Source organism: Petrimonas mucosa, from assembly GCF_900095795.1.
Classification (GTDB): domain Bacteria; phylum Bacteroidota; class Bacteroidia; order Bacteroidales; family Dysgonomonadaceae; genus Petrimonas; species Petrimonas mucosa.
This window is the reverse complement of record NZ_LT608328.1, coordinates 3,442,424-3,557,766: the sequence shown is the minus strand read 5'-3', so window position 1 is coordinate 3,557,766 and position 115,343 is coordinate 3,442,424. Positions and strand designations below refer to the sequence as shown.

At 46.7% G+C, this 115,343-nt stretch carries 97 protein-coding genes, 1 tRNA gene and 4 pseudogenes (2 of these 102 running past the window's edge); 35 read left to right on the top strand and 67 right to left on the bottom strand.

Annotated elements, in window-relative coordinates; all coding sequences use genetic code 11:
* From pdxA to hpt, 20 genes are all read right to left on the bottom strand, one after another.
* Nucleotides 1-711, bottom strand: partial view of a 4-hydroxythreonine-4-phosphate dehydrogenase PdxA gene (pdxA, locus tag ING2E5A_RS14260; protein WP_071137982.1) — the 5' portion only. The gene continues 390 nt to the left of window position 1, outside the view; only the first 711 of its 1,101 coding nucleotides appear in the window; the start codon lies at nucleotides 709-711; its stop codon lies off the left edge, out of view.
* A gap of 73 nt (nucleotides 712-784) precedes the next feature.
* Entirely contained in the window at nucleotides 785-1,771 is a 987-nt protein-coding gene (locus tag ING2E5A_RS14255; protein WP_071137981.1) for a DUF4837 family protein, read from the bottom strand.
* A 117-nt stretch (nucleotides 1,772-1,888) separates the two neighbouring features.
* Nucleotides 1,889-2,905 carry a 23S rRNA (adenine(2503)-C(2))-methyltransferase RlmN gene (rlmN, locus tag ING2E5A_RS14250; protein WP_071137980.1) on the bottom strand — a complete coding sequence of 339 codons (1,017 nt, stop codon included), beginning with the start codon at nucleotides 2,903-2,905 and terminating at the stop codon, nucleotides 1,889-1,891.
* 37 nt (nucleotides 2,906-2,942) lie between these two features.
* Nucleotides 2,943-3,935 carry a lysylphosphatidylglycerol synthase transmembrane domain-containing protein gene (locus tag ING2E5A_RS14245; protein ID WP_071137979.1) on the bottom strand — a complete coding sequence of 331 codons (993 nt, stop codon included), beginning with the start codon at nucleotides 3,933-3,935 and terminating at the stop codon, nucleotides 2,943-2,945.
* A gap of 41 nt (nucleotides 3,936-3,976) precedes the next feature.
* Complete coding sequence (gene gcvT, locus ING2E5A_RS14240; protein WP_071137978.1) at nucleotides 3,977-5,062, bottom strand: glycine cleavage system aminomethyltransferase GcvT; 1,086 nt, start codon at nucleotides 5,060-5,062, stop codon at nucleotides 3,977-3,979.
* A 17-nt stretch (nucleotides 5,063-5,079) separates the two neighbouring features.
* Nucleotides 5,080-6,303, bottom strand: coding sequence for a peptidase T (gene pepT / locus ING2E5A_RS14235; protein ID WP_071137977.1), 1,224 nt, complete (start codon nucleotides 6,301-6,303; stop codon nucleotides 5,080-5,082).
* A gap of 226 nt (nucleotides 6,304-6,529) precedes the next feature.
* Nucleotides 6,530-6,946, bottom strand: a complete 417-nt coding sequence (locus ING2E5A_RS14230; protein WP_092032399.1) for a DoxX family protein — start codon at nucleotides 6,944-6,946, stop codon at nucleotides 6,530-6,532.
* 302 nt (nucleotides 6,947-7,248) lie between these two features.
* On the bottom strand, nucleotides 7,249-8,511 hold the full coding sequence (locus ING2E5A_RS14225) for an IS110 family RNA-guided transposase (protein ID WP_071137975.1): 1,263 nt from the start codon (nucleotides 8,509-8,511) through the stop codon (nucleotides 7,249-7,251).
* Nucleotides 8,512-8,905: 394 nt separating this feature from the next.
* Entirely contained in the window at nucleotides 8,906-9,103 is a 198-nt protein-coding gene (locus ING2E5A_RS15420; RefSeq protein WP_092034235.1) for a hypothetical protein, read from the bottom strand.
* A gap of 95 nt (nucleotides 9,104-9,198) precedes the next feature.
* Nucleotides 9,199-10,167, bottom strand: a complete 969-nt coding sequence (locus tag ING2E5A_RS14215) for an IS110 family RNA-guided transposase (RefSeq protein WP_071136849.1) — start codon at nucleotides 10,165-10,167, stop codon at nucleotides 9,199-9,201.
* Nucleotides 10,168-10,424: 257 nt separating this feature from the next.
* Nucleotides 10,425-10,883, bottom strand: a complete 459-nt coding sequence (locus ING2E5A_RS14210) for an ExbD/TolR family protein (protein ID WP_071137973.1) — start codon at nucleotides 10,881-10,883, stop codon at nucleotides 10,425-10,427.
* Between the two features lies 1 nt (nucleotide 10,884).
* Nucleotides 10,885-11,520 (bottom strand): biopolymer transporter ExbD, encoded by a 636-nt coding sequence (locus ING2E5A_RS14205; RefSeq protein WP_071137972.1) that lies wholly within the window; start codon nucleotides 11,518-11,520, stop codon nucleotides 10,885-10,887.
* A 54-nt stretch (nucleotides 11,521-11,574) separates the two neighbouring features.
* The gene (locus tag ING2E5A_RS14200) at nucleotides 11,575-12,054 is read right to left on the bottom strand and encodes a hypothetical protein (RefSeq protein ID WP_071137971.1); all 480 of its coding nucleotides are present in this window, start codon (nucleotides 12,052-12,054) and stop codon (nucleotides 11,575-11,577) included.
* Between the two features lie 5 nt (nucleotides 12,055-12,059).
* Nucleotides 12,060-12,848, bottom strand: coding sequence for a MotA/TolQ/ExbB proton channel family protein (locus ING2E5A_RS14195; protein WP_071137970.1), 789 nt, complete (start codon nucleotides 12,846-12,848; stop codon nucleotides 12,060-12,062).
* Between the two features lie 112 nt (nucleotides 12,849-12,960).
* Nucleotides 12,961-13,048 (bottom strand) — tRNA-Ser (locus tag ING2E5A_RS14190).
* Nucleotides 13,049-13,206: 158 nt separating this feature from the next.
* Complete coding sequence (locus ING2E5A_RS14185; protein ID WP_071137969.1) at nucleotides 13,207-13,989, bottom strand: TatD family hydrolase; 783 nt, start codon at nucleotides 13,987-13,989, stop codon at nucleotides 13,207-13,209.
* Nucleotides 13,986-14,681 (bottom strand): hypothetical protein, encoded by a 696-nt coding sequence (locus tag ING2E5A_RS14180; RefSeq protein WP_071137968.1) that lies wholly within the window; start codon nucleotides 14,679-14,681, stop codon nucleotides 13,986-13,988. The genes ING2E5A_RS14185 and ING2E5A_RS14180 overlap by 4 nt, the downstream gene beginning before the upstream one ends.
* 9 nt (nucleotides 14,682-14,690) lie before the next feature.
* Nucleotides 14,691-15,668 (bottom strand): polyprenyl synthetase family protein, encoded by a 978-nt coding sequence (locus ING2E5A_RS14175; protein WP_071137967.1) that lies wholly within the window; start codon nucleotides 15,666-15,668, stop codon nucleotides 14,691-14,693.
* A 91-nt stretch (nucleotides 15,669-15,759) separates the two neighbouring features.
* Entirely contained in the window at nucleotides 15,760-16,455 is a 696-nt protein-coding gene (locus ING2E5A_RS14170) for an energy transducer TonB (protein ID WP_071137966.1), read from the bottom strand.
* Between the two features lie 377 nt (nucleotides 16,456-16,832).
* On the bottom strand, nucleotides 16,833-17,372 hold the full coding sequence (gene hpt / locus ING2E5A_RS14165; protein ID WP_071137965.1) for a hypoxanthine phosphoribosyltransferase: 540 nt from the start codon (nucleotides 17,370-17,372) through the stop codon (nucleotides 16,833-16,835).
* A 187-nt stretch (nucleotides 17,373-17,559) separates the two neighbouring features.
* Between hpt and ING2E5A_RS14160 the strand changes: the two genes are divergently transcribed.
* From ING2E5A_RS14160 to ING2E5A_RS14150, 3 genes are all read left to right on the top strand, one after another.
* Nucleotides 17,560-18,717: a TlpA disulfide reductase family protein gene (locus ING2E5A_RS14160; protein WP_071137964.1), complete on the top strand. Its 1,158-nt coding sequence runs from the start codon at nucleotides 17,560-17,562 to the stop codon at nucleotides 18,715-18,717.
* A 161-nt stretch (nucleotides 18,718-18,878) separates the two neighbouring features.
* Nucleotides 18,879-19,349 (top strand): transcription elongation factor GreA, encoded by a 471-nt coding sequence (greA, locus tag ING2E5A_RS14155; protein ID WP_071137963.1) that lies wholly within the window; start codon nucleotides 18,879-18,881, stop codon nucleotides 19,347-19,349.
* Nucleotides 19,350-19,353: 4 nt separating this feature from the next.
* Nucleotides 19,354-19,749, top strand: coding sequence for an HIT family protein (locus ING2E5A_RS14150; RefSeq protein ID WP_071137962.1), 396 nt, complete (start codon nucleotides 19,354-19,356; stop codon nucleotides 19,747-19,749).
* Here ING2E5A_RS14150 and coaA read toward each other — a convergent pair whose 3' ends face one another.
* Nucleotides 19,750-20,703 carry a type I pantothenate kinase gene (coaA, locus tag ING2E5A_RS14145; protein WP_071137961.1) on the bottom strand — a complete coding sequence of 318 codons (954 nt, stop codon included), beginning with the start codon at nucleotides 20,701-20,703 and terminating at the stop codon, nucleotides 19,750-19,752.
* Between the two features lie 50 nt (nucleotides 20,704-20,753).
* Entirely contained in the window at nucleotides 20,754-22,643 is a 1,890-nt protein-coding gene (gene htpG, locus ING2E5A_RS14140; RefSeq protein WP_071137960.1) for a molecular chaperone HtpG, read from the bottom strand.
* A 350-nt stretch (nucleotides 22,644-22,993) separates the two neighbouring features.
* On the opposite strand from htpG, the gene ING2E5A_RS14135 reads away from it, so the two are divergent.
* From ING2E5A_RS14135 to ING2E5A_RS14125, 3 genes are all read left to right on the top strand, one after another.
* A complete protein-coding gene (locus ING2E5A_RS14135; protein WP_071137959.1) occupies nucleotides 22,994-23,512 on the top strand; it encodes an RNA polymerase sigma factor in 519 nt (172 codons plus the stop codon).
* A gap of 111 nt (nucleotides 23,513-23,623) precedes the next feature.
* Nucleotides 23,624-24,559 carry a calcium/sodium antiporter gene (locus ING2E5A_RS14130; RefSeq protein WP_071137958.1) on the top strand — a complete coding sequence of 312 codons (936 nt, stop codon included), beginning with the start codon at nucleotides 23,624-23,626 and terminating at the stop codon, nucleotides 24,557-24,559.
* 21 nt (nucleotides 24,560-24,580) lie between these two features.
* Entirely contained in the window at nucleotides 24,581-25,960 is a 1,380-nt protein-coding gene (locus ING2E5A_RS14125) for an MltF family protein (protein WP_071137957.1), read from the top strand.
* A gap of 3 nt (nucleotides 25,961-25,963) precedes the next feature.
* On the opposite strand, the gene ING2E5A_RS14120 is transcribed toward ING2E5A_RS14125, so the two are convergent.
* Nucleotides 25,964-26,398, bottom strand: coding sequence for a hypothetical protein (locus tag ING2E5A_RS14120; protein WP_143102488.1), 435 nt, complete (start codon nucleotides 26,396-26,398; stop codon nucleotides 25,964-25,966).
* 129 nt (nucleotides 26,399-26,527) lie between these two features.
* Nucleotides 26,528-26,857, bottom strand: coding sequence for a helix-turn-helix domain-containing protein (locus tag ING2E5A_RS14115; protein WP_071137955.1), 330 nt, complete (start codon nucleotides 26,855-26,857; stop codon nucleotides 26,528-26,530).
* Between the two features lie 133 nt (nucleotides 26,858-26,990).
* Between ING2E5A_RS14115 and ING2E5A_RS14110 the strand changes: the two genes are divergently transcribed.
* The 5 genes from ING2E5A_RS14110 to ING2E5A_RS14090 all read left to right on the top strand — a co-directional run bounded on the left by ING2E5A_RS14110 (nucleotide 26,991) and on the right by ING2E5A_RS14090 (nucleotide 36,378).
* Nucleotides 26,991-28,439, top strand: a complete 1,449-nt coding sequence (locus ING2E5A_RS14110; RefSeq protein ID WP_083373372.1) for an IS4 family transposase — start codon at nucleotides 26,991-26,993, stop codon at nucleotides 28,437-28,439.
* Nucleotides 28,440-28,685: 246 nt separating this feature from the next.
* Nucleotides 28,686-30,137 (top strand): IPT/TIG domain-containing protein, encoded by a 1,452-nt coding sequence (locus ING2E5A_RS14105; protein WP_071137954.1) that lies wholly within the window; start codon nucleotides 28,686-28,688, stop codon nucleotides 30,135-30,137.
* 23 nt (nucleotides 30,138-30,160) lie between these two features.
* Nucleotides 30,161-33,274: a SusC/RagA family TonB-linked outer membrane protein gene (locus ING2E5A_RS14100; RefSeq protein WP_071137953.1), complete on the top strand. Its 3,114-nt coding sequence runs from the start codon at nucleotides 30,161-30,163 to the stop codon at nucleotides 33,272-33,274.
* A gap of 11 nt (nucleotides 33,275-33,285) precedes the next feature.
* The gene (locus ING2E5A_RS14095) at nucleotides 33,286-35,310 is read left to right on the top strand and encodes a RagB/SusD family nutrient uptake outer membrane protein (RefSeq protein ID WP_071137952.1); all 2,025 of its coding nucleotides are present in this window, start codon (nucleotides 33,286-33,288) and stop codon (nucleotides 35,308-35,310) included.
* A 24-nt stretch (nucleotides 35,311-35,334) separates the two neighbouring features.
* Entirely contained in the window at nucleotides 35,335-36,378 is a 1,044-nt protein-coding gene (locus tag ING2E5A_RS14090) for a DUF4973 domain-containing protein (RefSeq protein WP_071137951.1), read from the top strand.
* Nucleotides 36,379-36,430: 52 nt separating this feature from the next.
* On the opposite strand, the gene ING2E5A_RS14085 is transcribed toward ING2E5A_RS14090, so the two are convergent.
* A complete protein-coding gene (locus tag ING2E5A_RS14085) occupies nucleotides 36,431-36,718 on the bottom strand; it encodes a helix-turn-helix domain-containing protein (protein WP_071137950.1) in 288 nt (95 codons plus the stop codon).
* Complete coding sequence (locus ING2E5A_RS14080) at nucleotides 36,690-37,085, bottom strand: helix-turn-helix domain-containing protein (RefSeq protein WP_317039811.1); 396 nt, start codon at nucleotides 37,083-37,085, stop codon at nucleotides 36,690-36,692. Before ING2E5A_RS14080 ends, ING2E5A_RS14085 begins: the two co-directional genes overlap by 29 nt.
* Nucleotides 37,086-37,264: 179 nt before the next feature.
* Here ING2E5A_RS14080 and ING2E5A_RS14075 point away from each other — a divergent pair, with 179 nt between their 5' ends.
* The 7 genes and pseudogenes from ING2E5A_RS14075 (at nucleotide 37,265) to tnpC (ING2E5A_RS14045) (ending at nucleotide 42,874) form a co-directional block, all read left to right on the top strand.
* Complete coding sequence (locus ING2E5A_RS14075; RefSeq protein WP_071137948.1) at nucleotides 37,265-38,476, top strand: transposase; 1,212 nt, start codon at nucleotides 37,265-37,267, stop codon at nucleotides 38,474-38,476.
* Between the two features lie 86 nt (nucleotides 38,477-38,562).
* A complete protein-coding gene (locus ING2E5A_RS14070) occupies nucleotides 38,563-39,705 on the top strand; it encodes an IS110 family RNA-guided transposase (protein ID WP_071137947.1) in 1,143 nt (380 codons plus the stop codon).
* A 665-nt stretch (nucleotides 39,706-40,370) separates the two neighbouring features.
* Nucleotides 40,371-40,517: pseudogene (locus ING2E5A_RS14065) on the top strand (DUF4372 domain-containing protein); the annotation flags it as partial.
* A gap of 62 nt (nucleotides 40,518-40,579) precedes the next feature.
* Nucleotides 40,580-40,930, top strand: a complete 351-nt coding sequence (gene tnpA, locus ING2E5A_RS14060; RefSeq protein ID WP_083373258.1) for an IS66 family insertion sequence element accessory protein TnpA — start codon at nucleotides 40,580-40,582, stop codon at nucleotides 40,928-40,930.
* An 11-nt stretch (nucleotides 40,931-40,941) separates the two neighbouring features.
* Entirely contained in the window at nucleotides 40,942-41,304 is a 363-nt protein-coding gene (gene tnpB, locus ING2E5A_RS14055) for an IS66 family insertion sequence element accessory protein TnpB (RefSeq protein WP_071137945.1), read from the top strand.
* A 51-nt stretch (nucleotides 41,305-41,355) separates the two neighbouring features.
* Nucleotides 41,356-42,279, top strand: a complete 924-nt coding sequence (locus ING2E5A_RS14050; RefSeq protein ID WP_071137944.1) for an IS66 family transposase — start codon at nucleotides 41,356-41,358, stop codon at nucleotides 42,277-42,279.
* Nucleotides 42,212-42,874 carry an IS66 family transposase gene (gene tnpC, locus ING2E5A_RS14045; protein WP_161942045.1) on the top strand — a complete coding sequence of 221 codons (663 nt, stop codon included), beginning with the start codon at nucleotides 42,212-42,214 and terminating at the stop codon, nucleotides 42,872-42,874. Before ING2E5A_RS14050 ends, tnpC (ING2E5A_RS14045) begins: the two co-directional genes overlap by 68 nt.
* A gap of 154 nt (nucleotides 42,875-43,028) precedes the next feature.
* Here tnpC (ING2E5A_RS14045) and ING2E5A_RS15415 read toward each other — a convergent pair whose 3' ends face one another.
* Nucleotides 43,029-43,196: a hypothetical protein gene (locus ING2E5A_RS15415; RefSeq protein WP_154670097.1), complete on the bottom strand. Its 168-nt coding sequence runs from the start codon at nucleotides 43,194-43,196 to the stop codon at nucleotides 43,029-43,031.
* Between the two features lie 287 nt (nucleotides 43,197-43,483).
* On the opposite strand from ING2E5A_RS15415, the gene ING2E5A_RS14040 reads away from it, so the two are divergent.
* The 15 genes from ING2E5A_RS14040 to ING2E5A_RS13970 all read left to right on the top strand — a co-directional run bounded on the left by ING2E5A_RS14040 (nucleotide 43,484) and on the right by ING2E5A_RS13970 (nucleotide 64,543).
* Nucleotides 43,484-44,068: an RNA polymerase sigma-70 factor gene (locus ING2E5A_RS14040; protein WP_071137942.1), complete on the top strand. Its 585-nt coding sequence runs from the start codon at nucleotides 43,484-43,486 to the stop codon at nucleotides 44,066-44,068.
* 300 nt (nucleotides 44,069-44,368) lie between these two features.
* The gene (locus tag ING2E5A_RS14035) at nucleotides 44,369-45,472 is read left to right on the top strand and encodes an ISAs1 family transposase (RefSeq protein WP_071137114.1); all 1,104 of its coding nucleotides are present in this window, start codon (nucleotides 44,369-44,371) and stop codon (nucleotides 45,470-45,472) included.
* 22 nt (nucleotides 45,473-45,494) lie between these two features.
* Complete coding sequence (locus tag ING2E5A_RS14030; RefSeq protein ID WP_071137941.1) at nucleotides 45,495-45,998, top strand: DUF4372 domain-containing protein; 504 nt, start codon at nucleotides 45,495-45,497, stop codon at nucleotides 45,996-45,998.
* Between the two features lie 8 nt (nucleotides 45,999-46,006).
* Nucleotides 46,007-46,780, top strand: a complete 774-nt coding sequence (locus ING2E5A_RS14025; RefSeq protein WP_071137940.1) for an IS4 family transposase — start codon at nucleotides 46,007-46,009, stop codon at nucleotides 46,778-46,780.
* A 319-nt stretch (nucleotides 46,781-47,099) separates the two neighbouring features.
* A complete protein-coding gene (locus ING2E5A_RS14020) occupies nucleotides 47,100-48,068 on the top strand; it encodes a transposase (protein WP_071137939.1) in 969 nt (322 codons plus the stop codon).
* A gap of 44 nt (nucleotides 48,069-48,112) precedes the next feature.
* Nucleotides 48,113-48,586, top strand: coding sequence for a transposase (locus ING2E5A_RS14015; RefSeq protein WP_071137938.1), 474 nt, complete (start codon nucleotides 48,113-48,115; stop codon nucleotides 48,584-48,586).
* A 371-nt stretch (nucleotides 48,587-48,957) separates the two neighbouring features.
* Nucleotides 48,958-49,845, top strand: a complete 888-nt coding sequence (locus ING2E5A_RS14010) for a FecR family protein (RefSeq protein ID WP_161942043.1) — start codon at nucleotides 48,958-48,960, stop codon at nucleotides 49,843-49,845.
* Nucleotides 49,846-49,927: 82 nt separating this feature from the next.
* On the top strand, nucleotides 49,928-53,488 hold the full coding sequence (locus ING2E5A_RS14005) for a TonB-dependent receptor (RefSeq protein WP_231960399.1): 3,561 nt from the start codon (nucleotides 49,928-49,930) through the stop codon (nucleotides 53,486-53,488).
* A 39-nt stretch (nucleotides 53,489-53,527) separates the two neighbouring features.
* Entirely contained in the window at nucleotides 53,528-55,372 is a 1,845-nt protein-coding gene (locus ING2E5A_RS14000) for a RagB/SusD family nutrient uptake outer membrane protein (protein WP_071137936.1), read from the top strand.
* A gap of 60 nt (nucleotides 55,373-55,432) precedes the next feature.
* Nucleotides 55,433-57,226, top strand: a complete 1,794-nt coding sequence (locus ING2E5A_RS13995; RefSeq protein ID WP_071137935.1) for a DUF4091 domain-containing protein — start codon at nucleotides 55,433-55,435, stop codon at nucleotides 57,224-57,226.
* Between the two features lie 25 nt (nucleotides 57,227-57,251).
* Entirely contained in the window at nucleotides 57,252-58,622 is a 1,371-nt protein-coding gene (locus ING2E5A_RS13990) for a Gfo/Idh/MocA family protein (protein WP_071137934.1), read from the top strand.
* Nucleotides 58,623-58,629: 7 nt separating this feature from the next.
* Nucleotides 58,630-60,300: an alginate lyase family protein gene (locus tag ING2E5A_RS15635; RefSeq protein WP_197678507.1), complete on the top strand. Its 1,671-nt coding sequence runs from the start codon at nucleotides 58,630-58,632 to the stop codon at nucleotides 60,298-60,300.
* A gap of 30 nt (nucleotides 60,301-60,330) precedes the next feature.
* The gene (locus ING2E5A_RS13980) at nucleotides 60,331-62,244 is read left to right on the top strand and encodes a rhamnogalacturonan lyase domain-containing protein (protein ID WP_071137933.1); all 1,914 of its coding nucleotides are present in this window, start codon (nucleotides 60,331-60,333) and stop codon (nucleotides 62,242-62,244) included.
* 31 nt (nucleotides 62,245-62,275) lie between these two features.
* A complete protein-coding gene (locus ING2E5A_RS13975) occupies nucleotides 62,276-62,941 on the top strand; it encodes a hypothetical protein (RefSeq protein WP_071137932.1) in 666 nt (221 codons plus the stop codon).
* Between the two features lie 147 nt (nucleotides 62,942-63,088).
* Nucleotides 63,089-64,543, top strand: a complete 1,455-nt coding sequence (locus ING2E5A_RS13970) for a hypothetical protein (RefSeq protein WP_154670096.1) — start codon at nucleotides 63,089-63,091, stop codon at nucleotides 64,541-64,543.
* Between the two features lie 4 nt (nucleotides 64,544-64,547).
* Here ING2E5A_RS13970 and ING2E5A_RS13965 read toward each other — a convergent pair whose 3' ends face one another.
* From ING2E5A_RS13965 to ING2E5A_RS13775, 38 genes and pseudogenes are all read right to left on the bottom strand, one after another.
* On the bottom strand, nucleotides 64,548-65,222 hold the full coding sequence (locus ING2E5A_RS13965) for an alkaline phosphatase (protein ID WP_394332609.1): 675 nt from the start codon (nucleotides 65,220-65,222) through the stop codon (nucleotides 64,548-64,550).
* 84 nt (nucleotides 65,223-65,306) lie between these two features.
* Entirely contained in the window at nucleotides 65,307-66,956 is a 1,650-nt protein-coding gene (gene tnpC / locus ING2E5A_RS13960; protein WP_071137929.1) for an IS66 family transposase, read from the bottom strand.
* A gap of 81 nt (nucleotides 66,957-67,037) precedes the next feature.
* Entirely contained in the window at nucleotides 67,038-67,388 is a 351-nt protein-coding gene (gene tnpB, locus ING2E5A_RS13955) for an IS66 family insertion sequence element accessory protein TnpB (protein ID WP_071137928.1), read from the bottom strand.
* A 3-nt stretch (nucleotides 67,389-67,391) separates the two neighbouring features.
* Nucleotides 67,392-67,751: an IS66 family insertion sequence element accessory protein TnpA gene (tnpA, locus tag ING2E5A_RS13950; protein WP_071137927.1), complete on the bottom strand. Its 360-nt coding sequence runs from the start codon at nucleotides 67,749-67,751 to the stop codon at nucleotides 67,392-67,394.
* Between the two features lie 54 nt (nucleotides 67,752-67,805).
* A complete protein-coding gene (locus ING2E5A_RS13945) occupies nucleotides 67,806-68,321 on the bottom strand; it encodes an alkaline phosphatase (protein ID WP_231960398.1) in 516 nt (171 codons plus the stop codon).
* 122 nt (nucleotides 68,322-68,443) lie between these two features.
* Nucleotides 68,444-69,658, bottom strand: a complete 1,215-nt coding sequence (locus tag ING2E5A_RS13940; RefSeq protein WP_071136342.1) for an IS4 family transposase — start codon at nucleotides 69,656-69,658, stop codon at nucleotides 68,444-68,446.
* A gap of 183 nt (nucleotides 69,659-69,841) precedes the next feature.
* A complete protein-coding gene (locus ING2E5A_RS13935; RefSeq protein WP_071137925.1) occupies nucleotides 69,842-73,333 on the bottom strand; it encodes an alpha/beta fold hydrolase in 3,492 nt (1,163 codons plus the stop codon).
* Between the two features lie 37 nt (nucleotides 73,334-73,370).
* Nucleotides 73,371-74,327 carry a DUF4886 domain-containing protein gene (locus ING2E5A_RS13930; RefSeq protein ID WP_231960397.1) on the bottom strand — a complete coding sequence of 319 codons (957 nt, stop codon included), beginning with the start codon at nucleotides 74,325-74,327 and terminating at the stop codon, nucleotides 73,371-73,373.
* A 164-nt stretch (nucleotides 74,328-74,491) separates the two neighbouring features.
* Entirely contained in the window at nucleotides 74,492-75,238 is a 747-nt protein-coding gene (locus ING2E5A_RS13925) for a 3-keto-disaccharide hydrolase (RefSeq protein ID WP_083373367.1), read from the bottom strand.
* Nucleotides 75,239-75,389: 151 nt separating this feature from the next.
* On the bottom strand, nucleotides 75,390-76,811 hold the full coding sequence (locus ING2E5A_RS13920; RefSeq protein WP_083373366.1) for a Gfo/Idh/MocA family oxidoreductase: 1,422 nt from the start codon (nucleotides 76,809-76,811) through the stop codon (nucleotides 75,390-75,392).
* 143 nt (nucleotides 76,812-76,954) lie between these two features.
* Nucleotides 76,955-78,184: an IS4 family transposase gene (locus tag ING2E5A_RS13915; RefSeq protein WP_071135906.1), complete on the bottom strand. Its 1,230-nt coding sequence runs from the start codon at nucleotides 78,182-78,184 to the stop codon at nucleotides 76,955-76,957.
* 96 nt (nucleotides 78,185-78,280) lie between these two features.
* Nucleotides 78,281-79,603, bottom strand: coding sequence for an enolase C-terminal domain-like protein (locus ING2E5A_RS13910; protein ID WP_071137922.1), 1,323 nt, complete (start codon nucleotides 79,601-79,603; stop codon nucleotides 78,281-78,283).
* A 4-nt stretch (nucleotides 79,604-79,607) separates the two neighbouring features.
* Complete coding sequence (locus ING2E5A_RS13905; protein ID WP_071137921.1) at nucleotides 79,608-80,792, bottom strand: M20 metallopeptidase family protein; 1,185 nt, start codon at nucleotides 80,790-80,792, stop codon at nucleotides 79,608-79,610.
* A 214-nt stretch (nucleotides 80,793-81,006) separates the two neighbouring features.
* Complete coding sequence (locus ING2E5A_RS13900; protein WP_154670095.1) at nucleotides 81,007-81,894, bottom strand: sialate O-acetylesterase; 888 nt, start codon at nucleotides 81,892-81,894, stop codon at nucleotides 81,007-81,009.
* Between the two features lie 51 nt (nucleotides 81,895-81,945).
* Nucleotides 81,946-83,055 (bottom strand): prolyl oligopeptidase family serine peptidase, encoded by a 1,110-nt coding sequence (locus tag ING2E5A_RS13895; RefSeq protein ID WP_394332608.1) that lies wholly within the window; start codon nucleotides 83,053-83,055, stop codon nucleotides 81,946-81,948.
* A gap of 42 nt (nucleotides 83,056-83,097) precedes the next feature.
* The gene (locus tag ING2E5A_RS13890; protein WP_231960396.1) at nucleotides 83,098-84,135 is read right to left on the bottom strand and encodes an acyltransferase family protein; all 1,038 of its coding nucleotides are present in this window, start codon (nucleotides 84,133-84,135) and stop codon (nucleotides 83,098-83,100) included.
* Nucleotides 84,136-84,231: 96 nt separating this feature from the next.
* A complete protein-coding gene (locus ING2E5A_RS13885) occupies nucleotides 84,232-85,587 on the bottom strand; it encodes a Gfo/Idh/MocA family protein (RefSeq protein WP_071137919.1) in 1,356 nt (451 codons plus the stop codon).
* A gap of 45 nt (nucleotides 85,588-85,632) precedes the next feature.
* Entirely contained in the window at nucleotides 85,633-87,237 is a 1,605-nt protein-coding gene (locus ING2E5A_RS13880) for a Gfo/Idh/MocA family protein (RefSeq protein ID WP_071137918.1), read from the bottom strand.
* Nucleotides 87,227-87,730 carry a DoxX family membrane protein gene (locus ING2E5A_RS13875; protein WP_071137917.1) on the bottom strand — a complete coding sequence of 168 codons (504 nt, stop codon included), beginning with the start codon at nucleotides 87,728-87,730 and terminating at the stop codon, nucleotides 87,227-87,229. The genes ING2E5A_RS13880 and ING2E5A_RS13875 overlap by 11 nt, the downstream gene beginning before the upstream one ends.
* On the bottom strand, nucleotides 87,723-89,144 hold the full coding sequence (locus tag ING2E5A_RS13870; RefSeq protein WP_071137916.1) for a putative oxidoreductase C-terminal domain-containing protein: 1,422 nt from the start codon (nucleotides 89,142-89,144) through the stop codon (nucleotides 87,723-87,725). The genes ING2E5A_RS13875 and ING2E5A_RS13870 overlap by 8 nt, the downstream gene beginning before the upstream one ends.
* Nucleotides 89,145-89,153: 9 nt before the next feature.
* Entirely contained in the window at nucleotides 89,154-90,152 is a 999-nt protein-coding gene (locus ING2E5A_RS13865; RefSeq protein WP_071137915.1) for a Gfo/Idh/MocA family protein, read from the bottom strand.
* Between the two features lie 40 nt (nucleotides 90,153-90,192).
* Nucleotides 90,193-90,993 carry a glucosamine-6-phosphate deaminase gene (locus tag ING2E5A_RS13860; protein WP_071137914.1) on the bottom strand — a complete coding sequence of 267 codons (801 nt, stop codon included), beginning with the start codon at nucleotides 90,991-90,993 and terminating at the stop codon, nucleotides 90,193-90,195.
* On the bottom strand, nucleotides 90,974-92,164 hold the full coding sequence (nagA, locus tag ING2E5A_RS13855) for an N-acetylglucosamine-6-phosphate deacetylase (RefSeq protein ID WP_071137913.1): 1,191 nt from the start codon (nucleotides 92,162-92,164) through the stop codon (nucleotides 90,974-90,976). Before nagA ends, ING2E5A_RS13860 begins: the two co-directional genes overlap by 20 nt.
* Nucleotides 92,165-92,219: 55 nt before the next feature.
* Nucleotides 92,220-93,572 (bottom strand): MFS transporter, encoded by a 1,353-nt coding sequence (locus ING2E5A_RS13850; RefSeq protein WP_071137912.1) that lies wholly within the window; start codon nucleotides 93,570-93,572, stop codon nucleotides 92,220-92,222.
* Between the two features lie 123 nt (nucleotides 93,573-93,695).
* Nucleotides 93,696-94,856 (bottom strand): AraC family transcriptional regulator, encoded by a 1,161-nt coding sequence (locus ING2E5A_RS13845; RefSeq protein WP_071137911.1) that lies wholly within the window; start codon nucleotides 94,854-94,856, stop codon nucleotides 93,696-93,698.
* Nucleotides 94,857-94,964: 108 nt separating this feature from the next.
* Nucleotides 94,965-96,413: a hypothetical protein gene (locus ING2E5A_RS13840; protein WP_083373365.1), complete on the bottom strand. Its 1,449-nt coding sequence runs from the start codon at nucleotides 96,411-96,413 to the stop codon at nucleotides 94,965-94,967.
* A 425-nt stretch (nucleotides 96,414-96,838) separates the two neighbouring features.
* Entirely contained in the window at nucleotides 96,839-97,447 is a 609-nt protein-coding gene (locus ING2E5A_RS13830) for an RloB family protein (protein WP_071138385.1), read from the bottom strand.
* 4 nt (nucleotides 97,448-97,451) lie between these two features.
* On the bottom strand, nucleotides 97,452-98,750 hold the full coding sequence (locus ING2E5A_RS13825) for an AAA family ATPase (RefSeq protein ID WP_071137908.1): 1,299 nt from the start codon (nucleotides 98,748-98,750) through the stop codon (nucleotides 97,452-97,454).
* A gap of 240 nt (nucleotides 98,751-98,990) precedes the next feature.
* Nucleotides 98,991-99,854, bottom strand: coding sequence for a transposase (locus ING2E5A_RS13820; RefSeq protein WP_071137907.1), 864 nt, complete (start codon nucleotides 99,852-99,854; stop codon nucleotides 98,991-98,993).
* A 579-nt stretch (nucleotides 99,855-100,433) separates the two neighbouring features.
* Nucleotides 100,434-101,762: an IS1380 family transposase gene (locus ING2E5A_RS13815; protein WP_071135811.1), complete on the bottom strand. Its 1,329-nt coding sequence runs from the start codon at nucleotides 101,760-101,762 to the stop codon at nucleotides 100,434-100,436.
* Nucleotides 101,746-102,471 (bottom strand): IS3 family transposase, encoded by a 726-nt coding sequence (locus ING2E5A_RS13810; protein ID WP_231960478.1) that lies wholly within the window; start codon nucleotides 102,469-102,471, stop codon nucleotides 101,746-101,748. The genes ING2E5A_RS13815 and ING2E5A_RS13810 overlap by 17 nt, the downstream gene beginning before the upstream one ends.
* A gap of 50 nt (nucleotides 102,472-102,521) precedes the next feature.
* On the bottom strand, nucleotides 102,522-102,827 hold the full coding sequence (locus ING2E5A_RS13805; protein ID WP_071137905.1) for a transposase: 306 nt from the start codon (nucleotides 102,825-102,827) through the stop codon (nucleotides 102,522-102,524).
* Nucleotides 102,828-102,894: 67 nt separating this feature from the next.
* Nucleotides 102,895-103,467, bottom strand: a pseudogene (locus tag ING2E5A_RS13800) (IS4-like element ISUnCu6 family transposase); the annotation flags it as partial.
* 480 nt (nucleotides 103,468-103,947) lie between these two features.
* Complete coding sequence (locus ING2E5A_RS13795; protein WP_071137903.1) at nucleotides 103,948-105,366, bottom strand: hypothetical protein; 1,419 nt, start codon at nucleotides 105,364-105,366, stop codon at nucleotides 103,948-103,950.
* 85 nt (nucleotides 105,367-105,451) lie between these two features.
* Nucleotides 105,452-108,280, bottom strand: coding sequence for a UvrD-helicase domain-containing protein (locus ING2E5A_RS13790; protein ID WP_071137902.1), 2,829 nt, complete (start codon nucleotides 108,278-108,280; stop codon nucleotides 105,452-105,454).
* A 138-nt stretch (nucleotides 108,281-108,418) separates the two neighbouring features.
* Entirely contained in the window at nucleotides 108,419-108,724 is a 306-nt protein-coding gene (locus ING2E5A_RS13785) for a hypothetical protein (RefSeq protein ID WP_154670092.1), read from the bottom strand.
* Nucleotides 108,723-109,226 (bottom strand): annotated as a pseudogene (locus tag ING2E5A_RS13780) (BRO family protein); the annotation flags it as partial. The pseudogene ING2E5A_RS13780 and the gene ING2E5A_RS13785, both read right to left, overlap by 2 nt.
* Nucleotides 109,227-109,574: 348 nt before the next feature.
* Nucleotides 109,575-110,777, bottom strand: coding sequence for an ATP-binding protein (locus tag ING2E5A_RS13775; RefSeq protein WP_394332607.1), 1,203 nt, complete (start codon nucleotides 110,775-110,777; stop codon nucleotides 109,575-109,577).
* Nucleotides 110,778-110,947: 170 nt separating this feature from the next.
* Here ING2E5A_RS13775 and ING2E5A_RS13770 point away from each other — a divergent pair.
* Nucleotides 110,948-111,900: pseudogene (locus ING2E5A_RS13770) on the top strand (IS1595 family transposase).
* Between the two features lie 86 nt (nucleotides 111,901-111,986).
* Nucleotides 111,987-112,412, top strand: coding sequence for a BT0820 family HAD-type phosphatase (locus tag ING2E5A_RS13765; RefSeq protein ID WP_071138383.1), 426 nt, complete (start codon nucleotides 111,987-111,989; stop codon nucleotides 112,410-112,412).
* Nucleotides 112,413-112,449: 37 nt separating this feature from the next.
* On the opposite strand, the gene ING2E5A_RS13760 is transcribed toward ING2E5A_RS13765, so the two are convergent.
* Nucleotides 112,450-114,825 carry a GumC family protein gene (locus ING2E5A_RS13760; protein ID WP_083373364.1) on the bottom strand — a complete coding sequence of 792 codons (2,376 nt, stop codon included), beginning with the start codon at nucleotides 114,823-114,825 and terminating at the stop codon, nucleotides 112,450-112,452.
* Nucleotides 114,826-114,830: 5 nt separating this feature from the next.
* A protein-coding gene (locus tag ING2E5A_RS13755; RefSeq protein WP_071136433.1) for an ISAs1 family transposase crosses the window boundary here: on the bottom strand, nucleotides 114,831-115,343 show its 3' portion. Its footprint extends 591 nt past the window's final position; 513 of the gene's 1,104 nt are visible here — the last part of the coding sequence; the start codon falls outside the window, past its right edge; the stop codon is at nucleotides 114,831-114,833.

Here is a 115,343-nt window from a genome sequence, read left to right as displayed (position 1 = left end):
CTGCGCCGCTTTTACGGCGGGCGCGATGATTTGGAGCTCCTCATCGCCCAGCAGGCCGTTTTCCCCGGCGTGTGGGTTGAGGCCTAGCACCGCGATGCGTGGCAGCTCGATACGGAAATCCCGTTTCAGTGAGAAGTCGAGTGTAGTCAGCTTTTCAACGATCAGCTCCTTTGACAGCTTTCCCGGGACCTCCGAGATTGGGACATGGGTGGTGGCCAACGCAATCCGCAGCGACTCGCTGGCCATGATCATCAAGGCCTTGTCGCTTCCCCCAAACCGATCCTGTAAAAATTCGGTATGCCCGGGAAAACGGAACTGTTCGTTCTGGATGGTCTCCTTGTTGATCGGCAAGGTCACCAGCACGTCAATCTTCTTTGCTTGCAGGTCCCTGACGGCAGCGTCGAGCGCGATGAATGCCGACTCGCCCGCTTCCGGCGTCGCACTCCCCAGCTCGATCCGTACCTCCTCCTTGACACAGTTCAGCAGGTTGATCTTTCTCTGGCTGCACTCCTCTGCATGGTTGATGAAATGGAAGCTGATGGGGCTGTAGTCCAGCACCTTCCTGTGGTATGAAGCCGATTTGGATGAGCCGTAGATGATAGGTGTGAAAAGTTCCTGCATCCGCTCGTCGGCAAAGGTTTTCAACAGTATCTCGTATCCTACTCCGTTAATATCGCCGTGAGTGATGCCTACTCTTATCTGTTCTGACATTGTTCAATCTTTTTATAACGCATTTCAACATGATTATCTGTCGCCTTACAATCTGCCCAAGCTGACCGGGCGGTTACTCCTCCTCAGTTGGAAAACTGATGGTGTAGAGCGCCCCTTCCAGGTTACGGATAAGGTTCCGTTTGTCGGTTTCGGGAGCAAAGACAAAGACCTCCGTTACCACCACCATGTTGGTCTTTTCGTTCACGAAGGCGTGTGAAACGAACGGGCCACCCATCATGTCGCTGGTCATCTCCCACAATCCGCGCAGTTCGGCACGGAAGATGCCGTTATACTCCAATTTCCGGTAGTCGGGGTTGTATGAGTGTACAGCGGTTGTCATATGGGAGTCGAACGATCCGGTGATATATTTACCCATCACCCGGTTGCGAATGGCAATCAGTGAGTCTTTCTCGAAAACCGATTCGGAGGTGTAGGGGAACTGGTAGATCACGATATCTTTTCTCGCTCTGGGCGCATTGTTTGTAGCCCAGTAAAAATCGGGATGCTCGGTAATGTTGGACAACCCCTTCGGGTAGTAGATATTGAAGCCGAACAGCTGCCTGATGCGCGACACCGGCGCACCGTTATCCTTGATGAGCCACTCGGCCATGCGCTCCATCTCCTTGTTCAGGATGTAGTTTACGATACCCTCCTTGTTTTCCCTCAAGAAGTTGATGTACGAAACGGTATCTGGAGCCCTGACTGTCATGATCACCTGCCCCGATGCATATTTGTTGAGTTCAGACGCAAGCTTGGCGGTGCTGTATATGGGCGATATCTCGCTCATGATGATGTTCCGTGCTACCTTGAATGTGCTGGTGAAGTTCTCCGGTGTGAGCTGTATCACCTTGAAATTGGGCTCAACCTGAGGCAACCCCTTGACCGGTGAGTTGAGTACGTCGAAAAGAGCACGCCCTGTTTCTCCTTCCCATTCATCGTCATTCATGACGACCAACACCTCGCTTGCCATGGATGAGGCCGAAAGGAAACCGCTGCCGTCGCACGAGGGGAGCAGAAGTATTGCCAAAACCGGCAACAGAAAAAGGTAAATTTGTTTCATACTGTTCTAATTTTAAGGTGTAATACTCAACTTTCGAAACGGCGGCATATCTGCAACCTGAACAAAATTACAACGATTTGATTGTAAATGAAACAAATCGTGCCGATTTATGATTATTTATATTTTTGCTGTCGAGAGCATGCCGCAGGCGGCATAGATATCCTCGCCCCGCGACGCCCGGATGGTACAGGTGAACCCTTTTGCCGTCAGGAAGTCACGGAAACGGACCATCGTCTCCTCGGTCGACGGGGAGAGGTCGCTGTCGGGAATCTTGTGGAAACGGATCAGATTGACGCGGCAGTCGAGTCCTGCCAGCAGTCTGCTCAGTTCGCGGGCGTAGAGAAGCGAGTCGTTTAGACCGTCGAACATGATATATTCGAACGAGAGACGGCGCTGATGGCTCCAGTCGTGCTCCCTAAGCAGTTCGATGATGTCGGCGGCCTTAAAGGTCTTCTCTATCGGCATCAATGTCTCTCGCTGGGAGGAGACGGGGCTGTGCAGGCTGATCGCCAGGTGACATTTGCTCTCTGCCAGGAATCGCCTTATGTTGGGTATTACCCCTATGGTAGAGAGAGTGATCCGCTTGGGGCTCCAGGCCAGACCATAGTCGGCGGTCAGCAGTTCGATCGCCTTCATCACATTGTCGTAATTGTTCAACGGTTCACCCATGCCCATGAAGACCAGGTTGGTAATCGACTCGGCATTGGGAACGGAGTAGACCTGGTTCAGGATCTCGTTTGCCGAGAGGCTTCCCAGGAATCCCATCCTGCCGGTCATGCAGAAACTGCAGTTCATTTTGCAGCCCACCTGAGAGGAGACGCAAATGGTGAGGCGCTCATCCTCGGGAATGTTGACCGACTCGATGAACTTGCCGTTTTTCACCGGGAAAAGCATCTTCTGCGTACCGTCGACCGACGTTTTGATATCCACCGGCTCCACCCGTCCCACATCGAACTTCTTCTTCAGGATATCCCGGTTCCGGACCGAGATGTTGGTCATTTCGTCGATGCTCCTGACCCGTTTCACATAAACCCAGTCGGCAATCTGCCTAGCGGCATACTTCGGCAGTCCCAGTTCGGTAACAGCCTCTTGGAGTTCGGTGAGCGTCATGCCCAGCAGGTGTTGTTGGTTCATTGCCATGTTGTTTTAGAGATGCAAAGATAAGCAGAATTTACCGTTTCCCTACCTGAATCAGCCCCAGTCCGAGCAGGGTCCAGCAAATTTCGCGGATGCGGATACAGAGGCTCACGTAGACGGCGTGCGCGGCAGGCAATGAAAGGATGCCGAAGACCAGGATAAAACCCCCTTCACGGGCGCCCAGCTGCATCGGCATAAAGAAGAATAGATTCCCTACCATCGACTGGATCGACTCCACGATGACACTCTGAGAAAAGTTGACAGGAAAGCGGATGGCGTGCATCATGAAGATGATCTCGGTACAGAGTACGAACCGCGAGGCCAGCTCCAGCAGCAGCGAGGTGAAGAAATCGCGCTTCCGGTTCTTGTAGAGGTTGGCGATCAGAAAATCCATCTGTTCGATCTTCTCCAGGTGTTTTTGTTTGTAGGCCTTTACCCGTTTCCCGGCAAAGGGCAGTTTTCCGGCAAACGACAAGGCTTTGCTTACAAAACCCTTGGAGTAGACCGTGAACGACCACCAGAGCAGCAGCAGCGAGGCTATGCCGGCAATGGCCAGGATGATCCTGACGGAGGGGCCCACATTGGGAACGATCAGGAAGAGCAGCGGGATTGAGATCATCCAGAAGATGAAGTGCGACACAAAATGCATCATCATGTAGAGCAACACGGTGGAGGTGGCTTTCTGTATGCCCAGTGCAGGCTGCAATTCGATAATCTTGTAGGGCTCACCTCCCATCAGTCCGAACGGGGTAATCAGGTTGATGGCGTACCCGCTGATGGTCAGCTTCAGTGTACGCAGGAAGCCGATGGACCTGGCTTCTTGACTGCCGTCACGGATAATGGTGTGGAACGCCAGGGCATTGATGAAATAGACCACGGCCCAGATGCCGATGATTGCTACAAACCACCAGTTGGTCAACTTGATATTTCTCCAGATCACATCTATGCCGGTCCTGTAGACCATGAATCCCAAGATGATGAATCCGAGCAGAAAAAAGAGGTTGGTGGCGATTTTTGTCTTGCTCATAGTTCTCAACTGTAGTCAGGCAGTGCCTGAAACCACATCGATTATTTTCTGAACGGCAGCTGGGTAACTTCCGCTTTCAGGCTCTTGTTGCGTACCCTGATGCCGATGACGGTTCCCGCCTTTGCAAATTCGGGCTTCACGTATCCCAGGCCAATCCCAGTCTTTAACACGGGAGAGATCGTTCCGGAGGTGACCACGCCGATGGGCTCCTCATCCATGTTGACAATCTCGTAACCGTGACGTGGAATCCCTTTCTCCAGCAGTGTGAAACCGCACAGTTTTCGGGTTACCCCATCCGATTTCTGCTTCTCGATGATCTCCCTTCCCACGAAGTTGTTTCCGTCGGTCAGTTTGGTAATCCAGCCCAATCCTGCCTCTAGGGGGGTGGTGGTCTCGTCGAGGTCGTTTCCGTAGAGACAGAAGCCCATCTCGAGCCGCAGGGTGTCGCGGGCCCCCAGACCTATTGGCTTGATGCCGAACTCCGCCCCGGCTTCAAAGAGGGCGTTCCAGATCCTGATCCCCTCTTCGGGATAGAAATAGAGTTCGAATCCGCCGGCACCGGTATAGCCGGTATTGGAGATGATCACCTGCTCCACGCCGGCTACCTTCCCGGTAGTAAATGCGTAGTAGGGGATCGAGTCGAGGTCGGTGTCGGTCAGTTTTTGCAGCGTGGCTTTCGCCTTGGGTCCCTGCAGGGCAAGCAGTGCGGTGTGGGCAGAAGCGTCCTCGATAACCGCACCCATGCTGTTCTGTTTCAGGCACCACTCCCAATCCTTCTCGATATTGGCGGCGTTGACCACCAGCATATATTTCTCCGGTCCGTAACGGTAGAGCAGCAGGTCATCCTTTATGCCCCCCAGCTCGTTAGGAAAGCAGGTGTACTGAACCTTTCCCACCGGTAGTTTCGATGCGTCGTTGGAGGTCACTTTCTGGATAAACTCCAGCGCCTTGGGTCCCTTTACCCAAAATTCGCCCATATGTGAAACGTCGAACACCCCCACGCCGTTCACCACCGTCATATGTTCGTCGATAATGCCCGAATATTCGATGGGCATGTTGTAACCTGCAAACTCGTGCATTTTTGCACCCAGTGCGATGTGTATATCTGTAAAAGCTGTCGTTTTCATATTGTTGTCTCCTCTGTTTACGCTTTCCGGGCTACCAGTTCGGCAATCCGTACGATCACTTCGGTAGCTTTTTCCATTGCCCTCACGGGAATAAACTCGTGCCGGCCGTGAAAATTCATCCCTCCGGCAAAGATGTTCGGACAGGGCAATCCCATGAAGGAGAGTCTGGCCCCGTCTGTGCCGCCACGGATTGGTTTGACGATCGGCGTGATACCCGCCTCTTCCATCGCCTGGAAGGCGTAATCTACCACATGCTTCACCGGTTCCACCTTTTCACGCATGTTGTAGTACTGGTCGCGAAGCTCCAGGTTCAGGCGGTTGTTGTACCGGCTGTTCAGAAATGCTACCACATTCTCCATGATCTTTTTCCGCTCTTCGAAGAGCTCCCTGTCGTGGTCGCGGATGATAAATGAGACTGTCGCCTCGTCCACCGTGCCGTTGATCGCGATCAGGTGGAAAAACCCTTCATACTTTTCGGTAAACTCGGGCCGCTCATTTACCGGGAGCAACTGTACCAGTTCGTTGGCCAGATGTAGCGCATTGACCATCTTGTTCTTGGCGTATCCGGGGTGGACGTTTCTTCCCTGGATGGTAATCTTTGCCGAGGCAGCGTTGAAGTTCTCATACTCCAGTTCGCCAATCTCGCTGCCATCCATTGTATAGGCCCACTCCGCACCGAACTTGGCCACATCGAACTTGTCGGCACCACGGCCGATCTCCTCGTCCGGCGTAAACCCGATCCTGATCTTTCCATGTTTGATTTCGGGGTGTGCGATCAGGTACTCCATGGCGGTCATGATCTCGGCGATTCCAGCCTTGTCATCCGCCCCGAGCAGGGTGGTTCCGTCGGTGACGATAAGGTCGTCCCCCACAAACTTCAGCAGTTCGGGAAAATCTTCGGGCGAGGTGATGATCTGTTGTGCTTCATTGAGTACGATCGGCTTGCCGTCGTAGTTCTTTACGATACGTGGATTTACCCTTTCGCCGCTCATGTCGGGACTGGTATCCAGGTGGGCAATAAATCCTATGGTGGGTACCTTCTTGTCGGTATTGGATGGCAGGGTTGCCATCAGGTAGCAGTTGTTGTCGAGGGAGACATCGGTCAGCCCCATCTCAACCATCTCATACTCCAACTCTTTTGCCAGGTTGAACTGTTTTTGTGTGCTTGGGGTCTGCGAGCTGTTCTCGTCCGACTGGGTATCAATTTTTACATACTTGAAAAATCGTTCGACAATATTCATTCCTTTTTCTTTTATTAGCCGCAAAGATAGCAAAAGGCTTTTATTCCAGAAAATCAATTCTACCCTTTTGCGGGTAAAAAAAAAGTGTTATCTTTGCAGTCGGGTAAGTCCTATACGGCCAGCTCCCAATGAATCCCCCAGGTCTTGACCGAAGCAAGGGTAATTGGTTGTAGCGGCGCGATATAGTAAGCTTACCCTTTTTTATTTTGTCTCACGACAAAACTCCTCAGGCTAGCTTCGGCAGAAACTTGGCATCGAAGGAGTAGTTGCCGGGACCGGTAACAAGGCCGGCAATGAAGACGATCAGCAGGTCGAGTGCATGCCCATACTTCATGAAATCATCCCCTTGCGAAAAGTGCATCACCAGCGCCACCACCATGGTTCCGATCAGCAGCAAGGCCGCCGGTCGGAAGAAGAGTCCCAGTGCGAACAGTATTCCGCCTACCGTTTCGGCAAATGCCGCCATGAATCCCCAGAAGGTGGGGGCAAAGGTGATTCCCAGGTTCGACATCGTGCCGCCGATGGCGGTCCACATCTCCGGCCCCGCCATGATCTTGGGCAATCCGTGAAAGAAGATCGAAATACCGATACCTATCCTAAGCAGGAGCAAACCTGCATCTAATAAATTTTTCTCTCTTTTCATATGTAAATTGTTCGATATATAAATATCTATTAATTAATGATTTAATTCATTTTAAAAATTATATTTCTTCGTTTTGACAAAACAAAAGACAGCACTCATCTTTTGGACAAATGCACCGGTTATCGGAAAGACAAACAGGTAAGAAGGGTTTAAAATTTCATATGCGTGCTCTTGTGCAACAACTTTGGGTGCTTACCTGTTGAGGTCAGTTTCATATTCGACTTAGACGCCTTGTCGCGCCGTACGCCAGTAAAAATCGACCTTTGGTACTTGTTTCCCGTTTATGTCAGGGTTGGAGACTTTCAACTTCCGGCAGGACTGACGGGATTATGCGGGACAAGCTCGACGCAATATCCCATCTTTTCCAACTCTGCCTTCAGATACCTTTTGCGCCTTGCTTCCACCCGGCTGTTTAAATAATCGGCTCCCAGTTCATTGTAAGGGACTTCGTCTTTTAAGACATGATACACCGACTTGAGGATGGAGTGGGCCACGGCCACTATGGCCCTTTTCTTGCCGCGGCGGGCTGCCAGGCGATGGTACCGGGCGTGGTAGAACGTGCCTTTTGTCCGCGACGCCGCCCATGCCGATTGGCTCAGGATGGATTTGGCCTGCTTGTTCCCGTGGGTGGTGCGTCCGTTTTTTTTTTTACCGGCACTCTCGTTGTTACCCGGTGAAACGCCCACCCAACTGCTTAGATGATTCTCATTGGGGAAGACATCCATATCCAGCCCGATCTCGGCGATAAGGTCCTCCACGCTCTTGCGGTTCAATCCCGGGATCTCCCGCAGGCGTTCCAGGGCATTCTCATAAGGGGCAAGGGCATGTTTGATCTTTTCATCCAAATCCCGTATGAGAGACTCCAGGTGGTGGTTGTCCCCCCGGATAGTGCCCAGCAGGTAGATGTGGTGGTCGGTGATGTAACCGTTACAGGCTTCAAAAAGCTCCTCTTTGGTGGCTTCTATCTTTTTGTGGTATACCTCTTCAATATCGCCCATGGTAACTTCTTTCCCCTGACACAACTTGTCGATCAGTCTGGTTGCCGTTACTCCCGAGGTATCGCTTAACACGCTCGAAAGTTTCACATTGCAGTCTTCCAGGATGCGGATGATACGGTTCTTGTTCGAGGAGATATCCTGTACCAGTTTGCTCCGGTAACGCGTCAAATCCCGTAACTCCCGTTGTTCACGAGGGGGAATATAACTGGGTTTTAGCAAGCCGGCAAGCAATAACTTGCACAGCCACCTGCTGTCCTGCTTGTCCGTCTTATGCCCCGGGACGTTCTTCACGTGGCGGGCATTGACTATCCAGACCGTCAATCCCGAGGGTTCGAGGACATGATAGACAGGCTTCCAGTAGACTCCCGTACTCTCCATTACAACGTGGGTTACCCTGTTTTCCAATAACCAGTCTTTCAATTCTGTCAAAGAGCGCGTCACGGTCCCGAATTCACGGGTTTCCGTATTAAGTCCTTCGCCACTTATGGTGGCCACTAACATCTTCTTGTGGACGTCAATCCCGCATCCCCGGGAGACGACCTGGTTGAATGACACTTGTGATTCCATAAATTATTCCGTTCAATGAGTACGGCAAATGTACGGAAATCTTCCATTTTCATTCCCTTGGATGTTTTAAATTCTCAACATGGATGTTTCATATGTAAATTGTTCGATATATAAATATCTATTAATTAATGATTTAATTCATTTTAAAAATTATATTTCTTCGTTTTGACAAAACAAAAGACAGCACTCATCTTTTGGACAAATGCACCGGTTATCGGAAAGACAAACAGGTAAGAAGGGTTTAAAATTTCATATGCGTGCTCTTGTGCAACAACTTTGGGTGCTTACCTGTTGAGGTCAGTTTCATATTCGACTTAGACGCCTTGTCGCGCCGTACGCCAGTAAAAATCGACCTTTGGTACTTGTTTCCCGTTTATGTCAGGGTTGGAGACTTTCAACTTCCGGCAGGACTGACGGGATTATGCGGGACAAGCTCGACGCAATATCCCATCTTTTCCAACTCTGCCTTCAGATACCTTTTGCGCCTTGCTTCCACCCGGCTGTTTAAATAATCGGCTCCCAGTTCATTGTAAGGGACTTCGTCTTTTAAGACATGATACACCGACTTGAGGATGGAGTGGGCCACGGCCACTATGGCCCTTTTCTTGCCGCGGCGGGCTGCCAGGCGATGGTACCGGGCGTGGTAGAACGTGCCTTTTGTCCGCGACGCCGCCCATGCCGATTGGCTCAGGATGGATTTGGCCTGCTTGTTCCCGTGGGTGGTGCGTCCGTTTTTTTTTTACCGGCACTCTCGTTGTTACCCGGTGAAACGCCCACCCAACTGCTTAGATGATTCTCATTGGGGAAGACATCCATATCCAGCCCGATCTCGGCGATAAGGTCCTCCACGCTCTTGCGGTTCAATCCCGGGATCTCCCGCAGGCGTTCCAGGGCATTCTCATAAGGGGCAAGGGCATGTTTGATCTTTTCATCCAAATCCCGTATGAGAGACTCCAGGTGGTGGTTGTCCCCCCGGATAGTGCCCAGCAGGTAGATGTGGTGGTCGGTGATGTAACCGTTACAGGCTTCAAAAAGCTCCTCTTTGGTGGCTTCTATCTTTTTGTGGTATACCTCTTCAATATCGCCCATGGTAACTTCTTTCCCCTGACACAACTTGTCGATCAGTCTGGTTGCCGTTACTCCCGAGGTATCGCTTAACACGCTCGAAAGTTTCACATTGCAGTCTTCCAGGATGCGGATGATACGGTTCTTGTTCGAGGAGATATCCTGTACCAGTTTGCTCCGGTAACGCGTCAAATCCCGTAACTCCCGTTGTTCACGAGGGGGAATATAACTGGGTTTTAGCAAGCCGGCAAGCAATAACTTGCACAGCCACCTGCTGTCCTGCTTGTCCGTCTTATGCCCCGGGACGTTCTTCACGTGGCGGGCATTGACTATCCAGACCGTCAATCCCGAGGGTTCGAGGACATGATAGACAGGCTTCCAGTAGACTCCCGTACTCTCCATTACAACGTGGGTTACCCTGTTTTCCAATAACCAGTCTTTCAATTCTGTCAAAGAGCGCGTCACGGTCCCGAATTCACGGGTTTCCGTATTAAGTCCTTCGCCACTTATGGTGGCCACTAACATCTTCTTGTGGACGTCAATCCCGCATCCCCGGGAGACGACCTGGTTGAATGACACTTGTGATTCCATAAATTATTCCGTTCAATGAGTACGGCAAATGTACGGAAATCTTCCATTTTCATTCCCTTGGATGTTTTAAATTCTCAACATGGATGTTTCATATTACAAAACTTTAGTCTAAAAGATTATACATGCCCTAAACTGCAAAACTGCGCAAATTGTTTATATTTGTCTCATAAATTTTTTTGATATCTCGCTTTTTAAAGAAAAAAAACCGGCACACCTGTGTGTACCGGTTTTTTTAATCGGATGAGCCTCCCTCAATATCAGTTTTCAGACTTTCTTGCCGAGTAACTGATCTTCAACGCATATGCTTTTCGGAGTGCTTGCTTCACATCGCTGATATAGCGCATCCGGGTATCTTCGTCCGCTTTGATGGATACCGTCATCAACTGTTGATCGGCTTCGTTCAGGCTCGACTTTTCCTGGGCAATGTAATCCTGGATATCTTCAACCTGCGCGAACTTGTCGTTCAACTGCATCTGGGTTCCCGTACCATATTTTGGATCCATGGCGGGTCCAATATTGATGTAGGTCACCAGCGACTTTTTCTCCAGCTTCTGAATTTCCGTGGCAGTAGGCAATTTCAGTCTTACCATTAGCTCTTCGGAGCGCATGGTGGTCGTAACCATGAAGAAGAATAAGATGGCGAATACCAAGTCAGGCATTGAAGCTGTGTTCAATTCGGGCATTTCACGCCCGCCGCTTTTACTAAATTTTCCCATATTAATTCCCTCCCATAAAGTTTTTCGGTTCGGCCTCAGAAATTCTCTGCGGATACAACTTGTTTATCTGATTCTTCTGATCTTCGGTCAGATTTTCATAGTCCATATTGAAATACTTTCTTGCTGCCTCCTGACGCAATTCATTGTATGCCTTTACCAGCTCATTCTGTACCGATATATAGGTCTTATAGCTGGTGGTAGCGTCGTTCTGCAACGAGATAACGTGGTCTCCGGTTACCGGTACTGTTCCGATGGGAGCACCGAAATCCTCCTCCATCAGTTCGGGCAACAACGGATTATTGTTAGTATTCAATACAAACTCTTTCACTTTATCCTTCAGACTTACTTTACTCCCCTTGCCGAGCAGTTCGTTCTCATTTTGATACCATTCTGTCTCAACCTGCGATGTAACCATCGTCTCATCTTTGGAGTTCACCAGAACCACCAGCAGGTTACGCCGCTGCACGTCGACCGTCTGTTGATGGTCTTCATCTTGCGGCGGTGGCGGCAAACGTCTTGCCAGCCCGCTGTCGGTATCCATACTCGAAACAAGCAGGAAGAAGGTAAGCAAAAGAAACGAAATGTCCGCCATTGAACTTGCATTCAGTGCAGGAACTTTTCTCTTTTTCTTAGACATAGATTTTTTCTTTATTTATTCCTCAGGCAATTTTGTGGTGAGGAAAACCAACTGTTACTTTCTTTTTCCTAATAACGGCGATACAATAATCGCAACGATGCTGAGACCAAGCATGATGTACATGCTGAAGATCCACATGTCGGTCATTCTCAGTGTCGCGGGATTATTGTCGGGACCGTCATAACCCGGAATATTCAACAGTTCTCCGCTTCCGAGAGCATATGATCCTCCCAGAACAACAACTACTGCTACTAGTACCAATAATCTACCCAGTGCACTTTTGGGGTTTGTCTTGAGGCTCCTGAAAAATCCAAATATGGCAAACAGGATCAGGACCACAACAGTTACCGCCAACAGGAAGTATGCCCAATACAACATTATATCGGTAAATGCCGGCTGGGACATGTCGGCGACGATCTTCTGTTCTGGCGCTACCTGACCTCCAAACAGGAATAACCCCAATACTACCAACGTAACGATAATGGTAGCGAGGAAGGCTAAACTGGAGGTTCTCCGTATTTTAGTTACAGCCATGTCAATTATAATTTTTTATATTTAACGTTGTATTTTACTACCTGGTCGAGCAGGGTGATGGAAGCATCCTCCATTTTGTTGAGTATGCCTTCCAGTTTAGAAAGGATGTAGTTGTAGAATACCTGGAGAATAAGAGCAACGATAAGACCTCCTACAGTGGTGATAAGAGCAACCTTCATACCACCGGCAACGATTGTCGGGCTCATGTCTCCTGCACGTTGGATATCATCGAAAGCCTGAACCATACCTACTACTGTTCCCAAGAATCCAAGCGAGGGAGCAAGGGCGATAAAGAGGGTAATCCAGGAGAGATTCTTTTCCAGTAATCCACTCTGCACACCTCCGTAAGAGACGATGGCTCGTTCTACTGCATCGGGTCCCTGGTCCAGACGGAGCAATCCCTGGTATGCAATTGAGGCGATCGGGCCGCGGGTGTTGCGGGCAATGTCTTTTGCAGCTTCGATGTCTCCTCTGTCGAGAGCTTCACCAACCCCACTCAACAATGCCTTTGGATTAACGTCTGCCAAACTGAGGTAAATAATTCTTTCCAGAGCAAACGAGAGACCCAGAATCAAACAGATTGCGATCAAGGCCATAAATCCTGCACCACCTTCAATAAATTTGGTTTTAAGTGCCTGGTGAAATCCACCTCCATCAGTTTCGGCAACCGTCACTGCTGCTGGAGCTGTTTCTTCTACTGCCGGTTCAGCGGGAGCGTCTTGAGCTGAAAGAATTGTCGGCAATCCTACAGACATAAGGCCGAAGATTGCTAAAATTGCAAATAACTTTTTCATTGTGTGTTCAATTTTGTTGGATTAATGAATTTGATTTGATTTTAATTGCTTTATTTTTATTATTTAAACGTTTGGGATCTACTCTTATACGTAATTCACCATACTGTTAACGCGGAGAGAGCGGGATTCGAACCCGCGATACACTTTTGGCGTATACACGCTTTCCAGGCGTGCCTCTTCAACCACTCGAGCATCTCTCCATTGGGAGACAATTTCATAAAACGGGCGCAAATTACAAAAAAAAAATCACTTGCCCCTCTTTTGTCCGGCAAAATTACAGAATTTATCGATTAATTGCTATTCCTAGTGCAAATTATTTCAAAAAAATGCGTTTCTTGTGAAAAAATGGCACACCTCCCTATTTTAAAGAATTCAAGCCAAACAACTTGAATGCGTTCTCCCTGGTGATTGACGCAATCTCCTCTGCCTCTTTCCCGTATATGGCCGCCAGTTGCCGTATCACCTCCGTCAGATATGAGGGTTCGTTGCGTTTGCCCCGGTAAGGCGTTGGAGCAAGGTAGGGTGAATCGGTTTCCAGGATGATTTTTTCCACTCCGCATCCCTTCAATGTTTCAGGTAACCCCGATTTCTTGAAGGTGACCACGCCGTTGATGCCGATGAGAAAATTGCCGAGCTCCAGAATCGCCTCCAGTTCTGCAACGGTTCCGCCGAAGCTGTGGAAAACGCCGAAAAGTTCCCTCTCCCCAACGTTTCTGATCGACTGGATCACCTCGGGTATCGCCTCCCGGGAATGGATGGCTACCGGTAACCCTTTTTCGATGCTCCATTCAAGTTGACGTTCAAAAGCGGCCACCTGACGCTGCTTCGTGCTTTTATCCCAATAGAGGTCGATACCTATCTCCCCAATGGCGACATAACCCGGACGCTCCAGCTCTTTCCGGATAATCTCCAGCTGCTCTTCCCACTCCTCCCCGACGTTTGTAGGGTGAAGCCCCATCATCGGTAGAAAAAACGACGGGTAACGGTCGACGCTGCTCCTCAATGGCTGTATGGTTGTTTCGTCGATATTGGGCAGCAGTACCTTTTCCACGCCAACTGCCCCGGCTCTCGCCACCACTTCGTCAAGATCATCTTCAAAGGCATCGAGATAGAGGTGTGCGTGCGTGTCAACAATGCTCATACAATGGTCTCTCCTTTACGATAATAGTAGATTAATCCGTACTCCCTGTTCTTCTGCAACCGTTCGTTGGGCGGCAATCCGGCATGGAACTGCTCCACCTCTTCCCAGATATCCAGGATAATGGCATCCACCTCGTTCCGGTACACCGCCACTTCGTTCAACGTTCTCGCTGTAGCTTTCTGGTGAAGCTGTTGTGTCTGGTAGCCCTCCTTGAACAGGGTATACATCACCTTCACCTTGGCGATGCCCGGATTGTAGATCGGCACGCCTCCCTGCGCGATCCTCCGGTTCTCACCCGCAATGATCTGCTGGCCCCATTGCAGCAGCTGCTCGTTTGAACTCAGATCGGGGAGGATCAGCGACCTCTTCTGCAACCCGTAAAGTTCAAGCAGTTCCGGTTTGATCTCGGCTCGCATCACACACATATAGAGAACCTGGATAAAGTGGGAGATATACATCCTGGCATTTTTCACCCTGTTCTGAAAGGCGATGTTCGCCTTGACCTGGGTGTCGAGCGTTTGCTGGTATTTGAGGCAGAGCCGCTCGAATTTACTCACTGCGCTTCTTGCCCGCGACAACGTTCTCATGGATATGGCGACGTGCTGAAAATCGGTACTGCCAGCCTTCTCAATGGCTGTCTTCAACGCTTTTATCCGTGACAAGTCTGTATTGGGTAATCTGCGATAGGGCATTACTGGATCTTATTTTACTCTGTACATCAGGTTTTCTGCCAGGGAAACCAGTTCTTTTTTTCTCTCGTCAGATATGAGAATCGATGAGAGGGCATCCAATGCCGCAAGATAATATTTTTCGATGAGATTCTCCGAAATGTCCCGAAGATTTAAATCATTGTAAATATTTTTAACGGATGCTATCTTTTCCTCCCTGTCGAATTGGGTGGCGGCAATCCATCTCTGCAACTCCTCATGCTGGCTGCCTCGGGAGGTTTTCAACGCTTTTATCAGCAGGTAGGTCTTTTTGTTGCAGACAATATCCCCGCCAATATTCTTGCCGAAAGTCCGTGGATCACCATAAACGTCCAGCAGATCATCTTTCAGCTGGAAGGCCAGCCCGATATTGATGCCGAAATCGTAGAGCAGTTCAGCATCCTGCGATGTGGCTCCGCCTATCATGGCGCCCATCTTCAGCGCGCAGCCCAGCAGGACGGCAGTCTTCAATCTGATCATCTCCAGGTACTCCGATTCGGTGACGTCAGACCGTTTTTCGAAGTCCATGTCGAGCTGTTGTCCCTGGCACACCTCCATTGCCGTTTTTGTGAAAAGTGCCAGCAGTTCGGGCAGGATAGCCGGAGGTGCGGTGGCCATGTAGCGGTACGATTCAATCAGCATGGCATCACCCGAGAGGATGGCGCTGTTGGTTCCATATTTCCTGTGGACGGTGGGTTTGCCCCTGCGTATGTCGGAATTGTCCATCAGGTCGTCGTGCAGCAGGGTGAAGTTATGGAAGATCTCGATCCCGATAGCCGGTCCGAGTGAGGATTCCAGCTCCTTGCCAAAGAGGTCGGTGGCCATCAGTACCAGCAAGGGGCGTATCCTCTTTCCTCCCACCGACAGGGCATAGCGGATGGGATCGAAAAGGGTGGCGGGTTTCAAGTCGAACGGGATCTGCCGGATCGCTTCGTCGATCCTCTTGCTCAATGTTTCGGCACTGTGTAACATTGTAATCTTGTTGTTGAATTTCTACTTTAGACAAAAAGCTGCCTTTGTTCAAAAGGCAGCTTTCGTTATCTGAAAAAAGGAGTGTGGCCTATTATTGCTGTAGGCGGAACACAACGGGCAGTGTGAATCGTACACGTACGGCAGAACCACGTTGCTTGCCGGGTTTCCATTTCGGCATCGACTGGATCACGCGGACAGCCTCCTTGTCGAGCGACGGGTCAACTCCGCGGACCACTTGAACGTCGGTGATGCTTCCGTCTCTCTCAACCACGAAGTTGGTGATGACGCGTCCCTGGATACCGTTTTCCTGTGCAATGACCGGATACTTGATGTTGTCGCTCAGGAACTTCATCATGGCTGCATTTCCACCGGGGAACTCGGGTTGTTCCTCCACCACGACGAAGATCTCTTCGGTAACCTCTTCAACTTTAGGTTTTGGGGGTGGGGGTGGAACAAAGGTCTCCATCTGTCTCTTGCTCGCATCATCCTCGGTGTTGATCTCGATTCTTGTTTCCACTTTCTCTTCCACTACCTGGATGATTTCCGGAGTTTCCGGTGCCGGTGGTGGTGGCGGTGGTGGTGGAGCCGGATCGCGACGAGTGATTTCAATCTCTTCCTCGGCCAGAACATCCTGAACGATAATGCTCTCGTCCAGTTTCTTGGTTTTGGAAGACCATTCAAAGGCGAAAAATAGCACCGAGATGCCTACCACCATACCCATCAGGATGGAAGTCAGCTTGAGTGCGTCAATATTCGCTTTGGGTGATTTTTTTACTTCATCATTCATTTTGATTCTACTTTTACTTTTTTATATATGTGTTTTTACTGACTGAGCAAACCATGACACTGGATGCAAAAATAGGCATTTTTTTTTACACTGTTATGTTTGCCCGATAATTTTCTCAAAAAATAGTCAATTTCCTTACATCGCCTCTGCTACCATCTCCAAATGTACGACTTTGACTCCAGAGAGGAGCCATTGTTTTAATGAAATATTGTCAAAATATCCTCCGTTTTATCCTACACTTGATTAAATAGGCTGAAATTGAGAGGCAGGCGGTTAATTTTGTCTAATTTTAACATGCGCGCAGCAACCACTCCGCAAACAGCAAGCTGTTTCCGGTTTGTAGGGGCGACATCCTACAGGCAGGAATTTCGGTTTCCTCAGGGCTTGATCTTGTAGATATCCTTCAGATTCCGGCCGTAACCGTCGTAGTCCAATCCGTAGCCCACGATGAAATCGTTGGGAATCTCCAGTGCCACATAGTCCAGCTCCAGCTCCTGTTTCAATGCATCCGGTTTCAGCAGCAGCGTAGCTATTTTTATCTCTTTGGGGTTGAATTTGTTGAGCTCCTTCTTGAGGGCCACCATCGTGTTTCCGGAGTCCACGATGTCCTCCACCACAACTACCGTACGGTTTTCGATACTCTCGTTCAGGCCCAGCACCTCCTGGACCTTGTTGGTTGTGGTTGTCCCCTGGTAGGAAGCCAGGCGGACAAATGTAATCTCGCAGGGAACAGTGACCTCTTTCATCAGTTCCCCTGCAAACATAAAGGCGCCGTTCAGCACGGCAATAAAAATCGGATCCTTGTCGCGAAGATCGCGGTCGATCTCTCCGGCAATCCGGCGGATAGCGGCTTGAATCTGCCCGAATTCGATGAACTTTTCAAACTGCTTATCCTTGATGGTTACAATTTCATTCATGTGATGAGGAATTTAAAAGCACAAAAGTAGCGTTTTTTTTTCTTCATTCATGTAAAAAGTCGTTCGATTTCGTTTAACCCTCCAATCTTTTCATGAGCTCGCAAGCATAGAATAAGGGGAACAATCTTCGATAATTGCGGAAAAATTGTTAAGTTTGCGACCTGAAAATTCTTATGCACCGGTTGATATGAAAAAGTATATCTTGTTGCCCGCGCTGTTGTTGACAGTTGCCTTTCACTACTCCTGCCAGCGGGAGTCGCGGTTTATTGTAAAAGGGGAGTTCTCTTCGGCCGAAGAGCAGACCCTCTATCTCGAGCACCGCGGCCTGGGCGGCGTTGAACTGCTCGATTCGGTAACGCTTAAAGGGAAGGGCACATTCACCTTCAAGCAGGCGGCTCCCGAAAATCCCGAATTCTACCAGTTGCGGATAGGCAGCCAGGTGGCCCTCTTTGCCGTCGATTCGTTGGAGACCCTGCAGGTAAAGGGCGATGCCAACGACCTGGCGGCTACTTTCACTGTGGAGAACTCGCCGGTGAACGACCAGATCAGACGGATCGACGAACAGACCCGTCTCGTGAACGAAAAGCTCGATGATGCGGAGAGGCGGCACGAGGCCAAGAAGATCGACGACCTCACCTATCTGGAGGAGGTCGATACCATCCTCAAGAGCTACAAGTCGGAGATCTCCAGGCTCATTTTGGGTAACCCCTCAAGTGCGGCGGCCTACTATGCGGTCTTTCAGAAGGTGAGGAATTACCTTATCTTTGATCCCTACAGCAAGCAGGATTACGCCATGTTTGGTGCGGTGGCAACCTCGTGGGACCGCTACTATCCGGGCACCCAGCGTACAAAACATCTCTACGACTTCACCATGAATGCCCTGAAGACGCGGAAGCTGCAGGAGAAGCAGGCCGCCCTGCTGGAGAATGCTTCGGTGGTTACCGGATCTGCATTGCCAGATATCGTTCTCTCCACTATCAACGGTGAGAAGAGGTCACTCGCCTCACAGAAGGGGAAGGTGGTTGTGGTCGACTTCACCGTCTACCGGTCCGATTTCTCGCCGGCACACAACATCGAACTGAACAAGCTCTACACGAAATACAGGTCACAGGGTCTGGAGATCTACCAGATATCGTTCGATTCGGACGAGCATTTCTGGAAAAACGCGGCAAGCAACCTGCCCTGGATCACGGTACGCGACCCGCAAAGCGTCTACTCCAGCCTGCTTTCGCTCTACAACGTGCGCGAGATACCTACCGCTTTCGTATTCAACCGCGAGGGCGATGTGGTGGCACGTGTGGAGAACTATGCCACCCTGGCAAGTGAAGTGGCGAAACTGTTATAAAATTTGGCGGAAATATTTTGTTAATTGCAGAGAATAGAATATCTTTGCAGAGAGTGTAAAAGATTGAAAAAGGGGGATTCCGGTCTGTGAAGCGGCCGGAATTCTTTTTCTTTAATCTATATCTGTGTCAAACATTAAAAGAATAAAAGGAGATTTTTACTATGACAATTACCTATATGACCGAAGAAGGTCTTCGAAAACTGAAAGAAGAGCTCGTACATCTGGAATCTGTGCAGAGGCCGGAGATTTCGCGTCAGATTGCTGAAGCCCGCGACAAGGGCGATTTATCGGAAAACGCTGAGTACGATGCAGCGAAAGAGGCTCAGGGTATACTTGAAGGAAAGATCGCGCAGCTAAAAAGTCTGATCGCGTCGGCCCGGATCATCGACGAGAGCTCCATCAGCACCGATGAGATCCAGATCATGAACAAGGTGACCATCAAGAACCTGAAGACGAAGAAGGACATGACCTACACCCTGGTGTCGGAGAGCGAGGCCGATCTGAAGAGCGGCAAAATCTCCGTCAACACGCCCATTGCACAAGGTTTGCTGGGGAAGAAGGTGGGAGACAAGGTAGATATCCAGGTGCCGTCGGGCACATTGAGTTTCGAAGTGTTGGACATCTCAATCTGATCCTATGGCAACCATTTTCAGCCGCATCATCGCCGGCGAGATCCCGTCGTACAAGATAGCCGAAAACGACAGGTTCTTTGCCTTTCTCGACATCAACCCCATGGCGAAGGGGCATACGTTGGTGGTCCCGAAGCAGGAGACCGACTACATCTTCGACCTCGACGACGAGCTGCTGTCGGGTATGATCCTCTTTTCGAAGCAGGTGGCGAGTGCCATCCAGGCGGCCATTCCATGCAACCGTGTGGGCGTGATGGTCATCGGCATGGAGGTGCCCCACGCGCATATTCACCTGATACCCCTTCAGCGGGAGGGTGACATGAACCTCTCCAACCCTCGGGTCAAGCTCACCCAAGAGGAGTTTGAAGAGATAGCCCGGAAGATCGCCAGTCAGCTGCGGTAATCAGATCTTCCGGATCCGCACCCCCCGTACACAGTGGTGCTCGCTCTTTTCCAGAATCAGATCGGCCCGGAACCGGGTGGGCAGAATATTCCGCTCCAGGTTGGGCAGGTTGATCTCCTCCCACACCTCATTGGCAAACCTCAGCAGCTCCTCGTCGCTGTATGAAGCATATTTATGGAAATAGGAGTTGGGGTCGGTAAATGCGGTTTTCTGTAATGTTTTGAACCTTTCGAGGTACCATTGGCGGATATCCTTTTCCGCTGCATCCACAAAAATTGAAAAATCAAAGAAATCGGAGACAAAGACCCTTCTGCGGGGTTTTCTGTCCAGCGACACCTGCAGCACGTTGACCCCCTCCACGATCAGGATGTCGGGTTTCGTAATCAGTTGTGTCTTGCCGGGTATGATGTCGTAGTAGAGGTGCGAGTAGACGGGCGCTTCCAGCAGCTCCTTGCCCGACTTCACGCCGGCCAGGAAGGCGAGGAGACTTTTGGCGTCATAACTTTCCGGAAATCCCTTCTTGTTCAGGATCCCCCGCCTTTCGAGTTCGGCGTTCGGATAGAGGAAGCCGTCGGTAGTGATCAGCTCCACCTTCGGTTTTTCGGGTAGCATCGACAGGAGTTTCTGCAGTACGCGGGCAGTGGTGCTCTTGCCCACTGCCACGCTTCCTGCTATGCCAATGATATAGGGTATGGTCTGGCTTGGGTTCCTGAAGAAATCCTCCCGTTCGTGGTGCAGGTTCCGGTAATGGGTGATATGGATCTGCAGCAGCCGGATCAGGGGGATGTAGATCATCTCCACCTCCTCCATGGTGAGCGGCTCATTGAGTGCCTGCAGCCGTGTCAGGTCGATCCCTGCTATCGGAAATTGTGGATGATCTTCGAGCATGCTCCACTCCTGTCGAGTGAAGCTCCGGAACGGCGAGTAGGTCACTTCGTAAGGCTTAAAAATCATAGAAATTCCATTTTATCGTCCTGCAAAGATAAAAGGAATTTCCGAAGTCACTACAGCAGCTCAACGCTTCTTTTGATGAAGTTGTTAAGCGCCTCTCCCTTCAGCATGCCGTTGGCCAGCAGCGCCAGGTCTACCACCTGTTTCAGTTTTGAATCTCCTGCCGCGAAAGCTGCAGCCTCCTCCTTCGACTTCTCGCCGATCTCCTGTTTCAGTTGCCGCATCATCGGGTGATCCATGTTGACCACCATCTGGTACATGTCGGGCATCTCGCCATAGAAGGCCATCCCCGGCTGCATCGCCGACATCTCCTTCATTCTCCTGGAGAACTCGTTCTGCGTGATCTGGATCGGCCTGCCCGCTTCACCCAGCGACTTGAAGTCGACATTGAACTCCGTCTTGGCAATGGGGGGAACCAACGACTTCACCGCTTCGGTCAGGTTCTCCTTCTCCTTGTCGGTCAGCTCCACCGTGCTCTTCTCCTCCTTCTCGATCAGGTGCTCCACCGTGTCGCTGTCCACCCGTACGAACCGGGTCTTCTCCAGCTTCTGCTCAAGGAGTCCCATCCAGTGCACGTCCAGCTGTCCGTCCATCATCAGCACGTCGTACCCTTTCCCTTTTGCGGCGTCGATAAAGGTGTACTGCTCCTCCTTGTTGTTGGCGTAGAGGTATACCAGGGTCCCGTGCTTGTCGGTCTGGCTTCCTTCGATCACTCTCTTGTACTCCTCCAGGGTGAAATATTTATCCTCCATGTTCTTGAGCAGCGAGAACTTGGCCGCCCTGTCGTAAAAACGCTCCTCGGTGAGCATGCCATACTCCACGAAGATCTTCAGGCTATCCCACTTCTCTTCAAACTGGGTGCGCTCCTTCTTGAAGATCTCCTCCAGCTTGTCGGCCACCTTCTTGGTGATGTGGTTGGAGATCTTCTTCACGTTGCTGTCGCTCTGCAGGTAGGAGCGCGACACGTTGAGCGGAATGTCGGGCGAATCGATCACGCCGTGCAGCAGCGTCAGGAACTCCGGCACGATCCCCTCCACCGAGTCGGTCACGAAAACCTGGTTGCAGTAAAGCTGTATCTTGTTGCGTTGCAGTTCGATATTGTTCTTGATCCTGGGGAAGTAGAGGATCCCGGTGAGGTTGAACGGATAATCCACATTGAGGTGGATCCAGAAGAGCGGTTCGTCGAGGCTCATCGGATAGAGCTTGCGGTAGAACGCCTGGTAATCCTCATCCTTCAGTCCCGCAGGCTTCTGCTTCCAGAGCGGATTCACGTCGTTGACCACCTTATCCTCGTCGGTATCGACATACTTTCCATCCTTCCACTCCTGCTTCTTCCCGAAGACGATGGGCACCGGCAGGAACTTGCAGTACTTCTCCAGCAGCGACTCGATCTTCCCCTTCTCCAGGAACTCCCCGTTCTCCTCGTCGATATGGAGGATGATGTCGGTACCGCGGTCGCTCTTGTCGCACTCCTCCATCGTATAGGCAGGGTCGCCGTTGCACGACCACTTCACGGCCGGCTCATCCTTGTAGGATTTGGTGATGATCTCCACCTTGCTGGCCACCATGAAGGTGGAGTAGAAACCGAGGCCGAAGTGGCCGATGATGGCGTTGGCACTCTCCTTGTACTTGTCGAGAAAATCGTTTGCAGAGGAGAGGGCTATCTGGTTGATATAGTTCTCCACCTCTTCGGCAGTCATGCCGATGCCTCGGTCGGAGACGGTTAACGTCCTGGCCTCCTTGTCCACCGAGACCCGTACCGAGAGGTCGCCCTGTTCTCCCTTGAACTCGCCTACATCCGACAATGTCTTCAGTTTCTGCGTTGCATCCACCGCGTTCGAGATCACTTCGCGTAGAAAAATTTCATGATCGCTGTAGAGAAATTTCTTGATGATGGGGAAAATATTTCCGGTTGATACCCCAATTTGTCCTTCTTTTATCATAATTATATATGGTGTTAATTTTATCTTTCTCCCATCCTGTCTGCAAATAGTATGCCATAAAAGGGGGGCGGTTTTTTGTCTCAAACCGCTTTATTTAGACCTGTTTTAAAATCGAAACGGGCCATAATTATAGCCTTTCTAAATTACCCAAATTGTCCTATAAATACTATTTATTGACCATATGTGGAAAAAATGGACATTTTTTACCGATTTAAAATACTAGTTATCAATGAGTAATATATAGATAAAATATCCATTAACACTAATTAATTGTTTTTGAACTGAAAAAATGTTCGGTGCGTGGATTATGTTCTTATATTTGCAAAACAACACTATCAAAAAATTACGCGATGAAGACAAAAAGCTCTTTCGAAAACAGATTGCTCGGTTTGCAAGACAATATGTTTAACTTCGCACTGACGTTGACAGCAGATCGTGAGGATGCAAAAGATCTTTTGCAGGAAACAACCCTCCGAGTTTTGGATAACCGGGAGAAATATTATGAGAATGTCAATTTCAAGGGATGGGTTTTCACCATCATGCACAATATATTTGTAAACAATTACCGCAAAATTGTCAGGAGCCAGACCATCATCGACAAGACGGAGAACCTCTATCACCTGAACCTGCCGCAAGACTCCGGTTTCAACACTCCCGACGGTGCCTACACCATCAAGGAGATCAACAAGGCGATTGCCAGTTTTACCGATGAGTACAAGGTGCCTTTCTCGATGCATGTTTCAGGATATAAGTATGAGGAGATCGCCCAACAGTTGGGTCTGCCCATCGGAACGGTAAAAAGCCGCATCTTTTTTGCCCGTAAACGTTTGCAGGAGATGCTGAAAGATTTCAGGTACTACACCGAATAAACCTCTATAAAACCTTAACTGAAAACCTCTTTGGCCGATTGAACCAAAGAGGTTTTTTATTGTTATTAAGAATCTGGAGGCTTATGCCGCTACACCCTAAAAGAACAGTAGATGGAAGTTGTTTGGTTATTGGTTTCACTCGTCATACTCTATTTCGGTGCCGAATGGCTAGTCTCCGGTGCCTCCTCGTTTGCCGCGAGGCTGGGAGTCTCCCCCCTGATCATCGGGCTGACCATTGTTTCCATGGGGACGAGCGCTCCCGAGCTTGTGGTTAGCGTAAAAGCCGCGATGAACGGGCAGAGCGCCTTGTCGATTGGAAATGTCCTGGGCTCCAACCTGTTTAACGTCGGAGTCATTTTGGGCATTTCGGCGCTCATCTATCCGCTGGCCATCAAGAGGCAGCTGTTAAAGTTCGACGCTCCGGTGATGGTGCTCACGGCGGTACTGTTCTTCGTGTTGTTCCTCGACGGAAAAATTTCCTATCCCGAAGCCTTGATCTTCGTGTTCCTCTTTTTGGCCTACATGGCCTATCTTTTTGTCACTTCGCTGAAAAACAAACACCGGGCCGGCGAGGGCGACGAAGTCATCAAGCAATACAAGCATTGGGCGATCGACGTGCTGTTGATTGGGGTGGGTCTTGTGGGACTGGTTTACGGTTCAAACCTGTTGGTGGACAATGCCATTGTCATCGCCCAGAAATTAGGCATGTCGGAAGCCTTGATCGGGCTGACCATTGTCGCTGCCGGCACCAGCATGCCCGAGCTGGCCACGTCGGTGGTGGCCGCCCTGAAGAAACGTTCAGATATTGCGATCGGAAATGTGGTGGGCTCCAATATCTTCAACCTGCTCCTGATCCTGGGTGTTGCCGGCCTGATCCATCCGATAGATACTCCGGATATCAATCTGGCAGACAGTCTCTTTGTCGTCGGGATCAGCCTTCTGCTCTGGTTTTTCATGAAGATCGGCACCCGGATCAGACGTTGGCAGGGAGTAATCTTCCTGGTCATCTACCTGATCTATTTCTTCATCAAATTCTCGGCATTGTAACGTTTAATACCAGTGACAACCATGTTCAAACTTTGCCGGCAACTCTTGATCGCCCAGCTGATCCTCATCACCTGTGCCTGTTCCCGGAGCACCATGTACGATTTTCCTCAGATCCTCGAGAGAGATACACTCACGGTGATCACGCTCAACACCTCCACCTCCTATTTTATCTACCGCGATCAGGAGATGGGTTACCACTACGACATGATCAGGGAGTTCAGCGACGAGCATGGGTTGGAGCTGCAGGTAGTCGTGGCCCGGAATGTCTCATCGCTGGTCGACATGCTCCGTAGCAACCGGGGCGATCTGATTGCCTACAACGTGCCGGTGGAGAGTGCGCTCAAGGAGCAGCTGCTCTATTGCGGGCCGTCGGATGTCTCCCACCAGGTGCTGGTGCAACGGGCCGAACGGGGTGATACGTTGCTTCGCGACGTGACGGAGCTGATCGGCAAGGATATCTACGTGCTGCGCGGCTCCAAGTACGAGCAGCGGATGAACAACCTGAACCGGGAGCTGGGCGGGGGATTGCGTTTGCGGTATCTCGACGGCGACACGCTGGTGGAGGAGGACCTGATCCGCATGGTCTCCCGCGGTGAGATCCGCTACACCGTGGCCAACGGCCAGGTGGCCCGGCTCAACCATACCTATTTCCGGAACATCGATGTGGGACTGGTGGTCAGTTTCGATCAGCGCACCTCCTGGGCGGTACGGAGAGAGACACCTGTTCTTGCCGACTCGCTGAATGCCTGGTTCGCTCGGGTCAACCGGGCACCCCACTACCTGCGGCTGACCAAGCGCTATTTCGAGGAGGCCAAGGGTTTTCACGCCGAAAATGCCTCCACCTTTATCGCGATGTTCGCTCCCGGACAGCTCTCTCCCTGGGATAGCTACTTCAAGGAGTACGGGAAGCAGTTTGGAGTCGACTGGCGGCTGCTCGCCTCGGTCGCCTTCCATGAGTCGACCTTCGACCCCGACGGGAGGTCGTGGGCCGGTGCCGGCGGATTGATGGGACTGATGCCTGCCACCGCCGCATCGCTGGGTCTGTCGGGCACCGACCTCTTTCTGCCGGAGAAGAATATCCGTGCGGGGGCTCAATACCTGAAACGGCTGATCGACACCTTTGCCTCCGTCGGGAACGAGATGGAGCAGGTGAAGCTGGCGCTGGCATCCTACAACGGAGGGATGGGGCATGTAGGCGATGCCCGCGCGCTGGCGGAGAAGTATGGCGCCAATAAAGATGTATGGGACGGGAATGTGGAGCGGTTTATCCAGCTGAAGCGGCTGGAGCAGTACTACAACGATCCCGTCTGCAAGGCTGGCTATTTCAGGGGCGACGAGACTGTGAACTACGTGCACGACGTGGTCACGCTCTGGCAGGCTTATCGGGAGAGGGTGAAGTGATGGTCACTTTCTCCGGGTCATCTCTTTCCACACCTGCTCACCCTTGGCGTTCTTGAAGTTCACCTTGTCTGCCCGGGTAGCGGTACCGCCGGTGATGGTTCCGGTGATCACCTCACCCCCCTCGCTTACCGGCGTCAGGATAATGGCAGGAAAGTTGAAGCTGTAGGAATAGGTCGCGTTCGTCCCACTATTCCTGTCGGTGAAGGTACACTCCGTCCTGTCGAAAATGAGGGTATACACCTCAGAATTTGGGTAGGGCCATTGCCATTCGGTGGTATAGAGCATGGCATCGGGTTGCGACAGGTCAGACAGCATGTTGTAGTTGGGGCGGGAGCCGCCCAGTCCCTCCTCCTCCTTCTCCCGGCTACAGCCGATCAGGCAGATTGCACACATTGCCACAAAGATAAGCGGTAAAATCGATTCGTATCTCTTTTTCATGATACTTCTTTTGAGGTTGTAGATTCTTACCGCAAAGGTATCAATTTTATAACAAAACAAGCATCAAATTGCCATTTTTTTTCAAATAAAATACAGTGTGACAGATAGATCTTCCTCCTGGTCCTGTCGCTACTGTTCGAGAAGGTTCTTCACCTTATCCTTCATTCCAAACTTTTCCCACTCTTCGGTAGTGAGCTCCAGCTCCACCCTGACCTTGACCCAGGGCTGATTCACCCGCGAGTATACCTCGGGGTAGGTAATCAGGTCGATTACCGACATGCCGAACATATTTGCAATATCTGCAAGAGCGTGGTAGGTGAGTGCGATTTTTCCCCGCTCTATCCGGCTGATGGTTGCCACATCCACCTGGAGGATGTTGGCTACCGCCGATTGGGAGAGTTGTTTCAGTTTGCGCAGCTGAACAATGTTGGCAGTAATTTTCTCTTCACTATAATCCATGAAATAACATAATTCAAGTTTCGCAAGTAAAAATTCAGTAAAAATAATCGCATAAAAAAACGGCATAGATGCTTCTGTAATTCACAGATTATTAGTATATTTAAGCGTCAAAACCAAAAATACTAACAGCCCTATGCCGATATACAAAAGTAACTCCATTTTATCAGAAATCAGCGTTTTTTTCAAGAAAGATGATTCAAACAGTGCCCTTTTTACCCTGACGGATATGCTAAAAGGTTTCAACATGTCGGAGAAGGTCCTCTTCGGGAGCAGGAGCAAATGCAACAGCAAGTATTCCCTGCTGCAGGTGCTCGAGTTGCTGATTATGTTCCCCTGTTTCATGATCAAGAATCCTTACAATTATTGTCGATCATCCCTAAGCGGCTTCTTTGGCTGCGAAAAGGATGTTTTCTACCGTTTCGTAAACAACGAAATTTATGATTGGCGCAAGATACTCTACCACTTCACCATTCAAATATGGAACAAGGTTCGCGTGAGAAGTGACCACAAGCATCAAACTGTTTGCCTGATGGTGGACGATACCGACTTTCCCAAAACGGGAAGGCGTATTGAAAACATCGGTAGGGTCTATTCCCACCTGGGACACAAGACGATCCTTGGTTTCAAATCTCTCTTTCTGGGCATCACGGATGGCAAGAGCCAGTTCATCCTCGACTTCGCCATCCTCGGGGAGAAGGGCAGGAAGAACAACTTCAGCATGAGCGACAAGGAGCTCGAATCGCGGTTTACCAAGGATAGAGATGAAGCGTCCCCCGTTGTAACGCGGGCAAAAGAGTACGGGGAGAGCAAGATCCAGTTGATGATAACCATGATAAAGCGAGCCATTAACAAGGGCATCCGCTTTGACTACCTGCTTGCCGACAGCTGGTTCACCTGCTCGGAGGTGATTCGCTTCATACGTGCCCGGCACATCAAGTGCCATTACCTGGGTATGATCAAGATCGGGAAGAAGGGAGTTACCAGGTACGGTTTTGAAGGGAAGGAACTCACCGCCCGGGCACTGATCAATCTGCTTGAAGCCAGGGGTGAAGCCAGAAGGAGCCGCAAGCTTGGTTGTCAGTATATTACCGCTGACGTTCGCTTTGCAGGCACAGATGTACGTCTCTATTTTGTGAAGAGAAAAAAGGAGTCCTGGAATGGAATAATGACGACCAACCTCTCCCTGGAGTTCCTGGAAGCCTATCGGATTTATGCCATGCGTTGGTCCCTCGAGGTCTTCTTCAAGGAAACCAAGGGGTTGCTGGGTATGGGCAAGTGTCAATCCCGGAACTTCGCGGCGCAGCTTGCCGCAACCACGATCACGGCATTGCAATACAATTTGCTTTCCCTGGCCAAAAGGTTCACCAGTTATGAGACCATTGGCGGAATCTTCAGGGATGTGCAACACTCTGGCATGGAGCTCTCCGTAACGGAGAGGATATGGGGCATTATCCTTGAAATGGTGAAAATCATGACCGGGATCTTCTCCATTGAAGAGGAAGAGATCTTCGATGCAATCATTAACAAATCGGATAATCTGGCTCACTTTATCAACTTTTATGAACTAAAACCGGCAAGTTAGCAACTTGCGAAACTTGAATAACATAATAGTAGAGTGATAATGGGTAATTGACAATGCATCCATTTTGTAAATTATGCAAAAAGTGTTTGCATCACACGTAAAATTTGCTAAATTTGCAAACTGTATTGAAATAACTGCACGCTGTGAAAGACGCCAGAGCTTTTTGTAGCCGGGTGTTTAGACAGATAGTTATAATATTAGAGACACGATCCAAATTTTTATTTTATTAACCTAATTATTAGTAAAATGTTCAGAGAAAGCACCTATTGTTTTGTCCGAATGTTGCTCCTCAGCCTAATTGTGTCCGTGGCAATCATCGGATGCAGTGACGAGGGCGGTTATGAGGGTCCGAAAAAGGTTGAAGCAACCGACCCCTCCAAACCGATAACATTCACCGATTTCTTCCCGAAGAAGGGAAGTGTGCGCACCTTGATCTTTTGTGAAGGGAGCAATTTCGGCACCGACATTTCGAAGATTGAAGTGATTATCGGTGGCGTGCCTGCTCCCGTGATCGGTTCGTCGGGTACCAGAATCTGTGCGATGGTTCCCCGCCGTTCCGAACGTGGCGATGTGATGGTCCGGATCATGGACCAGTCTGGCAGACTCCAGAAGGAGTATACATTTGATGAGAAATTCACCCTCAACTCGGCACTGCAGGTCAACACCCTCACCGGTAAGATAGATCCGCAGACCAACTCGTCGAGCATTGTCAACGGCACCTTCGAGGAGGCCGAGTTCCAGAACCCCTGGTGGCTGGAGTTCGATGTCGACGAGGAGGGCAACAAGATCATCTACTGTATCGATGAGGAGAACCTGGCAGCGTTGCGGAAGATCAACCTCACTACCCGCGAAGTCTCTACCGTCTTCATGAAAGGTCAGGCAGGTGTGCATCAGGTGAAGTCGATGCTGTTCGACACCCCCACGCGCGACACCCTCTTCCTGGTGGATGACAACGGCCGTGGCAACTGGAACGACCGCCATCAGATGCCCAATATGTTCTATGCCCTGCGCAGCGAAGGTTTCCGCAAGGTCTATCCCTATCTCTACGGTCAATGTTCCTATTCGGCCGTCTCCATGCAGGATGGCACCATCTTCTACAACACCTGGGAGACCTCGATGGTCTACAAGGCCCGTCAGATCTATGATGCTCCCAGCGGGATGTGGGACGGGAAGGCGCTCTTCAGCGTCAAAAGCAACTCCAACGACCATGTCTTCATGTTCCGTCACCCCGAGGACCTCTATGTCTACATGACCGGTTTCAACGGCATCTACCGTTGTGCCTATGACAGGGAGAAGAAGGAGCTGGTGTCGTCGGTACTCCATGTGGGTGATATCGGCGGCGGGTCTGGCTATGTGGACGCGCCGGGTACATCCGCCCGTTTCAACCGTCCCCGTCAGGGCGTCTTCGTGAAGAACAAGGAGTATGTGGCCCAGGGCAAGGAGGATGTCTACGATTTCTATGTCTGCGATCACTACAACCATGCCATCCGGAAAATTACACCCGATGGCGAGGTGAGCACGTTTGCCGGTAGGGGCAGCGTCGGGATCGACGGTAAGGTGGAGGGCTGGATCGACGGTGATGCCCGTGCCACGGCCCGTTTTTGGGATCCAACAGGTATCTGCTACGATGAAGAGGAAGAGGTCTTCTACGTGGCCGATCGCAGCAACAAGCGAATCAGGACCATCTCGGTAGAATAACTGACAATTAATTGACTGAAAACATGAAAAAATATATCCTACTTATTGTATGTACCGTGATCGGCACCTGGAGCATCTTTGCCCAGCAAAAAACTGTAGAGGTTACCGGTACCATCGTCGATGAGAAGGGTGAACCACTGATCGGTGCAACGGTTGTGGTCAAGGAGAAACCCGGTTTGGGTGTGGCTTCCGACATCGACGGAAATTATAAAATCAAGATGGAAGCTTTCCAGTACCTTGTGTTTTCCTATCTCGGCTATGAAACTCAGGAACACCTGGTCAAGGATGAAAACACCGTATTGAATATAATCATGCAGGAATCGAAGGCCACTGCCCTCGATGAGGTGACCGTTACCGGTGTGGGACCGCAGAAGAAGGTGACCGTGACGGGTGCGATCACCACCGTGGAGGTGGGGACCCTGAAAACGCCCGTTTCGAGTCTGACCAACGCGCTGGCCGGTAACGTGGCCGGTGTTATGGCCATGCAGCGGTCAGGACAGCCCGGTTCCAACACCTCCGAGTTCTGGATCCGCGGTATCTCCACCTTCGGTGGCAGCTCCAGCGCGCTTATCCTGGTCGATGGGTTTGAGCGTAGCATGGATGAACTTAACATCGAGGATATAGAGTCGTTCTCCGTATTGAAGGATGCCTCGGCAACCGCCATCTACGGTTCGCGCGGTGCCAACGGCGTGATCCTGATCAATACCAAGCGCGGTTCGGAAGGCAAGGTGGAGGTGAACGTCAAGAGCGAGTACACCTGGACCACCCGCACCAAGACACCCCGGTTTGTGGACGGGCTCACCTACGCCTCCATGGCCAACGAGGCCCGCACTACCCGCAACCAGAAAGCGGTATATAACGACTATGAGCTGATGATGATTGCCGATCAGCTCGACCCCGACATCTATCCCAACGTCAACTGGATGGATCTGCTGCTCAAGGATGGCGCACCCACCTACCGCGCCTCCATCAGTGCCAAGGGCGGTGGCTCCAAGGCACGTTACTACCTCTCGGGCAGCTTCCTCGATGAAGGAGGTATGTACAATGTCGACAAGACCATGAAGGAGTACAACACCAACGCCAACTACCAGCGTTACAACTACCGCCTCAACATGGACATGAACATCACCACCTCCACGCTGATCCAAGTGGGTATCGGCGGAGCCCTGGAGAAGTCGAACCATGCAGGTACCACCTCAGACAACATCTGGTACTCCATCTTCGGTTACAACCCCATCTCCACGCCGGTATACTACACCAACGGCTATGTGCCGGTGATCCAGCAGGAGGAGTCGGAGATGCTTGAGCGGCGTTACAACCCCTGGATTGCCGCCACGCAGACCGGTTACAGCGAGATCTGGCAGAACACCATCAACTCCAACATCACGCTCGACCAGAAACTGGACTTCATCACCGAGGGTCTGAAGTTTATCGGGCGGTTCGGTTACGACACCTATAACTACAACTACATCCAGCGGCGGAAGAACCCCGAGATGTGGCGTGCCGAGCGTCAGCGCGACACCAACGGAAACATTGTCTTCAACCGGATGGTGCCCGAGCGTCTGCTGGCGCAATACTCCTCGGCCAGTGGCGACCGGAAGGAGTTCATCGAGGCGGAGGTCTCCTATGGCCGCACCTTCGACGCCCACAACGTGGGTAGCGTGCTGAAGTACACGCAGGACAACTATGTCAACACCTCCAGCATCGGTGGCGACATCATGGCAGGCATCGCCCGCCGCCATCAGGGTCTGGCCGGTAACTTCTCCTATGGCTACATGAACCGCTACCTGCTCAACTACAACTTCGGCTACAACGGTTCCGAAAACTTCGCCAAGGGGCACCAGTTCGGCTTCTTCCCCTCCTATTCGGCTGCGTGGAATGTGGCTGAAGAGCCGTTTGTGCAGGAGCGTATCGACTGGCTCGGCATGCTCAAGATCCGCTACTCTTACGGTGAGGTGGGAACCGACAACTCTACCTCCCGCTTCCCCTACCTGGCCGATTTTGGCAACTACAGCCGGAGCACGCCGGCAGGCAGCGAGGAGATCGGCTACAACTGGGGCGACCTGAACAGTCCCTTCCGCTATCCCGGTCTTACCTATACCCGGGTATCCTCCAACAACGTCACCTGGGAGATTGCCAAGAAGCATGACCTGGGTCTCGACCTCTACCTCTGGGGCGACAAGTTCGGCCTGACGGTAGACTACTTCAACGAGCGGCGCGACGGTATCTATATGGTTCGCTCCTATCTGCCCGACATGGTGGGTATCCAGGGGCAGAACCCCTCGGCCAACATCGGAAGTGTGAAGAACAACGGTTTCGACGGAAACTTCAAGCTCGACCATAAGATCGGCGAGGTATCGATGCAGGTCCGCGGTAACTTCACCTACAGCCGCAACGAGATCACCGAGGCCGACGAGCTGGTGAACCGCTATCCCTACCTCCGCCGGACCGGTTTCCGGGTAGACCAGGCCAAGGGATTGATTGCCCTCGGTCTCTTCAAGGATTATGAGGATATCCGCAACAGCCCCCGTCAGGACTTCGGCAACGCCATGGACGTGATGCCCGGTGACATCAAGTATAAGGATATCAACGGCGACGGTATCGTCAACGACGACGACGTAGTGCCCATCGGCGCCACCACCCGTCCCAACCTGATCTACGGTTTCGGCGTTTCGGCCAACTGGCACGGATTTGACTTCAATGTTCACATGCAGGGTGCCGGCAAGTCCCACTTCTTTATCAACGGCTTCACCGTCTATCCCTTCATCAACGGCGAATGGGGCAACATCTTGGCTGACATGGCAGAAGGCAACCGCTGGATTCTGGGTGTCAACGAGGATCCCAATGCCGATTATCCCCGTCTCAGCTACGGTGGCAACGCCAACAACTACCGTCCCTCCACCTACTGGTTGCGCGACGGCTCCTATCTGCGCCTGAAGACGCTGGAGGTGGGTTACACCCTCCCCAAGGCGCTGACCACCCGGTGGTACATGGAGCGCGTCCGGTTCCACTTCATCGGTCAGAACCTGCTGACCTTCTCGAAATTCAAGTTGTGGGATCCGGAGATGGGTAGCTCCAACGGTATGAAATATCCGTTGGGTAAAACAGTGACATTCGGGTTTACAGTCAATATCTAAACGGAAGAAAGATGAAAAAGAATATATTTCTCAGCATGATTATCGGTATCGGATGTTTCCTGGTCTCCTGTTCCGATTACCTCAATGTGGATCGCTACTTCAACGACCGGCAGGACATGGAGCGCATCTTCAACAGTCGCGACTATACCGAGCAGTGGCTGGCCAACGCCTATTACCAGCTGCTCTCCTATAACCTGGAGATCGGCCACGTCCGCTTTACCCTGACCAACTATTCAGACGACATGATCTTTACCGAGAAGGGTGCCGGTGTCACCTTCTCCGACTTCAAGTTCGGTAAATATGGGCCCCAGTATGGCGGCAACGTGAGAGACCTGATTGCCCGTCCGTGGGACCAGTCGTACGAAGGTATCCGTCAGGCCTCCATCTTCCTGCAGCATGTTCACCCCGGTCCGGAGATCACCGAGGAGATGTGCGACGACCTGAAGGGGCAGGCCTATTTTATCCGCGGCTACCTCTACTGGCTGCTGCTGCGCAAGTATGGCCCGGTACCCATCCTGCCCGACGAAGGGCTCGACTACGAGGCCCCCTACAAGGAGCTGGCCTATCCGAGAAACAGCTATGAGGAGTGTGTGGAGTACATCTCCGAGCAGATGTTGAAGGCTGCCGAACTGCTGCCGCTGAAACGGAGCTCGCGCAGTGCTTCCCGTCCTACCCGCGGTGCCGCACTGGCCGTCCGGGCCAAAGCCTACCTCTACGGCGCCAGCCCGCTGATGAACGGCAATCCCGAGATGGCCTCCTTCACCGATGACAAGGGGCGCCAGCTCATCTCCAGCACCTACGACGAGGAGAAGTGGGCCAAGGCTGCCGCTGCCGCCCTCGACGTGATCCGGTTGAATGTCTACGAGATCTACACCTCTCCCAAGCGGAACACTGGCGGCTTATGGGGTGCCTATCCCAAGACGGTTGATCCGCCCTACCATCCCGTCTACTCTGAACTCACCTGGAAAGAGGGTGGATGGAAGGATATCGACCCGCTCGACTCCTACCGGGCTCTCTTCAACGGCGACCTCTATGTGGGCGAGAATCCCGAGCTGATCTTCTCGCGCGGCGACAACCAGCTGAACGACGAGTATGGGATCAAGTCGATGTCGCGTCACCAGATGCCGGTCGCCAAGGCTGGCGGATGGAACTGTCACGGTATCACCGGCAAGCAGTGCGACGCCTACGCCATGAACGACGGCAGTCCGTTCGACCGGGCCACCGCACCGAAAGGGTTCACCACCTACGATGGCGAGTACCCCTTCCTGCGCAAGGATGTCTGGCTGGAGTATGCCAACCGCGAACCGCGGTTTTACGCCTCGGTCGCCTTCAACGGTGCCAACTGGAGCTGCACCAGCGCCAAGGATGCCAACAATCGCGATTTCCAGACCTTCTACTACTATGGAGAGGATGATGGGCGCAAGATCGTCAGCACCGACGACCGCTGGATCCCCACCGGCATCGGCATGATGAAGTATGTCAATCCGAAGGAGAGCTACAAGGATGGTGCCGACTATCCGAAGGTGGACCCCGCCATCCGTTATGCCGACATCCTGCTGATGTATGCCGAGGCGCTGAACGAGCTCACCTCCACCTATCAGATCCGCTCGTGGGACGGCAGCGAGACCTATAACGTGTCGCGCGACGTGGAGGAGATGAAGAGGGCCATCCTGCCGGTCCGTCTCCGTGCAGGGGTTCCCAACTACGACGAGATCGGCATCGGCGATCCCTATGCCAGTGCGGATGAGTTGAGGAAACAGATCAAGCGTGAGCGCCAGATCGAATTCCTGGGTGAAAACCAGCGCTATTACGACCTGCGTCGCTGGAAAGATGCTCCGGAGGAAGAGAGCCAGATGATCTACGGCTGCAACACCACCGTACCGAGAGAGTACAGGGAGTATTTCTATGAACAGGTTGTCGTTTCGAGCGTACAGACCGCATGGTCCATGAGACAATATTTCTGGCCCGTTTCGTATGATGAACTGAAACGCAATGCCCGCCTCACCCAGGCTCCCGGCTGGCCCATGTATGACTAAACTATCTAAACTGCAAATTGAACTATGAGACAAATATCCATATACCGCATCTTGCTGCTTTGCCTCCTGATTCTGGCAACCGGCTGCAACGACGAGTGGGAAAATGAGTTGTACACCCGGATGGTCTCGCTGAAGGCGCCCATCAACCGCGACGATGTAAGTGTCATCTACTTGCGGTACCAGCCCGACAGCGTAAAGGTGACCTACCAGCTTCCGGTGATCGTGAGCGGATCCAGGAATAACGATCGCGACTATTCGGTCCGCATCGATGTGGATAACGATACACTGAATCAGCTCAATATCGACAAGTATGCAGGTCGCTCCGACCTCTATTACAGACAGTTGTCGGAGGATTTCTATGAACTTCCCTCCAAGAACTGCCGGATACCGGCCGGAACCGACGTGGCACTCTTCCCCATCAACTTCAATCTGAAAGGGTTGGATCTGGTGGAGAAATGGGTGCTGCCGCTCACCATCATGCCCGACAAGTCCTACACGATGAACACCTACAAGGGGCGTCACAAGGCGCTGTTGTGGGTGATGCCCTTCAACGACTACTCGGGCATCTACAATGCCGCCAGCATGTATGTCTACTTCGGTGACAACACCACCAAGTACATGACCGCCAGCACGCGCGAGGCGAGGGTGGTGGATGAGAACACCATCTTCTTCTACGCCGGTATCACCGAAGAGTTGGCCGAGAACCGCGGTTACTTCAAGGTGAAGTGCAAGTTCCTCCCACCCGACGAGGTGAGCGAGATCCAAGATCCGATCTCGGGCGAGATGACCGGTCTCTATCTGAAGAGGGGACAGCTGGAGCTCTGGGCAGACAATCCTGAACTGGAGTTTGAGGTGATCGGTCAACCCACCTACGAGATCAAGGAGGAGTATGATATCGACCGTCCCCACATCATCAAGCGCTTCTTCACCCTGACGATGGAGTATCGCTACAAGGATCCGGTTTCGAGCCAAAACATGGTCTTCCCCTACAGGTGCAAGGGAACCATGCTGATGCAGCGTAACATCAGTACCCTCATCCCCGACGAGGATCAGGCCATCTTCTGGTAATCGGCAGGAGAAGCAATCGGAAAATAAAAGGGGCTGCAAGAGGCAGCCCTTTTTATTTTTCTTCTCTTTTCATCTGGTCCAGAAGCTTTTCGTACCGTTCAATGGTCCTCCCAATTTCATGTTCGTAGAAGATACTCTCCTCGCTGAAACTCTTCAGCCCCTCCGGGGTTACCCCCAATGCCGCTGCCACCTTTCTCAGTTTCTCCTCCTTGCATCGTTCTGTTTTTTCCATCTTCGACACCGCCTGTTTGGTTACTCCCAGCAGCTGACCCAGTTCACTCTGCGTCATGCCACGGAGCTGACGGATCTTCTCAATTTTTCGTCCGATATGTCTCTCCATGTTGCTCCATCAGTTTACCTTTCTCCCGTTCACTCTCCAATAGTCGCTCGTAGAGCTCCACGATCTTCTCAGACAGGTCGGGCTTCCCAGTCACTCTCTTGTTTTGTCCTGCCGGTGAAGCGTTGATGGTTGAAATGGTTTTGTTGACGTCGAAAGTTATGATCACTTCTGGCGAAATGCCCAGTATATCGGAGATCTGCTGCAGCCGCTCTCCGTCGATCACTTTCTGACGTTCGAGCCTCGATATCTCCGGCTGGCTCATGCCGAGTTCAGCTGCAAGTGTGGTCTGTTTAACTCCCAGGTATCTCCGGATGCGTTGCAGGTTAAGACCCATATTCGCGTTATCCGCATTAACACCTCTTCTCACTGCACTAATGTTAAGATTAATGTTAAAATAATAATGTGTAACAAACTTACATCAATACTTCGGTAAATATTCAATTAACCAATTAAAATTCAATGATTTACATAACATAGTTTAACATAAAAAAGATGGTTAAGTAGCTGATTATCAGTATCTTTATAGCTGATCAAAACCTAATAAAGATGGATAGAACCAGCATACTTAACCAATATAAAGGTATCTGTAGTGATGTTCTAGGTGAACTAACTACGAAGTTAAACAAAAGTTTCAAATCATTCCTTATGGAGACGCTTATTTTGTATCTGGTCATTCCCGGCAGGATTAATTTCCTACAATTGGGGAGATATGGCAAGTCGTGTGAACAGCGATTTCGCCAGAACTTCTCGAAGGATTTTGATTGGCTGGAGTTTAACTTGTCTTTGTCTGATAGGGTATTAACCGGAGATCGCAAGGCAATTGCCATTGATCCCAGTTATATATCCAAATCAGGAAAGAATACCCCTTGGATTGGTTACTTCTGGTCGGGTGCAGCCGGTCAGGCGAAAAGAGGATTGGAAATCCTGGGAGTGGGCCTTATAGACGTCGACAACAAGGATTGCATCAGTCTACAGGCCGTTCAGACTCCGGACCGTCAAACCCTGGAGAGTCGTGATGCCAACCTGATTGACTGGTACCTTTTGGTCCTTAAATCGATGCAGGAGAAACTCCATCGGGCAAGCCGTCACGTGGTTGCTGATGCCTACTTCGCAAAGAACAACTTCGTTACGGGTCTGCAAGAGATGAAGTTTGATCTGGTCAGCCGTTTCAGGGATGACGCCGCACTTTATTATCCAACACTGCAGAAACCGACAGGCAAGAAAGGCAGGCCTAAACTCTACGACGGAAAGATTGACATGGCCAACCTGGATACAACCAGAGTGCAAAAGATCAATATTGATAACGGTGATCTCTACACCTTGGTAGCCTATTCCAAATCATTTAAACAGATGGTCAGGCTTGTCATCTGGTATTCCAAGGATGGGAAAAATCCCAAACTGTTCTTCTCTACCAATCCTGAGATGAGTGGAAAAGATGTTATAGAATTTTACCGCACCCGTTTTCAGATCGAGTTTTGCTTCAGGGATGCCAAAGGCTTCACAGGACTGATGCAATCGCAGGCAAGGGACGTAGCAAAGCTATCGTTCAACTTTAATGCGTCTCTTACCTCAATAAACCTGGCAAAGGTGCTGGCAAGGGAAAGAGGTATTCCTTTTTCGATGGCATCATGTAAAACGATGATACACAACGCCTACTTGCTTGAACGATTTATTTGCGTGTCCGGCATTAAACCGAACAGAAGATTAAATGATAAACTTGTCAAGGAACTCATTGAGTTTGCAGCAAGTGCTGCTTGACTCCAAACTATATTTTTAACGAACTATTGATAGATGATAAAGGTGCTTAAAGGCACAATTGTTTCACTTTTAAAATTTTATCTTTTATGAGAACAGTCAGCGGTCTCGACATCCACAAAGATAGCATATTTATGTGCATTTTGGACGAACAAGGCAAAAAGACAGAAGAAAAATTTGGTGTAACTACACGTGAAATAAAACGAATGTCCTCTGTACTGCATACACATTACGTGAGTGATATTTGTATGGAAAGTACCGGTATTTATTGGATTCCGATTTGGCGGTTGCTTGAAAACGATTTCTCTCTTCATCTGGTAAACCCTCAGTTTCTTAAACAATTGCCCGGACGCAAGAGCGATGTGAAGGACGCGCAATGGATTGCAACCGCGTTGCTTAAAGAATTAGTCAGAGACAGTTTTGTTCCGGACGGGAACATTCAGCGACTTCGTCAATATGGGCGTCGCATTAACGAGATAAACAAAGATTTGGTTCGCTGCGAGCAACGTATCGACATGCTTCTACAACGCTGCAACATTCGTTTGAGCAATTATGTTTCACGTACCAAAAGCAAGAGTTACCGTAAAGTAGTGGATGCCCTGATTGCGGGAGAGACATCAGCCGATGCGCTGGTCAAACTCATTCATGGACGCACGGTTAACCGATACGGGAAATCAGCCGTACACGAGGCATTGGAAGGGTGTATTTGTGAAAGTGACAGCGATTTATTGCAGCAGTACACTCAAAGCTTTGACATGCTTCAACTCCAAAAACAACAATGCCTTGATGCCATGGTGCGCATGTGCAATCAACTCTACCCCGAAGCCTTCTCGTTTTTACTGACCGTGCCGGGTATAAAGCTTGTCTCGGCAGCCATTATCATTTCGGAAATAGGCGATAATATGGAACTTTTTGCTACTGCAGCAGCCCTGGTGTCATGGGCAGGACTCCGACCGCGCAATGATGAAAGCGCAGGAAAAATTAAGAGCCGCCAAATAACACACGGGAACAAGTATCTGCGTAAAGCCTTGATGGAATGTGCCAATGGTGCTGCCCGAACGAAAGGTTCGGTGTTTTACTTCCGGTTTTGGCATTTGAAAGGGATGAAAAAACATCATAACGCCATTATCGTAGCCGTTGCCCGGGAGATGCTTACCGTTATCTGGACACTGCTTTCCAGACATGAGAACTTTGATGAAACGTATCATCTGAAGAAAAAAACTGCTTCGTAGGGCGGACTCCTGTTCCGCTTTTCCGGAGCAGTCGGATTGTTTGTAAGGCCTTTATATTTGTGGTGGATTTTATACCCCGGTTCGCAAACTGACCGTGGCAGACAATCCGTATTGAACGCCGATCAAGAACCGTAAGAGTTCGAAGAGGAAATTAATTTACATTGACGAAAGTTCATTCTTCTTTCGTCAGTAAATCTATGTGTCTAAAATATAGCAAACCAGTTTCAATGGGTTTATTATGCAGGGAAACAAATGGATTTATAGAGGAAATATAATAAAAATCAACCAAAATGTTATATAAGTCAACCATCTTTTTTTCAGTTTAATTATCTGTAAATCTATTTTTGTAAAAATTAATAAATGTGTTCTACAGATAAGAACAGTGAAATTAACACCTCGTCCAATCACTTCAACGATTGGTGTTATCTGTTAACAAATATATATACAAATTAACTGATACCCTTCCTGGTTAACCGTCAACTTTTATAGTGTTCTGACGGGACATTTAACCTGGAATGAATGCATTTTTTCTAATATCATTACTGTCCTATTAAAATCTCGTAGAGTTCTTTGAAATATTTGAAATTTAGTTAGTTAAAGTAATTTTTCGATTAAACGGATTTCAATTCTCATCTTTGTACTTCTTGAATTTTAATAGAACTACAATGCATAAGGATAAATTCGTTTTCGCCCAATTGGTCTGTTTCCTCGACAGGAATAAGTTTAACTACATCGTGCGCAAATATGATGGTGACAAGTACGTGAAACATTTCACTTGCTGGAATCAGTTGCTTGCCATGATGTTCGGTCGTAAGCCGTCGGTCATAGGCGTATTGGATTGCTTCGATTAAACCGTGATCTTTGTCAAAAAAAGATGAACACTAACAAAATGAATCGTCGTTTTACTCAACACGAAGCGTTTTCCCTGATCGAAGAGTACTTTCAAAGTGGTCAGCGGGCCACGGATTTTTACCGGTCCAAAAACATGAGTGAATGGCAGTTTTACAAATGGAGAAAATTGTATCTTGAAGTCCATCCGGAACATGAAGCCTCAAAAACACCCCCTGCAAAGGAGCCATCCCTCTTGCAGCCGGTAACTGTTATCGGCAAGCCGTCCTCCCGGCGGATGCCCCGGTTCGAGATCGCCTATCCCGGCGGGGTAACTCTTCGCGTGGACGAGGGGGTAACCGACATCACGCTACTCGGGGAACTGCTCACTTTTTAATTTCCCGGACGATGTTCTCACTTAACGAATCCCAGCGTTTTTACCTCTGCCTCTCACCCACCGACCTGCGTAAAGGATTTGACAGTTTATGCGGGCTTGTCTCATCGGAATTGGGACGCGACCCGTTAGGCGGGGAAGTGTTCATCTTTGTCAACAGGTCCAGGACGACCATCAAGCTGCTCCATTGGGAACGGGGCGGGCTCGTGCTGTACCACAAGCGCCTGGAAAGCGGCCGCTTTTCCCTTCCCCGCGTCCATTCTTCCGGCAAGGGATGCAGTATTCTTTGGCGCGATTTGGTCATGATGGTCGAGGGTATTTCCATGGAAAAAACCACCCGCCGGAAAAGCTTCAATATTGCTCCAAAAACCGCGTGAATAAAGACTTTCGTGCTTGTTCATCTCATTGATAAGTTGTATCTTTACACCATGAAAACAAGCAATACGGAATTGAATGACCAGGTTGTTATTTCCCGCGGGGAATATAACGAATTGCTGTCCATCAAGTCCGATTGCGAATACCTGAGGTTTCAACTCTCCGAGCTAAAACGGATGCTTTACGGTGTGAGAAGTGAACGCTTCAGGTCGGAAAAAACCGATGACGGGCAATTGGACCTCTTTGCCGGCACGCGGGATTCACTTCGCGATATTCAGCCAAAAGCGGAAGCGAACAAGGAAACCATCACTTACGAACGCGAAAAGACACGCGAAAAGCCTGTCCGGAGCCGTCTTCCCGAGCACCTGCGACGGGAAGAGGAGGTGATTGAACCTGACCTTATCCCCGATGGAGCCGTCAAGATAGGGGAGTCTGTCACCGAGCTGCTGGAGTACAAGCCCGCCGACGTTTACGTGCGGGTTATTATCCGTCCCAAGTACGTGGTGCTGGGCACGGAAGGTGAAGGCTGCGTTACTGTAGCCCCCATGCCCTCGTTGCCCATCGTGAAAGGAAATGCCGGGGCGGGCATTCTCTCCCATATCTGCGCGAGCAAATTCATCGACCACCTCCCGTTCTATCGCCAGGCCGAGATATTCAAGCGGCAAAAGATACCGGTTGCCGAGTCGACGCTCAAGGGCTGGTACGCCGCCGTCTGCCGCTTGCTTGAGCCGTTACACGATACACTGATCCATGAAATAATGAAACGCGACTACCTTCAGGTGGACGAGTCCCCGATACCTGTTCTTACCTCGGATAAGCCCGGTGCCACGCACAAGGGGTACATGTGGGTGTTTCATGCCCCCGTGGAAGGCATGGCGTGCTTCAGGTACGGAAAATCCCGCTCGGGGGATGTCGCCGCCGGATTTCTTGACGGGTACCGCGGCGCGCTCCAAACTGACGCGTACGCGGGGGTATGACCAGTATAAGGACGCGGAGCACATCACACTTTTGGCATGCATGGCCCATAGCCGGCGAAAATTTGAACACGCCAAGGAGAACTCGCCATCGAGATCGCGTCAAGCCCTTGACTTGTTCGCGAAACTCTACCGGGTAGAGAAACGGGCACGCGAAGAAAAGATGCCATTCGAGGAACGGCACCGGCTGCGCGAACAACAATCAATACCGGTGATGGAAGAGCTGAAACGATGGCTGGAAGACCAGCGGGGGCAAGTCCTGCCTAAATCTCCCATAGGAATCGCGGTTGCCTACACTCTGAAAATTTGGGACAGGTTGGAAAGGACGATGACGGACGGCAAATTCGAGATAGACAATAACGAGATTGAAAATAAAATCCGGAAACTTGCCCTGGGACGCCGTAACTATTTATTCTGCGGGAGCCACGAGGGAGCCGAGCGTAACGCGATGATGTATTCTTTCTTCGCCTGTTGTCGCGAAGCCGGCGTGAATCCAACGCGATGGATGACTGATGTCCTCAACAGAATACCCGATCATCACGCGAATAAACTGGAAGAGCTGCTCCCACACAATTGGAAAGAGAATATCCTTGGATAAGACGGATCCTTACATGCACGATACCCCCGATCAACGATCGAATACAATATTGTCATACCGCCATTGATTCAATGTGCCGGTTGAAGCAGAGAATAAACCATAGGAGGTGGACCGGAGAGGGATATGCTAATTTTTACCCATTCCTGCAACACGCTCATAGCCGACGGGATACGTTGTAAATAGCCTCACCATCTGCCCCCTTCTTGCCAATACAGGTGCGCTTGTGCGTTGAGTAACCCTTTTCCCTGTCCCAGTATGACTCATCCTCGTAGAGATATACCGTTCCATTCTTCGCCTTGATCTCGATGACCCTTTTTCCCATGACAATGAATCTTCAATATGGTTACAAATGTAATCATATTGTTTGAGAAAAACAAGGGTTTTCCAAAATATTTTCACTATTTATCAGTAAATTACGTGTGATTGACAATAATCTGGTTAGAAAAAAGCGGGAATTTCAGTTCTTTACTGAACTGGCAGTAAATGAGATTTTTTTACTATTTTTGTATTGCATGTGTCGGGTGAGTGTTATTTTTTATTTAACACCTTAAAGATAAATACTTTATCTGACACATGCAACTTTTATTTGAGACTTTTAGGTAGTAACATATGACAGAACAAAAAAAATCACCAGACGGTAAGTTGGCGACAAGATATTTTCGAGAATTTTATCTTTCCTATGCAGCGGATATGATTAATTTTGCCAGAAAGTATGTTGACGCGACCACGGCTGAAGATATAGTTCATGATATTTTTCTTGATGTTTGGGATAAAAAATCAACCATCATGGTTGAGAAGAATCTACAGAACTACCTTTTGGCAATGGTCAAAAATGCTTGCTATGACTATTTAAAACACAAAAAGGTGGCCGAAACATTTTTGAGTAAAGCAGAGCATCAACTTAAAATTGATGCCATGGAATATTATGAGCTTTCAGAAAATGAGAGTTCGGAAAATTATAACCTGCAGGCAATTTATGATTCTATCGAGAAATTACCCCCTAAATGCAAGATTGTTTTCGAAAAGGCCTATTTAGAAAAGCAAAAGAGCGCGACGATAGCAGAGGAGATGAATGTTTCCGTGAGGACCGTTGAGACTCACATTTACAACGCCTTAAAGCTAATTCGGAATAATTTAAAACTGCTCAAGTCGATTTCAGCAACACTTTTTTTTTCAGCATTTTTTTTATTTTAAATTTAAATAACGCGACCGTTAGGGGATTGTCCGATAATAACTTATTGACGCAGTCTGCAAGCGTTTTTTTATTTTTTTTCAGTACTGACCGACTAAAAAATGAAGAAAATATAGGGACTTAACCGAAGTCTCGTCCCTAAGTTGTAAATTTGGATTGTCAAAAACTAAATTTCCAACCATCAGGGTCAACGCATAAAAAAATCAGAAAAGACAGTGTTATCAACAATTTATCCGTCTGGTTGTTAATAACTTGTGTTGTTTTGAGGCAATGTAAATGCGTATCTTTGCCTCAAAAAAGACATGACAAGTCCAGCCACTTCTTTGCACCGGTATTTTGAGTGCATTCCCGACCACCGAATCAACAGGAACAAGAAACACCTGCTATCCGACATCATAATCCTGTCGATACTCGCCGTTATTTGTGGGGCGGAATCGTGGGATTCAATTGAACTTTTCGGCAAGACAAAACTTTCATTCCTGAAAACGTTCCTCAAACTGCCCAACGGTATCCCCTCACACGATACGATTAACAGGGTGTTTTCCAGTTTACGTCCACGTCTTTTTGAAGAAGCTTTCATCAAATGGGTTGATTCTTTAAAGGATGAGCATATCACAAAAGAGGTTATCAGCTTGGACGGCAAGTGTATAAAAGGGTCCAAAGACAGCTTTCATGAAAAGAACGCCATCTACATGGTCAGCGCCTGGGCATCAGAAAACCAATTGGTCCTGGGCCAACTCAAGGTGGATGAGAAAAGCAATGAGATCACGGCCATCCCGTTATTGCTGGACCTGCTTGACATAGAAGGAAGCATTATTACCATAGATGCCATTGGTACCCAAACGAAGATTGCTGAAAAAATCATAGAAAATAAAGCGGATTATATCCTTTCGGTCAAGGGTAACCAGAAAGAGCTTTTGTCCCAGGTGGAGGACAGTTTCAACCGGCATAATCCGGACTCGGTCGATCAGGTGACGGAAAAAGGGCACGGACGGATTGAAACACGTACCTGTGAAATTATCTCGAACCTGGGTTTCATCGACAACAGGGAACACTGGAAAGGACTCAAGACGATTGTCAGGATTACTGCCCACAGGGACACGGGTAAAAAACAGGAGACCGAAACCCGTTTCTACATTAGCAGTGTCATTGACCAAGCAGCAAACTTCAACACTTTTATACGTCAGCACTGGGGCATTGAAAACAAACTCCACTGGACATTGGACATGGTTTTTGACGAAGACCGGCAAAGGAAAAGGGCGAAGAACTCCGCCCAAAACTTTTCCTTCATCAGAAAAATAGCACTCAACCTTCTAAAACAAGACACATCGAAGGGTTCTTTGGTTTCAAAACGTCTCAAGGCCGGGTGGGATGACAACTTTTTGCTACAGTTGTTGAAAATTTAAATGCGTTGACCCTGTTCCAACCATGGGCAAAGTTAGCGAAAATAAATTTGTCGGTCAGCCGATCTTAAGACAAATAGTGAATATTCTCCCGAGGGAAAAGTTCGATGAGCTGGTAATAAGGCTCGGCAGTGATAAATATTACAAGGCGTTTTTTTCCTGGGATCAATTGATCGTGATGCTCTTTGGCATTTTTTCCCGTTGCGACTCGATGGGTGAAGTCTGTGACGGCATGCGTGCCTTGGGTGGCAAGTTGAATTACCTGGGCATGGAGAGTTCGCCTGCAAAAAGCACTGCCGGAGATGCATTGCGTGACAGGGACGAGGAGCTGTTCCGTCTGTTCTACTTTGCACTGATCGCCCATTTTTCCCCGCTTTTGTCGGTCAGCCGCAAAAAAAAGTGCCGGAAGCAGGGTATCAGTTTCGAGGAGTTCTATGCCTTTGATTCGAGTACGGTGACGCTGTTTTCCGACGTGATGAAAGGCGTGGCCGGAACCCTAAAGGCGACGGGAAAAAGAAAGGCGGCCTGAAAGTCCACATGCTGACCGACGTCCATGCTGACACGCCGCGATTCGTGAAGATAAGCGAGGCGAAAATGCACGACAAGAACTTCTTGCAATACCTGAATTTAAGTGAAGGCAGCATGGTGGTCTTCGACAAGGCATACAATTACTACCTGCAGTTCGCCAAATGGACGCGACAAGGCGTGAATTTCGTTTGTCGGCTGAAAGACAATGCAAGGTACGAGGTTCAGGAAGTCCTTCACGAGAAGAAGCTGGAAAAAGGGGAACATGCCGTTTACAAGGTGAAACATATCCACGTTCAATATATCGAGAAGGTCGAGACGGGGACCGAAGGCAAGAAAAAAAGGAAGAAAGTCAGACAGACGAGGACCTTATGCCTTCGTTTAGTTTGGTACAGGGATGAACAGGGGCGTAAATACAAGTTCATCACCAATAATTGGGAAATAACAGACGAGGAAGTTGCCTTGATTTATAAAAATAGGTGGTCTATCGAAACGGGATTCAAAAAATTGAAGCAAAACTTCCAACTCACCTATTTTTATTCCGACACTGAAAACGGGATAAAGACCCAAGTATGGTGTACCCTGATCGCGTATTTGCTTTTACAGGTGATTCAGACCAAGTCGGAAAGCGAAAAGGCGTTTTCAACCATAGCCGCGTTGTTGAGGATGCATTTGATAAGCCATCTGGATTTGACGTGGGTGGTGACCGAAGGCAGGCGCACTTATCCCAGACGACTGAAAAGTCGCAATAAAAGTCCCACGGCCGCCCAATTATCACTGTTTTGAGGGGGGGGAGCACTTTTTGGAAATGAAAGACAGGAGCCGTAATGATCTACTTGTCAGGTATTTAAAAATAAGAACCGATTGATTTTGATTTTAGTCGGTTGATACTGATTTTTTTTGAAAAACTCTACGTAGTTTTTAATTAACAATCGTATATAAAATAGAGGAAGGATAAATTCCAACGATAAAGGGGGAGTTACAAACTTCTTAATAAAGAGACTTAATTATGATGGACACCTAAAAGTCTCAAATAAAAGTTGCATGTGTCAGATAAAGTATTTATCTTTAAGGTGTTAAATAAAAAATAACACTCACCCGACACATGCAAGACAAAAATAGTAAAAAAATCTCATTTACTGCCTGTTCAGTAAAGAAAAAGTTCAGTTCAGAACAATTAACATCATATTCAGGGTTAAGCGTAACCTCTGATTTTATCAACCATTGCGGTATTTATGGCAAGCTGGAACATCTTTTTCCAACCATCCGCCACAATGCAAGCCGTTTCAGCACAGCCCAAATACTCTCAAGTGTCCTGTTGGCATCGTTGTGCGGTGTTCACCGTTTGAAGCGGATTGAAAATTTCACCTTTGACGCCTTGGTTTCCCGCTTGTTGAAGTTACCCAAGAACATTGACGAGGACACCATACGCCGCCATTTGACAGGTTTGGGTGAAAGGGGCGCCCGTTCGCTTCACGAGTTGTTATTGGATTTTACCGGCTTGCAAGTTTCCCGTTGCGGTTTAAGCCGCTTGACACTTGATTGCGACTCAAGCACATTTACCGTTTACGGCAACCAACAAGGGGCTGAGGTGGGTTATAACTCGCATAAGAAGGGTTCGAAAAGCTATCACCCCATCTTATGTTTTGTCACGGAGATGAAACTGCTTGTCAATTCATGGCTCCGCCCGGGTTCAGCTTACACCTCAAACGGAGTTTGTGAGTTTGTCAAAGAAACCTTGGCCGCTCTTCCCCAAAAGGTGGAGAAGGTGTTTTTCAGGGCCGACAGCGGTTTTTTCAATGGTGGATTATTTAATTTGTTAGAAGACGGTAAACATGAATATTTGGTGAAAGTAAAGCTGAAAAACCTGAAAGATTTACTTGCCGGGCAGACTTGGCAGCCGATTGGCCCACGGACGGCGACCTGTCAGTTTACACATCAATGTAGCGGTTGGAGGAATCCCCGCATGTTTTATGCCGTGCGTGTCGTAAAGCAAATAGTTCTCCCGACATCGCCTTCGGCTCGTCGGGAGAACGGACGGAGGATTACATCCTGCATTCTACTCCTCGCCTAACGGCGACATCGTAGAACACAGGATTTGCGAGATTACAAGGGATAGTGGATATCCCCCCCCGCAACCTCGCAAATCCTCCGTCCGTTGAAGTCGATTATTTTGGAGAGAAACAATTTGTACCCGAGTATGAGTACTTTTGCTATTGCTCGAACCTGAAAGGATTGGATGCCTTGCAGCTCCATACCCTTTATGGATCCCGATCAGAGAGTGAGAATTGGATCGAGCAAACCAAAAACTCGCTTTGTGCGGGAAAAACCATCACGCGTGATTTTTGGGTAAACGATATTCTTTGGCAACTTTCGTCATTTGCCTACAGTTTATCGGTGCTCATGCGATACCGGGGCGACTTTTGGGTTTGGCGTCAAGAGCACTCTACCTTCCGAGAATGGTTTATCCGAGTGCCGGGAAAAGTGGTGAAATCCGGCAGGCAGGTCACGGTAAAAATGCCTAAGGAGTATTACCGAAAAGCGGGGTGGCGTGATTTTGAGCAGCGAATAACGACAACGATGACCGGATGACGGATTTTCACTTAATCGTCCATCGCCATCTTTCGTGTCGTAAAAGGGTTTATGACAAGGAATTGCCATGCCTTGGAAGAGTGGTAATGTTAATATATATAAAAACGCCACCATAAAAAGTAAATCAACACGTTAAACGTGCAAGAAACAGTGAAGATGAAAAGAAAATAAAACGGTATCTCTCGAAAAAAAAGAGAAATTCCGCTTTGAAAACTATTAACTTGAGTTGGGAATTTTAAATGAGATTTTTAAGGGACAATATTCCTGAAATAACGGTACATGTTTTAAATGGAACTCAAACGGAGGAGGAAATGCGCGCGTTTATGCAGTGGTACAACGAGTCGTCCGAGAACAAACAGTTTTTTTTACAAATGAAACAGATCTATGACCTCACGAATCATGATCAGCGGCCGGAGAAGGAGGAATTGCACGAAAGCTGGAATCGATTATTGAAGAAAACTACTTTATCGATGAAGTCCACGAAGTCGAGGAGCGGTGAGCGTAAAAAGAAGACGCGCTCGATTATATTTTCGGGAGTAGCCGCGGTGGCATTATTACTGCTTGCTGTTGGTATTAAAATAAATAGTGACAATAATACTTGGATAGAGATTCAAAGTTTATCTCCGGGAGAATTAACGGTGGTTGAATTGCCCGACGGTTCGAAAGTTCATCTTAATGCTTCATCAACAATAAAATATCCAAAGAGATTCAATAAAAAAAGTCGCGACCTCTATTTGAATGGTGAGGCCTATTTTATTGTCGCGAAAAATAGTGAACAACCGTTTATCGTGCATTCCGATAAAATATATATTGAAGTGTTGGGAACTGAATTCAATGTTCAGGCATACGATGTAGATGATGTTGCTGTTACCACACTTGTTTCGGGAAAAGTAAAACTGGTTACTCCTGAAAGTAACGAAGACGTGCAAAATGAATTCGTTTTACAGCCGGGGGATCAAGCCACGTTTAATAAAATTTCGAGTACTACCCAAATTTCAAACGTTGAAACTGCAGTTACTACTTCATGGATGAACGGCGAGTATTCGTTCAGGAATAAATCGTTGGCCGAGATAACGAATCGTTTAGAAAAGATATATGATGTTACCTTCGTGATTATGGATGAGGCTCTTAATAAAGAGGTGTATACGGGTAAGTTCTTTTCCAGTCAGTCCATCGAGGAAATTGTAGATATAATCAACTTTAAAAAGCAATTTAGCTACCATATAGAAAACGATACGGTTTATATGGAACGAAAGTAATAATACGGAAATAATAATACAGAAATAATAGTAGAGAAGATAAAATAAACGATAAAAATAAACGAAAAAAGAGAATGCGCCTATGAAAGATAAGAGAGAAGAAGAAAAAAAATGGGAAGCTGCGCCAACAACCTCCCAAAAGAAAATTAATATTTTTAATAAATTAAAGTTCCCAAGTGAGTCGAATACATGGGGAATGTTATTTTTTAATTCATCAAAAACATACAAATATATGCAAATAACAATAAACTCCAGCACATTATGGAGAAAAATTTCACTAACAATGAAGTTTACCTTTTTACTTGTACTTCTCGGAGTTTTTAGCAGTTATGCCACGGGTAGCTATGCACAAGACGAAAAAATGTCGGTGATGGCTCAAAATGCAACAATAGAAGAGATTATTTCAACAATAGAAGAGCAATCGGGTTTTGTATTCTTTTACAACAGTGAAGATCTTGAGAATTCGAACAAGCAAAGCATCGATCTATCCGATGGAGATATTTATGAAATACTCGATCATCTCGTGGCGAACACCTCTTTAACTTACCGGGTTGATAAAAATTATATCTTCCTAGATAAGAAAGAAGTAGCAGCTCCACAACAACAGACCGTGACAGTTAGAGGAACTGTAACGGATCAGGACGGCTTTCCACTTCCGGGCGTTACCATTACCGTAGAAGGTTCTTCGAGGGGAGTGATTACCGATAATGATGGCAACTACATTATTGATGTGAGCCCCACGGCAACCCTGCAGTTTTCATTTATAGGGATGCAGGCGCAAAGTGTTGCTGTCGAGGGAAGAAATACGATTGACATCGTGCTAATTGAGTCCAGCCAACTGCTCGACGAGGTTCAGATTGTTGGTTTCGGTCAACAAAAGAAAGGGAGTGTTACCAGCGCGGTTGCATCGGTTAAGGGTGCCGAGTTAAGAGCACCGGTAGGTAAACTCTCCAACACATTCGCGGGTCAACTACCGGGTATTATTTCTGTACAAAGATCCGGCGAGCCGGGGTACGACCAAGCAGAGTTTTGGATCAGAGGTATCAGCTCGTTCGCGGGAGGTACATCGCCACTCGTATTGGTGGATGGTATACCAAGAGGTTTGAATGATATTGAAGCCGATGAGATAGAGTCGTTCACGGTACTGAAAGATGCTGCCGCCACCGCGGTATATGGCGCGCAAGGCGCGAACGGAGTTGTTTTAATCACCTCTAAGCGTGGACGTGCACAAAAAGCCAAGATTTCTTACCGAGGTGAAGTGAGCTATCTGACGCCTACCCGAACACCAAGATACGCTAATTCGTACGATTACCTTTCGCTCTACAACGAAGGCCTTATAAACGACGGTGAACCTGCATTATTTTCCGACGAAATTCTTGAATTGTACAGAACAGGTGCAGACCCGGATTTATACCCAAGTACAAACTGGTGGGACGCGCTAATTAATGACAATACGTATAATACGCGGCACACGTTAAACTTCAGGGGTGGTACAGACCGGGCGAGGTATTTCGTATCGGGTGCATATTACGGTGAAAGCGGATACTTTAAAACAAATCCGGAATACGATAATAATGCAAGGGTCTCGAGATACAGTCTAAGAAGTAATATCGATATTGATGTTACCGAAAACACGCTTATGCGGGTGGATTTTAGTGGACAGTATTTAACGCAGAACAGGCCCTATGAATCTACACAAGATATTTTTGACAGAATATCACGTATACCCCCTTATTTAATACCCCCCATGTATTCCGATGGAACTTTCCCACAGCATCCGTCACGTACTAATAACAGGCAGAATCCATGGGTGTATTTAACAGAGCACGGTTACATGAAAACGTACCGTTCATTTATACAGTCGAGCGTGCATCTTGAACAGAAGCTCGATTTTATTACTCCCGGGTTGAAAGCAAGGGGGATGGTAAGTTATGACTCTGATAATAATTACTTCAACTCGAGAACGAAGAATCCTGCTACATATTTTGCAGAAGGTAGAGATGATGAAGGCAATCTTATTTATAGAAAAATTGAGGATGAAGTCAAATTTGGTAATCCTGCTTCATCAAATAATAGCACCAAGAAGATTTACTTGGAGGCTGCTATTGATTACTCGCGCGATTTTGGCCCTCACTTTGTTACCGGGCTGTTGCTTGGTAATAGGCAGCATAGGCAGTTGCATAATGATGCTTTAGCTTTTCGCAAAGAATCGTTTGTTGGTAGAGGAACGTACACGTACGATAACCGGTATACAGTAGAGTTCAATTTCGGGGTTACCGGAAGTGAACAGTTCGCGAAAGGGCACCGGTATGGATTTTTTCCCGCGGTTGGTTTAGCATGGAACATTTCAAGCGAGCCCTATTTCCCTTATGAATTACTGGATGTTGTTTCGAAGCTCAGGGTGAGAGCTTCGGTAGGAAGAACAGGTAATGATGCTACCGGAGGAGACCGGTTTATGTACATGCCAACATTTGGCGACTCAGGTTCGTATGCATGGGGTATTACGTCTGGAGGGACACAGAATAGTAAGACAGGGTTGATAGAAAACAGATTCGAATCTCCCGGTTTAACATGGGAAATTGAAGATAAAAGGAATATTGGTATCGACTTAGGGTTATGGAGTAACAGAGTAGACATTTCGGTTGACTTCTTTAACGACGAGCGTTCAAATATCCTGCTTCGGAGAAATACAGTGTTGAGTGTAACAGGTTTTAGGCAGAATCCATGGCAGAACTTTGGTATCGTATCGAATAAAGGGTTAGATGGAAGTGTTAATTTAAACCATATTATTGGAGATTTCAAGTTATCAGCAAAGGGTACCCTAACGTATGCCAGGAATAAGATTTTAGAGTATGACGAGCTTCCGCAGGTATATCCATGGATGGAAAGAACCGGTAAAAGATTAGTAAACCATGGAAGTCAATTGCCGTTGATTGCTGAAAGGCTTTTCACGGAGGATGATTTTAATATTACCACCGATGCCAACGGTAGAAAACAGTACGAACTGAAAGATGGATTGGTAGGAACTCCGTGGGATGACAAAACTTACCCGGGTGATATAAAATATATGGATATAAACGGTGATGGTTTGCTTGATGATAAAGATAGAGTATATGATCCCGACGGATTCCATCCTCAAGTTCCTGAAGTGGTCTATGGCTTTGGGTTTGGGTTAGATTGGAAAGGTCTTTATTTTAACGCGTTTTTCCAAGGAGTAGCCAATGTTACAGTAAATTTGAATAGTAGTGCTTCGGTTTTCCAGCCATTTTACTGGGGGCTTATCGAGAGTAATGTTCGTCAAGAAATTGTTGAAGACAGATGGACACAGGAAAATCAAAATCCGAACGCGTTTTATCCAAGATTACGGATAAGTAACACGGGTAACAACTGGACTTCTAGCACGTATTGGTACAGAAATGGGAATTTCTTGAGGTTTAAGAACCTGGAATTTGGATATAACTTCCAGAAAGAATTGTTAAGCAAGGTTGGCCTTTCTGCTTCCAGAATTTATGTGTCGGGCTATAACCTTCATGTATGGGATCAGGTGAAAATGTTTGATCCGGAAATTGGAAACTCCGGGGGTGGTGGTACCCGATATCCGCTATCCAGGACTTGGACAATGGGTTTAGAGGTTACCTTCTAACAAATATTTTATCACGAACACATAATATGTATATATAATATGAAAAAAATATATTTTTTATTTCTAACAGTTGTCACGCTCTTCCTTTCATCCTGCACGGACGCCTTTTTGGATGTATCAAAGGAGTTGGCTGAACAGAGAAGTTATGAATCTATCTTCAGTAATCCTGAAGATACCCGCCGATGGTTGATGGATGCATATTTGGGTATTCCAAATGTGGCCAATGTTTTCGGCGCAAACGGCTACGGTAATCCATGGCCCATTTTAGCAGACGAGCTTGATCAAAACGCCCAATCAACCGATTGGAATATTGAGCAGCCTACATCTTCGTTCTTTCGCGCACACAGATGGAATAACTACTGGCAGTATATCCGTCAAGCGAATATTTTTCTCGAAAGAGCACAAGTTATTCCAGAGACGGGCGAGACGGACTTTATCGATGAAGTGGAACTTGAGTTTTTAAAGGCTCAAGCAAGGTTCTTAAGAGCTTATTATCACTTTTTATTATTTGAGCTTTACGGTCCCATTCCAATTATGGATTTTGTAGAATCTCCAACGAATACTGATATTGATTATGCAAGAAATTCTGTTGATGAGGTGGTGGATTTCATTTATAGTGAACTGACGGATATCGCGAATAGCCTGAGGGATCCGAACCTAAATGATCAAACTACTTTAGCTATACCCACGAAGGGCACGGCATTGGCTCTCAGGGCAAAATTAATGATATATGCCGCAAGTCCACTATTTAATGGAGGACATGGCGAGGCACTAAGGCTTACTAATACAGACGGCAAAAGATTGTTTCCCGATTATGATGCAAGTAAATGGCAAAAAGCACTTGATGCTTCTCAGGCGTTTATTGATTATGCAAACGCAGGTCATTATGAATTATTTAAAGTAACCGACGGTGACGGTAATATTGATGCTGATAGAAGTATATACGAACTCCATAATTCATATAATAAAGAGGTTATTTTTGCACGTTCGAGCGTTAACTGGGGAAATGTAACAGGACCTTCTGGTTTTGACGGACTTCATTTACCACGAGGTGTTAGAGGAGGTAATCAGGGAACTGGTCATATGGCTGTTGTACAAGAACTGGTAGATGATTTCTTCATGATTGATGGATTACCTATTGAAGAATCGCCACTTTATTCTGAAGATGGTTTTGTTGAAGATCCGGCTGAGGACTTGACGGGAAATGCAGAAGTTGGAACATTCAGAATGTATATCAACCGTGAACCGAGATTTTACCAGAATGTTTTCTACAATGGACGCAGATGGCACGTGGGGGGTGAACAAGTTTGGTTTAATAAAGGAGGGAACTCCGACAACTCATCCCCAAATCATGTCAAAACAGGATATCTTTCATATAAAAAAGTTCATAGATCTGTATATAATCAAGGAACACATCCTAAAAGCATGTATAGGCCTGGAATATTAATGAGATTAGCTGAATTTTATTTATTGTACGCTGAAGCCCTGAACGAGGTTAATCCAAACGATCCACGCGTAATAACTTACATCGATTATGTGAGAGAAAGAGCCGGAATTCCTCTGTTGGCAGATATTAAACCTCAAATAAGAGGCAACAAGGAGCTACAACGTGAAGCCATTGTTGCCGAGAGGCGTGTTGAGTTAGCGTCGGAAGGTCAACGCTATTTTGATATCAGAAGATGGATGATAGCGGGCGATGGAGCCGGGAATGGAGGACAAGGCGGTGTATTCCATGGAATGGATATGAATGCTGAAACGCTTGCTGATTTTTACACGAGAACGGAAGTTGAGACTCGTAGATGGGATAATAGCATGTATTTCGCGCCAATTCCACTTGATGAGTTGCAAAACAGTCGCATGCTCGTACAAAATCCGGGATATTAATTTTTTACTCGGGCTGCTTTAACCAACAAGCTAAAGCAGCCCGGTATTTAAAATTCTGATATGAAACTTCTGAAATTAATGTCAAAAAGCCTTCTCTTTTTGTCACTTCTGTGCATAGGGGTTGTTGCTGCCGGCTGTAACACAACAAGCAGCAATGGCAGAATAATAACCCATACAGAAATGGATGACCCCACGGGAGATACTCTCTCTAACTGGAGTGGCGTAGAAGAAGGATTGAAAGGCTCTGTAGTAAGCATCGATTTAAAACATCCTCGCTCGATACTACCTGAAGTAGAACAGGAAAATAATATCGTTTTAACGGGCTGGAAAGGGGAAACTTTGTCGGCTCAGGTATTACTGTGGAGCTCTGTTGCAACAGATAATGTAGGATATGCATTTAGTGATTTTCAAACAGAGGGAAACACGCTGCAATCAAGCATAGCGCGGGCTCGTTTCGTGCGGTACACCATGAGTGAAGAGGAAAATTTCGTGTGCCGAATGCGTGAAGAAGAGAACGAGTTTGGACTTGTTTTAATGCCAGACTTACTTGATTCGCTAAACAGGTTCAACATGGAACCCAATCAAGTGCGTCCCGTTTGGCTCACAATTGAGATACCTTCATCCGCTTCCGCGGGTAGATATGAAGGAGTGTTTACTGTAAACTCAAAAAATGGAGATTTAATAGAGTTTCCCATTTCACTGAGCGTACAGGATCGCACTTTGCCTCCCGCTTACGAGTGGACGTATCATCTTGATCTCTGGCAACACCCCTCGGCAGTCGCGCGCTATGCAGGCCTTGAATTTTGGAGCGATGCGCATTTTGAGAAAATGAAACCCTTGATGCAAATGCTGGCCAACGCGGGCCAGAAAGTAATTACAACCAACCTCAATAAGGATCCATGGCATAATCAGTGTTATGATGCTTATGAAAGCATGATTATCTGGACAAAGAACGAGGATAACACATGGAGCTACGATTACACAGTTTTTGATAAATGGGTGAGCTTTATGATTGATCTTGGTATTGATAAAATGATTAATTGTTACTCACTATTGCCTTGGAACAACGAACTGGAGTATTTTGATGCAGCAACTGATTCTATAATTACTGTTGTTGCAGATCCGGGAACGGTAGTATTTAAAGAGTTATGGGCTCCTTTTCTTACAGATTTCACAAAACATCTTACCGAAAAAGGTTGGCTGGAAATCACAAATATTGCCATGGATGAGAGATCACCCGAGATGATGAGCGAAGCAGTTAAACTTCTTGAAGAGTATGCACCTAATCTTGGTATTTCTTTAGCAGATAATCATAAAAGCTATCAGAACTATCCTATGATTAAGGATATTACAGTAAAAGTTAATGCAAAGGTTAATGAGAAAGACATAGAATTTAGAAGGAAAAACAATCTGATAACCACATACTACGTGTGCTGCAGTGATCCATTCCCTAATATGTTCACATTCTCACCATCTGCAGAATCTTGTTACTCGGCATGGTATTCTTATGCAGCCGGATACGATGGTATGCTTAGATGGGCTTATAATTCATGGCCTGAAGATCCTGTTGTGGATTCAAGATTTAGAAAATTCCCTTCAGGCGACACATACTTTGTTTATCCTGATGGAAGGAGTTCTATCCGGTTCGAGAGGCTAATAGAAGGGATTCAGGATATTGAAAAGATCAAGATCCTTAAGGCTGAATTTCAAAATAATAACAGTGCCGAATCATTAGCTAAACTTGAAGAGCTGAACAGTGAGGTTCAGAAATTTAATGTAATAGGAAAACCGACTACGACGGTAGAACAGATGCTGAAAGAAGCCAAAGAGGTTATAAACAAGCTTTCAGAATAAAATAGAAAAAAAGACTTACTAAAATATGAAGAGAAGTATTTTAAATATCATATTATCAATATTAGTTTTAAGTTTTGTTTCATGTAGTACAACACAGAATCAAAACGCAAATACTCCACCCGATGCACATATCAACTTAGGAGGTCCTCGTCCTGCTGGTCAAAACAATGTATTACAACTTGCCGTTGACCCTATCCCCACGGTTCGGGTAGCTATTATTGGTACAGGAAACAGAGGCTCCAAAGCGTCGCGCAGGTTTACCTTTATGGAGGGTGTAGAAATAAAAGCTATCTGCGATGTACGCGAGGGTGCTGTAAAAAGAACACAAGATATTATTACAGGTAGGGACTTTCCCCCGGCAGACGAATACGTGGGGGAAAATGCCTGGAGGGAAGTTGTTGAAAGAGACGACATAGATCTGGTGTATATTACAACAGACTGGGCAAACCATGCTCCCATGGCTGTATATGCCATGGAACAGGGTAAGCACGTGGCCATTGAAGTGCCCGCGGCAATATCCGTGGACGAGTGTTGGCAGCTGGTAGATACGGCTGAAAAAATGCGTTTGCATTGCACGATTTTAGAGAATTGCTGCTACGACTTCTTCGAACTAAACACGTTAAACATGGCCCAGCAGGGGGTGTTTGGAGAGTTGGTTCATGTTGAAGGTGCTTATATACATGATCTTAGAGGACAACTAAGAAGTACCACGAATTGGCGTACACCCTTTTATGAAGACTACACCGGCAATCCCTATCCCACGCATGGGTTGGGGCCCGTTTGCCAGGCCTTGAACATTCACAGGGGCGATAAAATGAACTACCTGGTTTCAGTTTCATCCGATCAGTTTGGTATGACTCAGTATCTTAAAGATCAGTTTGGAGAGGATTCAGAAAGAGCCGCAAAAGAGTACAAGATGGGCGACATGAATACCACCATTATCAAAACTGAAAAAGGGAAAACTATCATGATTCAGCATGACGTTACCAGCCCCAGGCCTTACAGTCGCTTGCATACATTGAGCGGAACAAAAGGTTTTGCTCAAAAGTATCCCAATCCAGGGATCGCCCTTGAACCGGATGCTCATAATTTTCTTAAAAAGGACGAGTATAACAAGCTAATTAAAGAGTATGAGCACCCTTTTATAACGGAGATTGGCGAGTATGCAAAGAGCGTGGGAGGACATGGAGGCATGGACTTCATAATGGATTATAGATTGATTTACTGCTTGCAGAATGGCCTTCCTCTCGACATAGATGTTTACGATGCAGCAGAATGGTCGTGCCTTTTTGAGCTTACAGAAATATCAGCATCAAATGGAGGAATTCCGGTGAGAATACCCGACTTTACGCGAGGGGATTGGGATCAATTGGATGGATTGAAGTTCGCGAAATAAAAGATACATGAAAATTTTATTCAAATATATTGCTCTTTGCCTATTCGCCGTGTTCATTTCGTGCGATAAACCGGAGGCAGTAACATCAGCCAAAGTTGAGACTTTGGAAGCGTCGGAAGTAACCGATCATACTGCCTTGTGCAAGGGGAAAATTATCGACAAAGGGAGCGGTACTATTGCACGATATGGAATAGAGCTCGACGATGGTAGTGGATTCAAACCGTTTCAGCGCACTATGACATCGGGCAATGATTTTGGAGTACAGCTCAACAATTTAGTTCCTAACAAAACTTACAGGTACCGGGCTTTTGTTGACGATGGCACTATACAGTATGGATCTGAGAAACAGTTCACGACTCTTGCTCAGATGGTTCCAAATGTTACGCTGGACCCGATAATGATATCAGAAAACTCTGCTATTGTTAATTTTTCACGTGTCGCGCCTTACAAAGAATGGGGGGTACATTATAGTGAAACATCGGCTACCTCGGCTAGCCCTGTAAAAAATGAGAACTTTCAGGCAGATGTTATTGTAGATGGCTTGAAGCCCAACACAAAATATGATGTCTTGCCATACGTGATTGACAATAACTCCCATGTAATTTATTTGGATAAAATTTCATTTCAAACGTTGGATCCTTCCGCGGTAAAAGTAGCGGGTGTACATAATATGCACCCGATTGAGCAGCTCAGATTCGTGAAGTACAACATTGTAAGAAGAGTTGAGCCCTATTCTACCGCGTATAGAAGCTTAATTAAGGATGCCGACTTGATCATTGATAGTGAGCAGGAACATAATGCAATAGCAGATTTTTATATTCCCGGTTACTATCAAGATCCGGTAACCCACAGGGCAAATGTGGCCGGCATGGATAATGATGCCTATGCAGCATATGCTACGGCTTTGGCTTACCGTTTATCAGGCGATACAAAGTATGGCGAAAAGGCTCTCTACTTTTTAAAAGCTTGGTATACAATTAATAAATCTTATTCAGGATATGATGGGCAATTAGCAATGGCACGGTCAGCATGTGGATTAGTGATAGCGGCAGAACTAATGAATGGTACTGAACTATGGGGCGTAGTAGAGCAAAATCAGTTTAACAGATGGGTACAAGAGGTGTATCAAAAGTCGGGGAACAGCATTCGAAACAGAAAGAACAACTGGGCCGACTGGGGACGATATGCTTCATTACTCAGTGCATCGATAACTGAAAATAACGCGGAAGTGAATGAAAATATTCGTCTCATCAAATCAGACCTTTTCATAAAAATAGCGCCGGATGGACATATGCCTGAAGAGGTTGGGAGAAACGCGGATGGAATGTGGTACACTTACTTCTCGCTATCTCCTCTTACCGCTGCAGTTTGGATTGCTTACAATATAACGGGCGAAAACATATTTGAGATGGAGTCGAATGAAGGGGCATCCATCCAAAAGGCGGTAGACTTCCTTTTAGAACATGTAAAAGATCCCAGCAAATGGGAGTGGCATGATAATCCTACAAAAGGTAGCCCTACTAAATGGCCGGGAAACCTGATGGAAGCATTATATGGTATATACAAAAATCAAGAATATGTGGATTACGTGGCAGGGAGTAGGCCGATTGTTTATAAAGATCATTTTACTTGGACATTTCCAACGCTTATGCCACTTTCTTTAACAGATTACAAATAACAAGAAGCTTTACCATTACATATAAAATGGATGAAAACAAATTTAAATTATAAGAAAATGAAAAAGATACAACTATTAGCTTTTATTTTATTCTTGTCAATTTCCGGGCTAGCCTTTGGACAAGAAGAGCCAAGTATCACGTTTATCACAACTAAAACTGTGGGATCTAATATTACCCTCACTTTTGATGCACTTGATGGTGATAAAGAGAGTATTTGGATCGACTTGAATAACAACGGAGTTCGTGATGCAAATGAAGGGGTTAAAGATGCTATAGAAGCAGCAGGTAAGAGATGGGGCAACTGGGGTAGTGATAGACAGGTAAACTATAAATTAGAAACCCAAACAGTGAATATATATGGAAAAGTAACACAGTTTGGAGCGTATAATGGAGGTCTTACTTCTATTGATATTACAAAGAATCCCGGTATGACTTATTTAAACATACAGAATAACCAAATCAAAGAATTAGATTTAACGGGTCAGACCGAATTTTATCATATCCAAGCCCAGAATAACGGATTTGGGGGAGTTTTAGATGTATCAAATATGTCTAAAATGCAACAATTAAACGTTGACGGTAATAATTTAACGGGTATTTTAATGAGTGGAGAGTATCCTGTTTTGAGACAGTTTAATTTTTCTCGCAATTTTATTTCATCAGAAAATATTGACCATATCCTTGAACATTTACCTGCACAACCGGGTACAACTGGTACTGGCAACTTCTACTTTGTTAATTCAAATGCTGGTGCATCAACTCCTGAAGGTAATCAGGTACATCAACATCACGTGGATCATCCAATATTCAAAAATAGTAGATGGGTTGCCATGGATGTAAGAACCGGAACTACACCAGTTACTGATATTTCACAAGTCACCGATCGCTACAAGATATCATTTACCACTGAGAAAGAGGTGGGTTCACAGATTTCTCTTAATATTGATGCCGAGGAGTTAGATAAAAACTCCATCTGGATAGATTTAAACGGTAATGGAACAAAAGATAGCGGTGAAGCTGTTACCACTTTCGGTTCAGATGCTACTTATACTATTGAAAGTCAAAATATAACTGTTTACGGGCGTATTAAAGGTATTAAATTATCAGGCAATGAGTTAACAAAGTTTGATTACTTGCAAAATGTTTTCTATAACTATACTTCATCGATAGATTTATCAAACAATAAATTAAATGATTTAAAACTGACAGCTAATTATTTGGAATTGATAGAAGATTTGAATATCGCCGGAAATAATCTTTCTATTGAAAATATTACAAGTGTAATTAATAAGTTAGCAGATAGAAGTTCAAAAACGCCTGGAAATATAACTTTGATAAATTTAGATGGTGCAGATGGCAATTTAGCAATCAATGATCATATTACTATGGCCAATGCTAAAAACTATGTAGTTAAAGACGCTGCTGGCAACACTCTAACAGCTTCCAGCATTCCTTTGAGAGATCAAACATTGTCTGCACTGGAAGATATCGAGACATATCAAGCGAATGAAATTTTACTACCTGAAAAAACAGATCAGGGTCTTGCAGTAACTTACACTATTGAAGCAGGAAAAGATGCAATTGCAACTCTTGATGGAAATAAGGTGAGTACGCTAAGACACGGTGATGTGAAAATTACCGCCACGCAAGAGGGTAATGATAACTTTAAACCCTTTACAAAAACAATTACTATAACTGTAATGCCCGCCGGAGATGTATTCAATTGGTTAGAGATGCCTACAATAAGCGTCATTGGAAACTATGTAACTCTCGTGGGCCCCGAGGAGTATCTTTCACATTTCACCAAGTTATTTGTAAACGATGTAGAAGTAGAGATGGATGAAGAGTATACTTACGAGTTGACCGATCAATCGGGTGCGATTGAAGTAAAAGCAACAAGCGAAGATGGTACCTATATGATGAGAATTATCGTTCAAAAGTAACAAGATTTTATAATACGAAATAACAAACAAAATGAAAAAAACAATTTATAATATATTGGGATTAAGCCTAATTCTCCTGTTTACGGCATGTGAAGCGGAAGAGTTCGTGAGGCCAATCATGGATCTTGAGTTGGTGTCTAATGAAGTGTATTTGAATCTTATATCAACAGAGTTGGCTTCTGCAACTGTTCATGTTAGAAACGGAAACGGTGGTTATAGTGTAGAATCTTCGGATGAAAATATTGCAACTGCATCTAACGAAGGTACCGGAGCTGTAATAACAATAATCGGTAAAAATGAAGGCACCGCTGTTATTACAGTTACTGATGCACTTGGCAAAACAGCTACAATTGATGTCGTAGTATCGGTGGTAACTCCAACTACACCCACATTTACTTGGAAAGGACAGAATGTTCGATTCGATAGAGCCGGGGGAGCCGGACTTACAGTGATGCCGGGTGTTGTGGTTTTGACTGACATCACTAACGCCAATGTTCAATATATACTCACATGGACCGGTGGGTTTTCTGAAGGGGAAAAAACCGGCGCTAAAATTAGAATTATCGGTGGTGACATTGAGCCTGAAGAAAACGATTTAACAACGTTTAAAGTGCTACGAGCCGACACTGATTCAAATTACATCGTGTTTAGTGATGGTACTAACGGGGGACAGCTATATTTTACAGATTACCCTTAAAGAGTTAGAACGGTATTAATTAAAAATTGAAAACGATGGTTTGCTTAGCCATCGTTTTCAGTTTGTCCGTTCAACTAATTGCTTAAGATGCAAGTAAACAGCGCCCGATTCCATTTTATTAGTCGTGCACGTAAAATAAAATATGCAATGAAAACAATAAACAGATTTATTAGAATAACATTGATTTTTACAGCGGCGATGCTGTTTTTATCAATTAATATTTCATGCGCTGATAAAGAGATAGTTGATAACAAAACAGATCCTGATAAAAATCCTAAACCTGAAATAAAGGATACTGAAAGCTGGGTGTACAGGAAGAACAACCTATCGGGGAGAGGCGAAAAGTTTTTCGGTATTGTACACTACAACTTCCCGGGCTATCTTCATCATCGCGATCCGGACCCCGATAGTAGAAACGAAGCTATTTTCAAAGAAAAAACGGCTCATGTTAACACCATTATTATTGATGATAAGTTCGTTAAACCTTACATGTCTGATAAAATCTTGATACCTAGCAACTATTTAAGGTGGAGAATTCAGAATTACTTGGCTAAACAAAATATACCACAGGGGGTTGACAAAGATTATTATGGAACTCAGTTCCTGAAACAAAATGTTAATAATGTGAATTTGGTGGCTGAGCTTGATAATGGAATAGATGTTCTTAAAAACAAATTTAGGAACTTTGATTTGGAATATAATACGATAGACGAGATAGCACTGGGCGGTTTGGGGCACTACTACACTCCTCCTTCGATAGGAGAAAAGTTATATGATAGAATAAAGAAAAAAGAGAACGACCCCCTTGTGCTTGTCGACCTTTTAGGGCACGGTAGGGGGAGTGCTTTCTTTTTTGAGCAGAACTACCTAAAGGAGCACTCGTCGATGCCTGAAGACCCACCTTACGAGCTGTTGAGCGAAGAGGCTAGAGCCAATAAAACAATACCGTTATTAGGTTTTTTTGAAGCATATGACGGCACTCCTGTGTATAATTTCGACAGAAATGGACGATATTCCTACAACAATATTGATTTTGAATCTTACAAAAAAATGTGGTTCGAAAACGTTAAGCAGATTGCTGCAGCGTATAAAAATAGTGGGAATCTCTTTTCATTAAATGCTTACAACGATTTTTTCAGGTACCCTATTTTATCAGGTATCACGGTGGACGCGATAAGGGCCGGGGTGGGGGATATGCCTGTTTGGATATATTTTGATGGCAACGGTTATTCAAAACCTGCAAGCATGTCGGCGGAAGATTATGTAAATGAAGTAAAATGCCAAATATATACTTCCATTGTACACGGGGCAACAGGTGTTATGTTTTGGAGTGATACTACGAAAGAACCGTACGTTTTTGATGCATTAACCCCCATGCTGATAGAACTCAATGAAAACGTGCACATTTTCAAAATGAACACTACCGAGTCAACCATTATAAACGACCTTCATGTGATGATAAAAGGGGACAAAGGAAAAAAGTACATCATCGCTACAAACACGAGTAAAACCACCCCTGTTTCCCTTAACGTGGATGGGGTAAGTAAAAAAACGCTGGGTGCACTTGAAGTGTATGTAGCGGAAATTGGAGGTACCTTGTAAAGTGTTATTTTTCTCCGAAAAGTAATTTATAGATTTTCGCGTGGATGTCTGTATTTTCCATAATTCCCCCGAATTCCGAAGCCCCTGGCCCGTACGCGAAAATGGGGGTCATGACACCGGTGTGGCCACCTGTTGTAAATTCCCCTTTTACCATGCCGCTTTCAAACGAGCCCCCGTTAATTGTCATGCCTCCTGTTTCGTGATCCGACGCTACAACGATTAATGTTTGGCCATCTTTTGCTGCAAAATCGAGTGCTTTCCCGATCGCACGATCCAGATCCAACACCTCTTCCACGATTTGGATCGTGTTATTGGCATGCCCTCCTGAATCGATAAACGAACCTTCAACCATTAGGAAGAAGCCTTTTTCGTTTTGCTTTAATACGTTGATAGCCGTTTCCGTTGAAATGGGAAGCATGTCGCCGCGATCGCTTAGCCTACCATTGGCTCTCGGTGCGGTGAGTCCAAGCAGTTTGGAGCCTTCAAACGAGCGGATCTCTTCCAAGTCCTGTTTAACGGCGTATCCTTGGCGAGTGAATTCGTTGATTAAATCGCGCCCGTCCTCCCGTTTGGTGAAAAAATCGACTCCTCCCCCTATAAAAACGTCAATACCGGAGGCCAGAAAATCCAGCGCGATCTCCTCTTCTTGACTTCTATTGCGTTGTAAGCATTCGGTGATGTCCGTATTTGATTCTATGATTTCCTGGTCTAAGAAAGTGGACTTTCAAAAACCTCCAAAACATTCGGAGTCGATGTGGAGTTTTTAGGGGTTTCTCCTGGAGTAGTTGCCCGGGAGCAGTTCTGCAAGATCTCTGGTGTAGTCTTCGTCATAGTCGTGGATACGACTCAGCACATAAACCATCCAGTCACGGAAGTTCACATCGGCAGCCTTGCAGCACCCCAGCAATGAATACATGACTGCAGCATCCTCGGCAGCATCATGGTTACCGCAAAAAAGGTAATTCTTTCTTCCCAGGGCCAGGCCTCTCAGGCTGTTTTCGGCGAGATTATTGTCAATGCGGTATCTGCCATCCAGGTGGTAACGTGTCAAACGGTGGTAGATGTCATAAGTGTACTTTATCGCCTTTCCTATCGGGCTCTTGGGCAGAACCTTTTCATATTCACGCACCAGCCACTTTTCAAAGGCAACCATGATGGGGTAAGCATGACTCTCCCTGAGATTCGCCCTCTCCTGGCAAGAGAGTTTCTTATCATCGGCTTCCCTTTCCACCTCGTAGAGAAGGCCGATCTGCTCAAGGGCATATTCGGCCCTGGACCTGTCATTTTTCAATGACTCTTCAAACTTCCTTCTGGCATGGGCCCAACATCCAAGGGGCAGTACGCCCAGTTTCTGCTCGTAGATCTTGTACACGCCGTACCCGTCCGTCTGCATGGCACCACTGAAGTCTTTCAACAGGGACAAGGCAACATTCTGGGCCCTTGAACCATGGTCATAATGGAAGAAGAGCTGTGAGTCCATGACGGAACGCACCATCCACATGTATCCATTGACGGTTTTATGCTTCTCGTTATTGATCACGGGCACGGTTGTCTCGTCCACCTGGATGTAATCGGTGGCAAGAACGAGCTCCTTGAGACGATAATAAAGCGGTCTTAGTAAATCGGCCGTATCTTTGAACCAATCATTGACCGTGGGTGGTGGCAGATTGGCACCCATCTGCTTCATCATCTGTATCTGGCGGTAAAAAGGGAGATGATTTACATACTTGTTTATCATCAGCTCCGCCAAAAGTGAGGCTCCGGCATAGCTGCGTGCGATAGGCCGGTATCTTGTCGGCAGGGATGCCGTAACAATGGGAGAAGGCTCCTCTCCAGACTCCTGTGATGGCTTGTTTTTTAAAACATATTTATGACGGACAATCTTCCTGACATAGCATTTCCCGGGTTCATACTCCAGCACTTCGGTGATCTCGGGCTCCAGCTCGGTCCATGCATCCTTGTTGTCACTAATTTCAGCGGGGTAAAGGTGCTCCTCAATACGAGGTAGGTCTTCGGGTAAAGGCTTGCGAACCGGTTTTCGTTTCACCCGCTCCTTCACGCGTCTTTCCCTGAAGGCTTCTATCTCTTCCCTGGCTGCCTCTGCAAGCTCTATTTCCCCGGGCAACAGGTCAAGGCCGTCAAAGTCTATTCGTCGTTGCTGTGGATCTGCCTGGATATAACGCTCGCTGGATTTACCCCATATGCGGCGCCTGAGATAAGCTACCTGCTTTTCCAGGTCGACGATCCTGGTATCCTTCTCGGACAGGGTTTTCTCGTAAGAGGATTTTAATGCATCAACATCCGTGCGATCTTCCAGTTTACCCTTCAGGAGCATGTTCTCCTGGTATAAACGGTCGCATTTCTCCAAAAGGAGTTCGAGAAGCTCGTTCGGATTTTCTTTGTTTTCTTGCATCTTTTTCCTGTCAGATTACGAGAGTAAAGATACAAAAAAGGAGTAATATACGCAAGAGAAAAGATGACTAAAACCGTCTGTTTATGAGCTTTTCCAACGTTTTTTATAGTGACATTTTTCAGCGTCAATACCCTGTACCATCAGCATTAGTTTTTGCCAGGAAAAGGGGTGAGTTTTGCCTTTTTCATCAAGCGGGGGCAGTGCGAAATTGCCTTTCTCAAGTTTCATGTAATAGATCACCAGTCCACCATGTTCCATGTGTAATGCTTTCATGCTTGTGCAGTGACGGTTCAGAAAGATGAATACGTCACCGCTGCGTACATCCTGTCCCATCCCCTCAGTGACCAACCCACTTAAAGTATAGAACCCTTTTCGCATGTCCGTTGGAAACGGGTAAAGCCAGTAACGCATCGAGGCGTTCAGATTGAACATGGCTTATTGGGTCAGGAGGATTAATGAACGCAGCTGTGTTGGATCAGTCCCCTTTGGAACACGCACTTTTACTCCATTGGGATAGACTATTTCGAGAACATTTCCCGGGGTGGGGTCAACATGCACCGGAATCGGTTGATGATGGACAACATCTTTGCTTACCGGCGATGGATTGGAGCCGGTAAAGACGATCGGAACGAAACCAGACTCACGCCCTGTCCTGTAGTAATGCTCTCGCAATCTCTTCTGCCAGTAATAAAACTTGGATTCCACGATCGACTCATTCCGACAGAACTCTTTTATCCGAAGCCCGCTGGCCTGGTAACGATCAAAAATCTCCTCAAACTGCTTTAATGTCCACATATTATTTTTTGCGGGCAAATATAGCAAGGATCAGAAGTTAAAATAGGACGGGGTTTACCGAATGCTTACATTGCGTTGGTGTGCCACGAATGCACCCGGGGTAGCGTGCGTGATGGAGGATGTGGCGACTATACCCGCGGCGATTCCTCGTTTGGAAGCACTTTCCGTGATATTTTTTACCGATTGTTGATCCGGATCCATGCCTATAACTCCATTGTCGGTTTTTTGACCGGTGGCGATCGCGGTGGCAGCAGCAGCGGAGTCGGTTATATAACGGTTTGCAGAATATGTTTTCGTGAATCCAATATGTTTGAAGTTTTCAAGGAACAGATTGCCCTTGTTAGCCGTAAGCCCGGCATACACTTGGGCAACTCCCATGCCATCACCGATGAAAAGAATCACGTTTTTGGGTCGATCACACGTGAAATCATGGGGGTAGGTTTTAACGCTGTGAGCCTCCCCACCCGGGTAAGTTTTAATGCTGTCTTTGGCCTCTTGTGAAAACGAGGGGGTAGTAACGATAACTAAAGCACACAAAAGTGCGGTGAAAAGATTGATTTTTTTCATCATAATTCTATAGGCTATCACCTAGTTTATTTTAAATCATTGCCGTCCGATAAAAACTGATTTTAATTTTGCTTGACTTCCAACCGTCATATTATCAGACATGTTTTTTTAGTTTTCTATTATTCTCAAAAGTAAGCCCCCCTGAAAAGGGTGAGCATCCCTAAATTCTTGTCATCCCGTTGCCAGTCTCGTTCCGGATTTTCTAAAAATCTCATCAAATGCAAGTAATTGAACAGGTGTATCCTGCAAAATGATACCAGGTTCGAGAATGCCCAGCGCCGTTTCAACCGCTTTTGAACAACCGTGAGCAAGAGGTTCACGATCAAGGCGCAATATATCTGTGTTTTTATCGCGTTCTCGTTGTCCCCGAGGAAGTACTTCAAGGGGAAGTTACCTTTTAACTGCCTGAACAGCAATTCAATTTGCCATCTAATCTTGTAAAGGGCGGCTATCATGTCGGGACGAAGGTCGAACAGGTTGGTGAGGAACTCGAACTTGCGTTTCAACACCCTGTCGTAGAACACCACCTTGCGCAACATCAGCTTGCCCTGCCCATCGTCCTCCTTGACGGTCACCTCTATGATGGTGTCCTCCAGCACGCCGCTATGAATACATTCTTCAACGTGAAGCTCTTGTTCCACCTTGTAAACGGCGTCGTCCTTGATGCGGGTGACGAAGCCGGCCCCCTTCTTGCCGAACAGCTTGAAGGCCTTGTAGTCGTTGTATCCCTTGTCGAAGACGTAAATGGTGTTGTCGTCGGGGCTGAGTTTCTTCAACAGCGCGTGGTCGTGCGTGGCGGCGGACGTGAACCATACCATCTTGGGAACGGGCTCGTCCACATTGATGACGGTGTGCACCTTGATCCCCCCTTTGCGTTTACCGTTAGAGGGTGTTCTGCCGACGCACTTCAGGATGTCCTGAAACAAGCTGATGACCGTGCTGTCGAAGATCTCGACCTGCTTGTTCAACACGGCCTTGAACCGGGTGTCCGAGATCACGTGTTGATACTCGCGGAGCAAATCGTGATACACGCCCGAGAAGAAATCAACACTCCGGCGCTTGTTGGCGTCCGACAATGTGCTCCTGTAGGGTATGTGGCCGAGTTGGAAATGCCTGGTCTTGCCTGAAAGACCGAGCATTGCGCCCGCCACCTCTCGCAGGGAGGAGCATTTGGCGAAAACACAAAATAACATGCTTATGAGGTGATCCTTGGCCATGAAACGTTTCACGTAATGATCAGCCTTGTGGCGTTTGCTGTTTCGAGCGATGATTCCTGAATCTATCATAGATATGAGCTGTCCGAAAACCGATTGTCCGAAAAAATAAGTACTTTTGTTCATTGTAGTCTTGTTTTGTGCTAAATACAAAGCTACAATTATTAGTACGATGGGCAAACTCAGATTTGCCCTCGTACTTCTTCAGAAAAAAGTTTTATCGGACAACAGTGATTTTAAATAGTAACAGGAAATAATTTTAGCTGTAAAATTACAAAAAAATCTTACAATATGATACCTTTTGGGCGGTTATTCGTCGACTTTTAGCCTGATATTGGTGTTGAAATTGGTGTAATGATAGTAATGGCCTTCCATCCATAATAAAAGAGAAGGGCCCTTCTCCTTTTTTGCTACCAAGTAGGGCCTTAAATTATCCGCTTTGGAGCTCGAGGTAATGGGTGTTATCGTTTGATCGCCTCGAAAGTTTATGGTCCTTTTTTCGATTTCGAACGTGCCATTTATTTCCCGGGATAGAAAAATCGTGTTCGGATTGTTGTAATCCAACACGAGTCCCCCTGAATAGTGAGGTTCGCGTAGCTTGTCGTTCTCCCTCAAAATCGTGATGTATTTCCCTGCATCCACAATTTCGTTTTTTATCCATTTGCTACCATCCCATCGGGCATGATAGTAGAGGTGGGTTGTTGGGGAAGGGTACAAAGTGTAGGTGATTACCGGCTTGTTTTCCTTATCAAGCACGATGTCCCAGATCCACGCGCGTACGGACTCTTTTTCGGCATCGTGAATTTTATTTATTTGATCGATCCCCACCGGCTTATCTTTCTCGAACGACGCGATATAGCTACCATCGGTTTGCATGAAATTACCATTCTCGTAATACATGTGATGCACCGATACATTCTCCTGCTGCGAGGGGTGCCCGTTCGTGAATAAAAAATCGATTCTCGATCGATCGTCGGTCGCCACTTTAAAGTACTGGCGACTGTTTAACCCGAGGTTGTCCAGTATATTTAACTCTTTGCTCCATGTTTCGCCAAGGTCGTCGCTATAAATGCAGTAGGTGCGGGTATCGGTATAGGTTCCTTTATCGTTGCGCACCACGTTTCGGCCAAAAAGATAGATGCGGTTATCCTCCTCGCTTAGCATAACAGGATTGACGTAGCAGTATTGGTTTTTCGCGTCTTTCTGAAGTAAAATCACCTCCTCTTCCCACGCGCGAATATCTTCGGGGTTCTTGCTCTTCCTCATGAATATGTTGCCGTTGTGTTCGCAGTAAAATGCCAGGAGTTTACCATCGGGGAGGAGTACGATGGCGGGGACATTGTGGTCGTCGATTTGCAGCTTTTCGTGCAACGTGAACTCATGGGTTTCATTCGATTTTAAATCGAGCGATTGGGTCTTTACATCCCCCTTGGAGTTGATGTAGCCAAAATAAACGGCTTCTTTTTCTCCGTGGTGATACACCGCCCTTGGATCTGAAAACCAGCACCAAGCAGCATCTTCAGCAAGCGCTTTTCCCGTGTCAGGCTCATCCATCGAGGTCACCACCGGGAGGTCAGGCAACTTCTCCAGCCAGCTGTACATCTTTTGGCGTGAAACCGTGGAAAATCGATTGTAATCGTCCGGCATGAATAGTTGAACGTGATTTTCAGACGCGTCGTGGAGTTCATACACTTTTTTTACCTTCTCCACGAGATCGCGGATGTCACCCGGGTGAGCATCTTTATCTCGTTCTGGAGCAATTAGCAAGGCGGGACGGGGAGCTATCGACGCGATTATCTCCTCGAAGTCCACCGGGATTTGATTCTCATGCCCCACGAAAAAGCCCAGCTTGGGGATCAGGCCGTGCAGATGAGAGTAGGACATGATTCCTTCGGTTCCTCGATCCAGCGTGTTCGTTCGCATGGGGGTAAAACCCGCTACCGATACTACTCCCGCGATTCTTTCGTCGAGCGCGGCAGATAGTAACGCCACCGTTCCCCCGAGTGAATACCCGGAAACCACTATCTTGGAGCCATCCACGAAGTCGAGATGAGTTAGCGCGTCGACGGCTGCTTTCGTGTCGGCTACCATTTTCCCCATTTTCGACCAGCGGGGGTATCGGTCATAAAAGTGAAGCCCTTCCTCCAGTCGGTTTCCAAAGCCGATCATATCGAACGCGAACACGACATATCCTCTTTTCGTGATGTTCTCGAAAACCGATTGAATTTCATGGTCGAAACTCATCGAGGAAAAACCTTTGGAGTAATCATACTCGTGGAGGTAAATGACCACCGGGAGATTTTTATTTACCGGTTTTCCTGACTCGTCCGCCGGGTAATAGAGGTAGCCGAATAGGTTGTCGCCAAAGCCATTGTAGGGAGTAATGGCCATGACTTTCATCGAGCCTGTTTCGCGAGGGCGTGTCAGGAATGATCCGAAGCGATTTTCCCCCGCGCCTCCTTTATCTAATCGCCCGGGACCCGGATTCGTAACACCGGCTGGTTCTTCGCCCAACAGCCATTGTAGGTTTTCTATAACGGTCTGTTTGCCTTCTTTCCATTGCTGCCCGCTGCTCGTGTAAGTATCCAGGTTAATCACCGTTCTCTCGTGGTCGAGCGGGTTCACGTCATCGCCATTAGACGCACGCCATTCATCAAAGGTGTAATTATAGAACAACCGGTTTTCAGGGGCTCGATCGGTTCGGTGAAAGACGAAGTCGAAAAAATCAACGTATCCCTCGATATCATTCGCGTTCACGCCATGCAAGCCGTATCGGGAAGCAATCGCGATATTCTCTTCCGCGTCCAAGAACTCATACACGTTTTTGGTAGAGTGATAGGCTTGTTCTATGCCAAATATATTACTTGCTGATTCCGTTACGGCCGTGCTCAGCATCAATCCCCGGGGAGCGATTAATGACATGAAGGAGTTTTGATCCACCGGCAGCTTATGTTCCCTCCCTATAAAAAAGCGCAGGCGAGGATGCAGCCAAGCGGGTTGAGCGCAAGCCAAAAGGGCGATATCTTCCACGTCGTATTTATGCGCGTTGTATCGCCAGGGCACCTCGGCTCCCGTACCCCCGCTACTGGGGATGCAAGCTCCTATTCGATCGTCGAAAGCTGCTGCCATCAACGATGTTTTGCCGTTCCTGGAGTGACCGGTGATACCGATTTTATCCCTATCCACGTAGGGCAACGTGAATAGATAATCTACCGCCCTTGAAGCCCCGTAAGCCCTTCTCATTAATCGTGTGAAATCGTACTGACCTGCCCATATTTCGGAGTACACCTCCGTGTCGTCCTTGGTGTCGGCACCCGCGTACAGGCAACCGATATATCCTCTTCTGACGGCTATTTGTGCCCACTCGCGGTGATTCCAATTGGTGAGGAATACCGGGAAGGGCCCTTCCCCGGGAGGAATCATTAACTCGAGCGTGAGGGTCGCTTTTTGATCCGGCCCGAACGACAATTCAACGATCCGGAGCGTTACTTCCCCATCTTTCCGCTCTTCCAGTATTTTAGCCTGGAGGTCGTCGGGTGGGGGAGGAGTTGTTCCGGTGATGTATCGAGCGAGCTGTTCCCTCATCCACTCTTTCTTTGAATTCCATTGATTCATCGATTTCACCGGCTTGTTGCTGCCCCCTTCGTCTATTATCAGGGGATTCGGAAGAAACGGGATGGAAGGCATCTCGTCGAAGTCTGGCGGCAGTTCGCCTGTTCGCCTTAGCCAGTCATTAAACGTCTTGTCGAGGAAGGAGACCCTCCCGTAGTTTGTTCTATCGGGTGGTAAAACGGAAAGCATCCAGCTTAATTCGGAGTTTCTTTCAATAATATCTGCTCTATAAGCTTTGCTCCTGGCATTCTAGGGAGCTTAATTCGGAGTTTCTTTCAATAATATCCGATGAAGCCAGACCCGATGAGGCCAGCTCATTCTCTAAATCGATAGACGTTATTTCAAATGGGTTTAGCACCGCTTCGTGAGCCGCTCGCTGAACGGTGGTGGCCTCAAGAGGTGTAATCGTGCGTGGGGAAAAGGGGTTACCCACCACCGATTTACCGGTAAGAAATTCGAACCAAGTACAGGCAGCAGTGTAACGTCCCAAGTCTAAGCTCAGGTGATACCCGTCACGGCAAAAACGATCTCCGATAAAGCTCGATCGCCCGTTTTGGATAGCGGTTCCCGCGGGGATGATTCTTTCGATGCCAACTTCGCGAGCGGCCTCCCGTGATGTTTTCACGATCGCGTGATACATTTGTGCCTGATCGCTATTGTACCGTGGAAATCCTGAATGGTTTGAATCATTCGCGTATGCCCAAGTCTGGTGGAATGCGAATTTAACGCGCGGATTACTCGTCTGTTTTTTCGTGAAAGCCGTTAATTGAGCCAAATAGGGGAAATAGGTGTCGATGAATCCCGAGTTTGGGCTATTTTGCTGAAAAGTGATGTAATCCCACTCTTCGTCCGTTATGCCCTGAATAAGGGTTGCATTAGGAGAGGTGTTTTTTTTCCCCTCGCTATCGATCTTACGATACGAATAGTCGGCCTTGTTGTTCTGCGCGTTCTCCCAATGCCTCTCAAGCGAACAGCCTCCGATATATAAGTTACCGATGATAAAGGTGACCCCTTGTTCTTGTCCCAGCTCAAATAAATTGTTTTCTACCGCGTCGACCGAAAAACTGTTGCCAATAGCGAGTACTCGTATTGTATCCTGCGACCAAGCATTGAGGGTAGTCAGAATAATTAATACCCCGAAGATTAAACCATTCTTTATCATGGCTTTACCGATCTTTTTCATAGCTTTATCATTCTTTCTCATAACTTCATTATCCTTCATCATTCTTCCTTATAGCTTCATCATTCTTCCACAGTGCTTCACCCTGCTTCCACAGTGCTTCACCCTTCTTTTTCTTGGATAACCCTTAGCACAGCGATTTTATCTGATCATCGTGGTTGTTTCCGTTATAGCTCTTTAATCATGATATTCCTGTAATGAACTTGATCTCCATGGTCCTGTAGGAGGATATGCCCCTCTCGTTTTTTGCCGAAGTCGTCGTAATTCCTGAATTTCGTCTCCTCTACTCGATCCTTAAAATCTTGTGAATCGATATCCATGATTACTACCAACTCTCCATTTAGCCAGTGCTCGACTTTATTTCCTTCGACTTTAATTTTCAACGAGTTCCATTTCCCCAGTGGCTTTAGTTTTTTATTTTCGTTGGGCGCGTAAAGCAGGTAGAGCGCGGCTGTAGAACCTTTTTCATCGTCAAAACCTTGAATCTCGTCCTGATGGAAATCATCGATTATCTGGTACTCGAACCCGATCCACTCCATTCTTCCATTCTGGTTGTTTTCGATTTGGTTCACAAAATATTTTACCCCGGAGTTAACCAGTCGGGTCATTTTAAACTCCAATGTAAATTCAAAATCCCTGTATTTTCTTTTCGTGATAATATCTCCTCCTTTTCGCCCCGGGAGTAGTACCAGTTCTTTCTTTTTAACCACCCAGCCTTCGTTCGGGAAGGGAGTGTCGCGTATGCTTGTCCAATGCACAGTGTCTTTGGCCGTTTTGAAAAGTGGTTGCCATTGGCTCCTGGCCATTAAATCTTCATTCCCCGCGATAGGACTCTTGTAACTCTCTTTTGCAGTCACTTGTAGGCAAAAGCAGCTAATCATCGCGCTGAAAAAAAACAGATGAATTGTTTTCATATTAAAAACTTATCTAAATTATTATCGTATGTAGTATTCCAAACCCATAAAGGATCACTCCAAGAATGAAATATTGCAAATAAAACAAAAATACAAAAAACGGCAGATAAAACGATGTTTATCGCTCATACATTAAGAAGTGAAATTAAGTTTACAATTTCCAAGGCTTGCGGTATTCATACGATAAATACTTGTTGGCGATATCCGAGTTAGTAAATCGTTCGTTTACAGCATCCCACTCAAGTCGTTCACGAGTCATCATGGCAATCGTGCCTAAATGAGCCATAGTGGTGGAACGGTGTCCAATTTCCAAAGTTGCCCAAGGTTGCTCGCGTGACTTAACACAATCTAAGAAGTTACGGATTAAGCTCGACGCGCTGTTTTTATAACTTCCATCAATTAGAAGCGTATCGACTTTGTCGAGTGAGTAATCCTCCGGTTCGATCTGAGGCTTCCACGTCTGAAATTGTCCGGCACGGGTAGGAGTGACCTTATAATCATTTTCGCCCGCGTGTAGGGTCCCTTTGGTTCCTCTGAATTCTAAAAAACCATGCGGGATGAAACTGCCGGTGCTTGCCTCGAGTATGCTGAGGGAAACAATTACACCGGATTTAAATTCGTAGGTTACGTGCATTGTATCGGGTATGGTGCGGTCATCGTCTACAACGTATTTGCCACCGTGTGCACTGATTGCAATGGGTGCTTCTTCATTCAGTAACCAACGTAATAAGTCTAAGTAATGCACGCCATTGTTTGAAATTTGGTTTGCATAATCTTCCCACCAGCGGAACATGTAAGGGGCAATATTGTACTGGTATGGCCTATACGCCCTCGGTCCCAACCACATATCCCAGTCGAAATTAGCCGGTGGAGTCTCGGGTTGTAATTTTCCAATCCCGTTCGGAAACATGTTACTCACGTGACATGCTGAAGCGAACGTGATTTTACCAATTTTTCCGGCTGGAATTTCTTTCGCCAGTTTTTGAAAGGTGGGTGCTCCACGTCTATTCAGTCCTACGGTAACAATTTGCCTACTGCTATTGCCCACTTCAACCATTCGTCGTCCTTCCGCTATCGTTTTAGATAATGGCTTTTCCACGAATACGTCCTTACCCGCGTCAATTGCATCGATTGTTTGAAGCGCGTGCCAATGATCAGGGGTGCTGATACATACCGCATCGATGCTTTTGTCTTCGAGCATCTTCCTATAATCGGAGAATTGTTGAACGCTTTTTGGAAAGTTCTCACCCATTTTAGGTATGCGAGAACCCATGTCTTTCTTGTAACGCTCGTGTACGGCTGAATAATCGCGAGTTACATAGGGCTCATACACATCGCACAGAGCTGCTACCTCACAGTCCGGTTGCTCCATAAACAGATGCAAGAGTTGTGTCCCCCGGTTACCGACACCGATAAAACCTACACGAACCTTATCGTTTGCACCGATAACTCTTTTTTTAGTGTCTATAATTGGTGCGGCTACTGAATTGTGCGCTACCCCTGTAACAGATAAACCAGCTGCAGCCATCGTTGATTTTTTTAGAAAATCCCTTCGCGTTGTTTTTTCTTTCATTTTTTATACTTCATTTTGATGTGATGCTTATTTATTAAACACTATTAACCGACAAAACCTGCGTTTTGCCGATCCCTTTTTATAATTATCAGATATCTATATTGTTATAATTTCATTTTTTGTTTTCATAAAACCTACCCCCTTTAAAACAACGACATTTGTATGGCCGTGGGACTTTTGTTCCGTCTTTTTCCCCGTTTAGTGTATGCCTTTCTGCCTTCGGTCACCACCCAAGCCAACTCCAAATGACTTATCAGGTGTATCCTTATCAAAGCTGCAATAGTTGAGAACGCTTTCTTGCTTTCATTCACCACCTGGATGACTTGAAGCAACAAATGTGCGATCAACGTGCACCAAACCTGCGTTTTTATACCATTCTCCGTATCCGAATAGAAAAAATGCAGTTGAAAGTTCTGTTTCAATTTTTTGAACGATAGCTCGATAGTCCAGCGATACTTGTAAATCAAAGCAACCTCTTGGGGCGTTATCGACCAATTGTTGGTTATGAACTTATATTTTCGTTTCTGCTCATCTTTATAATGAACCAATCGCAAACAAACCGTTTTTACCTGCTTATCTTGTTTGTAATCCAAATGGATGTGTTCGACCTTGTAAACGCCGAACTCTTCTTTGGAGAGCGTCCTTTCAAACAAAACCTCCTGCACCTGCACTTTGGCATTATCCTTCAAGCGACAAACAAAATTCACGCCCTGTAGTGTCCATTCAGCAAATTGCAGGTAGTAATTATATGCCTTGTCAAAGACCAACATGCTACCCCTTCCGGGATTTAAATGTGCCAGGAACTTCTTGTCATGCATTTTTGCCTCGCTGATCTTGGCAAAAACGGCCGTCTCCGTGTGCACGTCGGTCAGCATGTGTACTTTCATGCCTCCTTTTTTCTTGCCTTCACCCTTGGGGTTGCGTCCCACCCCTTGCATCACTTGTGAAAAAAGGGTCATCGTGGTGGAATCGAAAGCGTAAAACTCATCGAAACTGACGTCTTTTTTTCGGCTGACCGATAAAAGCGGACGAAAATAGGATATCAGGGCAAAATAATATAGCCTGAAAAGTTCTTCATCACGATCACGCAAAGCGTCGCCCGCCGTGCTCTTTGCAGGAGCCACGTCCATACCAAGGTAATTCAGCTTCCCACCCAATGCCCGCATCCCGTCACAGACTTCCCCCATGGAATCGCAACGTGAAAAGATGCCGAAGAGCATCACTATAAGCTGTTCCCAAGAAAAAAATGTTTTATAGTAACGGTCGCTCCCGCACTTCGACACCAAGAGATCAAATTCATCTTTTGGCAACATTTTCACAATTTGTTTGAACAGTGGCTGACCGACTAAATTTTTTGACTTATCTTTGCCCATGGTTGGAAATTTAGTTTTTAGACAATCCAAATTTACAACTTAGGGACGAGACTTCGGTTAAGTCCCTATCTTTTTTGCGCCTTATTTTTTAGTCGGTCAGTACTGTTTATTAAACATTGCCTCGTAATGAGGAATGGGGTCGAATATGCCCCCGCCTGTCTTGAAATACTCTTTGCCGGTATTGTAAAATCCTTCGTTTACTTCTACCCAGGGAGCTTGATGCCTCGGGTAATATTGTTGCATCTTTTTCCAGTTCACATAGTTTTGGTGCCCATTACTTTCGATTAAGCCCAATTTTTCCAATCCCGGGAAAGAATGAAGACGTGCCGCGATGTTTTTGTTCCATTCCAGCAACACAGGATTCACTGTTAGATCAGCACAAAAACATGGAATATTCCGGTCGTTAGCCGCTTTAGCTATTTTCAGGGTCATGCTCAAGGTTTTGGCAATGGGCTTTAGTGCAATCGCACCGTACCCCATCTGAATTCGCTCGAGGGTATCTTGTTCCGTGTGCGCGCTCTCGTCCGCGGCCAGACGAACCGGTATATCCGACACATCCATTTCCAGTTGTTCAGGAAAAGGCTCCTCTATAACCACGATCTGGTCAAATGCACCTATCTCTTCAGCGTAATCCAAAAACTGATTCAGTAACTCTTTTGTTTCGTATCTGCCGTTTGCATCGAAATAGTAGGGCAATTTTCCATTTTGGGTATAGGGAGTTTGAATATTCTTCAAAACCGAGTGTATTTCCAATAACCGCTGTTTGTCTTTTTCTAACATCACTTGCTGGCTTCCGGATTGACCTATCTTAATTTTCATGAAGAAATAGCCCCTCTCCACTTCTTCCCTAAGTTTTTCAGGAGTTACATTGTATGAAATGAGTGGGATAGCTGCCAGCTTTTCGTGTTTTTCTGAGAAAGTAGAGGCGTATTCTGTCGGGATTAATTCATCGAAAGTGGTGATTCCATTTTCTTTCGCGTAAAGTAGCCAAAGAGCATTGTCGATAGACACCAAGGAGTTTAAGGCAAACGTTTTTCGTAAATTTGGGCTATTAGTGATGACTTCTCCATATCGATATATCTCCTCGAACAAGGGATCAATAATATCCATGGGAGAGGAGAATGAAAGGCCTCGGAGTAATTGAAGGGCTCGTTCCGTTAATGCATACATACTTGCATTTCCACCCGCTTCTGAACTCGATGAAAACACATTTTCATCGGACCACAACACACTCTGCGTCCCTAAGCCGATGGAATGGTGTCCATTTTCGCTCTTCAAGTAACTGACGGATTGCCATAACTCCGACAAACAACCTCCCTTAAAGCCAAAAGGACTTAGCAGAGGCTCTCTTTCAAATTGTGAATCAACTGATTCAATCTTAATCGTTCCCTTTAATGAGTGAAGAGCGTTGTTAGTCATAGCGTTATTGTAGTAAGTTTCTCATGGCAAGGTAAGCCATCAGCCCCATCCCGAACTCAAGAGCCTCTTCATTAATCTCCAAGGTTGAAGTATGCAGGCTCCCATTGGTTTTATCCTCGAATCCCGTTCCAAGCATGTAATAACACGCATCAACCTGTTGAGAGTAATACGCGAAATCATCGGATGCCATCCATATATCCGCTTCTAATACATTTTGCGGTCCGGCGTATTCTTTCATAAAAGAGTGGATAGCATCGGTCAGTTTCTCGTTGTTATAAAGCGACGGATACCCTTTTTTGATATCCACTTCGCACGAACAATTAAGCCCGGAAACTATAGAAGAAGCCATGTTTTTTATAATTCCATGGGCCCTATCTCGCCACGATTCATCGAAGGTTCGGAAGGTTCCCTCCACATGTACCGAATCGGGGATAATATTAATAGCACCGTTCACGATGACTTTTCCAAAGGAAAGAACCGAGGGAATCCTCGGATCGCTATGCCTACTTATTACCTGCTGAAGGGCGACGATCATCATAGATGCAGCGATAACAGGATCCCGATTTTCATGGGGCTGAGCTCCGTGCCCTCCTTTTCCTTTCACCGTAATTCGGATTTCATCCATCGAGGCCATCATTTTTCCTTTACGGATCGCTACTTTTCCGCTTGTTAACGAAGGCATCACATGCTGTCCGATAATTGTCTGTACCTTCGGGTTGGATAATGCCCCTTCTTTTATGAGTTTAGTAGCACCCCCGGGCAGAATCTCTTCCCCGGGTTGAAAAATCAGTTTGACGGTCCCTTTAAATTCGCTTTTTAATAGCTGTAATATTCGTGCAACACCCAAAAGAGAGGCGGTGTGAACATCATGCCCACAAGCATGCATCACTCCAGGATTGATGGATTGGAACTCGAAACCCGTCTCTTCCTGAATCGGGAGCGCATCGATATCGGCACGCAACGCGATGATTTCACCACTATCCGGTTGGTTTTCGATGGTAGCCAGCACACCCGTGTTTGCGATAGACACCCAGGGGATACCCAATTCGTCCAAAGATGCTTTGATGAATGCCGATGTGCGGTACTCTTTGAATGAAAGTTCCGGGTTTTTATGCAATTCCCGTCTTATCGCGATCACATCATCCTTTATCTCGGATGCCATCATTTTTATTTTATCATGCAGTTCCATTATCTGATAAAATGAATTCTTTCACGTACTCGTCATCCGTCCACTGTTTATATTGAGCCGTTACCCGGTCTAGTTCCTCGGTTTGACCCGGCGATAGACGTTCATTTGGATTCAAACACCATACTCCATCCATTAATCCCTGTCGACGCAGTATTTCGTGAATGCCCGAGATAGATCCTTTGAAGTTGAAGCCAATTATACCGCTTTTTCGTTTTCATTTGTAGTGCGGGTTTAATAATTGCTGTTTCATTTCAATAGCCATCCTTTCGCCTAATTCTCTGGCAGATTCACTATCTAAATGTGTGCCATCGCCATTGTGATTTAAGTCTCCTGCCGTGGCAATAGCCGTGTGTGGAATTAGGTCCGGCAATTTTTTTAATTCACGGTTGATTAACATATAATTGTCTCTGTAATGGCCTAGCTCCCCGGCCACGAATGGAATATTTGGGTTGGCACACTCGTTCCGAAATCGGTCGATTAATTCCTCAAGTTTTTCGATATAAACTGCTGCTTTTTCTTGGTTACTGTCACCCTCTCCCTGGTGCCATACTATCCCTTTTACAACCCCTGATTTCATTGCTGCATGAAGTCTTGCGATCGCGTCGTCGTACGGGTAATATTGGCCATTGTAAGCATCTTTTCCCGGCTGCCACATATCGATGCTCGTTCCGCCTACAGCGCAAGGGATCAATCCTATTCGAACCTTCTTGTCTTTTTCGGATCTCATCATCTCTTGGGCAAACGCTAAACCCGGCCCAACTCCGGCGATGTTAGGCTTGTCGAAATGGAGAGGATCTTTTGCTACTACCCATTCATTCTCTTCGGTTAGCATCAATATCCGCGGATTGTCAGGGAAAGAGAGTGAGTCGATCGCTCCCCTGCCGGCCATGTTTGATTGCCCGACCAATAAGTATAGATGAAAATCAGGATCCGGCGTTTTTTCGGCCGTAGCCAGCGCCTTACAAGATCCTAAAAAGAGAACCAAAACAAGTAGTAGAAAATTTACTGGTTTCATTTTATATAATCCTAACACGGCATGACTCGGGATTATCGTGATCATTCCCGCTATGCTTGCATTTTTCAGAAAATCTCTTCGGTCCATAAAATTTATATTTTTGAGTTGGTAAGGTTCAATCGAGATTCTAAAGGCATATTATTTCAAAAACCATTCAAAAAATGAATAGATAATTTCATTTGAATGCGCATCGGGGCTATGTTCCGCTCTATTACTCATGGCAACCCGCTGGGTATATCCTAGTAGATTGTTGACCGCGATGGTGTGGTTCAGTGGAATCCACCTTTCAATAGGATCAGATGAGCCGCCTGAGACCAAAAAAGGACGTGGTGCCATAAGCGCGTGTAATTCGTGCAGGTCGAATCCTTCCTCACGCAATCTCGGATAGAGTCCTTTGGCTTGCTCTCCGGTTTTGCTCCATATTTTTTCCCAGGGAGGAGGGTAGTAGCCCAGGTACCACGGTTCCCAGTAGTTAACCGCCGATCCCTTGGTTTCGTCGAATACGATGCCCGGATCGCTCCATGCCGCAGCGGCGAACTTATCGTATAGGCAGGATGCAAACATGGCCCATTTCCCACCGTAAGAATGTCCCACTATACCGATTTTATCCGCGTTAACATCGTCCATTTTTGCCAATGCTTCTAAGGCATTCGAGGCAGCATATGCCAATAGGGATAAAGGTTGAATGTCTGCATCTTCTCTGGTAGGATAGTACATAGAGTAGGTCCTGTTTTTTGTCGTTTCCGAAGTACCCAATGATAATGTAACGAATCCTCTTCTGGCTAATTGATATGCAAAGTCCCTGTATGGTTTCCCTCCTATTCCAGCGGCGGTTTCAGGCTCATAAAACACGGAAATTACAGCCGGCTTCTCTCCTTCTTTGTCAGGTACAAATAAGTAACCTTCGGTCTGTTCATTTGGAGTCCAATAAAATCGCACTCTATAACGCGTAAAAGATTCTATCTTCTCTTCATCAACAATATCAAACTCCTGCTCTTCTAGTATCGAAGGCCATTCGCCCATCATATTCATCCACCGTGAGCGAATTTCATCACGACGTTTTGTCCAATCTTCCTTCGTTTCCACGGTTTGCCCATCATAAAACATAAGTGGAGATCGGTAATCACCCAGTTGATCTTCTAGATGTTCCGGAGGTTTAAAACAGGAGGATAGGTTACTCCAGGCGTTGCTTTTCCTCCTATATTCGTGATAGTACGATTGACTAATTGCATGTTCTACAATAAACAGGCAAACGAGCAATACGATATAAGAGATGGAGGTTTTCAACGGTTATACTTTAATAAAAATCTTTTTCTTGTACATGAAGTACAATACCAGCCACGACACGAATACGGTACAAAGTCCCATTACCGGGGCTTCGTACGGGCCGGCTAACTGCCCCACCCATCGAAGGCCTGCCCTGGCAATATAGGAGTAGTTAATGAAGATTGGCGATAAGTAGATAAATATCGAGTTCATGCCAATTACTCTAAAGAAGAAGGACCATTTATAATACCCCTTGATGTCGATGATGTAGTAAAAAAGAGCGAACAACAATAGGCTAATACCGCCTGTAAGTACTGTATAGGAGCTCGACCACAAGTTTTTATTGATCGGGAAATCAAGATTCCAAAGGAGTCCCAGCAAAATTAGTCCCACGCCGGCAATACAAAACCACAGCGTCTTTTTGATCGGGGCCATCGGGTGTTTCTTTAAAAAACTTCCCGCGAGCACTCCCAGTAGGGTGGTGGATACTCCCGTGATGGTACAGAGTAAACCCACGGTATCGTGAATTTCTCGTGACAATACTCCCGGTAACACGATCCGATCGAAGTAGGAGGCAAAGTTACCCGCTTCCGTGAGGTCACCCGCCGGGAATCCGGGAGCCGCGGTGAATTTCAATAACAGCCAATACCCGATAAGCAACGCCCCATACCATACAATTCTGGCATTGGGTTTAGCGTATAAATAGATGATGTTCGCGAAAACATAGCTTGCACCAATTTTACCCAGTACACTCGCGTATCGGTATTCCGTGAGAGGCCGTAACTCAATTCCTTTCGTGTTGTAGATGATGCCCAGTAATATGAGTATGAGGCCCCGCTTTACGACCTTCCACAATATTTGCTTGCGAGTTCTTCCGCTTTCCAGTTGTTTGTCGATAGAGAAAGGGGATGACATGCCCGACAGGAACATAAACAGGGGGAAAATCATATCCCATAGCGTGAAACCATTCCAGTACGGGTGTTCGAACTGAGCGGCGAACCCGCTCCAAAATGGTGTGTTTTCAATGGCAGCCATACGAACTATCACGCTGCCAATTCCCATAATCCAAAACATATCAAAACCCCGGAGCGCGTCAATGGAACGCACCCGGGATTTATCTCGCGTGATAGCCTCTTTATTCATAGAGCAGGATATATGTTATACTTTCATTTCCCAACCCTTTGCATAATCTCTTTTCCACAGTTTGTTCGCTTCTCTATCTTTCACGATAGTACCTTTTCTTTGATCGATATTTAACGATCTTCCTACCCGGTGTGAAATATTAGATAGCTGTACCAATTGTGTACTTATGCATGCTTCGGTGAGGGGAGAGTTTAATTTTTCTCCTTTACGAATGGCGTCGAAAAAGTTTTGGAAGTGGTATGCATCAAGGCTTTGCGTGGGATTCACCAGGTTCCCTTCTTCGAATACCATCTTGCTATCCACGTGTTTAACCAGTTTATTATCCAGGTCAAACACCCTGTATTCATTACCGCCTCCTATCGTGAGGCTACCTTTATCCCCGTAGAAAGTTACTCCACTGCCATGTCCTGATATACTTGAACGAACGCAGCTTTGGCTTTCCCAGGTCATCACTTTGCCGTTGGCAAACTTGAAGTTGACCAGTTGGGTGTCGGGTGTTTCCCAGTCGTCCTGATAGTGGTACCTGCCACCGATGGAATCCACCGACACGGGATAATCGAGCTTCATGCCCCAGCGAAGAAGATCCACAAAGTGCATGCCGTTATTCAGTGCTTCACCGGTTCCCCAATGCCACACCCAGTGCCAGTTGTAATGAACAATATTGTCTTTATAGTCGACGCGAGGGGCAGGCCCTTGCCAAAGTTCCCAGTTCAGCCAATCGGGGGGAGAAATAACATTTCCGGTTCCCATGGAAGGGCGTTTGTTGTAATACCAGCTTTTCCCGTAATGAACTTCACCAATCACGCCATCGTGGATCTCTTTTATGGCATGTGCCACGTTTGGCCATGAACGGCGTTGGTTGCCGACTTGGACTACCTTCCGGTACTTTTTTTCAGCAGCGATCAAGATTTCATTCTCCTCGGGGCTATGGCTGGTTGGCTTTTCCAGGTAAACATGCTTTCCTGCTTTCATGGCCATCAATGCGGCCGGAGCGTGCCAATGGTCAGGAGTAGCTATAAAAACAGCATCGAAATCGTTCGATTCCAGCATCTTTCGAATATCCTCATGCCCTCTTGGCTTGTTGCCGGCTGCATCTTGAACCGTTTTAATTCCCTTTTCTATCGCTCTCGAGTCTACGTCACAAATATCGGTCACGACGCAACCCCGCTCCTTTTCGTTGGCGAATCCTCTAGCCAACGCGTTGCCTCTGGCATTTACACCAATACCCGCGATGCGGATGCGATCATTAGCACCCACGATGTTTCGGTAACTCGACGCGCTGAAGCTGGGTAAAACACCGCCTACTTTACTCGCGGAAACCGCGGCAGTTCCTATGGCTACATTTTTAATAAATTGTCTTCTTGTTGTCATATTGTTATATTTTTCAAACGTTTTTTATTGTATTACTCTTTGATTTTAAACGATTTTTCTGTTTTCTGCGTCCCAAAACATTTGACGTTTTTCAAGATATGAACGGTGCGCCATTAAGCAGGCAATCCCCTCTTCGTAGGCGACCTCTATGTTCGCGCTGGTAGTTTTATTTTCTCGGATGCAATCCAGCCACTCGCGCACGTGCAAATGGGTAACGTCAATTTGCCGTCCATTGATCACCGTGTTGGTCAATCCGCGATCAGCGTAGTACTTTTCTGAAGCAGAAGTCACCGCGTCGATTTGTCCGGCACCGGGATTGAAAGTAAGCATGGGTGATGAAGTTTCAATTAACCCGGATGATATCCCTTTCCTGTACTGCGTTGAGTTTCTATCGACCGTTATTTTAATGTTGTTCCCGAGTTCCATTGAAGCGTCGTGCCCCATGAATACACGTCCCCGGCTTCTACTGGATGCCAGATTCCCGCTATATAACAGGGTTAAATCTTTATCGGGGTATTCAAATACGCAATGCAGGCTATCGGGTATCTCTCTATTGTCTTTCCAATAGTATATCCCTCCCGATGAGGAGACCGAATGAGGAATGCCAATTCGCATGAGTTGATTTACCGCGTCGAACTCATGGGTAAATAGCTGGCCAATTAATCCGGTACCGTAAGCAAACCATTTTGTCCAGTTGTAGAACCGGTCGACACTGAAAGGCACATAGGGGGTGTTCCCTAGCCATTGTTCCCAGTCGATGCTCTTTTCATCGCCCGGCTTTAGATTCCCGTCCGCATCTAAATGCCGGATCCAGGCACCCTCGGCGGTATTGCGATTACTGGTGGTCTCAATCAGGGTAATCTTACCCAACACGTTCTTGTCGATAATCTCTTTTGCCTGTTTGAAAACGGTACTCTGCGTTATTTGATGGCCCAGCTGGAAAGTAATATTGCTCTCTTTTACCGTGTTGTATAATAAGTTCAACTCTTCCTCGGTGTGCGCGACACTTTTTTCAAGATAAACGTGTTTTCCTGCCCTAACGGCATCAATTGCCATGAAACCATGATGATGATCCGGTGTGGAAATAATAACCGCGTCAATATCTTTGTCGGCAAGCATATCTTGGTACGTGCGATAGCGTTTGATAGGGAGCTTCGATGCCCCGTGACGCAGGCTGTTGTTAGCGATGGTCATACCATGTTCAGCGTGCAGATCGAATACATCGCAAATTCCAGTAATAGCAACGCCAAGATCCTCCTGTTCAAGCCAGCTCTGCAGGCTATTATTGTTTTTTCTTCTTTTTACCTCCTCGGGGTGCATGAATCCGAGAGCAGCAGAGAGCTGTTCAGCGCGACGCCCGAATCCGATTATGCCTACCCGAAGAATATCGGGGGAACCCTTTTTCCCGTAATCGGGAATAGGGAATTCCATTTTATCCAGGCCAAGTTCACGTGTGATACGGTCCCTTTTACCCGTGTCGTGATTGATTTTCTTGAACAATTCGTAGCCAAATATTCCGGCAACAGGTATCCCCGCGAACGCTTTCAACGCGTTTCGCCGCGAAATGTCTTTTGCCGGCTTTTGTTCAGGCTTATCTTGCGAAGGTTGGCTCTCGAGGTTCTCCCTCTCTTTCTTGTTACTATCTTCCATAATGGAGTTTTCCTTTCTTACGAGAATAGATAAAATAATCTAATCCGAAAATTTTATTTGTTGGAAACAGTATCAATCCAAAAAGCGCGATCGCTTCTATGAGTGTTCTATTTACCACCAAATTGCTTCCATCGGTAGGAAGCGTGTATTCATATCCAACGAGGGGGGGCACGGATAAGTAATAGATAAATATCAAAATGGATCCGGCGATAGCGGCGGGCTTAAAAAGGAACCCAAATAGAATACCGAGCCCAATTAAAACCAGTCCCCACACGTTTAAAAAGTCGACGACGGCGAGTACATCGGCGTTCGAAATAATCCAACTTGAAAGGCCTGATAAGATACCTTTCGACTCTTGTAGAAAATTAGCGGATGTCCACTGGGGATTGAGTACTTTTGATATCCCCTCGTACAACACGTGCCATCCTATCGCGAATCGTAGGACCAGTAAAAAGGCCAGTTGCGATTTCGTGTATGTTTTTTCGCTATTCATTGTTGTCTGTTGTTCTGGCCTCCTCTACTGCCTTTGTGGTGATGAAATATTTTGCCAACGTGTTTGAAATTTCCCACTCCGGCATATCACGATCGACCAAATATTGGAAAAACCGCTCGGCCACGTACGTGAAATGCGACTCATGTCCCTCTCTGTTTTCTCGGGGAATATTGACCAAGTACGACCCCTCGGATCCGGTTTTCGAACAAGAGATAAAGGGATAGTTCGCTTGTAATTTGTTAATGGACTTCGTTAAATTCTCTTCGAAAGCACTCTTGTCGATATCATTCGGTCGTTGAACATACAACTGTTTCACGAACCCTTGCTCTCTGTTTTGTTCTGTCCGTAGTATCGCCTTGGTGCCCTTTATTTCGGATACGAAAGTGTCGCCACCTCCCTCGGGCGCTTCCCAATTCCAAAGGACTTTCAAGCCCACGTGGCTACCCTTTACATCAAAAACGACGGTGCCGTTGGCAAACACCTTTAATAACCCATTGTCAAGCTGTTTTTGCAAATAACCCGGGAAACTAGCTTCCCCGGTTGATCGCTTGAATTGAGCAAGGGTGATCTCCGTGGCCCAGTGCGTGGATGATATATTCCCAACATCCTGTTGATAGTTGATCGGCTCAGCTGGGAAGCATTTCCAAAACAGCTGATCAATTAAGTGGGTGGTCACGTCGGCAATTCCTTCTCCCTGTTGTTCTACATCGTAATACCAAGCGGGACGAATCAGCGGGGCACCTGACACCTCTTTGTAAAAATGATGAACGCTTTCCATGTAAACGGCAGGATCATCCGGTGTTCCCGGTTGTAACTCCCCGAAAAGATCGGAATCGTTGATCAGCTCTCTTTCAATTATGTTAAGCATATCGTATCGCTCGGTCATCATATCATAGAGCATCACGTTTTTCGAATCGGCAACTTGGTATGCCTCTTCCAGCAAGCGGAAATCTGCAGGGCTTATCGCCATTGGCTTGTCCGATAACACGTTTACCCCCGCCTCTACGGCGGCCCGAATATACTCGGTTTTATCCCGGTTATTCCCCGCGAGGACAACCACGTTTCCTTTTTTATCGGATACCATCCTTTCAAGAAAATCGTTACCCGTGTAGAGGATTGTATTCCAATGAGTAGGATCTTGTTCCCGTTGGTTAAATGATTCGATCGCGGAGAGATATTGGCGCAGTCCGGCATCTTCGGCGGCTGCATAAACCTGCACCGAGTCATTCACTTGCTCCATCCTGCTTTTTTGAAGCAAGCTGGCATGGAAATGACCCGGCGCGAGGATAATTAGTTTTACCTCCCCCGCTTCTCCCGTAAACACTGTTTGATTCATGTCCGTTTTATTGGTTTTCCCGGTACAGGATACCAATAAAAGAGTTATAGCAGCGATGATGGTGAAACATTTTTTCATTACAAGAAGTTATTTTAATTTTCGGATTAGCTTCCGAGCATCTTTCGCTCCCTTTTTAAAGGTCTCTTCCATTGAAACTATCTTTCCCTTCGCGCCTTTACTCTCGTCAGCAGCTTCAATAAAGGTGAAGATTTCCAATGTCTCTTTTTCACTCACCGGGGGGATCCCGGTCGTGAAGAAGTTTAATATCTCTCTCAATAAGGGTTCATAACCTTGGTATTTACCGGTCGATACGATCCCTTTATCGGTGAAAGCATGCCCATCGTAAGGCCTATGTCCTTCCCGGATGGCTCTTACGGTGCCGATTCTTCCATCGTCCCAAAGACCTACAATTACATCCGATCCTTCGGAGGACATCCGGTTCACGGATACACACCCCGTGCCCATTACGGTGAACAGTGCCTCAATGCCGTGGATACCATACCATGCCATATCGGCATGCGACGGTTCAAGCGTCCCGGGCGTGTACGTGTTAACACCTTGTACTTCCCCCAACTCTCCATTGCGGAGTTTTTGGCTCTCCGGTACATATCTCAAGGCAGAGGAAGAGAAGATGGGAACATTGTATTTTTTGGATAACTCGTAGATAGCGATAGCTTGGGCCAGGTTCGCGCCTATTGGCTTGTCAATAAACATGATTTTTCCTGCCTTGAATACCTCGTAGGCCTGTTCCAAATGCAGATTGCCGTCGTTCGTCTCCAGCAACACGCAATCTACCTTGTCCAAAAGTTCCGGGATGGAAGAGACAATCTCCACGCCCATCTCTTTCACTTGCTCGATGTATCCGGGGATACGATCGTAGCTCGATTTAATGGACTTGGATCCATACGGGTAGGCTGCCACAATCTGAAAATCTTTATATTCCTCCTTTTTATCCGCTCCATTTATAAATTTGGTAAAAGCGATGGAGTGGGAGGTGTCCAACCCGATTATCCCAATTTTCATTTGGGCGTGGGATACAAACAAAAATCCCGATAAGAGTACCGATAAAATAATTCTTAACTTCATAACACCTGTTTTTTGTTGATTTCTTCTACGAGAAGCAACATTATGCTTCCTCGGTTTCTAATAATGACGCGCTATCACGGTCTAAGTAGAGGATAGCACCTTTTTTTGTCCTCAAGATAGAGGCGGGGCACGCTTCGCTGATCTCACCGTTCAGGGTGTGATTTACTGCCTCGGCCTTATTCAGCGCGGGAACCATGCAGAACATCTCTCCTCCGCGTAATAACCCGGGGATAGTAATCGTGATGGCATGAGTAGGCACCAAGTCGATACCCGTGAAAAGATTCTCATTGACTTGCTGTTGCCTGCAAGGCATATCCAGTTCCACGACCTTTACCTGCTTGGGATCTTTAAAGTCCGCCACGGGAGGATCATTGAACGCGATGTGCCCATTTTCTCCAATGCCGAGACATACAATGTCTACCGTGTGCTGTTCCAAAAGCTTGCTGTATCGCTTGCACTCCTCCTCGGGATCGTCGGCCTGGCCGTTTATAAGATGCACGCTTTTGAGAGGTACATGATCGAAAAGGTTACGTTTTAAAAAATTACCAAAACCTTGCGAAGCTTCTTTTTCTAACCCGATGTATTCATCCATGTGAAAGGCGTTGATCCTATTCCACTCGATTGCCTTGTCCGCGATCAACTCCTTCATGAAATCGCTTTGTGAGGGTGCTGCCGCGAAAATCATGTTTATCTCCTCTTTCTGTTTAAGTAACCGTTGAATGGAGTCCGATACATTGATCGCGGCTTCTTTACCCATCGCTTCGCGGGTATGAAAAATTCTAACTTCTAACATTCCTTTCGTGAATGTAACTACATCTGAACTAGCTGTTGTGTATGACATTTCCTTCTATGATTGTGTATGAAACATGTATATTATTGTCGAAAATAACGAAATCCGCGTCTTTCCCTTGCTGGATTGATCCTTTCTGCTGATCGATTTTCAAGATACGAGCAGGGGTGAGGGTCATCATTCTAACTGCCTCCACCAAAGGGACTTCTGCTATCTCTACCATGGTGCGAACTAGCCGGTCGGTAGTGGCCACGCTACCGGCAAAAGCCGTGCGGTCGGGTAATTTAGCTACCCCATCCTCGATGATCACCTTCTGCCCTTTTTCGAGGCTACCCAAGATCGATTCCCCGTCTGGCATTCCCGCCCCTCGCATCGAATCGGTACAAAGGGCGGTTTTGTCGGGCCCCTTGAATTTATAGACGAATTGTAGAAGCGATTTCGGTAAATGTACGCCGTCGGCGATGATTTCCACGTCCATATCGTCTATTAAGTAAGATGCCTCAACAACACCCGCGTAACGATAGGCGTTCCTCCGGGTGATGGTGGACATACCGGAATACAGATGCGTGGCAAGGGTGAAGCCGGCGTCAAACGTGTCGAGTACCTCTTCGTAGATAGCGTCGGAGTGTGCCACGGCAGTGAGGATACTTTTCTCCCGAAGTACCTTCCCAAATTCTAACGCACCGGGCAGCTCGGGAGCCAAGCTCCACCGAACAATATCATCCGATGCTTCCAGTATTCTATTGTACTCTTCCGGCTCGGGATTGCGTAGATACTTAGGGTCTTGAGCACCTCGTTGATTATACGCGAAGTAGGGGCCTTCGAGGTGGAGGCCTATAAATTTAGCTCCTTTTTTATTCTGTTTTACAGCCTCCTTGTAGGTGGCAAACATTTTAATTAACTCCTCGGTTGTGCTGGTAAGGGTGGTGGGTAGCAGTGCGGTAGTGCCATGTTTCGCGTGCGTTTCCGCGGCACCGAGGAATGCTTCCACGGTTCCATCCATGAAGTCGTGGCCACCACCGCCATGCGTGTGGATATCAATGAAACCGGCGGAAACGTAGTTGCCCTTCGCGTCGATCACCCGATCATCTGCAGACGGTGTTACCTGTTCCGGTTTTACTATGGCTGTAATTTTTCCTTGTTCGCATACGATCGAAAGATTCTCTTCTATTTTATCGGGAAAAATCACCTTCCCATTTTGTATTATCGTTCGTTGGCTCATAATTTATATCAATTAATTTGATTTGTAAATTTGCTGATTTTATTCAATTATCACATCAATTTTTCTTCCAGGACTTGATGCGGTATCCCCATGCGGCGTACCATACGATATAGGCAAAACAGGGGATCAAGATCCAGTAGGCATACTTCATCGACTCGAAAGCAGGTAACGTCGCGTTATTCAGTTCGAAAAACGCGTTGTAAACGATGGGCATAATGGCACTTCCACTCAACGCCATTACCAAAAATGCTGATCCCAAGTTGGTGTATTTTCCTAAGCCGCTGATGGCGAGGGGCCAAATACCCGCATAGAGCAACGCGTTGGGGAGCCCCATCATTACCAGGTACCAAAGCGAAATATCGGTGCTTATTCCCAGGAAGTTCACGGTTCCCGTGGTGGTAATGATTAGAGCAGACAAAATGAGGTTGATGCTCGCGCAGATTAACAACGCGTTCCGCTGTTTTAAATATTTTGGAATGAGGGCAATTCCTAAGAAGTAACCCACGAATGTGAGAAGCATGGTGTAAGACGGAATATTTTGTGCCGGCCCAGCCAGGCTTTCACCCATGGTTCCCGCGTATTGGATGCTCGTCCCCAAAGCGATCATTTGGGTGCCAATATGAAAAAACATGGCGAGAACGCCAAGTAGTAGCGCAGGGTATTGGAAGATCGATTTCCGAGACTCTTCATCCTCCGTCGACTGTTTATTGACCACGCTGGGATCCAGTTCCGGAAGCGGCGAGTAACGGATTATGACGCCAAAAATGAACAAGGCGATACCTAAAATAAGGTAGGGGGTCATAACCCCTTGTATCAGCGTGCTTAACGCCGCATCTAAATCTGCCCCCGTATACACGCCTGCTTCAATTTGCTGCATGAGTTCGCGATCGGATTCGCGGATTACCACGGCTGCAAATATCAAGTTGGCGATTACGCCGGCTAGCTTGTTGCCGGTTCCCACGATGCTCATTCGTTTCGCCGCGCTCTCGATGGGGCCCACGATAGTGACGTAGGGGTTTGCCGCGGATTGAAGAATCGCGAGGCCCACTCCCAGTAAGAAAAGTCCCAGTAAGAAAACTTGATACACCCGCCAGTAGGCAGCCGGCACGAAAAGAAGGGCACCGATTGCCATGCACCACAAGCCATACATCATTCCTTTTTTGTAACCTACTCTATTGAGTAAGTAAGAGGAAGGAATAGCCATAATCAGGTAGGCAATGTAAAACGCGAACGTTACCAAGTAGGATTCAAAACGCGATAACTGTAGTGTTAACTCGAAGTAGGGGATCAATATGGTGTTAACCCATGATACCAACCCAAAAATAAAATACAAAAGTGCCAGTATTATCATCGATTTGATGGTGGTACTTTTGTCCTTGACATGTTTGATTTCCGGAATACTGCTCATTATAATACGTGTTATATTTCGTGATGAGAATAAAAACAGGCATTTATACGCCTTTATTACACAAAAGTATTTTTTAACGGGCTGAATATTGCTTTAAAAGCGTAATGTTGATTTCAAAAATCGTTATAGGATGTCATCCATGAATTCTTTTCGGTATTCGGTGGGGGTACAGCCCTTTAATTTTTTAAAGATTCGAGCGATATTCTTGCAATCATTAAATCCTGATTCCAGCGCCAAGTCGAAAAGGGTTCGGTCGGTAGTCAACAGCAAACGAGCGAAATAGTCGATCCGGCAACTCAAGATGAACTGGTAAATGGAGGTTCCCATCTCTTCTTTGAATTTTACTTCCAAGTTTCGCCGCGATAAAGGTACAAGCTCGGTAAGTCCCTCGATATCAATATTAGTAGTGAAATTGTCCTCGATGAAATTGACAACCTGAGAAATATACTCGTTCGTGATATCATACTTTTCCGTGGATTTACGAAGCTCGAACCGTGTAGGGTTGATTATAATATTAAAGGGTTCTTCGATCTCCCCGCTTATCATACGGTCAATCAATCTCCCCGCTTCGTAGCCGCCTTTTTCCACGTCTGTCACGATCGATGAAATGGGAGGGTCGGAAAGGTGGCATATCAACTCATCGTTATCCACTCCCATGAGCGAAATTTCTTCCGGAATTCGAATATTATTAATCGTGCAGCTCTGCGATACCCTTAACGCGAAGCTATCGTCGCACGCGAACAATCCTACCGGCTTGGGAAGTGAAAGCAACCAATCGTCAAGTTTCATGTGGCTGGTGTCCCAATCTTCACCGTTCAAGTTCTCTGTTTCAAAATAATAGTAGTTGAGGTTCGCCTTTTCTGCTTCCCGCCGAAACCCTTCGCCTCGCTCCCGCGACCATATCACCCCTTTGTTACCATAATATGCAAGGTTGCGGTAACGCCTTTTAATGAAAAAGCGTGCAGCCATTTCGCCCGTGCCAATGTAGTCACCGGTGAGGTTCGAGAAATAGGGGCTCCGGGATTTGTAGTTCTGGAGGATGATGGGGATGTTTAACGTGGCCAGTAGGTTCGTGTCTTCGTGGTCCCACCGGGCAATGATGGCATCGGCTTTCCACTCTTTCGCCCATTCCACGATACCCTCTTTGCCGTACAATGTTTTATAGTAGGTGGGCAGACGATAAAATATCCATGGCCCATGGTCGTTCGAGTACTGGATTAATCCTTTCAGCAGACGGCGGCTAAATTCACTGGAGTAATCAATTAGAATTAGTATGCGTTTCATCAGAATGGGCCTCCTCGATCATTTAAAAGAAATAAGTTGTTCATATCACGGAAAACAATTGATTTATTTCTCAAATATAGTTGAGTCCGCTCTGAAAACCCCGTTTTTTCAAATTACTGAAAAACGCAGTTTCGCCGGAAAAATGTGATTACTTTTATTGACTAAGAATATATTTACAATAATGTACATATTGAAACATAAATTAGCTATATCCTGAGGCAATTTTTGCCCAAAAAGTGCTCTTTGACATATTTGCGTGATATATCTCACTATTCTGACGAAGTTTATCCACAATGAGCGGGAGTAAGCCCATAGTTTATGCTTGGCAAGGCTTCTGTATCGGCTCTTGTCGTTGGAGTAATGGTAACCTAACTGGAAAATACTCGCTTCGACATTGTTCCTGATATTGGTTTCCTCTATCGGGATTTTCTTGAGTTTCTGCCTTAAAGCGGAAACCCGAAGGCTATCCTCATCGAAATACCGATAATCTCCTTTTTCAGTTTTGATCCTCCATTTCCTTTTCGTCTTGTCTCCCCGGGGTTTTACCGGGTACGATTGTACTAGTTCCCCCGTCTTGTTATCTTTGACTATCAGGTTGCTATCGTCATGTTCATCCAGGCGGATGTCATATCTCGGCATCGCTCCCTGAATGGCAGTGATCACCATGTCGATGCCGCTTTCATCGCTTTGGCAGTACTCCCGGTTCTCGGCACTGTTGTAAGCCCCGTCGGCATGCACCTTCTCGATCTCGCCGGTTATTACTTCCCGTGTCTGTTCCAGGGCTTGCTGAAAGAAACCGTTGTCCGGGGCTGAAACCTCCTTTACCCGCGTGTCGGTGATCAGGTTCAACGCCGCCTCTTGACCGTCACGTTCCTGATCGCATGTCTCGGTGATGTTCACCGAGTACCCCTTGACCTTGTTGCCGTCCTTGTCGCGGTAGTGGCAGTCGGTGTCGTGGGGCGACTGGATGGATTTGGCGCTGACCTTCTCATTTTCAAGAGGGAGGATGGTTTTATCGCTGCTTACCACGTATTGCTGTTCCAAGACAGTCTTAAGTGTCCCGTACATCCCGTAGTCATATCTTTTGAAAAGTTCGATAAAGCGGTACATCAGCTTGCCCAATTCTACAAAGCGGCTGTCGATCTCAGCCTTGGTGCTGCGATATACCACCTTGTTTCCCTTTTCACTCCTGATGCTTTCAATCAGGGAAAACATCTCTTTGGAAAGACTCTTTTTAAAGATATGCTCCTCTCTTTCAGCGATAAAGAGGCGGAGGGTCTCGTGAACCAGCTCGTAACGCGAGTACCAGGCGATGTTGCTGCCGATCAGCTTGCTGTCCATGCGTACCTGCTTGCCGCTTACCTCGAACTCCAGTATCTGATCCCTGGTAATTTGGGCCTGGCATTTTTTGAACAAGTCTTCACCGTGCTCCCTGGCATATTCCACCAGCTTGCGGCGGAACAGATAATAAGTGGAGGGTACCGGTTCGGCGTCTTCCAGCGACATTAATCCTAAAGCGCTGCGTACCAAAAGATTGTACTGACAGTTCTCGAACAACTGTTCGTCGCTCCAGCCTTAGCCCTCTTTGAGGATCATCATGCCGATCAAAACGCGTATGGAAGCATTGGGAGCGCCATTACCTTCTGTATAGAGCACACTGAAAATGGACTCATCTACTCGCATTACAACCTGTTTTCTGAACTGGTTATGCCAGGAGTCCTCTTTTAGGAATTTCTTCCTCTTGGAGTCCCTAAAGTACTCCGTTGGCGAAGAAAACAGATCCAATTGAGTATGGATGTCTGATTTTTTAAACATTTCATGCAGTTTTAGACACCGCTAAGATAATGAATAATAATGATATACGCAAATATTTCAAAGAACTTTTTGGGTGAATTTCACCTGCTTTATAAAATTTATTGTACAAAAGAATTATCAACTAAATTGTCCCGCCGACTTTTCGGAGTGGACTCATCTATAGCATATTATATTATCAAATTATTCAATAATTTTATCACTTTATAAATCTCCGAATATGCCTTCAAATCCTCTGGCGATTCCTTGCAGAGTTGACTCAATTTTTCTGAATTTGACATTGCCCGTTCCAAATCGCCATTCTCTGTCAGGTATTTATAGAGGTTGGTGCGTATGAAATACCGTTTTGTCTTTTCATACCCCGGCATATATTTCTGCAATTCGGGAAGCAGTTGGTCGTAACTTTCATATCGCCGACAGGCCACATTAGGCAAGAAGTGGAGCAGAAACCAAAATTCCGTGCAAGGATTCGTTTCTATAAACATCACCTTTCCGGCATATTTCTTCTTGCTATACTCTTTCTTTGCTCGTTGGTACAGTTGCATTTCGGATGGAAACTGAAATAGTCTGTCCATATCAAACAGGCAAACGATATAATCATACTGCTTGTTAAGATAGGACTTTACTAATTTCAGAATATGTTTTATGTCACTGTGCTGCGGAAAGTCAGGCGCAACTTTGAAAGGATAGCGACACGCAATCCTCAGAGAATCGAAATAAAACCATTCCGTTTCTCCCTCGCCTATGATGGCGATACTTTTTGTTACTGTCCGCCCCATATCATTAGTCATTTAGGTTGATATACTGGCTACCCAAGAACGGCAACTTTACCAATTTTCCCTGCTTGTAAGCATTGTATGGGGAAAGATTCTTATGCAGTCCCAAAGAAGACAGGCGTACTATTTTAGTTTCGCCAAATTCGTCTTTGTCGGTGAACCATATCGTATCACGGCGAATGAAATCCTCGTTGAGAAGATTGATGTCGTGTGTGGTAAGGAGCATTTGGGATGTTCCGTTACTGTTTGCCAGAAAGACTTTCAGGAAATAAGCCAACAGTTCATAATGAATACTTGTCTCCACTTCATCAATGGGTACAAACCGATTGGTCTTTAACAGGAAATTCAGTATCACCGCCATTCCCAAGAACCTCATGGTGCCATTGGACTCGTATTCTTCCGACAAATCATATACTTTATCGCCCGCCTTATGCTTGAAGGTCAGTTCCGTATTTGTAATTTTCCCCTTTCTAAGCATTTCAGCCTTTGCATCTTTATCAATAGGGGCATTCTGAATCAGTTGTTCCAATTCAGGGGTAATCAGCTCTTCCTCTTCATGTAATACCACATCTTCTATATTGAAATCGGACGCTTTCAGGAAATTTAAAATGAATTTCTTCAAATCTCCTGCCTCGTCTTTATCCAATCGTGATTTGACATATCCCGAAAGCAACATACCGGGTGCCAGTACATCTTTTACCTGCTTGGCAAAATAATCGTACACATCATTCAGCCTTGTCCGTTCTACGTTGCTTTTACCAAATGCGGCAAGCACACTGCAATTATTGATAGTGTTGCCGGAAATTACATCCTGGCTTTTCTTTGTCATTTTCAGATTTACGCCAAAGTCGATAGTCGAGGAATCTGTCGCAGCATCATAACTTCGGTTATACAGCTTGGTCGGGCGAATGGAATCATAAACAATCAATGTCTCGGAATAGATATGCTTTGCATCCAATTCAAAACTAAGGATGTACTTTGACTGATTGATATAGAACACCATTGACATCTTTGTCTTTTCGTTTCTTGAAGTGTCATCCAACATGAAAGGGACAACCCCGGTTTTCTCAGTCCTGTCTTTAGGCATTCTCAAAACCAGCATCTTGAAAAATTCGATGGCATTTAATATATTCGTTTTACCGGAAGCGTTGGCACCGTAGATGATTCCCACTTTCAGCAATCTTACCCCGTCCTTAACTTCATACGAATATTCATCAGACATAAAAGTATCTGCCGATGGCTCAAAACTGATTTTCTGAGTTGATTTAATGGAGAAAAAATTCTCAATGCTGAACTCTGCTATCATAATCGTTGATTTTATCTATTGTACGGTGCAAATGTACAAATAAAATCTCATACAATAAAATATAAACGCGATTATCGTAGGAAAATTACGCTATATAAATATAAAATCAACGGATGGCTATTTATTAGAGCTACAAATTAACTACCTGATTATCTCTGGAAAGTTTTGATCGATTTGAGGACGGTAAACGAATGTGGTTTATGCAGCCGGAGAAATTAATTATTCAAGTTTCGCAAGTTGCTAACTTGCCGATTTTAGTTCATAAAAGTTGATAAAGTGAGCCAGATTATCCGATTTATTAATGATTGCATCGAAGATCTCTTCCTCTTCAATGGAGAAGATCCCGGTCATGATTTTCACCATTTCGAGGATAATACCCCATATCCTCTCCGTTACGGAGAGCTCCATGCCAGAGTGTTGCACATCCCTGAAGATTCCGCCAATGGTCTCATAACTGGTGAACCTTTTGGCCAGGGAAAGCAAATTGTATTGCAAGGCCGTGATCGTGGTTGCGGCAAGCTGCGCAGCAAAGTTCCGGGACTGGCACTTGCCCATACCCAGCAATCCCTTGGTTTCCTTGAAGAAGACCTCGAGGGAGCAGCGCATGGCATAAATCCGATAGGCTTCCAGGAACTCCAGGGAGAGGTTGGTCGTCATTATTCCATTCCAGGACTCCTTTTTTCTCTTCACAAAATAGAGACGTACATCTGTGCCCGCAAAGCGAACGTCAGCGGTAATATACTGACAACCAAGCTTGCGGCTCCTTCTGGCTTCACCCCTGGCTTCAAGCAGATTGATCAGTGCCCGGGCGGTGAGTTCCTTCCCTTCAAAACCGTACCTGGTAACTCCCTTCTTCCCGATCTTGATCATACCCAGGTAATGGCACTTTATGTGCCGGGCACGTATGAAGCGAATCACCTCCGAGCAGGTGAACCAGCTGTCGGCAAGCAGGTAGTCAAAGCGGATGCCCTTGTTAATGGCTCGCTTTATCATGGTTATCATCAACTGGATCTTGCTCTCCCCGTACTCTTTTGCCCGCGTTACAACGGGGGACGCTTCATCTCTATCCTTGGTAAACCGCGATTCGAGCTCCTTGTCGCTCATGCTGAAGTTGTTCTATTCTACTCCCCACTTGTCAGACCATAGGATCTCGTTTTTAAGTTTAGTTCGTTTCCATTGTAAACCACTCTCTGTGCCTGGAACGGGTTCTGTCAAGGCCGACCTTTAGGTCGCTTGTCACAGCCTTGACAGGTTCCGGGACAGGCATTACCTTTGTTTGCAATGGAAACGAATCAGGCTGCATACTCATACCAGGAAAAGGGCGTTTTTCTATCAAGGCTTTGATGCTGTCGCCGGTTGTTGTAATAGGTGATAAACTTAATCAACCCTTTTCGCAGTATGTTGCCGTTCCCGGCCGGACAAATATAGACCTTAAAAATCTCATTTAAAATTCCCAACTCAAGTTAATAGTTTTCAAAGCGGAATTTCTCTTTTTTTTCGAGAGATACCGTTTTATTTTCTTTTCATCTTCACTGTTTCTTGCACGTTTAACGTGTTGATTTACTTTTTATGGTGGCGTTTTTATATGTATTAACATTACCACTCTTCCAAGGCATGGCAATTCCTTGTCATAAACCCTTTTACGACACGAAAGATGGCGATGGACGATTAAGTGAAAATCCGTCATCCGGTCATCGTTGTCGTTATTCGCTGCTCAAAATCACGCCACCCCGCTTTTCGGTAATACTCCTTTGGCATTTTTACCGTGACCTGCCTGCCGGATTTCACCACTTTTCCCGGCACTCGGATAAACCATTCTCGGAAGGTAGAGTGCTCTTGACGCCAAACCCAAAAGTCGCCCCGGTATCGCATGAGCACCGATAAACTGTAGGCAAATGACGAAAGTTGCCAAAGAATATCGTTTACCCAAAAATCATGCGTGATGGTTTTTCCCGCACAAAGCGAGTTTTTGGTTTGCTCGATCCAATTCTCACTCTCTGATCGGGATCCATAAAGGGTATGGAGCTGCAAGGCATCCAATCCTTTCAGGTTCGAGCAATAGCAAAAGTACTCATACTCGGGTACAAATTGTTTTTCGCCAAAATAATCGACTTCAACCATTTGCTTTATGATGCGCACGGCATAAAACATGCGGGGATTCCTCCAACCGCTACATTGATGTGTAAACTGACAGGTCGCCGTCCGTGGGCCAATCGGCTGCCAAGTCTGCCCGGCAAGTAAATCTTTCAGGTTTTTCAGCTTTACTTTCACCAAATATTCATGTTTACCGTCTTCTAACAAATTAAATAATCCACCATTGAAAAAACCGCTGTCGGCCCTGAAAAACACCTTCTCCACCTTTTGGGGAAGAGCGGCCAAGGTTTCTTTGACAAACTCACAAACTCCGTTTGAGGTGTAAGCTGAACCCGGGCGGAGCCATGAATTGACAAGCAGTTTCATCTCCGTGACAAAACATAAGATGGGGTGATAGCTTTTCGAACCCTTCTTATGCGAGTTATAACCCACCTCAGCCCCTTGTTGGTTGCCGTAAACGGTAAATGTGCTTGAGTCGCAATCAAGTGTCAAGCGGCTTAAACCGCAACGGGAAACTTGCATGCCTGTAAAACCCAACAACAGCTCGTGAAGCGAACGGGCGCCCCTTTCACCCAAACCTGTCAAATGGCGGCGTATGGTGTCCTCGTCAATGTTCTTGGGTAACTTCAACAAGCGGGCAACCAAGGCGTCAAAGGTGAAGTTTTCAATCCGCTTCAAACGGTGAACACCGCACAACGATGCCAACAGGATACTTGAGAGTATTTGGGCTGTGCTGAAACGGCTTGCATTGTGGCGGATGGTTGGAAAAAGATGTTCCAGCTTGCCATAAATACCGCAATGGTTGATAAAATCAGAGGTTACGCTTAACCCTGAATATGATGTTAATTGTTCTGAACTGAACTTTTTCTTTACTGAACAGGCAGTAAATGAGATTTTTTTACTATTTTTGTCTTGCATGTGTCGGGTGAATGTTTGTTTTTGTATAACACTTTAAAGATAAATACTTTACCTGACATATGCAACTTTTATTTGAGACTTTTAGGTAGACATATTCTTGTTTGAGTGTGCGCCAGAAGCGTTCTATCCAGACGTTGTCAAGCGCCCTGCCTTTCCCGTCCATGCTGATAGTGATCTCCTGGCTTTCAAGATACGCTATCCAACCTGGACACGTAAATTGAGAGCCTTGGTCAGAGTTTACAATCTCCGGCTTGCCATGCACGAGGATTGCCTTACGAAGCACATTCAGGCTGTTTTCAGCATCCAGCGTATTGTGAATGTCCCAGCCAACAATATACCGGCTATATACATCAATGATAGCCGTCAAGTAAAGGAATCCTTTTGCCATGGGTATGTACGTGATATCGATGCACCATACATGATTCGAGTGCGTGACCTCAAGACCTCTAAGCCTGTAGGGATGAATGTATTTGCTCAATCCAAGCTTACTGAGGTTTCGTTTCGGATAAATGGCCATGATGCCCATTTTACGAAGCAATCGACGGACACGCTTCGGACCTGTCAGGATACTCATTGCACGCAGGAAATCAACCATCCCCAAAACACCTTTTGTTGGATGTTCCATGTATTCTTCGTCCATCAGACGCATCAGTTCGAGGTTTGCAGGATCCTCTACGGCAGGCTTGTAATACTGCATGCTGCGATTCAATCCGAGAAGCTCACACTGGCGTCGTTGGCTCAAATCATCTCTCGGGGATACTATTTTTTTGAGGACTTCAGTATCCCCAATTGCTCTGAGGCCCTCCTGCAAAAATCCACTTCTACCTCCAAACGGCCTATTTTCTCATACAATTCCTTCTCCCGTTTGGCAACCTCCTCGTCTGGGGCCTTGGTTGAGAATATCTCTGCTCCTCGGACCAGGAACTCCCGTTTCCAGTTGGAGATCATTTGTGGATGCACATCGAACCGCTTGGCCAGCTCGCTAAGTGTTTCAGCTTCCTTGATTGCCTCTATCGCAACCTGGGCCTTGAAAGCTGCACTGTGTTTCTTTCTTCTTGTTGACATAATGAGCAAATTTAATCGTTTTTTATTAAACTTACCCTGTGGTCTGAATTATTGGGAGTATTATATTCTTCCTGCCCTTCTCCCCGAGGATGGCGAAGTCGAGGATGAACTGGCTCTTGCCATCCGTGATGCCCAGAAAGAGAGATTTGAAACCAAGGATCGTCTTGTGTCCCAGGTGGGAATAGACCCTACCGATGTTTTCAATACGCCTTCCCGTTTTGGGAAAGTCGGTATCGTCCACCATCAGGCAAACAGTTTGATGCTTGTGGTCACTTCTCACGCGAACCTTGTTCCATATTTGAATGGTGAAGTGGTAGAGTATCTTGCGCCAATCATAAATTTCGTTGTTTACGAAACGGTAGAAAACATCCTTTTCGCAGCCAAAGAAGCCGCTTAGGGATGATCGACAATAATTGTAAGGATTCTTGATCATGAAACAGGGGAACATAATCAGCAACTCGAGCACCTGCAGCAGGGAATACTTGCTGTTGCATTTGCTCCTGCTCCCGAAGAGGACCTTCTCCGACATGTTGAAACCTTTTAGCATATCCGTCAGGGTAAAAAGGGCACTGTTTGAATCATCTTTCTTGAAAAAAACGCTGATTTCTGATAAAATGGAGTTACTTTTGTATATCGGCATAGGGCTGTTAGTATTTTTGGTTTTGACGCTTAAATATACTAATAATCTGTGAATTACAGAAGCCTCTGTGCCGTTTTTTTATGCGATTATTTTTACTGAATTTTTACTTGCGAAACTTGAATAAATTAACTAACTCAATTATGAGTATAATCCTGTTTCATCAGAATATGGTTAGTAAAACCACTACAATATTTGACTTCAAAACTACACAAACAACAAAAATGAGGTTAGAACATTTTTCAAAAAAGTTATATTACTGATCACATCGGTACATGCATGCTGCACCGATGAGAAGTATGGTTTCATTATTATGGGCGCAAATATATTCGTTTGATATTGATTTTCAAATTTCTCATCCATGGCAATCCAACCGCCTGACATTTTCTCGCAACAAAACGGATGCAGGATTGTTCTTAGAACCGGGAGCCCGGCAATCACTGTGTAAGATTATGGCAACTGTACCCCTCTCCAGGAGTGCGGTCAAAAAACCCGATCCAGCTCTTTCATCATGTAAGGCCGTCGTTTATAGGTCTCCCGGAACTGGTTGATCAGTTCTCTAACCACTGCTGTTCCTCCCTCGAACGATTTCATCCAAATCAGTGTCTGGCCGACCCGCTTGTAGGCCTCTTTGTCGGTGATGGTAGCCTGTTGTTGCACATATTGCAGATAGATGGAAAAAACCTCCTTCGGGTAACGGGGACGGAGATGTTTCTCATACTTGCGGATCATCCCGACACCACTATTCCGGCATAGCTGCAAGAGGTCGTCCCATCTCTTGTGTTCCACGTATATATCCGCCCTCAACTCACCCGTGTCGTAATATCTCTTCTCCGATAAAATTTGCAATATCCAGGTCAGCATGTCAGGCCACTCATCCTCAGGAGTGAGTTTCCTGAGTGACTGGTAACATGCACGTTGTTCTTTGCCCTCCACGAACAACTCCTTCGTGATCTCCACGATCTTTGCGTGGTTGTTCAAACGCGTATAGATCGACAAAAGCTCCTTTTGCCACTCATTCACCGTACCTATCGTCTTCTTTTCCCGGGCAATCTGTATTCCTTCCTGCAGCAACCGGATGGCATCATCATACCGCTCCGCTGTCAGCAATCGCTTCAATCTGATCGCGCGGACATCGGGAAAGAATAAATATTGCTCGATTGTCTGATCCGCTGCCGCCTCCCGGTTATTCTCCTCCAACAAGTATATCTTTTCCACTACAGCGCGCTGCTTCTCATATTCTTCCGAGATTGCGATCCGCTTGTCAACGATGCGGAGCACACGTTCAAACCCACCCGCGGCATCTGCGGCAAAATAATTCTCCAGCACCTCCAATGAGGTATTCAATCCCATATAATTGTGTTTCTCATCACCGATCACTCTTTCGTACCAGCTGAAGATCAGCTCCATCTGTTCAGTAGTGGGTTCATCGTTCAGGATATCTTCAAGCAGATCGATCGCTTCATCGTATATCACCTGTACATCCCCCTCGTAGTCGAAATTCTCATCCCAGTAGTCGGGAATGGTATCGATCAGGTTCTGCGCAATGCATATGGCCTCCTCCCTGTTGTCGTGACGCAGATAATAGCGCGCTTTGTCGAGCAACGGTTCCAGCTTATTGCTCACCGCTTCGGCATCGAACCCTATATCATAATAATCATTCCGGTATTTACCATGTGACCTGCTTTCTCCTTCATCAAATGCTTTTTTGATTATTCTCGGGTAATCCTCCTCAGGCTGTTTATGTTTGGAATCCGGCTTCGGCTTTGGTTTCGGAGAGAATTTCTCCAGGAAAACGTTCCGAAAATCCGCATGATCGTTTGCGTACTCGCTGATAAACTGTTTCAGCTTGCTTGTGGCAGTATGTGCCAATATATCCTTCAGTAAGTCGTTACTCTCCATTGTCATATGCTGGTCTTCGATATAGTGAATGATTCAATTCAAGGATGATTCCTTATTAGCTGATCGCAAAAAGCTGATTATCTGATCACCACCCCCATTTTTCCCTGTTCTTCCTCTCCTTCTCCATCTTTTTGCGAAATGCTTCCATCTCTTTTACCTCTCGCTGCAAGGCATGCTCCCTGAGCTCAACCACTGAAAGGTCGCGATAGTTGAAGATATCGACTACGGAGACCCAATTCCCGTCGATCAGGATCGCGAGATCAGGATTCAACTGATAATTCCCCCTGCTGATCCGTTTGAAGATCTTCTTGTTGTAAGGGTTGTTGCTCTCAATCTCATGTTTGGCAAGCAATGCAAGCATGTAGGTGCGTTTCTTGCGATGAGGAGGCAGCACTGCGTCGGAGAAATGTTGCAAGTTCTCAATCAGGTCATCGATCTTCACCGCCATCTCCTCATAAAACGATTTCTTCTGCAGTATCATCGGTTGCACAACCAGGAAGAGGTTAATCAGCAGGTATTCCACCTTGTGAGGGTCAATTTTGATGAGGAACCCATCCGTCTGGATCTTCAAGGCATCGGTAAGCAGCAGGGGATAGATCTCACCCAGTCTGTTCCTGGCATAATCGGACGACAGGAAAGCCTGTTCCAGTGTAATCTGAAGGGGTGTCTTCCTGAAAGTATCCAGGGAGGAGGGACTGGCACCGTGGCTGAGCAGTGTTTTGGCAATCTTCACCGCCCCGGCAAAAGCCGCCGCGTGCAATGGGGTGAAGTTATGCTGATCCCGGTAATCGACCCCGTACCTGTTGAGTAGCGGGAGAATCATCTGCAGGTTATCCTTCTTGTAATGATGGTAATATTTTCTATAGAGCGATGAACGCTCCGTTTCGAAACGTTCGGCACGTTTGTATTTCAGCTCGGCCAGCTGCCGTATCACCACCTCCTGGTTGTGGAGCAAGGCAAAATCGAAAAGCCTGTCCTTCGCTTTTTTATTGAAGTTTTCCGGGTTCAGCGCTTCCTCTTTGGTGATCCGGTACTGTTCTATTGTCATCGGCTCCCAGTCAGGCTTCACAGTAGCCAGCATTCCTTTCCTGATGGCATCCACCTGTTCTGTTTTCCCCTGCATCTCCAGGCGGCGTGCTTCCATCTTCCAGTCGTCGGCCGATGAGATCTCCTCCTTCATGATACGTTTCGGTGCATCTTCTGCTATCTCCAGCAGACGGAGGAGCTTGTGTCCCCCGGACTTCTCAACGATGAATACATTTTTCACGGCACGCGTCAATGCCACGTACAACGCGTTAATGTAAAACTTGTAGATCTCATGCGATTTGTCGGTTTTGTCCTTTCCGCGCGCGTAGGTCAGCTCGTCAACCAGCAGGTTGTCGCGGGTCACCCCCTCACACACCGCGTTATATTCGGCAGCGTTTTCGGAGATAAAGTTGTAGAGGATCACATTCTCATACTCAAGTCCCTTCAGCTCCTGCACGGAGAAGAGCAGCGGTGTCTTAAAAAACTCCCGTGCCTTTGCCTTATCTTCGTTTCGCAGCACCAGCACGGCATACTTGACCGACTGGCGGGTCTTTTGTCCAAGGTCGGCCACCGCATTCCCCACCTGTTCAATGAAAACGGCATCCCCTTTCACCGCCGTATCGGTAGTGAGCAGGTAATTGCTCTCCTTATCGATGGAGCCGAATCGGGCGTTCTTGATTTTGAGCAACCTGTTGGCCAGGGTGGTGATGGTTTGACTGTTGCGGTAATTGGCACGTAGTATCTTCACTTCGTTCTCTATCAGTCCGCTCCGGTAAAACATGCTCTTCAGGTGCGACCAAGAAAAGAAATTGGGGTACACCACCTGGTTCGAATCACCACAGAGGATGAAGTTGGTAGGATTATTCAGTGATTTCAGGATGATGTGCAGCTGGATGTTGGTGAAGTCCTGCACTTCATCCACCACGATGTAATCATATACCGGCTTACAGTAAGACAACCACTGGTGTGTGAGGATGTTGACGTCATAGAAGTCGTTCTCTTTCAGGAAAAGCAGGTATTTTTCAAAGAGCCGGTACACTGTTTCACGTTCCCGGACAGGAAAAATCGACTGTTTCACGCCGAGCGCGAGGTATTCATCGAACGAAAGGTATTCTTTGGTGATATCCTGACCGGTGATCACCCCACGATACTCCTCGAAGGTCTTGTGAGCGTCACGCAACCGTGTAGCCTGCCGATGTCGGGCAAACCATGACTCGAAAGTCCTGAAATCGACCTCTTTCCCATCGGGAATCTTCAGTGTCTCCAGGAACTCACGGTATGAAAGGAAATCGATTTCCAGCTTGTCGTTCTCGTAGTTGAACGAATAAAACAGGCGAGCCGAGTTTTCCGCGAGAAAGGGTGAAAGGGTGATGTAGAGTACCCTTCCCGTCAGCGACTTCATCTTTTCAAGCGTGAGAGCCGTTTTACCACTCCCGGCAGAACCAATCACAATGTGTGGCAGGGGCAGGGATAGTACCTCCTCCTGTCTGTCGTCGAACGACAACACCTTATCGAGCAAGTGAAAACGACTGTTCCGGGGGTTCAGGAATGTCAGCGGCACCAGGTCACCCTCAGGTACCTCCTGTTGACTCCTTACCGGGAGCAGCTTCGATTCATCCACCCCGCTCCCACGCAAGAAACGCGATTTATCGTAAGCGTGATTCATGATGATCTCCAGGATCAGCAGACAGGTCCGATCATTGTATCGGCCAAAACGAAACAACAAGCGGTTTTCATAATCCAGCCGTGCACGGTATAAGCCCGTGTCTCTCATTTTTTTCACCTCGGCCGACACAAAATCACCCCGGGAAAGTTGTTCTACCGTTTTATCAAACTGCTTCCGCAGTTTACCCGGCTTAATGTCATTGTATATGAATAGATCAAACATGCTCAGGCAGATTTTGTCATAACAAAAAAAGAAGCGTTATCTCTCAATTGATTGGCAAGTCAACATCTTGAAATAACCACATTCTTTTTTTGACTGGTAAAATTACGCAATTTGTGGAAAGGGCACAACAATATCACGTTAGAAATCAAATTTTCGCTTATAAAAAGGAATCGATCTTACCTTCCCGATATTCTCAAGTATATCTGTGCAAGTACGTTGAAATTTCTTTTTATCGGGCAGATTTCCCCAAAACAGATCTTCCAGTTCCGCATCGTCAGCTTGCATGATCTCCCGGGTCATTTGTTCAGCTTTATCGATGTATTCATCCTCGTTCTTGCAGTCGATGGATAACAACCCATAATGCAGCGTCAGATCATGACTCAGCTTCTCCGCCTCGATGATGATCGCCTTGTAACATTCTCTTGATAAATAATCTGTATCCATTTGATTTGCTGATTTGTCCCGCGAAATCATACAACCCGCCAAACAGGTAGGCGTGAATCTGTTGCAATCCCTTGGTAGTCCCCACTTCAATGCTGTCTATGAAAGAACTCTCGAACAATGCATACGCTTTTGCTTTACTTTTCCCGTCAATCGATTCATCGCTGAATGTGAACCACTCCATAAACCTGTTAGCCTTTTTTGAGGGGAACTCCTTGCCCAGTAAGATAATCCCGTTCTGATCGAGCATGTCGGTGAAACGCCTCTTGCCGTCCGGGGCAAAGATCTTCAACTGGGTAGTGAGACTAACCACTTCACTTTTCTCCTTCCTTAACCTGTCTTTGAGATACTTCCAGTAATTACGCGTTTTGGTGTAGTCATCCTGGTCGGTAAGCAGGGCAACAACATCCAACACACTAAACCACCACTTGGCATGATCCTCGTCCCAGATGGCACGCACCTCCCGGTCATCAAAAAAACGTATTGAAATCTTTATATTGCTCATACTACCCCTCACAGATATCTGTTTCTATCCCCGCATAAAATTACAGAATTCGATTCAGATTCCAAAATCGCAGCACCCATTGCTCCGCCCCCCGATCATTTTCTATACCCCTAAAAACGACGAACGCCCGGAGAGATCGGGACGTCGTTACGTTTGCTGATCACCTGACTACTAACATTCCCCAGGTTGTGAGAAACGAGTGCCATCAAGATACTACCGCTTTTAAGCGTCATCCATGCCCAGCATGATCCCCCTGAAGGCGATCTCCTCATCCAGACCGGGCATCGTAGCCTGAAACAGCAGCGTTTCCAGTTGATTCGGTCATTGCTCGATGTCGATGTTCCGTCTTTAATTCTTCAAACAACCTATGGGAACAATGTAAATTCCATCCTCCCTCTTATATGCATATTTCCCGGTTCCGGTAAGCACCATTTTGATTGAAGGGCTTTTCATTTTCGTAGTATCGATGACCTTGGCCATCTTTTGAAGCGAGTCAACTCCCTCTCCTATCAACTTGTCTCCTCCCAGCTTTATTTCAATCAATCCGTACGAACCATTGCGGAAATGGATCACAGCATCGCATTCCAATCCACTACTGTCCCGGTAATGGTAAACCTCACCGCCGAGCGCTTCCGCATAGACCCTGAGATCTCGCATGCATAAAGTTTCAAACAGGAGTCCCATGGTTGCCAGGTCGTTGATTAAATCATTCGGACCTGCTCCCAAAGCGGCTGTAGCTATTGACGGATCCACGAAATAACGGGTGTCCGACGTCCTGATGGCAGACTTCGAACGAAGATTGGGATTCCAGGCAGGAGAATCTTCAATGACGAAGATTTTTTTCAGGGCATCGATATATGCATACAATGTGTCGGCATCGAAGGTATCCACATCATTTGCCAGTATATCCCTGCGTATTGCGTTCAAAGATGTTTGTGAACCCTGTGCGCGTGCATAGGAGTGCATTACTCTTTTGGCGCGCTCGGGACTTCGGCTTACACCGTCAACTCTTGAAATATCATTGTTTACGACAGCATCATAATAGTTACCCGCAACTGAAACCGCAATCTCTTTTCGCATCTTCACCGCTTGAGGCCAACCTCCCCGACAAATCAAGAATGCAATATCATCGATGTTAAGATGGTTCTCTCCCTCAATCTGGTCAGGAGAGGCGAATAGATTTTCCAAACTAACCTCTCCTGTCGATTCACCGGACTCAAAGAGCGACATAGGTCGCATTCTGAGCCACGAGAAGCGCCCTGTCCCGCTATGGTGTATTTTTGAACGATCAGCAGGAATGGCAGAGCCGGTGAGAATGAATTGACCGAAACCATCTTTATGATCAACGGTGAAACGTATCGTATCCCACAATTGCGGCGCAATTTGCCATTCATCAATCAACCGGGGGGTATTACCCGTTAAAAGACGCTTGGGGCTGATACCGGCCAATCGCATATTTTGCTCCATGATCTCAGAGTCGTCCATATACAAGGTACTCCTGGCATGTTGCTCGGCAGTAGTCGTTTTACCACACCATTTTGGACCTTCAATAAGGACAGCGCCACTACTCTCCAGTTTAAGTGATAAAATCTTAAATGTATATCCGCAGTTATTCCTAAAGAATTTAGCGGAAAAATAGTTATAAATAAGTTCGCAAATGCTTACACAAATCACAGATATTCATTATATTTACATTCTGAACACATGTAATATTTCAAGCTATGAATATCCTGGATTTTGCTATAAATTACCCCGATGAGGAAACCTGTCGGGAAAAATTCAAACAACAAAGAGACCAAATGGGAGTTACCTGCCGTCGTTGTAATTGTAAGGAGCATTATTGGCTGGAAAACAAGCAGGCTTACGAATGCAAGCGTTGCCAAGCGCGCCAGACGCTGCGTTCGGGCACGGTCATGCAGCATTCCAACCTGCCATACCGTTACTGGTTCGTGGCCATGCACCTGCTCACGGCTACCAAGGGCTCCTTTTCCGCCGCCGAGATACAGCGACAGCTGGGGCACAAGCGTTACCAGCCCATATGGGAAATGGTCAATAAACTGCGTGACGTGATGGGCAAGCGTGACGACAAGTACACGCTCGAGGGCGCCATCGAGCTGGACGACGCCTTCTTTTCCACCGAGATATCCGTTGAAGAGAAGGAGAAACCGTTGAAACGCGGCCGTGGAAGCCAAAAAAAGACCAAGGTCCTGGTGATGGCTGAAAGCAAAACGGTTGAAAACCCAAACCGGGTAAAAAACCCAAGAAGGCCAGATACCTGAAGATGAAAGTCATCAACGACTTGAAAGCCGATACAATTACAAAGAATGTCAAAGAGCATGTCGAAAGCACGGCGGATCTGACCACCGATGATTCAACTTCTTACACTAAATTGAAAGAACATGTCCATTCACACACGGCATCCGTTGTTCCACACGAGGAATTGCCTAACGTGCTGCCTTGGGTACACACCGCGATCAGCAATGCCAAACGACAGCTCCTGGGCGTGTATTACAAGGTAAAACCCGAGTATTTACAGTACTACCTCAATCAGTTCTGTTACAAGTTCAACAGGTGTTACTTCGGCGAGAACCAGTTTGACAGGCTGTTGATAGCCGCCGTATCGTGTGCGCCTGATTTCAAATCAAGAATTTACAATAGGAACTATTGCGGATAATCATTTTTCAATATAATCTCTCATAATCTCTCATGGTATTATTTATTTCGTATATTTGTCCGAATTACAAAAACGGAAAACTGATTATGATTATAGCCGTAGACTTCGATGGTACTATTGTGGAACATGAATACCCGGCCATTGGTAAGCCAATACCTTTTGCTATAGAGACCTTACTTCATCTTCAGAAAGATGGACACAGGCTGATATTGTGGACTGTACGCAGGGGCGATCTGCTAAAGGAGGCGGTTGAATACTGTGCATCTCAAGGATTATATTTCTATGCTGAGAACGAGAACTATCGGGGTGAGACTATCGAGAAGCAGGACTTCTCACGCAAGCTCAAGGCTGATCTTTTTATTGATGACCGAAACCTGGGAGGACTGCCCGACTGGGGAGTTATATATAATGTTGTACAGGCCATGGTTGATGGTCACGACAACCCACTTTCGCTTATGATCAATCATTCAGCCATGCCACAGAGAAAGAAAAAAGGTTGGTTCAGACGTTAGGAAACGAGAACCAACCTTTTAAAAATATATTCAACCTTTAGCTTTTCTTTCTTCTTTTACTCTTTTTCTTGTCGCCGTAACCATAACCAAATCCATACCCGTAGCCATAACCATACCCACGGTGGAAGTCAGCCACATCATTAATCACCAGCAACATATTGTTTAGCTTGTTCTGCTGCATCAGATTGTTTGCAAACCTGATATTTCCCTTGCTTGAGAAATCCATCCTGCATACATATAGGGTAGCATCAGTCACCCTGTTCATCACCAGAGTATCAGTCACCAGAGCCGAAGGAGATGAGTCGATAAATATATAATCAAACTCCTCCCTTAAGCTGCCGATCGCTTTGTCCAGAGAAGGACGCGAAAGAAGCTCAGCAGGGTTAGGCGGAACAGGTCCCGCAGTAATAACAAACAGGTTAGGATGCAGTCTCGATTGAACAATCAGATTATCGATATTCTTCTCAAAGCCCGACAGATAGTTTGTCATACCATTCTTAGTCTCCAGCTTCAAATACTCCCTTAATCGTGGAATTCTCAAATCGAGACCTATCAGCAGCACCTTCTTATTCAGGAATGCTGTACTCAATGCCATATTTATAGCAACAAATGTTTTACCCTCACCGGAAACTGTAGAAGTGATTGTAACCACTTTGTTGTCAGTTCCCAAAGTTAGCAGCAAATTGGTGCGAGCCATTCTGAAAGCTTCGTCAATTGAGTCATTCCCCTGCTCATCCACCACAACATTCTTCTCCTCTTTATGTTTAGGTATTTCGCCAAGTACAGGAACCTTGCTGAGTCTGTCCACATCAGATCTTGTACGAACCTTATACTGCAGCAGCTCGTTCAGATAGATAATACCTGCAGGGATCAGCACACCAAGCATCAATGCAGCAAGCAGCAGAATCATCTTTCGTGGAGACACCTGACCTTCGGTAAGAGCTTCATCCAGCACTTTTGCACTATTAGCCGTAGCAGCCAGTTCAAGAGCATTCTCCTCACGCTTCTGCAACAGCATCAAAAACAGACTTGCCTTGATCTGCTGTTCACGTGAAAGCTCCATAAACTCCCTCTCCTGAGTTGGCATCACACCAATACGTCTACCATATATATTAGCCTGGTTACGTGCATCACGGCGCTGAATATTCAACCCCTGCTGCACACTGCTGATGGAAGAGTTAATATTCTCCCTCAGCCCCGCAATCTGCTCCTCAAGCCTTATCATTGCAGGGTTGTCAGCCGTCATGCTCTGCGACAGACGCTCACGCTCCAGAACCAGTCTGTTATACTCACTAATAGTAGCAGCAAGATTAGGATCTTCAATACCCACATTAGCAGGAATAGTCTTATTCGCATTATTAGGATTTCTCACATACTCACTCAGCGAGTTTACAATATTCAGCTGAGTCTCCACCTGCACAAGCTGCTGCTCATACTGACTACCCATCTGCATATTACGCTGAAGGTCGATCTGCAAATCACTCAAACCCTCCTGCTGTTTATAATCCTCCACACTCCTTTCAGCATCACTCAGCTCTCTGTCAATAATAGCAATACGCTCATTTATAAAAGCCTGAGTATTAAATGCCTCCATCTTGTTATCCTCAATGGTTTCGTTGTTATACACCTCCACCAGCATATTAAGGAAATCCTTACCTTTTTCAGGATAGGGAGTGTTAATAGACAGATTCAGCACAGAAGCCTGTTTCGATGCCTGCTGAACAGACAACCTTTTTCTATAATGGCCGATCACCTCATTAGGATGCATTATAACCACATTCATCTCATAATGCCCCAGTTCGGTATCAGGTCTTTTTGTAAAGCTGATATGACCCTGAGGAGTATCAATTATAGCCGGTAACGTAGTAAACACAGTATCAACCTCTTTCTCATTCTCAAGACCCGAGATAGTAATCGTACCATCACTCTCATTTGTAGTCATATTGAAAGAGATATTCTGAGTCAGTTTATCCAGGTTCCCCTGATCCATACTCACAATCACCGGACTCCGTTTATACAGGTCGTTACTCTTAATCCTTCCACTCACAACATAAGAGGTATGCAGATTAAGACGATTAATTACATTTCTTATGATCGACCGGCTCTGCAGGATATAAATCTCATTCTCCAGATTAGTTACAGCACCAAGTCCACCCAGCTGAATACCATCCATCCCACTTATCGATGGCTCCATACGCTGATCCCTCGCCTCCTTTAGAACTATACTTGACGAAATATTATATACAGGAGTAGTATATCTCAGATACAAAGATACTCCGGCAAGCGCAAGTACGATACCCAGCACAAACCATTTCCAGTAGCGTGCAAATCTCAAAACTATCTCCAGTAGGGAGATCGATTCGCTATTTTCTAAATCATTCTGTTCCGATACGGAATACAAATCCAGGGTCAACGCATTTAAATTTTCAACAACTGTAGCAAAAAGTTGTCATCCCACCCGGCCTTGAGACGTTTTGAAACCAAAGAACCCTTCGATGTGTCTTGTTTTAGAAGGTTGAGTGCTATTTTTCTGATGAAGGAAAAGTTTTGGGCGGAGTTCTTCGCCCTTTTCCTTTGCCGGTCTTCGTCAAAAACCATGTCCAATGTCCAGTGGAGTTTGTTTTCAATGCCCCAGTGCTGACGTATAAAAGTGTTGAAGTTTGCTGCTTGGTCAATGACACTGCTAATGTAGAAACGGGTTTCGGTCTCCTGTTTTTTACCCGTGTCCCTGTGGGCAGTAATCCTGACAATCGTCTTGAGTCCTTTCCAGTGTTCCCTGTTGTCGATGAAACCCAGGTTCGAGATAATTTCACAGGTACGTGTTTCAATCCGTCCGTGCCCTTTTTCCGTCACCTGATCGACCGAGTCCGGATTATGCCGGTTGAAACTGTCCTCCACCTGGGACAAAAGCTCTTTCTGGTTACCCTTGAC

What these genes read in the sequence shown, in the direction of transcription:
- ING2E5A_RS13865 (WP_071137915.1), bottom strand. Translation starts at nt 90,152, where the DNA reads ATGAAGTTAAGAATTATTTTATCGGTACTCTTATCGGGATTTTTGTTT.
- coaA (WP_071137961.1), bottom strand. Translation starts at nt 20,703, where the DNA reads ATGATTTTTAAGCCTTACGAAGTGACCTACTCGCCGTTCCGGAGCTTC.
- ING2E5A_RS13850 (WP_071137912.1), bottom strand. Translation starts at nt 93,572, where the DNA reads ATGAGCAGTATTCCGGAAATCAAACATGTCAAGGACAAAAGTACCACC.
- ING2E5A_RS13900 (WP_154670095.1), bottom strand. Translation starts at nt 81,894, where the DNA reads ATGGACCGAAGAGATTTTCTGAAAAATGCAAGCATAGCGGGAATGATC.
- ING2E5A_RS14000 (WP_071137936.1), top strand. Translation starts at nt 53,528, where the DNA reads ATGAAAAAAATATATTTTTTATTTCTAACAGTTGTCACGCTCTTCCTT.
- tnpC (WP_161942045.1), top strand. Translation starts at nt 42,212, where the DNA reads ATGTCGCCGCCGGATTTCTTGACGGGTACCGCGGCGCGCTCCAAACTG.
- ING2E5A_RS14070 (WP_071137947.1), top strand. Translation starts at nt 38,563, where the DNA reads ATGAGAACAGTCAGCGGTCTCGACATCCACAAAGATAGCATATTTATG.
- ING2E5A_RS14130 (WP_071137958.1), top strand. Translation starts at nt 23,624, where the DNA reads ATGGAAGTTGTTTGGTTATTGGTTTCACTCGTCATACTCTATTTCGGT.
- tnpB (WP_071137945.1), top strand. Translation starts at nt 40,942, where the DNA reads ATGTTCTCACTTAACGAATCCCAGCGTTTTTACCTCTGCCTCTCACCC.
- ING2E5A_RS14135 (WP_071137959.1), top strand. Translation starts at nt 22,994, where the DNA reads ATGAAGACAAAAAGCTCTTTCGAAAACAGATTGCTCGGTTTGCAAGAC.
- ING2E5A_RS13990 (WP_071137934.1), top strand. Translation starts at nt 57,252, where the DNA reads ATGAAGAGAAGTATTTTAAATATCATATTATCAATATTAGTTTTAAGT.
- ING2E5A_RS13920 (WP_083373366.1), bottom strand. Translation starts at nt 76,811, where the DNA reads ATGAAAGAAAAAACAACGCGAAGGGATTTTCTAAAAAAATCAACGATG.
- ING2E5A_RS14205 (WP_071137972.1), bottom strand. Translation starts at nt 11,520, where the DNA reads ATGTCTAAGAAAAAGAGAAAAGTTCCTGCACTGAATGCAAGTTCAATG.
- ING2E5A_RS14180 (WP_071137968.1), bottom strand. Translation starts at nt 14,681, where the DNA reads ATGCCCTATCGCAGATTACCCAATACAGACTTGTCACGGATAAAAGCG.
- ING2E5A_RS14245 (WP_071137979.1), bottom strand. Translation starts at nt 3,935, where the DNA reads ATGAGCAAGACAAAAATCGCCACCAACCTCTTTTTTCTGCTCGGATTC.
- ING2E5A_RS13875 (WP_071137917.1), bottom strand. Translation starts at nt 87,730, where the DNA reads ATGAATAGCGAAAAAACATACACGAAATCGCAACTGGCCTTTTTACTG.
- ING2E5A_RS13925 (WP_083373367.1), bottom strand. Translation starts at nt 75,238, where the DNA reads ATGAAAACAATTCATCTGTTTTTTTTCAGCGCGATGATTAGCTGCTTT.
- ING2E5A_RS13885 (WP_071137919.1), bottom strand. Translation starts at nt 85,587, where the DNA reads ATGACAACAAGAAGACAATTTATTAAAAATGTAGCCATAGGAACTGCC.
- htpG (WP_071137960.1), bottom strand. Translation starts at nt 22,643, where the DNA reads ATGATAAAAGAAGGACAAATTGGGGTATCAACCGGAAATATTTTCCCC.
- ING2E5A_RS14085 (WP_071137950.1), bottom strand. Translation starts at nt 36,718, where the DNA reads ATGGAGAGACATATCGGACGAAAAATTGAGAAGATCCGTCAGCTCCGT.
- ING2E5A_RS13830 (WP_071138385.1), bottom strand. Translation starts at nt 97,447, where the DNA reads ATGGGGCGGACAGTAACAAAAAGTATCGCCATCATAGGCGAGGGAGAA.
- ING2E5A_RS13910 (WP_071137922.1), bottom strand. Translation starts at nt 79,603, where the DNA reads ATGACTAACAACGCTCTTCACTCATTAAAGGGAACGATTAAGATTGAA.
- ING2E5A_RS14100 (WP_071137953.1), top strand. Translation starts at nt 30,161, where the DNA reads ATGAAAAAATATATCCTACTTATTGTATGTACCGTGATCGGCACCTGG.
- ING2E5A_RS13790 (WP_071137902.1), bottom strand. Translation starts at nt 108,280, where the DNA reads ATGTTTGATCTATTCATATACAATGACATTAAGCCGGGTAAACTGCGG.
- ING2E5A_RS13880 (WP_071137918.1), bottom strand. Translation starts at nt 87,237, where the DNA reads ATGGAAGATAGTAACAAGAAAGAGAGGGAGAACCTCGAGAGCCAACCT.
- ING2E5A_RS14020 (WP_071137939.1), top strand. Translation starts at nt 47,100, where the DNA reads ATGCAAGACAAAAATAGTAAAAAAATCTCATTTACTGCCTGTTCAGTA.
- ING2E5A_RS13795 (WP_071137903.1), bottom strand. Translation starts at nt 105,366, where the DNA reads ATGGAGAGTAACGACTTACTGAAGGATATATTGGCACATACTGCCACA.
- ING2E5A_RS14090 (WP_071137951.1), top strand. Translation starts at nt 35,335, where the DNA reads ATGAGACAAATATCCATATACCGCATCTTGCTGCTTTGCCTCCTGATT.
- ING2E5A_RS13970 (WP_154670096.1), top strand. Translation starts at nt 63,089, where the DNA reads ATGAAAACAATAAACAGATTTATTAGAATAACATTGATTTTTACAGCG.
- ING2E5A_RS14030 (WP_071137941.1), top strand. Translation starts at nt 45,495, where the DNA reads ATGGGCAAAGTTAGCGAAAATAAATTTGTCGGTCAGCCGATCTTAAGA.
- ING2E5A_RS14105 (WP_071137954.1), top strand. Translation starts at nt 28,686, where the DNA reads ATGTTCAGAGAAAGCACCTATTGTTTTGTCCGAATGTTGCTCCTCAGC.
- greA (WP_071137963.1), top strand. Translation starts at nt 18,879, where the DNA reads ATGACAATTACCTATATGACCGAAGAAGGTCTTCGAAAACTGAAAGAA.
- ING2E5A_RS13820 (WP_071137907.1), bottom strand. Translation starts at nt 99,854, where the DNA reads ATGAGCGACAAGGAGCTCGAATCGCGGTTTACCAAGGATAGAGATGAA.
- hpt (WP_071137965.1), bottom strand. Translation starts at nt 17,372, where the DNA reads ATGAATGAAATTGTAACCATCAAGGATAAGCAGTTTGAAAAGTTCATC.
- ING2E5A_RS13940 (WP_071136342.1), bottom strand. Translation starts at nt 69,658, where the DNA reads ATGAACAAAAGTACTTATTTTTTCGGACAATCGGTTTTCGGACAGCTC.
- ING2E5A_RS14095 (WP_071137952.1), top strand. Translation starts at nt 33,286, where the DNA reads ATGAAAAAGAATATATTTCTCAGCATGATTATCGGTATCGGATGTTTC.
- ING2E5A_RS14175 (WP_071137967.1), bottom strand. Translation starts at nt 15,668, where the DNA reads ATGTTACACAGTGCCGAAACATTGAGCAAGAGGATCGACGAAGCGATC.
- ING2E5A_RS13805 (WP_071137905.1), bottom strand. Translation starts at nt 102,827, where the DNA reads ATGTCAACAAGAAGAAAGAAACACAGTGCAGCTTTCAAGGCCCAGGTT.
- ING2E5A_RS14195 (WP_071137970.1), bottom strand. Translation starts at nt 12,848, where the DNA reads ATGAAAAAGTTATTTGCAATTTTAGCAATCTTCGGCCTTATGTCTGTA.
- ING2E5A_RS14050 (WP_071137944.1), top strand. Translation starts at nt 41,356, where the DNA reads ATGAAAACAAGCAATACGGAATTGAATGACCAGGTTGTTATTTCCCGC.
- ING2E5A_RS13825 (WP_071137908.1), bottom strand. Translation starts at nt 98,750, where the DNA reads ATGATAGCAGAGTTCAGCATTGAGAATTTTTTCTCCATTAAATCAACT.
- ING2E5A_RS14010 (WP_161942043.1), top strand. Translation starts at nt 48,958, where the DNA reads ATGAAACAGATCTATGACCTCACGAATCATGATCAGCGGCCGGAGAAG.
- ING2E5A_RS13860 (WP_071137914.1), bottom strand. Translation starts at nt 90,993, where the DNA reads ATGTCATACACAACAGCTAGTTCAGATGTAGTTACATTCACGAAAGGA.
- ING2E5A_RS14025 (WP_071137940.1), top strand. Translation starts at nt 46,007, where the DNA reads ATGCTGACCGACGTCCATGCTGACACGCCGCGATTCGTGAAGATAAGC.
- ING2E5A_RS13945 (WP_231960398.1), bottom strand. Translation starts at nt 68,321, where the DNA reads ATGATGAAAAAAATCAATCTTTTCACCGCACTTTTGTGTGCTTTAGTT.
- ING2E5A_RS14005 (WP_231960399.1), top strand. Translation starts at nt 49,928, where the DNA reads ATGAAAGATAAGAGAGAAGAAGAAAAAAAATGGGAAGCTGCGCCAACA.
- ING2E5A_RS13905 (WP_071137921.1), bottom strand. Translation starts at nt 80,792, where the DNA reads ATGGAACTGCATGATAAAATAAAAATGATGGCATCCGAGATAAAGGAT.
- ING2E5A_RS14035 (WP_071137114.1), top strand. Translation starts at nt 44,369, where the DNA reads ATGACAAGTCCAGCCACTTCTTTGCACCGGTATTTTGAGTGCATTCCC.
- ING2E5A_RS13930 (WP_231960397.1), bottom strand. Translation starts at nt 74,327, where the DNA reads ATGAAAAAGATCGGTAAAGCCATGATAAAGAATGGTTTAATCTTCGGG.
- gcvT (WP_071137978.1), bottom strand. Translation starts at nt 5,062, where the DNA reads ATGAAAACGACAGCTTTTACAGATATACACATCGCACTGGGTGCAAAA.
- nagA (WP_071137913.1), bottom strand. Translation starts at nt 92,164, where the DNA reads ATGAGCCAACGAACGATAATACAAAATGGGAAGGTGATTTTTCCCGAT.
- ING2E5A_RS13975 (WP_071137932.1), top strand. Translation starts at nt 62,276, where the DNA reads ATGAAAAAAACAATTTATAATATATTGGGATTAAGCCTAATTCTCCTG.
- ING2E5A_RS13915 (WP_071135906.1), bottom strand. Translation starts at nt 78,184, where the DNA reads ATGGGCAAAGATAAGTCAAAAAATTTAGTCGGTCAGCCACTGTTCAAA.
- ING2E5A_RS14075 (WP_071137948.1), top strand. Translation starts at nt 37,265, where the DNA reads ATGGATAGAACCAGCATACTTAACCAATATAAAGGTATCTGTAGTGAT.
- ING2E5A_RS14255 (WP_071137981.1), bottom strand. Translation starts at nt 1,771, where the DNA reads ATGAAACAAATTTACCTTTTTCTGTTGCCGGTTTTGGCAATACTTCTG.
- ING2E5A_RS14125 (WP_071137957.1), top strand. Translation starts at nt 24,581, where the DNA reads ATGTTCAAACTTTGCCGGCAACTCTTGATCGCCCAGCTGATCCTCATC.
- ING2E5A_RS14185 (WP_071137969.1), bottom strand. Translation starts at nt 13,989, where the DNA reads ATGAGCATTGTTGACACGCACGCACACCTCTATCTCGATGCCTTTGAA.
- ING2E5A_RS14160 (WP_071137964.1), top strand. Translation starts at nt 17,560, where the DNA reads ATGAAAAAGTATATCTTGTTGCCCGCGCTGTTGTTGACAGTTGCCTTT.
- ING2E5A_RS14040 (WP_071137942.1), top strand. Translation starts at nt 43,484, where the DNA reads ATGACAGAACAAAAAAAATCACCAGACGGTAAGTTGGCGACAAGATAT.
- ING2E5A_RS14230 (WP_092032399.1), bottom strand. Translation starts at nt 6,946, where the DNA reads ATGAAAAGAGAGAAAAATTTATTAGATGCAGGTTTGCTCCTGCTTAGG.
- ING2E5A_RS14200 (WP_071137971.1), bottom strand. Translation starts at nt 12,054, where the DNA reads ATGGCTGTAACTAAAATACGGAGAACCTCCAGTTTAGCCTTCCTCGCT.
- ING2E5A_RS14170 (WP_071137966.1), bottom strand. Translation starts at nt 16,455, where the DNA reads ATGAATGATGAAGTAAAAAAATCACCCAAAGCGAATATTGACGCACTC.
- ING2E5A_RS13890 (WP_231960396.1), bottom strand. Translation starts at nt 84,135, where the DNA reads ATGGGAATTGGCAGCGTGATAGTTCGTATGGCTGCCATTGAAAACACA.
- pepT (WP_071137977.1), bottom strand. Translation starts at nt 6,303, where the DNA reads ATGAATATTGTCGAACGATTTTTCAAGTATGTAAAAATTGATACCCAG.
- ING2E5A_RS13785 (WP_154670092.1), bottom strand. Translation starts at nt 108,724, where the DNA reads ATGGATACAGATTATTTATCAAGAGAATGTTACAAGGCGATCATCATC.
- ING2E5A_RS14210 (WP_071137973.1), bottom strand. Translation starts at nt 10,883, where the DNA reads ATGGGAAAATTTAGTAAAAGCGGCGGGCGTGAAATGCCCGAATTGAAC.
- ING2E5A_RS14110 (WP_083373372.1), top strand. Translation starts at nt 26,991, where the DNA reads ATGCCGATATACAAAAGTAACTCCATTTTATCAGAAATCAGCGTTTTT.
- tnpB (WP_071137928.1), bottom strand. Translation starts at nt 67,388, where the DNA reads ATGTTCAATCTGAACGCCTCGATGCGTTACTGGCTTTACCCGTTTCCA.
- ING2E5A_RS15635 (WP_197678507.1), top strand. Translation starts at nt 58,630, where the DNA reads ATGAAAATTTTATTCAAATATATTGCTCTTTGCCTATTCGCCGTGTTC.
- ING2E5A_RS13980 (WP_071137933.1), top strand. Translation starts at nt 60,331, where the DNA reads ATGAAAACAAATTTAAATTATAAGAAAATGAAAAAGATACAACTATTA.
- tnpA (WP_071137927.1), bottom strand. Translation starts at nt 67,751, where the DNA reads ATGTGGACATTAAAGCAGTTTGAGGAGATTTTTGATCGTTACCAGGCC.
- ING2E5A_RS13765 (WP_071138383.1), top strand. Translation starts at nt 111,987, where the DNA reads ATGATTATAGCCGTAGACTTCGATGGTACTATTGTGGAACATGAATAC.
- ING2E5A_RS14225 (WP_071137975.1), bottom strand. Translation starts at nt 8,511, where the DNA reads ATGGAATCACAAGTGTCATTCAACCAGGTCGTCTCCCGGGGATGCGGG.
- tnpA (WP_083373258.1), top strand. Translation starts at nt 40,580, where the DNA reads ATGAACACTAACAAAATGAATCGTCGTTTTACTCAACACGAAGCGTTT.
- rlmN (WP_071137980.1), bottom strand. Translation starts at nt 2,905, where the DNA reads ATGAACCAACAACACCTGCTGGGCATGACGCTCACCGAACTCCAAGAG.
- ING2E5A_RS13995 (WP_071137935.1), top strand. Translation starts at nt 55,433, where the DNA reads ATGAAACTTCTGAAATTAATGTCAAAAAGCCTTCTCTTTTTGTCACTT.
- ING2E5A_RS13815 (WP_071135811.1), bottom strand. Translation starts at nt 101,762, where the DNA reads ATGCAAGACAAAAATAGTAAAAAAATCTCATTTACTGCCTGTTCAGTA.
- tnpC (WP_071137929.1), bottom strand. Translation starts at nt 66,956, where the DNA reads ATGCAAGAAAACAAAGAAAATCCGAACGAGCTTCTCGAACTCCTTTTG.
- ING2E5A_RS15415 (WP_154670097.1), bottom strand. Translation starts at nt 43,196, where the DNA reads ATGGGAAAAAGGGTCATCGAGATCAAGGCGAAGAATGGAACGGTATAT.
- ING2E5A_RS14150 (WP_071137962.1), top strand. Translation starts at nt 19,354, where the DNA reads ATGGCAACCATTTTCAGCCGCATCATCGCCGGCGAGATCCCGTCGTAC.
- ING2E5A_RS14215 (WP_071136849.1), bottom strand. Translation starts at nt 10,167, where the DNA reads ATGGAATCACAAGTGTCATTCAACCAGGTCGTCTCCCGGGGATGCGGG.
- ING2E5A_RS14120 (WP_143102488.1), bottom strand. Translation starts at nt 26,398, where the DNA reads ATGAAAAAGAGATACGAATCGATTTTACCGCTTATCTTTGTGGCAATG.
- ING2E5A_RS13935 (WP_071137925.1), bottom strand. Translation starts at nt 73,333, where the DNA reads ATGCTTTCCGTTTTACCACCCGATAGAACAAACTACGGGAGGGTCTCC.
- ING2E5A_RS14115 (WP_071137955.1), bottom strand. Translation starts at nt 26,857, where the DNA reads ATGGATTATAGTGAAGAGAAAATTACTGCCAACATTGTTCAGCTGCGC.
- ING2E5A_RS13845 (WP_071137911.1), bottom strand. Translation starts at nt 94,856, where the DNA reads ATGAAACGCATACTAATTCTAATTGATTACTCCAGTGAATTTAGCCGC.
- ING2E5A_RS13870 (WP_071137916.1), bottom strand. Translation starts at nt 89,144, where the DNA reads ATGAAAAAATGTTTCACCATCATCGCTGCTATAACTCTTTTATTGGTA.